This is a genomic window from Mycoplasmoides pneumoniae FH (genome assembly GCF_001272835.1).
Lineage (GTDB): Bacteria > Bacillota_I > Bacilli_A > Mycoplasmatales > Mycoplasmoidaceae > Mycoplasmoides > Mycoplasmoides pneumoniae.
Genome location: NZ_CP010546.1, coordinates 57,672 through 173,014, shown reverse-complemented (window position 1 = coordinate 173,014; position 115,343 = coordinate 57,672). Strand labels below are relative to the sequence as shown.

General features: G+C 39.8%; 88 protein-coding genes, 2 tRNA genes, 3 rRNA genes and 12 pseudogenes (2 of these 105 cut by a window edge). 18 read left to right on the top strand and 87 right to left on the bottom strand.

All coding sequences use genetic code 4. From position 1 onward, the window contains the following. The 11 genes and pseudogenes from F539_RS00795 to uvrC all read right to left on the bottom strand — a co-directional run. A protein-coding gene (locus tag F539_RS00795) for an ABC transporter ATP-binding protein (protein ID WP_014325365.1) crosses the window boundary here: on the bottom strand, positions 1 to 483 show its beginning. 1,278 nt of this gene lie to the left of the window's left edge; only the first 483 of its 1,761 coding nucleotides appear in the window; its start codon is at positions 481 to 483; its stop codon lies off the left edge, out of view. A 23-nt stretch (positions 484 to 506) separates the two neighbouring features. Then, the gene (locus F539_RS00790; RefSeq protein WP_010874490.1) at positions 507 to 1,412 is read right to left on the bottom strand and encodes a thermonuclease family protein; all 906 of its coding nucleotides are present in this window, start codon (positions 1,410 to 1,412) and stop codon (positions 507 to 509) included. Positions 1,413 to 1,869: 457 nt separating this feature from the next. Beyond that, positions 1,870 to 3,621: pseudogene (locus F539_RS04640) on the bottom strand (adhesin). Between the two features lie 131 nt (positions 3,622 to 3,752). Continuing rightward, positions 3,753 to 3,959 carry a hypothetical protein gene (locus F539_RS00775; RefSeq protein WP_014574885.1) on the bottom strand — a complete coding sequence of 69 codons (207 nt, stop codon included), beginning with the start codon at positions 3,957 to 3,959 and terminating at the stop codon, positions 3,753 to 3,755. A gap of 389 nt (positions 3,960 to 4,348) precedes the next feature. Next, positions 4,349 to 4,858, bottom strand: a pseudogene (locus tag F539_RS00765) (adhesin); the annotation flags it as partial. A gap of 69 nt (positions 4,859 to 4,927) precedes the next feature. Continuing rightward, complete coding sequence (locus F539_RS00760) at positions 4,928 to 5,377, bottom strand: MPN129 family protein (RefSeq protein ID WP_017532751.1); 450 nt, start codon at positions 5,375 to 5,377, stop codon at positions 4,928 to 4,930. Between the two features lie 698 nt (positions 5,378 to 6,075). Then, positions 6,076 to 7,210 (bottom strand): annotated as a pseudogene (locus F539_RS03905) (adhesin P1); the annotation flags it as partial. After that, positions 7,211 to 7,492, bottom strand: coding sequence for a hypothetical protein (locus F539_RS00750; RefSeq protein WP_015344878.1), 282 nt, complete (start codon positions 7,490 to 7,492; stop codon positions 7,211 to 7,213). Between the two features lie 256 nt (positions 7,493 to 7,748). Then, a complete protein-coding gene (locus F539_RS00745; RefSeq protein ID WP_159204851.1) occupies positions 7,749 to 8,420 on the bottom strand; it encodes a DUF16 domain-containing protein in 672 nt (223 codons plus the stop codon). Positions 8,421 to 8,954: 534 nt separating this feature from the next. Further along, a complete protein-coding gene (locus tag F539_RS00740; protein WP_010874483.1) occupies positions 8,955 to 9,434 on the bottom strand; it encodes a metallophosphoesterase in 480 nt (159 codons plus the stop codon). After that, the gene (gene uvrC / locus F539_RS00735; protein ID WP_015344876.1) at positions 9,427 to 11,220 is read right to left on the bottom strand and encodes an excinuclease ABC subunit UvrC; all 1,794 of its coding nucleotides are present in this window, start codon (positions 11,218 to 11,220) and stop codon (positions 9,427 to 9,429) included. The genes F539_RS00740 and uvrC overlap by 8 nt, the downstream gene beginning before the upstream one ends. A 40-nt stretch (positions 11,221 to 11,260) precedes the next feature. Between uvrC and hrcA the strand changes: the two genes are divergently transcribed. Continuing rightward, positions 11,261 to 12,316, top strand: a complete 1,056-nt coding sequence (hrcA, locus tag F539_RS00730) for a heat-inducible transcriptional repressor HrcA (protein ID WP_010874481.1) — start codon at positions 11,261 to 11,263, stop codon at positions 12,314 to 12,316. Here the strand turns inward: hrcA and parC are convergent. Both parC and parE read right to left on the bottom strand, forming a co-directional pair. After that, entirely contained in the window at positions 12,303 to 14,672 is a 2,370-nt protein-coding gene (gene parC, locus F539_RS00725) for a DNA topoisomerase IV subunit A (RefSeq protein ID WP_014325358.1), read from the bottom strand. The two genes, hrcA and parC, sit on opposite strands and share 14 nt — an antisense overlap. Then, the gene (gene parE, locus F539_RS00720) at positions 14,672 to 16,579 is read right to left on the bottom strand and encodes a DNA topoisomerase IV subunit B (protein ID WP_014574880.1); all 1,908 of its coding nucleotides are present in this window, start codon (positions 16,577 to 16,579) and stop codon (positions 14,672 to 14,674) included. Before parE ends, parC begins: the two co-directional genes overlap by 1 nt. A gap of 34 nt (positions 16,580 to 16,613) precedes the next feature. On the opposite strand from parE, the gene F539_RS00715 reads away from it, so the two are divergent. Beyond that, positions 16,614 to 16,687: transfer RNA gene (locus F539_RS00715), tRNA-Thr, on the top strand. Between the two features lie 17 nt (positions 16,688 to 16,704). On the opposite strand, the gene F539_RS00710 is transcribed toward F539_RS00715, so the two are convergent. The 3 genes from F539_RS00710 to topJ are packed head-to-tail and all read right to left on the bottom strand — an operon-like array spanning position 16,705 to position 20,478. Then, positions 16,705 to 17,070, bottom strand: coding sequence for an MPN121 family protein (locus F539_RS00710; protein ID WP_010874478.1), 366 nt, complete (start codon positions 17,068 to 17,070; stop codon positions 16,705 to 16,707). Next, the gene (locus F539_RS00705) at positions 17,070 to 17,723 is read right to left on the bottom strand and encodes a nucleotide exchange factor GrpE (RefSeq protein ID WP_014325356.1); all 654 of its coding nucleotides are present in this window, start codon (positions 17,721 to 17,723) and stop codon (positions 17,070 to 17,072) included. The genes F539_RS00710 and F539_RS00705 overlap by 1 nt, the downstream gene beginning before the upstream one ends. A gap of 22 nt (positions 17,724 to 17,745) precedes the next feature. Next, positions 17,746 to 20,478: a terminal organelle assembly protein TopJ gene (gene topJ / locus F539_RS00700; protein WP_014325355.1), complete on the bottom strand. Its 2,733-nt coding sequence runs from the start codon at positions 20,476 to 20,478 to the stop codon at positions 17,746 to 17,748. Between the two features lie 55 nt (positions 20,479 to 20,533). Here topJ and F539_RS00695 point away from each other — a divergent pair, with 55 nt between their 5' ends. Further along, positions 20,534 to 21,244, top strand: a complete 711-nt coding sequence (locus tag F539_RS00695) for a ribonuclease HIII (protein WP_010874475.1) — start codon at positions 20,534 to 20,536, stop codon at positions 21,242 to 21,244. On the opposite strand, the gene rplT is transcribed toward F539_RS00695, so the two are convergent. The 18 genes and pseudogenes from rplT to F539_RS04320 form a co-directional block, all read right to left on the bottom strand. Then, positions 21,219 to 21,602, bottom strand: coding sequence for a 50S ribosomal protein L20 (rplT, locus tag F539_RS00690; protein WP_010874474.1), 384 nt, complete (start codon positions 21,600 to 21,602; stop codon positions 21,219 to 21,221). The genes F539_RS00695 and rplT overlap by 26 nt on opposite strands. A 10-nt stretch (positions 21,603 to 21,612) precedes the next feature. Then, positions 21,613 to 21,792, bottom strand: a complete 180-nt coding sequence (gene rpmI / locus F539_RS00685) for a 50S ribosomal protein L35 (RefSeq protein ID WP_010874473.1) — start codon at positions 21,790 to 21,792, stop codon at positions 21,613 to 21,615. Positions 21,793 to 21,797: 5 nt separating this feature from the next. Continuing rightward, entirely contained in the window at positions 21,798 to 22,349 is a 552-nt protein-coding gene (infC, locus tag F539_RS00680; RefSeq protein ID WP_216745971.1) for a translation initiation factor IF-3, read from the bottom strand. Between the two features lie 143 nt (positions 22,350 to 22,492). Next, entirely contained in the window at positions 22,493 to 24,295 is a 1,803-nt protein-coding gene (locus F539_RS00675) for a choline/carnitine O-acyltransferase (protein WP_010874471.1), read from the bottom strand. Next, positions 24,285 to 25,523, bottom strand: coding sequence for an MFS transporter (locus tag F539_RS00670; RefSeq protein ID WP_053344054.1), 1,239 nt, complete (start codon positions 25,521 to 25,523; stop codon positions 24,285 to 24,287). Before F539_RS00670 ends, F539_RS00675 begins: the two co-directional genes overlap by 11 nt. After that, a complete protein-coding gene (locus F539_RS00665) occupies positions 25,505 to 25,897 on the bottom strand; it encodes an MFS transporter (RefSeq protein ID WP_010874469.1) in 393 nt (130 codons plus the stop codon). Before F539_RS00665 ends, F539_RS00670 begins: the two co-directional genes overlap by 19 nt. A gap of 306 nt (positions 25,898 to 26,203) precedes the next feature. Beyond that, positions 26,204 to 26,674: a hypothetical protein gene (locus tag F539_RS00660; protein WP_026088310.1), complete on the bottom strand. Its 471-nt coding sequence runs from the start codon at positions 26,672 to 26,674 to the stop codon at positions 26,204 to 26,206. 89 nt (positions 26,675 to 26,763) lie between these two features. Then, positions 26,764 to 28,029 carry an Eco57I restriction-modification methylase domain-containing protein gene (locus tag F539_RS00655; protein ID WP_026088309.1) on the bottom strand — a complete coding sequence of 422 codons (1,266 nt, stop codon included), beginning with the start codon at positions 28,027 to 28,029 and terminating at the stop codon, positions 26,764 to 26,766. A 16-nt stretch (positions 28,030 to 28,045) separates the two neighbouring features. Further along, a complete protein-coding gene (locus F539_RS00650) occupies positions 28,046 to 28,627 on the bottom strand; it encodes a hypothetical protein (protein ID WP_017532749.1) in 582 nt (193 codons plus the stop codon). Between the two features lie 1,990 nt (positions 28,628 to 30,617). Further along, positions 30,618 to 31,109: pseudogene (locus F539_RS04415) on the bottom strand (DEAD/DEAH box helicase family protein); the annotation flags it as partial. 17 nt (positions 31,110 to 31,126) lie between these two features. Then, positions 31,127 to 31,465, bottom strand: a complete 339-nt coding sequence (locus F539_RS00640) for a hypothetical protein (RefSeq protein WP_017532747.1) — start codon at positions 31,463 to 31,465, stop codon at positions 31,127 to 31,129. 330 nt (positions 31,466 to 31,795) lie between these two features. Continuing rightward, a complete protein-coding gene (locus F539_RS00635; protein WP_014325348.1) occupies positions 31,796 to 33,010 on the bottom strand; it encodes an Eco57I restriction-modification methylase domain-containing protein in 1,215 nt (404 codons plus the stop codon). 1 nt (position 33,011) lies between these two features. After that, positions 33,012 to 33,314, bottom strand: coding sequence for a hypothetical protein (locus F539_RS04410; protein ID WP_231113983.1), 303 nt, complete (start codon positions 33,312 to 33,314; stop codon positions 33,012 to 33,014). A gap of 143 nt (positions 33,315 to 33,457) precedes the next feature. Further along, positions 33,458 to 33,766, bottom strand: a complete 309-nt coding sequence (locus tag F539_RS04405) for a hypothetical protein (protein WP_017532745.1) — start codon at positions 33,764 to 33,766, stop codon at positions 33,458 to 33,460. 112 nt (positions 33,767 to 33,878) lie between these two features. Further along, entirely contained in the window at positions 33,879 to 36,296 is a 2,418-nt protein-coding gene (pheT, locus tag F539_RS00625) for a phenylalanine--tRNA ligase subunit beta (RefSeq protein WP_014325346.1), read from the bottom strand. A 2-nt stretch (positions 36,297 to 36,298) separates the two neighbouring features. Then, positions 36,299 to 37,324 (bottom strand): phenylalanine--tRNA ligase subunit alpha, encoded by a 1,026-nt coding sequence (pheS, locus tag F539_RS00620; RefSeq protein WP_010874462.1) that lies wholly within the window; start codon positions 37,322 to 37,324, stop codon positions 36,299 to 36,301. 370 nt (positions 37,325 to 37,694) lie between these two features. Continuing rightward, positions 37,695 to 37,961 (bottom strand): hypothetical protein, encoded by a 267-nt coding sequence (locus F539_RS00615; protein WP_015344875.1) that lies wholly within the window; start codon positions 37,959 to 37,961, stop codon positions 37,695 to 37,697. Between the two features lie 196 nt (positions 37,962 to 38,157). After that, a pseudogene (locus tag F539_RS04320) lies at positions 38,158 to 38,544 on the bottom strand (DUF16 domain-containing protein). On the opposite strand from F539_RS04320, the pseudogene F539_RS04315 reads away from it, so the two are divergent. Continuing rightward, positions 38,482 to 39,004 (top strand): annotated as a pseudogene (locus F539_RS04315) (hypothetical protein). The pseudogenes F539_RS04320 and F539_RS04315 sit on opposite strands and share 63 nt — an antisense overlap. Positions 39,005 to 39,385: 381 nt before the next feature. Here F539_RS04315 and F539_RS04610 read toward each other — a convergent pair. From F539_RS04610 to F539_RS00430, 33 genes and pseudogenes are all read right to left on the bottom strand, one after another. Next, positions 39,386 to 40,075: an MgpC family cytadherence protein gene (locus tag F539_RS04610; protein WP_307755020.1), complete on the bottom strand. Its 690-nt coding sequence runs from the start codon at positions 40,073 to 40,075 to the stop codon at positions 39,386 to 39,388. A gap of 701 nt (positions 40,076 to 40,776) precedes the next feature. Beyond that, positions 40,777 to 41,229 (bottom strand): annotated as a pseudogene (locus F539_RS04605) (MPN413 family protein). An 89-nt stretch (positions 41,230 to 41,318) separates the two neighbouring features. Beyond that, positions 41,319 to 42,620, bottom strand: a pseudogene (gene mgpA, locus F539_RS00595) (adhesin P1); the annotation flags it as partial. Positions 42,621 to 43,037: 417 nt separating this feature from the next. Further along, complete coding sequence (locus tag F539_RS00590; RefSeq protein WP_014325341.1) at positions 43,038 to 43,589, bottom strand: DUF16 domain-containing protein; 552 nt, start codon at positions 43,587 to 43,589, stop codon at positions 43,038 to 43,040. Continuing rightward, positions 43,589 to 43,840 carry a hypothetical protein gene (locus F539_RS00585; RefSeq protein WP_015344874.1) on the bottom strand — a complete coding sequence of 84 codons (252 nt, stop codon included), beginning with the start codon at positions 43,838 to 43,840 and terminating at the stop codon, positions 43,589 to 43,591. Before F539_RS00585 ends, F539_RS00590 begins: the two co-directional genes overlap by 1 nt. Positions 43,841 to 43,954: 114 nt before the next feature. After that, a pseudogene (locus F539_RS00580) lies at positions 43,955 to 45,650 on the bottom strand (adhesin P1); the annotation flags it as partial. A gap of 4 nt (positions 45,651 to 45,654) precedes the next feature. Beyond that, a pseudogene (locus F539_RS00560) lies at positions 45,655 to 48,021 on the bottom strand (P68 family surface lipoprotein). Positions 48,022 to 48,196: 175 nt separating this feature from the next. Continuing rightward, the gene (locus tag F539_RS04050; protein ID WP_017532742.1) at positions 48,197 to 49,756 is read right to left on the bottom strand and encodes an APC family permease; all 1,560 of its coding nucleotides are present in this window, start codon (positions 49,754 to 49,756) and stop codon (positions 48,197 to 48,199) included. 183 nt (positions 49,757 to 49,939) lie between these two features. After that, positions 49,940 to 50,047 (bottom strand): 5S ribosomal RNA (gene rrf, locus F539_RS00550). A 37-nt stretch (positions 50,048 to 50,084) separates the two neighbouring features. Next, positions 50,085 to 52,990 (bottom strand): 23S ribosomal RNA (locus F539_RS00545). Positions 52,991 to 53,217: 227 nt separating this feature from the next. Further along, a 16S ribosomal RNA gene (locus F539_RS00540) occupies positions 53,218 to 54,733 on the bottom strand. The 16S, 23S and 5S rRNA genes sit together here, the layout of an rRNA operon. A gap of 296 nt (positions 54,734 to 55,029) precedes the next feature. Further along, a pseudogene (locus F539_RS00535) lies at positions 55,030 to 55,749 on the bottom strand (adhesin); the annotation flags it as partial. Positions 55,750 to 55,882: 133 nt separating this feature from the next. Further along, positions 55,883 to 56,089, bottom strand: a complete 207-nt coding sequence (locus F539_RS00530) for a hypothetical protein (RefSeq protein WP_015344872.1) — start codon at positions 56,087 to 56,089, stop codon at positions 55,883 to 55,885. A 258-nt stretch (positions 56,090 to 56,347) separates the two neighbouring features. Further along, entirely contained in the window at positions 56,348 to 56,770 is a 423-nt protein-coding gene (locus F539_RS00525; RefSeq protein ID WP_014325337.1) for a DUF16 domain-containing protein, read from the bottom strand. 466 nt (positions 56,771 to 57,236) lie between these two features. Further along, positions 57,237 to 58,355, bottom strand: a pseudogene (locus tag F539_RS04400) (MgpC family cytadherence protein); the annotation flags it as partial. 445 nt (positions 58,356 to 58,800) lie between these two features. Further along, on the bottom strand, positions 58,801 to 59,217 hold the full coding sequence (locus F539_RS04390; RefSeq protein WP_010874448.1) for an MPN413 family protein: 417 nt from the start codon (positions 59,215 to 59,217) through the stop codon (positions 58,801 to 58,803). 76 nt (positions 59,218 to 59,293) lie between these two features. After that, the gene (locus F539_RS00505; RefSeq protein WP_073479250.1) at positions 59,294 to 60,283 is read right to left on the bottom strand and encodes an MPN090 family protein; all 990 of its coding nucleotides are present in this window, start codon (positions 60,281 to 60,283) and stop codon (positions 59,294 to 59,296) included. A 154-nt stretch (positions 60,284 to 60,437) separates the two neighbouring features. Continuing rightward, on the bottom strand, positions 60,438 to 61,565 hold the full coding sequence (locus F539_RS00495) for a restriction endonuclease subunit S (protein ID WP_053343995.1): 1,128 nt from the start codon (positions 61,563 to 61,565) through the stop codon (positions 60,438 to 60,440). Between the two features lie 116 nt (positions 61,566 to 61,681). Beyond that, on the bottom strand, positions 61,682 to 61,846 hold the full coding sequence (locus tag F539_RS04230) for a hypothetical protein (RefSeq protein ID WP_014574870.1): 165 nt from the start codon (positions 61,844 to 61,846) through the stop codon (positions 61,682 to 61,684). Positions 61,847 to 61,924: 78 nt separating this feature from the next. Continuing rightward, positions 61,925 to 62,230, bottom strand: coding sequence for an MPN088 family protein (locus tag F539_RS00490; protein WP_010874445.1), 306 nt, complete (start codon positions 62,228 to 62,230; stop codon positions 61,925 to 61,927). After that, positions 62,202 to 62,657 carry a hypothetical protein gene (locus F539_RS00485; protein WP_017532738.1) on the bottom strand — a complete coding sequence of 152 codons (456 nt, stop codon included), beginning with the start codon at positions 62,655 to 62,657 and terminating at the stop codon, positions 62,202 to 62,204. Before F539_RS00485 ends, F539_RS00490 begins: the two co-directional genes overlap by 29 nt. 252 nt (positions 62,658 to 62,909) lie before the next feature. Next, positions 62,910 to 63,197, bottom strand: coding sequence for a hypothetical protein (locus F539_RS00480; RefSeq protein ID WP_017532737.1), 288 nt, complete (start codon positions 63,195 to 63,197; stop codon positions 62,910 to 62,912). Positions 63,198 to 63,244: 47 nt separating this feature from the next. Next, positions 63,245 to 63,796, bottom strand: coding sequence for a hypothetical protein (locus tag F539_RS00475; RefSeq protein WP_017532736.1), 552 nt, complete (start codon positions 63,794 to 63,796; stop codon positions 63,245 to 63,247). Between the two features lie 72 nt (positions 63,797 to 63,868). Then, positions 63,869 to 64,186, bottom strand: coding sequence for an MPN086 family protein (locus tag F539_RS00470; RefSeq protein ID WP_010874443.1), 318 nt, complete (start codon positions 64,184 to 64,186; stop codon positions 63,869 to 63,871). Between the two features lie 145 nt (positions 64,187 to 64,331). After that, entirely contained in the window at positions 64,332 to 65,771 is a 1,440-nt protein-coding gene (locus F539_RS00465) for an MPN085 family protein (protein ID WP_026088356.1), read from the bottom strand. A gap of 106 nt (positions 65,772 to 65,877) precedes the next feature. Continuing rightward, positions 65,878 to 67,452: a DUF31 family protein gene (locus F539_RS00460; RefSeq protein WP_014574866.1), complete on the bottom strand. Its 1,575-nt coding sequence runs from the start codon at positions 67,450 to 67,452 to the stop codon at positions 65,878 to 65,880. A 49-nt stretch (positions 67,453 to 67,501) separates the two neighbouring features. After that, positions 67,502 to 69,103 carry a DUF31 family protein gene (locus F539_RS00455; protein ID WP_014325328.1) on the bottom strand — a complete coding sequence of 534 codons (1,602 nt, stop codon included), beginning with the start codon at positions 69,101 to 69,103 and terminating at the stop codon, positions 67,502 to 67,504. A 9-nt stretch (positions 69,104 to 69,112) separates the two neighbouring features. Then, positions 69,113 to 71,059, bottom strand: coding sequence for a transketolase (locus tag F539_RS00450; protein WP_014325327.1), 1,947 nt, complete (start codon positions 71,057 to 71,059; stop codon positions 69,113 to 69,115). Between the two features lie 20 nt (positions 71,060 to 71,079). Beyond that, entirely contained in the window at positions 71,080 to 72,477 is a 1,398-nt protein-coding gene (locus F539_RS00445) for an ABC transporter ATP-binding protein (protein ID WP_010874438.1), read from the bottom strand. Next, on the bottom strand, positions 72,477 to 76,637 hold the full coding sequence (locus F539_RS00440) for an ABC transporter permease (RefSeq protein ID WP_014325326.1): 4,161 nt from the start codon (positions 76,635 to 76,637) through the stop codon (positions 72,477 to 72,479). Before F539_RS00440 ends, F539_RS00445 begins: the two co-directional genes overlap by 1 nt. A gap of 67 nt (positions 76,638 to 76,704) precedes the next feature. Next, on the bottom strand, positions 76,705 to 76,866 hold the full coding sequence (locus tag F539_RS04225) for a hypothetical protein (RefSeq protein WP_014574865.1): 162 nt from the start codon (positions 76,864 to 76,866) through the stop codon (positions 76,705 to 76,707). A 7-nt stretch (positions 76,867 to 76,873) separates the two neighbouring features. Continuing rightward, a complete protein-coding gene (locus tag F539_RS00435) occupies positions 76,874 to 77,776 on the bottom strand; it encodes a 1-phosphofructokinase (protein ID WP_014325325.1) in 903 nt (300 codons plus the stop codon). Continuing rightward, complete coding sequence (locus F539_RS00430; protein ID WP_014325324.1) at positions 77,769 to 79,853, bottom strand: fructose-specific PTS transporter subunit EIIC; 2,085 nt, start codon at positions 79,851 to 79,853, stop codon at positions 77,769 to 77,771. The genes F539_RS00435 and F539_RS00430 overlap by 8 nt, the downstream gene beginning before the upstream one ends. A gap of 50 nt (positions 79,854 to 79,903) precedes the next feature. On the opposite strand from F539_RS00430, the gene F539_RS00425 reads away from it, so the two are divergent. The 3 genes from F539_RS00425 (at position 79,904) to F539_RS00415 (ending at position 83,745) form a co-directional block, all read left to right on the top strand. Continuing rightward, positions 79,904 to 79,992 (top strand) — tRNA-Ser (locus tag F539_RS00425). 212 nt (positions 79,993 to 80,204) lie between these two features. Further along, positions 80,205 to 81,845: an MFS transporter gene (locus F539_RS00420; protein ID WP_014325323.1), complete on the top strand. Its 1,641-nt coding sequence runs from the start codon at positions 80,205 to 80,207 to the stop codon at positions 81,843 to 81,845. A 205-nt stretch (positions 81,846 to 82,050) separates the two neighbouring features. Beyond that, a complete protein-coding gene (locus tag F539_RS00415) occupies positions 82,051 to 83,745 on the top strand; it encodes an MFS transporter (RefSeq protein ID WP_010874433.1) in 1,695 nt (564 codons plus the stop codon). Positions 83,746 to 83,796: 51 nt separating this feature from the next. On the opposite strand, the gene F539_RS00410 is transcribed toward F539_RS00415, so the two are convergent. Further along, entirely contained in the window at positions 83,797 to 84,696 is a 900-nt protein-coding gene (locus F539_RS00410) for a glycosyltransferase family 2 protein (protein ID WP_053344053.1), read from the bottom strand. Between the two features lie 6 nt (positions 84,697 to 84,702). Here F539_RS00410 and smpB point away from each other — a divergent pair, with 6 nt between their 5' ends. Genes smpB through nusG form a run of 8 tightly spaced genes read left to right on the top strand, consistent with a single transcriptional unit; the run spans position 84,703 to position 89,331 of the window. Continuing rightward, positions 84,703 to 85,146 (top strand): SsrA-binding protein, encoded by a 444-nt coding sequence (gene smpB / locus F539_RS04385; RefSeq protein WP_010874431.1) that lies wholly within the window; start codon positions 84,703 to 84,705, stop codon positions 85,144 to 85,146. Beyond that, complete coding sequence (gene prs / locus F539_RS00400) at positions 85,133 to 86,119, top strand: ribose-phosphate diphosphokinase (protein WP_014574862.1); 987 nt, start codon at positions 85,133 to 85,135, stop codon at positions 86,117 to 86,119. Before smpB ends, prs begins: the two co-directional genes overlap by 14 nt. Continuing rightward, positions 86,098 to 86,634, top strand: coding sequence for a ribonuclease M5 (rnmV, locus tag F539_RS00395; protein ID WP_010874429.1), 537 nt, complete (start codon positions 86,098 to 86,100; stop codon positions 86,632 to 86,634). Before prs ends, rnmV begins: the two co-directional genes overlap by 22 nt. Next, the gene (gene rsmI / locus F539_RS00390) at positions 86,616 to 87,446 is read left to right on the top strand and encodes a 16S rRNA (cytidine(1402)-2'-O)-methyltransferase (RefSeq protein ID WP_014325321.1); all 831 of its coding nucleotides are present in this window, start codon (positions 86,616 to 86,618) and stop codon (positions 87,444 to 87,446) included. Before rnmV ends, rsmI begins: the two co-directional genes overlap by 19 nt. Continuing rightward, positions 87,433 to 87,816: an MPN070 family protein gene (locus F539_RS00385; protein ID WP_010874427.1), complete on the top strand. Its 384-nt coding sequence runs from the start codon at positions 87,433 to 87,435 to the stop codon at positions 87,814 to 87,816. The genes rsmI and F539_RS00385 overlap by 14 nt, the downstream gene beginning before the upstream one ends. A gap of 15 nt (positions 87,817 to 87,831) precedes the next feature. Next, positions 87,832 to 87,978, top strand: coding sequence for a 50S ribosomal protein L33 (rpmG, locus tag F539_RS00380; RefSeq protein WP_010874426.1), 147 nt, complete (start codon positions 87,832 to 87,834; stop codon positions 87,976 to 87,978). Between the two features lie 5 nt (positions 87,979 to 87,983). Continuing rightward, on the top strand, positions 87,984 to 88,361 hold the full coding sequence (gene secE, locus F539_RS00375) for a preprotein translocase subunit SecE (RefSeq protein WP_010874425.1): 378 nt from the start codon (positions 87,984 to 87,986) through the stop codon (positions 88,359 to 88,361). A 7-nt stretch (positions 88,362 to 88,368) separates the two neighbouring features. Beyond that, entirely contained in the window at positions 88,369 to 89,331 is a 963-nt protein-coding gene (gene nusG / locus F539_RS00370) for a transcription termination/antitermination protein NusG (protein ID WP_014325320.1), read from the top strand. On the opposite strand, the gene F539_RS00365 is transcribed toward nusG, so the two are convergent. The 5 genes from F539_RS00365 to deoD are packed head-to-tail and all read right to left on the bottom strand — an operon-like array spanning position 89,299 to position 94,011. Continuing rightward, positions 89,299 to 90,963, bottom strand: coding sequence for a phospho-sugar mutase (locus F539_RS00365; protein WP_014325319.1), 1,665 nt, complete (start codon positions 90,961 to 90,963; stop codon positions 89,299 to 89,301). The two genes, nusG and F539_RS00365, sit on opposite strands and share 33 nt — an antisense overlap. Further along, positions 90,953 to 91,354, bottom strand: coding sequence for a cytidine deaminase (cdd, locus tag F539_RS00360; RefSeq protein ID WP_010874422.1), 402 nt, complete (start codon positions 91,352 to 91,354; stop codon positions 90,953 to 90,955). The genes F539_RS00365 and cdd overlap by 11 nt, the downstream gene beginning before the upstream one ends. 10 nt (positions 91,355 to 91,364) lie before the next feature. Continuing rightward, positions 91,365 to 92,630 (bottom strand): thymidine phosphorylase, encoded by a 1,266-nt coding sequence (locus tag F539_RS00355; RefSeq protein WP_014325318.1) that lies wholly within the window; start codon positions 92,628 to 92,630, stop codon positions 91,365 to 91,367. Continuing rightward, entirely contained in the window at positions 92,617 to 93,291 is a 675-nt protein-coding gene (deoC, locus tag F539_RS00350) for a deoxyribose-phosphate aldolase (RefSeq protein ID WP_010874420.1), read from the bottom strand. The genes F539_RS00355 and deoC overlap by 14 nt, the downstream gene beginning before the upstream one ends. 3 nt (positions 93,292 to 93,294) lie before the next feature. Continuing rightward, positions 93,295 to 94,011 carry a purine-nucleoside phosphorylase gene (gene deoD / locus F539_RS00345; RefSeq protein WP_014325316.1) on the bottom strand — a complete coding sequence of 239 codons (717 nt, stop codon included), beginning with the start codon at positions 94,009 to 94,011 and terminating at the stop codon, positions 93,295 to 93,297. Positions 94,012 to 94,066: 55 nt separating this feature from the next. Here deoD and ffh point away from each other — a divergent pair, with 55 nt between their 5' ends. Further along, entirely contained in the window at positions 94,067 to 95,419 is a 1,353-nt protein-coding gene (gene ffh, locus F539_RS00340) for a signal recognition particle protein (RefSeq protein WP_014325315.1), read from the top strand. Between the two features lie 30 nt (positions 95,420 to 95,449). Here ffh and F539_RS00335 read toward each other — a convergent pair whose 3' ends face one another. From F539_RS00335 to F539_RS00280, 12 genes are all read right to left on the bottom strand, one after another. Further along, positions 95,450 to 95,731 (bottom strand): hypothetical protein, encoded by a 282-nt coding sequence (locus F539_RS00335; RefSeq protein WP_014574859.1) that lies wholly within the window; start codon positions 95,729 to 95,731, stop codon positions 95,450 to 95,452. After that, complete coding sequence (metK, locus tag F539_RS00330) at positions 95,707 to 96,858, bottom strand: methionine adenosyltransferase (RefSeq protein ID WP_010874417.1); 1,152 nt, start codon at positions 96,856 to 96,858, stop codon at positions 95,707 to 95,709. The genes F539_RS00335 and metK overlap by 25 nt, the downstream gene beginning before the upstream one ends. Beyond that, complete coding sequence (gene tsaD, locus F539_RS00325) at positions 96,842 to 97,801, bottom strand: tRNA (adenosine(37)-N6)-threonylcarbamoyltransferase complex transferase subunit TsaD (RefSeq protein WP_010874416.1); 960 nt, start codon at positions 97,799 to 97,801, stop codon at positions 96,842 to 96,844. Before tsaD ends, metK begins: the two co-directional genes overlap by 17 nt. Then, complete coding sequence (locus F539_RS00320) at positions 97,801 to 99,258, bottom strand: lipoprotein (RefSeq protein WP_014325314.1); 1,458 nt, start codon at positions 99,256 to 99,258, stop codon at positions 97,801 to 97,803. Before F539_RS00320 ends, tsaD begins: the two co-directional genes overlap by 1 nt. Then, on the bottom strand, positions 99,243 to 100,103 hold the full coding sequence (locus F539_RS00315; RefSeq protein WP_014325313.1) for an ABC transporter permease: 861 nt from the start codon (positions 100,101 to 100,103) through the stop codon (positions 99,243 to 99,245). The genes F539_RS00320 and F539_RS00315 overlap by 16 nt, the downstream gene beginning before the upstream one ends. After that, positions 100,096 to 100,956, bottom strand: a complete 861-nt coding sequence (locus F539_RS00310) for an ABC transporter permease (protein WP_014574856.1) — start codon at positions 100,954 to 100,956, stop codon at positions 100,096 to 100,098. The genes F539_RS00315 and F539_RS00310 overlap by 8 nt, the downstream gene beginning before the upstream one ends. Position 100,957: 1 nt before the next feature. Next, positions 100,958 to 102,640, bottom strand: coding sequence for an ATP-binding cassette domain-containing protein (locus F539_RS00305; RefSeq protein ID WP_010874412.1), 1,683 nt, complete (start codon positions 102,638 to 102,640; stop codon positions 100,958 to 100,960). 1,064 nt (positions 102,641 to 103,704) lie between these two features. Next, the gene (locus F539_RS00300; RefSeq protein WP_026088305.1) at positions 103,705 to 104,034 is read right to left on the bottom strand and encodes a hypothetical protein; all 330 of its coding nucleotides are present in this window, start codon (positions 104,032 to 104,034) and stop codon (positions 103,705 to 103,707) included. An 11-nt stretch (positions 104,035 to 104,045) separates the two neighbouring features. After that, a complete protein-coding gene (locus tag F539_RS00295; protein WP_014325312.1) occupies positions 104,046 to 104,417 on the bottom strand; it encodes a lipoprotein in 372 nt (123 codons plus the stop codon). Positions 104,418 to 105,247: 830 nt separating this feature from the next. Continuing rightward, positions 105,248 to 105,499 (bottom strand): hypothetical protein, encoded by a 252-nt coding sequence (locus F539_RS00290; protein ID WP_014574853.1) that lies wholly within the window; start codon positions 105,497 to 105,499, stop codon positions 105,248 to 105,250. A 443-nt stretch (positions 105,500 to 105,942) separates the two neighbouring features. Further along, on the bottom strand, positions 105,943 to 106,209 hold the full coding sequence (ptsH, locus tag F539_RS00285; RefSeq protein ID WP_010874410.1) for a phosphocarrier protein HPr: 267 nt from the start codon (positions 106,207 to 106,209) through the stop codon (positions 105,943 to 105,945). Positions 106,210 to 106,226: 17 nt separating this feature from the next. After that, entirely contained in the window at positions 106,227 to 108,200 is a 1,974-nt protein-coding gene (locus tag F539_RS00280) for a BMP family ABC transporter substrate-binding protein (protein WP_014325311.1), read from the bottom strand. A gap of 182 nt (positions 108,201 to 108,382) precedes the next feature. Here F539_RS00280 and glpO point away from each other — a divergent pair, with 182 nt between their 5' ends. Beyond that, positions 108,383 to 109,537, top strand: coding sequence for a type 2 glycerol-3-phosphate oxidase (gene glpO, locus F539_RS00275; protein WP_014325310.1), 1,155 nt, complete (start codon positions 108,383 to 108,385; stop codon positions 109,535 to 109,537). Continuing rightward, entirely contained in the window at positions 109,528 to 111,054 is a 1,527-nt protein-coding gene (glpK, locus tag F539_RS00270) for a glycerol kinase GlpK (RefSeq protein ID WP_053344052.1), read from the top strand. The genes glpO and glpK overlap by 10 nt, the downstream gene beginning before the upstream one ends. Before the next feature lie 459 nt (positions 111,055 to 111,513). On the opposite strand, the gene F539_RS00260 is transcribed toward glpK, so the two are convergent. Both F539_RS00260 and F539_RS00255 read right to left on the bottom strand, forming a co-directional pair. Next, positions 111,514 to 113,412: a DUF240 domain-containing protein gene (locus F539_RS00260; RefSeq protein WP_014325308.1), complete on the bottom strand. Its 1,899-nt coding sequence runs from the start codon at positions 113,410 to 113,412 to the stop codon at positions 111,514 to 111,516. A gap of 261 nt (positions 113,413 to 113,673) precedes the next feature. Further along, a protein-coding gene (locus tag F539_RS00255) for a DUF240 domain-containing protein (RefSeq protein ID WP_231113981.1) crosses the window boundary here: on the bottom strand, positions 113,674 to 115,343 show its 3' portion. 52 nt of this gene lie beyond the right edge of the window; only the last 1,670 of its 1,722 coding nucleotides appear in the window; the start codon falls outside the window, past its right edge; its stop codon occupies positions 113,674 to 113,676.

Below are 115,343 nucleotides of genomic sequence, written 5' to 3'. Positions count from 1 at the left end.
TCGTTTGGGCTCATCGATTCGTTGTTGCATTAAACGATTGAGCTCTGCCAGCTCCTCACTAGTAGCACCATTAGCCTTTAAGATCAAGCAATTAATGTCGTGTTGCGCTCAGGTATTTTTTTCAAAGATGGCTTCGCGTCAAGACGTATCACTGTAGAGTGGGAAGACAATGTTTTCAAACACACTCATGTGCGGATACAAGGCATAGTTTTGGAACACTAATCCCAGTTTGCGTTGTTGTGGTGGCTTTTTTGTGACATCATAACCATTAAATAAAACCTGACCACTAGTAGGGGCGATAAGACCCGCAATCACGGAAAGCGAAGTTGTTTTCCCACACCCAGAAGGACCTAGTAAGGTAACTAACTCCTTCTTTTTAACCGTGAGGTTAATGTTATCAATTGCGATTGACTCACCAAAGTCGACTACAATATTCTTAAACTCAATTGCACTTTGGGATTTTTCCGCTTGTATCTTTTCCATATTGCTGATTTAAACTGCTTTCATTAACTACCCTTTTGGGCTAATTTGGCTTGACGTTGATCTCAGAGTTGGTACAAACTAGCACCGGTTCCAGCACTAGCAGAGGAATATCCATTGGCTTCATCTAGGAAACGGGTTCAACTAATATCAGCGCCCCTTAACTTGTAAACAGCAGTCAAGGAACGATAACCATCAGTGTCATGGCTCCAAATGTTAATTTTAGCGTTGTAAGCCTTATTGGCAGCGTTGGCTAACTGTAGACCAATGACACTTAAAGGATCATCAGCACTTAATTCCGGATCAGCGATTAAATTTAAACCAGTCCCAGCAATTGGAATAGCATGACCAGCCTCAACCATAGCTACTTCAAAGGATTGGAAGAAGGTTTGCTTAGGGTTAGACTTAAAGAATAAAGCGCCCACTTCACGATCATAGCTGTAAGTGTTGAGTGATCAAACCCAAACAGTACTGCCTTTAGGGATTAGCTTTTCAGCATAGTTAGAGGCCTTTTCGGCTTCGATTTTTTCATCACCGGTGCTATCGCCTTTGCTACTTACATGTTTTTCGGGTGTATCTATTCCATAGATGCGGAGACCGTGTTTACTACTACGAACTTGCGTGGATGCAGAAGAAGAATCTTGGGAATCTTCAGTTTTCTTTTCCTCTTTTTTGTCTTCTTTCTTAGCGTTTTCTTTAGATTTTTGTTCAGCTTCCTTTCGGCGCTCTTCGCTTGCGTAATTGATCTCAGGCGTATCACCATCACGCCAATATTCGATGGTGGCTGGCTTTAATTTGGCCTGTTGAGCTGTTGTTAATTGAAATTCGTTCTTGGTAGTATAGTCGCGGGTACAAGCAGTGAGAATAGGGGCTACAGCGAGGAGCAAGAGACCAGTAAGATAGCCCGGTCTGGAGCAAGAAAACCCTTTCATCTTTACCTAAATTGAACTAACTACGGTGAACAATTTAGATAAATTTACATTAATTGGGAATTAATTGTGTAGTTGTTAGGTTATTTAGGGGGTAAAAAGTAGAGATTTTTTAAAAAAAGAAAGCGGGAAATTGGCCTAATTTTGACCCTAAAACTAATTCAAAAACGGTTAATTTTTAGCAATTTAAGTAGTTTTACTCTAAATATACAGGCGCTCTTAGCAATTGTGCACTAAATTTTGACACCTTGGTTTTGATCAAGCATTTAATTGATGTATGGCAAGACCGCCGAAAAATTACAAAATAATTACTTTTATTTAGTTCTTGCACTCACCAATTTAGCAGTGCTGACCTGTTCATTGCAAGCCTCTTTGAATTGTTTTTTTAGCAAAGTCAAGAAAAACACAAATTTAAGGAGTTCAAAACTAAGTGGATTAAATCGCCCAAAGTTAGCGTTAGCTAAGGTTTTAATGCTATTCACAAACGACTTGATTCAATGGAAGCTCGCTTAGACAAATCTCCCACCCCCACCACCTCATTCCCCGTATTAGTATTAGGCGCGAGGTTGTTGGTGGAGGAGGTGTTTCCGTCACTCGTGCTTGGTAACTGCCCCACAAGCCACCCACTCACCCGTTCAACGGGTGACAGTTGATTGGTGGTGCTTGAGTCCTGCGTGGTACCCCCACCACTAAGCACACTACCGAGGTTACCACTATTCGTCCCAAACACCGGTGTCGTTGTTTTGAGGGCTTGGGGTTGGGGTTGGGTGGAATGGTCTGTACCAAAGCTTTGGCGCAGCTTCACCCGAACCTCGTTGGGGTCCAACAGGTTTTTAAGATCGTCGTCTAACTTGTCGGAAGCAGTAACTTTTTTAGGTTTAATCAAATGCAGGTAGGGGGAGGTGTTTTGGGAATTGGTTTGACCGGAGCCTTGAGTGGAAGCCTTGTACGAATCCTTGTCGGTGGAGCTAATTTGGTACGCGAGGGCATTCGGGTGCTCCGGTAAGGTGTCCCCTGTTGCGGTGGTGGTGGTACTACTTGTAGCTGCTTGCGACTCGGACACCGCGCTGTGAGCTTGATCCGCCCACACCCCCTTCAAATCCCACACACTCTCGACCCGTCCCAACCGGTTGACCCAACTGCCACGAAATGCCGCTCAGGGCCGCTTGGCCCAAATTAACTCCCTTTGGTCGCTGTCACTGGCATCCAGGCCACTTAACTGGAGGCCCAAATAACCCGCGCGGGGTTTGATAAAGTCCGTGAACCGTAACTAACCACCCGCCGAGCTGGAAGCTCAAGCTGGTACCACTGACAACGAGGTTACCGACGTCCTGGGGCGTTCAAGCCAACCCGGGGGTGATCAGCACAGCCTTTGAATCATTATTTTGTTCGGGAATTTTAAAACCGATACTGGGGACGGTTGTACTGTTTTGGTTCGCAGTGCTAGACGTAAGCGTCGTCCCAAAATAGGTTTCCACCAACGCCGGATTCAACAATCCATTCACCTCACCATAAGCGGGGAGGTTGAGCTTGGTTTGATCCGACTTTAATTCGGTGTAAGACCATTTTTGGTCGGTGGAATTAAACTTACTGTTATCATCTTGCCCACTCTTATTGACCAACACCGGGATGCTGCCCAACAGGCCGCGCAGGAACAGCTGCACCCGCTGGGCGTTGTTCTTGTTGGTGAATGACAGCGCGTTCGGTCAGTCGGATGTGGGGGTGAGGTTGGGGGGAGGTTGGTGTAATTCGTCAAGTTGTCGCCCGATGTGGCTTCTGCAACCGTTACCGAATCACCACTTTTATCAGCCTTATCCTGCTTTAACGAGTCGGGGTTGCCCGCTGATCCACCCGTTGTTGAACCCTGCTGGTTCGTACTGCCCGTAGCACTCGCGAAATTGGTGTAGTTTTCGTCACTTTGTCCGTTCTTATCATTCCTTCACCCCGCGCCCGTTCAGAGCTGGAGGTTGGCTTGGTCGAGGGTTAACCAGGGAGTGCCTTGCTGATTAGGCGTAGTTCGCGAACCACTTAAGGTGCCGTTGACATTGGCTTTGAGACCAACGCCGACATTCGAAAACGTCGGTGCGGGTTCGTTACTGGATGCATTTTGGGATTGTCCCTGGGTCGTTACCCCACTCGTACTACTGTTGCTCCCCCGGTGGTTATTCCCATACCTGTACCCATTCCCAATCCAGGGCACATAATCCAACACCTGGTCGAGGAGTGCCCCCGCGAGGTTGAACCCGGTGGAGAAGCGGGAAAGCGTGGGGGAATAAAAATACCAACAGCAAGTTTTAACACTTACTGTTGGTAAATTTATGTCTTTTTAGACCAAAAAATCAACTAACTCTTTCAAGTGCCTAAAGGCTTTTCCTTATTTGTCGTCTCAGTGTCAGCAACTTCATTGACAGTTTTAATTTTCATAATGAATTCACAAGTACCATCTTCCTTTGGATCAAAGTAAGCTACCATTGAAGCAATTTTGGGGTATTCAAGTTTTTCACTGGCTTTTTCTAAAAAAAGATTCCTTAATGCTTTAACTTTTTTCATGTTTAAATGTTCCTTTCTTTTTTCTTTTGATTTTTTAAAAAATAACTAACACTTGCAACTCGGTTGCCAACAGGGATCAGACGCTTTGCTGATCAATTTCAAAAATTAAAGATTTGCATTTTGTTCCTCCACTAAATACATTGAGTAGGTTATTTAGAAGTGACAACAAACTTTGCAAAAAGATTTGAGCATTAACTAGAAAAGACTCAAAACCAAATAAAACCAAAAGCGAACTGAATCGCAAAATATTTCTTAAAGACATAACTATCCTTTTATGCCTTTTAAATGGTCTTTAAAGTTTGAAAGTGCCAAAACAACTTTAAAACTTTTGGAAAGTAAAAAGCCTATTAATAATCAGGTGTTATCCACCCACTAACTTTCCCATAAGCGGGTAAATTTTGATAATTAGTGTTGTCTTTGTTTTCGTTAGAGTTGGCAGCGCCGTCCTCCGTTTTGAGGTTACCCGAGCTTTCCTTGGTGATTTTATCCTGCTTTAACGAGTCGGGATTCCCCGCTGAGGTATTTGTACCTGAAGAACCACCCTGCTGGCCACTGCCCGTAGCGCTTTTAAAGGTGGTGTGGTTTTCGTCACTTTGTCCGTTCTTATCATTCCTTCACCCCGCGCCGGTTCAGAGCAGGAGGTTGGCTTGGTCGAGGGTGGGTCATTTGGAGCCGCCTGTAGTCGTCTTCTGACTGCCACCAAGCGTGGCTTGGACGTTGGCTTTGAGGCCAACGCCGACATTCGAGAACGTCGGGAGAAAGGAACGCGAACCACTTGTGTTCGTACTAGTTCCGCTGGACGACCCCGCGCCGGTTTTAGGCGCGGTTATATCATCCACGCCCCGGTGGTTATTCCCATACCTGTACCCATTCCCAATCCAGGGCACATAATCCAACACCTAGTCGAGAACCGACCCCGCGAGGTTGAACCCGGTGGAGAAGCGCGTGAGCGTGGGGGAGAAGTGTGTCTATCTCTTCAATGCTAGTTTTATGTAGAGATAAATTGAGCTCACTAAGTTAACAGTAGTGCCCAATGCAATTAATGATCCTAACATCATCATTCAACCCAATGCTATGAATAATTCAACACTTTTTAAATTTGTACCTAAAATGGCACCGAAGAAAACAATAGCAAAACCAACAATATCACTAACTATCAAACTGTAACCAAAAACGAGTTGGTACTGCTGTGTATTTTCCCGTTCTATTAAACGCAAGTTAGTCCAAATTAAATTACCAATAATTAACAACGGAATTAAGGTAATAATAACAACAAAAAGAAAGACTAATGTGCCTAATGGTACAGCAATTTCTTTAATCGGTAAACCAAGTTCCTTTAATTGAAAGGTATTCAAAAAAGAAAAACGTACAGCTTCTACAATCGATGCTTTGGTATATATATCAAAAAAAGAGACCATAGACCGGCAACCAAAAGAAAAAACCTAAAAGCAATTGTACTGCTCAAATAGTAAAGAAACTAATAAATAAAGCTTTTAGTTTCTGTTCTATTTTGTTGTTATTCAACTGTTCTTCGCCTTCCATTAGCCTTAGTTTCTGTCTAATGAAAAGGGAGTTAGCTAGCGCAATTTGCGGTAATAAAATACCTCATTTAAGTCACCTAATTGATTTGTGAAACAGCTCTGTTTGTGAAGTGTGTTTGTAAACCCAAAAGTTAATCCCAATCAACGCACACCAACAAGCTAAAGTTAAGACGCCAAAGGTGGGAACCACATGATTTTTAATGTATCACCAAAAAGGAAGTGGTTTATCACTTCCCAAAATGTGTTGCTCAAAATAGATCGTATAAGTAAGCGTTATAAACAAAAGTAAGAGAAAACAAAAAACAAAGAATCCCAAAGTCAAATAGTAGCAAGTGTTAATTTATGCAGTTGTTGCTTCGTCGTTACAGAAAGGCCTAATTCTTTGCAATCAATACTTTTTGCGGTTGTTTCCATCCCTCTTGTTACCAATAATTTATCGAACTAAATCTTTGTGAAAAGATACAACTTACTGTTTAAAAGTTGCTTTAAATTTTAAAGCAGCAAAATATTGATAGTTAATTAAACAGAAAATTTAATTTTGTGCAAACAAAAACTTAACTAAATTAACAAGAGCAATTAAAGGCATAAGGCGCATCGTACAGAATGAGGATCGAGGCGGATCATTTGGGGAGGTCCTTGTGAATTTGCTCGGTCGCAAGCCACGGCCTTCAGGGGGTGGGGGTGCCTGATTGACCAGATTCCGAACTGGATGGGGTGGTGCCGAAGTCGGCTGCCTTGAGTTGGACTTGCTGGATTGGAGCCCCGTTTAATCGGGGCGTTGGCTAAATCATTAGATTCAAGTTCCACCTGTTCGGTGCCTTGGTCACCGGAGTTGCCCTGACTCCCGGATTTCTTTTTCACCGCCACCTGCAACGCCTTGACTTTGGTGTCCCCTGACGAACCCCCACGTTGGGTGGATTGGCCAGATCCAGATGTGGTTGAAGAACCAGTGGCCTCAGCGCCCTGGAGTTTTTCATTGCTCTTCGCGGTGTCCGCCTCGGCGTTCTTCACCTTCAAGCCAAACATTGCCCCGGTGGTGGAAGTATTTTGACCATTCTCGGTTCGCTGCTGTGGTAAGCCCAACTCCCTTTGCAACTGCTCATAGTACACCACGCTGCGCGGCACGAGTAAAACGGCAAACCGGTAGGGATTGGAGGGGTCTTGCGCCACCTCGACGGGGACCTTGTTTTTGACCTCGTTTCACTGTTGGGGTGCAGCCCCACTCAAACCAAAGCCGCCAAAGGGGTTAAAGGTGATCTGCCCGGTTTGGTCGCGCGTGGGCGTTTGTGGGTTTAACTTCGAAAAGTCGAGGTCGTATAAGGCGCGCCCGGCGAGGTCATACCGGCGTAACGCAAAGGTGGTTGATGCGGTCAAAGCCGCTTCGGTTCGCGCAGGTTCATACGTGGTTTGTTGACTGCCACTGCCGGCAGTGATGCCCTTAGCGCTGTTGTCGCGCACTAAGGCCCACGCCCCGGGGTTTTCACCCGTGAGGGGGAGGGAGGAAAAGCTCGTGTTACGATACGTTCACGGGGTTAAGCGCGGGTTGATGGCATTGGTGTGGCGCAGCGCGACCTCGTCAGGGCGGGTGTAGCTAAATTGCTGGCGCTTGAGCGTCGTGGTGGTACTTGTGAAGTGTCCCACTACGGTGAGTCCCGCCGCGAGGGAGGCGGTGGCGGTGAGGATGAGTCAATCCAGTTTGGGAGAAATCATTTAATTGTCTTCTACTACTAATAGTTGTTGCGCCAGAGAATCTTTATGGCGCTCAAGAAATCTCAAAAATTCCCTTACATAATACTCCTTTTGTAAAGGATGTACACTGCTACTCTTCTCAGAATCTGCAGTTTTTTCTTTAAAAATAATCCTTACATTAAGTTCGTAAGTTCCATCTTCTAAACCAACTGGGTAAAAACCAAAAGCTAATAGTTTTGAATTAACTATTATTTCTATTGTTTCTTCGATTGAAGTTATTCTTAATTTTTTTGTATTACTCATATTGAAAAATTCCTTTCTGTTTGCAAATTACATAACTACTATTTGCAGCAATGCTACCAACGGTGATCAGATTTTTTACTGATCAATTTCAAAAATTAAAGATTTGCATTTTGCTCCTCCACTTAATAAATTGAACTAGCAATTTAGAAGTGCCAACAAAATTGACAAAAAGTTTTTAGAAAGCATTAAATGAATAAAAATACCAGCAACTAATCTTTAAGATTAACTGCTGATACCCTTATTTTTTAACTAAAAACTATTTGGGCGGATCGACTTTGTCCAGGCGAGTTTCCATAGAGTCTAAACGAGTTTCCATAGAGTCTAAGCGTCCTTCAACAAAATCAAGACAACCTTCCATTGAATCTAAGCGATTTTCCATAGAATCAAGACGACCTTCCATTGAATCTAAGCGATTTTCCATAGAATCAAGACGGCTTTCCATTGAAACCAAGCGATTTTCCATAGAATCAAGACGACTATCCATAGAGTCTAAACGTCTTTCCATAGAGTCGAAGCGATTATTGGTAGATTCTATACTTTCCACCAAAAGATTTTCCAAACGATCCATGCGGGCATTAAACTCTTGTCTTTGTGCTTTTTGCTCCACTTGAAGTTCTCTAATTTGCTCGCCCTGAAGAAGCACAACTTGAACTAATTGATTGATTTGTTCGCCTTGCTTTTCAACAGTTTGAGTCAATTTGTTGATTTGTTCGCCTTGGATAGCCAAAGTAGTTTCAATCTTTATGAGACGCTGATTGTTGGCATCTTTGAACTCGCTAAACTGCTTTTGGGTAACATAACCACTTTTTCGTTTTTCCATATGGTTGAAATTGCCATTAAATCCCATGTCGTAGCTACCATCAGGTAACTCTTCTTCCCAAACATGACAATTATTAATCTTATCTTTGTTAAGTCTTTTCTTAAACAAAGCAAGTGAAATTATGCGTTTAATGGCAAGACCTCCTTTATTATTGATTGGAAAAACGTAAAAATGTTTAAGAAGGTGGTTCGTCACTGGTCACTGAACGAGTTTGAAACCTAATTGGAAGTTGTTAATTTTTAATTTAAACATTATGAGTCTTTACACTAACTAAATTGCTTTAAGTTAGTAAAGACACCAAAAATAAACCAAAAAGTTTTTTTGAAAGTAAATCTCTATTAACAATTAGAAGCAACTAAAAATTCAAAATTCCAAAAATATTTAATCTTTTTGGCGACTTTGAAAACCTTTCCCAATTTATTTAGTGGGAGCAGGAAAACGAAAACTTGTGTTGAAAGCCTGCTTTCCTACTCCCAATTGATGCATACTCTTAAAGGTTTTTCAACACGTCACATATTGAAAGTTTGCATAAGCTTGTTCCTTACATTTGCTAACAGATCTTTCTGTTAATTTCAATATCGCTAAAAAAGTATTTTTTAGCCTTCTGCTTGTTAGGTAGATGGCTTTTTTTATTTATTTGACTTAATCCCGAGGAAAATGGAACGTTAAATCACTTATCCTGCCCTGACTTAAGTTTAAATTACAGTAGGTAGGTAGCTTTCTCGGATTACGGGGAATTTCTAGAGAACCGGGGTTAATAACCTGGATCCCATCAATAGTTTCATAGTGCTCTATGTGACTGTGACCCACAATTAAAACATCACAAAGATAGCTTTTAGCTTGATCAACCAGCATTTTATACCACTGCTTGAGATCATGACGGGGCGCTTGATGGCCGTGCATTAAAACAAACTGGATTCCCTCTAACTCAAACATTTGAATCTCTTCGCCAACAACATCATGATTACCAGCAACCCAAAAAGTGGCATTTTGATCCATAAACTTTTTAGTAGTTAAATGATCACCAGCATGAATTACTACATCAGGGTTGTGCAACTTCATAACGGCTAGTCACCTATCGTTATAGCCATGGGTGTCTGATAACACTAATACTTTAGTCATTTTCCTTTAGAAAAGTTTTAATTTTTTGTGCTAAATTAGCAGGAATAAACTGTGATAATTCGCTCAAAGAAGCAGCTTCAATGTTTTGCATTGTTTGAAAATTATCAAGTAATATTTGGACAGTTTTTCGCCCAACCCCTTCAATTTGTAAGAGTGGATTTTGGAAGCGAGCGCGACTAACTCGCTTAAAGGCATTGTGTTTGGCAAAGCTATCGACCTCTTCTTGAATGGTGGTAAGATAAGCAAACAAAGGCGTATTTTTGTCAATGTTAATGGTAGTGTTATCCGTTAACACAATGTGGTCAGTTTGGTGACGGGTGTTTTTCGCTAAGCCAATAATGATCGGTTGGGTAACGTTAGGGAAAGAGGCAAACACCTTGGTTACCGTATTAATTTGGGCAATCCCACCATCGACAATTAAAAGATCACTTAAAGGTAGCTGTTTATGGGTTTGGATGGACGAAATAATCCGGCGGTACACCACATCAGCCATATAGTTAGTGTCACCCTTATGGTCAATGTTAATGTTGTAACGGCGTGATAACGCTTTCATCCGTTTGCCATTTTCGTACCGTAACATCGCCCCCACCACGTGGTCTTTGTCATAAAAGGAGATGTCAATAATTTCCAGACTTTGAATCGAAGGAACTTGTAAAAGCTGCGCTAATTGCTGGTGCACTTCGGCACGGTTAAGGTTATTGATAAACCCAGTTCACTTGGTGTTTAAGGCATAACGGGCGTTGTCAATCACGGTTTGCAAAATGGATTTTTGCTCGCCGTTTTTTGGTTGCGTAACATTAATTTTAAGACTGTTGGCCAGTAAGCTCAAATTCTCTTCGCTTAAAGAAACTGTAAGGGTTTTGGGTATCTTATTGGTGGAATAATAGTGGTAAATAAAGGTAACCAAAGCACTTTCAACTTCCTTTTCATCGTCCTGTGGTAGTTCAAAGACCTGCTGGTTTTTGCCTATTAGTTGGTTATCAACGTAAGCAAAGACGGTAATGGCTAACACATTTTTCTCAAAGACATAACCAATAAAGTCATGGCTTTGCTTTGCTTTAATGAAGGCCGTTTGTTGCATGTTCACTAGTTCTAAAACGGCTTTCTGTAAGTCCAAGAAGTGGCGTGCTGCTTCAAAGTTTTGTTGTTCACTAGCCTTGATTTCTTGCTGTTGCAAGTGGTTTAAAACCTGCTCGGGACCGTGGTTAAAAAACTGTTCAATTCCCTTGACGGTGGTCTGGTAACGTTCCGGTGTATCCTCGCCCATACACTGACCCATGCACATTTTAAGCTGATAGTAAAAGCAGGGGTGACCCCGTTCATGGGGCGCGCACTTGCGTAATGGAAAAAGCTTTAACAACAGGTCATAAATGTCACGCAGTCGAAACTTACTCGATGCAAACGGACCGAAGTACTTATTCTTGGAAAACTCATACCGGCGGCCCAATTCCAAGGTGGGTTTAACACTGGCGGTAATAAAGAAATAGAGATAACCATTATTTTCCTTTAAAACTAAATTAAAGCGCGGTTTGTACTGTTTAATTAGTTTGGCCTCTAAGTTCAAAGCATCATTTTCATTTTTCAAAATGACGTATTCGACATCCGCAATTCGCTCCACTAGTGCCCGTGTTTTAAAGGAACGGTTTGGATTAAAGTAATGGTGTACCCGCTTAAAGATGTCCTTAGCCTTCCCGACATACAAAACTTGACCAGCGTCATCCTTTCACAAATAGCAGCCTGGCTTATGGGGTGCGTTCTTTAACTTAAAAGCGAGCGTATTGTTCACGATGATCAAGCGGCTAACAAAATAAAATTAGGATAACCTAATGAAAAATTTAACTACCCGACAAGCCCAAATTCTCAAGGCCATCATCAACGAATATATTGCCTATCCAGTACCTGTTGGTAGTAAATTATTAACTAAAAAATATTTTAAAAACCTCTCTGGCGGTACACTCCGAAACGAAATGGCCGTTTTGGAAAAAGAGGGTTATCTCAAAAAGAACCACATCTCTTCAGGACGAATCCCCTCCCAGTTGGGCTATCAGTACTATGTCAAGTTACTCACTAAAAATGATGATAAGAGTAACCTTAAAACCCGCTTAAGGGCGATTATCTTGCAAAAACACAAAACAATTGATGAAATTATTGAACTGGGGGTAAAGTTTATCAACGAAATGGTAAACCTACCAGTGGTGTTAACCCACTTTAGTAGTGATGAAGTCTTAAAAAAGATTGATCTCATTATGCTCGATCAGTCCTGTGCACTGCTACTGTTAGTGTCAGCTAGTGGTAACGTCTTTAAGAAAACGATTAGCTATGCTAACCAAAGACAGTTTGAAGACATCATGGTATGTGTCAGGATCTTTAATGATCGCATTATCGATACACGTTTCTGTGATATTGCCCAACACTTAGATGTTTTAAAGGAAATTATTCGCAGCAAGGTACACGAGTACCAGTATGTCATTGACGAAATCCTGTTTAAGCTGTTTAACTTTGAGGAATTCCAACAAGCACGTAAGCAGGTTTATGGCATCCATTACCTAGCCCAACAACCAGAGTTTGCCAACCAGGAAAGATTGACGCGTATCTTAAACTTACTGGAAGATACTAGTGTCTGACAACAAATGGCCTTTATGAACCAAAACAACCAGACTACTAATATTACGTTTGGTGACAAGTTAGGATTAGAAGGGGAAGAGGTTTCGGTAGCTTCTACTCTTATTAATACCACCAACGAAAGTAAGCACCAACTAGCGATAGTGGGTCCCACCCGGATGGACTACCAAAAGGTGAAAGCGTTATTGTTGACCCTCAAAGAAGAGATCGAGGAGTACGATAAGCAACTTCACGGTGGTAAAACCACTAGCTCCACTTAAACAAACGCATTTGACTAACGGTTGACTTTGGTAAACGGTTTAACTCATTTAGGGTAAACAGATCACTACCATTTTTACCACGATGACCAATAATCTCACTGTGCTTATTAGCAGCAAAACAGCTTACCGGGGTTTTGGTTTTGGGAATTAGTTTTTTACCAACACTCATGCGGCTAGCGACTGCCAGTTCCACTACTTCAAAGTTATAGACACCACCATCACTGTTAATCACTACTAAGGCATCATTATCCTGTAACGGCATTGCAAACCGTACCTTTTCCTCAGCTTTGAGTTTAATCCCCTTCACCCCAATTCCCTTGTTACTAATAATTGGAATTTCTTCCGCTAAGAAGGTAGCAAAACTGTTGGAAGATGACACCAGACAAACTAGTTTAGGTTCCCTTTTAGTTTGAACAAAGGCGTTGACCAGTTTGTCGCGTTCCCGGAGTGCCATGCAGCAGCTTGACTTAATTTGCTTCGTGTTAATGACTTTGCTCAACTCGACCCGTTTGACCATACCGCACTGTGACGTTAACACCAAGAGCTGTTGTTCCATTTTGTCTGGGTTTACAATCCCTGCTAGTACCAATTTTTCATCTTCCATTAGGATCGGTTTTTTGGCCAACAACTCGTTCATCTTGGTTTTGGTGTTACTTAACGTTTTGTAAATGGGAACGGTAATAATGTTACCGAGTGAAGTCACCATAAAAAAGTAATCGGAGTTTTGTACTACGCCTCCAAAAATCAGTTGGTCTTGTTCACTTTTAAATTCCACTAGGTGCTTCGCTAACTGTTCTGGTTCAAACTTAAAGTAGATGCCATCGTGACTAATGAGTAAGCCCACTTCCTTGTGTTCGATGAAGTCACTGTCTTGTACCTTTTGCTTTTCAATTAAACCAACTATTTGTGCGCGTCGTGGTTGGTTAAACTGCTTTTTGTATTGGAAAAACTGTGCTTGTAACAACTGGTTTCGTGCTTGCGGTTTAGCAATTAAGCATTCGGCTGTTTGGATCGTTTGCTCTAACTCTTTTTGTTCGGCAAACAGGACCTTAATGTCGGTGTTAGTTAACTGGTACAAACGCAACGACACAATCGCTTCGGCTTGATTTAGGGTAAAAGCATACTTGTCAATGAGCTTGGTTTTCGCATCCTGTTTGTCAGTAGCACGGCGAATTAAACGAATAATTTCATCAATCATCGAAACCGCCTTAATTAAGCCCTTAATGATTTCCAAGCGCTTATTGGCCAATGCTAAATCATACTTGGCGCTGTTAATGATCAATTCGTGGGCAAAGGCTAGGAACTGATCAAAGTAAGCTAACAACCCCACCCGTACCGGACAACGGTTGGCAATTACCGTATTGTTGAGGTTAAAGTTTACTTGGAGTTGGGTGTGTTTGAACAAGAACGCCATAATCTTGTCAGCACTCAAAAAGTCCTTGTGGTTAATAATGATCCGAATACCACTACGATCAGAGCTGTCAATCACACTTTCCAAGGCACTGAGTTTATTGTCACTAATTAACTCTTCAATTTGTTTAACAATATTGGCCTTCACCGTTTCGTATGGGATTTCGGTGATTACAATCTGGTTTTGGCCAAACGCAGTGTTCGTTTCATATTTGGCCTGAATCACAAACTTACCCTTCCCAGTTTGGTAGATGTTCGCCAACTCTTGCTCAAAGTACACTAATCCACCAGTTGGAAAATCCGGTCCCTTAACAATCTTTAAGATGGCCTTTAAATCACAATCAGGGTTTTCAATCCGGTAACTCAAACCATCAAGCAGTTCACCGACATTATGGGGTGCAATATTAGTGGCATAACCCGCCGCTATTCCACTGGTACCGTTAATAAAGAGGTTAGGTAACAGGGTTGGTAACACGCTCGGTTCGACCTCACTGTCATCAAAGTTATTCACAAACGGTACTAACTGCTTTTCAATGTCTTTGAGTAGTTCAAACCCGTACGGACTTAAACGCGCTTCCGTATAGCGCATCGCGGCAGCGTTATCACCATCTATGGAACCATTATTCCCGTGAATGGAGATAGTAGTGAGGTTGTTCTTTCAGGCTTGTGACATCCTTACAATCGCATCATAGATCGATGCATCGCCATGGGGGTGGTACTTACCCATAATTTCTCCGACTGCCCGAGCTGACTTTTTGTAGGGTGAAGTGGGTTTTAAGCCCATTTGGTACATGCCATAGAGGATGCGGCGTTGAACTGGTTTAAGCCCATCACGTAGATCAGGTAAAGCCCGGTCTTGGATAATGTACTTAGCATACTTACTAAAGCTAAAGGCAAAGACATCTTCGATGGCCTGGAGTAATAACGCTTGTTTATTCTTTTCCATTAGTTCTCACTACTAAAGTTAATGTTAGCTTCAATCCAGCTTTTACGCAATTCGGTTTTATCACCCATAAAAACATTAATTTGCTTTTCAGCTTGGATAAAGTTATCCAATTTGATCTGAATTAGTTTACGCGTCATCGGGTTCATCGTGGTTTCCCAGAGCTGATCAGCATTCATTTCCCCTAAACCCTTGTACCGTTGCACATTAAAGTGGCTATGCTTAGCACGGTACTGTTCCAATTCCTGTTCGGTTCAGAGATAACGGGCTTTTTTATCACGACCTTCAAACTTATAAAGTGGTGGAAGTGCTAGGTAAATGTGTCCTTTTTCAATTAGGGGTTTCATGTAACGGTAGAAGAAGGTGAGCAGTAAAATCTGGATGTGCGCACCGTCATTGTCAGCATCAGTCATGATAATAATCTTGTCGTATTTACGATCGCGAATGGTGAAGTTGTTACCAATACCAGTACCGATACAGAAGATGAGTGTTAACAGCTCTTCGTTGTTAATCGCTTCCTTCTTGTTGTTAATTTTCTCCACATTTAACACCTTACCGCGTAACGGTAAGATGGCTTGTAGAAAGCGATCTCGTCCCATTTTAGCCGTACCACCAGCACTGTCACCTTCCACCACAAACAGTTCGCGTTCAGCCACTTTTTTGGACTGCGCCGGTGCTAATTTACCAAACAAAATGCGCTCGGCCTTCGGATTAGAAAGGTTCTTTTTAATTTGGCGTTGTTGTTTGAGTTCTTGGCGCAGTTTGCGGTTATAAAACAGCTTTTCGACAATTAATTTAGCATCAACACTGTTACGTTCCAAGAACTGGAAGAAGTGCTTTTGGGTTAGCTTTTGCACTACCGCTTTAACTTCCTTGGAGAACAGTTTGCTCTTCGTTTGCCCTTCAAAGGCAATAATCTTTTCGGGGAGATTGACCTTAATAATGCCGTTTAAGCCTTCACGGATTTCACTGGCCTCAAAGTTCTTGTCACGCTCCTTTAGGAAGTTGTACTTGCGGCAGTAGTTGTTAATCACATCACCAACAGATTGACGAAAACCCGCTTCATGACTACCCCCTTCGCTGGTGCGAATCGAATTGGCAAACGAAAGTAGTTTTTCATCCTCCCCATCAATAAACTGAAACACGGCTTCCAGTTCAATGTCATCTTCAGTGCCACTAACAAAGATCTTTTGCGCAATTTGTTTGGAATCAGCGTTAAGTTCGTCCAAGTACTGACTAATACCGGCTTCGGTAAAGAACACCTCTTTTTCCCCACTGCCGGTTTCATCAACGAAGGTCAGTTGTAACTTTTTGAAAAGGAAGGCTAATTCCTTTAACCGCGCACGAATTAGTTCGCTGTCAAAGTGGATCTTTTTAAAGACCTTTGGGTCAGGACGAAAAGTCACACTGGTACCGTGTTCGTCAATTTTGGCATTACCAATGCAATGCGCTTTTTGCTTAATCTTACCACCATTTTCATACACCGAGCGGTACACCTTGCCCTGACGTTTAACCGTTACTTGTAACTGGTCACTCAAGGCATTCACCACCGAAGCCCCCACCCCGTGCAACCCTCCAGCAATCTTATAAGAATCGTTATCAAACTTACCACCGGCATGGAGGTAGGTAAAGACGGTGTCAATCGTAGAAATCTTGGAATCGGAGTGTGTTTCGAAGGGAATACCACGACCGTTGTCACTAACAGTTATCTGGTTTTCGGCATGTAAAACAACGGCAATAGTATTAGCAAAGCCCGATAAAACTTCATCGACACAGTTGTCTAAAATTTCCCACAGCAAGTGGTGAAAACCGCGACTATCGGTTGAGCCGATGTACATTCCCGGGCGTTTTTTTACAGCATCTAGCCCCTTGAGAATTTTGATATTCGCTTCGCTGTAATTATTTTTCATCTCCGTCCAAATTTAAACTAGAATTATCCTTGAAGCCGAATTAGTTTAGGGGCAAAACAGATCCATGGTAAGGATCAGAGAACAGTTCGACTCTGTTATTCGGCACCAATTATTAATATTTCCTCTTATGATTTTGATGACGAATTATTATCGTCATCATTTTTTTTGCCATCTTTGGTATTGCTAAAGCTTTTTTGCGATGTTTTTAACAACTCATCCAAGAAGCTTTTGAGCGCATCATCCGCCCCTGCAGCGCTGCCAATTTTTTCTAATTCTTGTTGAATAGAAGCCACATCAAAGCCACTTTCAGCTAAATTAGAAATCTTGTTGGAAGTAGCGACATAGTTGGACAAAATTAATTCCACAAACTGTTCTACGGTAGTGGAGAAGGGTAATTGGGTACCCTTCAAGGCTTCCAAGGCTTTTTCTAAATCCTTGAAGTGTTCTTCAGTGATTTCAATCTGAATGGTTCTTCTTTTATTTGTGCTCATTATTCTGTTTTATTACCTTGGCTTACCACTACGGAAGCAAAGCGAATGACCTTGTCGTGGAGTTTGTAACCCGATTTCGATACCTTCACCACCGTATTAGCCGGTTGATCAGAAGGCACAGCTTCCAGTGCTGCCATCACCTTTTCGTCAAATTGTGCCCCTGGTTCAATGGCAATCTTAGTAACACCAAAACCTTCTAATCAGCGCGAAAAGGCATCCAACACCATGTTAAACCCAGTGGTATAGTTTTTTACTTGGGGATCCTTTTGAGCATAGGAAAGTGCAATTTCGAACTGGTCAATAATAATTAAGGGTTGATCAATCGACTTTTCGATCACATACTTCTTTGCATTTTCCAACTCTTCCTTACTTTTAATGGTCAGTTCTGCCACTTTTTCCTGAATTTTCTTCTGCGCTTCTTCCTGGATTTTTTCCACTTTTAAGCGAAATTCCTCGTTGACTTTTTGTAAGTTAGGAATCTTTTGTTGCAACTCGTTGAAGTTTTGTACTTGTTGCTTAAACTTCTTTTCCAGTTCAGCAACTGCTTGTAAAAGTTCCTTTTCAATTTGGGTTACTTTAGCCTTATTGTGTTTGACTAAAAGCGTACGGATGGAACTGAGAATTTCGGTAATTGTGAGTGAGTTTTCGCTCATGAGTAATTTATTGTAATTCTAATTAATGGCTTTCCACTGCTAAACATTGATAGCTTTTGCGGTCCAAGGTTTTTTTCTGGGCAGTGAGAGCCGAGTGGTAGTTGTGGAGTTGTTTTAAGTTGTAGTTTAACAGCTTGTATTCCACATGAACTAGATCAAAGAACTGTTGCACTTGGCAGTTAGTCTTAGTGCCCTTTTTGGCTACACTACTATAGTACAAGTGGACGTATAAACTACCACGTTTGGTCTTAGTTCTTAGTACTCCTAACTGGTTAAACTCAATTAAATCGTTGTTAGCAATCCCACCTTCAATATCAACTTTAAAGCTGTTAACTGGACCAAAGAAATCAATTAAACCACCGTTGTAAGCCACTAGAGGGTCGACTAGGGCAGCGGTGTGTAAGCCATCAGCTTGCAGTTGGAAAAAGACACTAGGGATCACTTTAAGTACTACCTTAAGGTCACCACAGCCACTACCATAGTCATGACCAAAGCCCTTAAAGATGGCAATTGCTTCCGTTTGGGATTTATGTGATAGCTGAACTTCTAGGGTAATTGATTCAGTGGTGGTTACCTGAGTTTGTGGATCGACTAACTTACGGGTGTACCTAATTTCCTTGAGCTGTTCGTTCAAGAAACAAATTTGGGGTACGTGTTCGGTGTAAATTAAGTTAACGTTGTGCTCGTCTAAATTGGGGTCAACTATCTCAAATTGATCAGTCTTAACAATAAAAGGCAGTTGCTCAGTTAAAAAGAGCTTGTGGAACAGCTTGCGGGTCTTTTCAAGGTACTCATCTCACTGGGTTAGTAAACTAGGATCAGTTCCATCAATCTGTTCTGGGACTGTTGGGACTAGTGGTAGTTGTGCCTCAATCTTAGCAGCTTCCTTTAAGAAGTCAACCGCCGCCTCAAAGGTTTCCGCTACTGGTGCAGTTGGTACAGCGTTAATTGAAGGTGCGGGAATAGCTGTGGCTGTTGGTGTTACTGGCGAAGTTACATCTTCTGCTATTAGTGTTTGAGTCTCTGAAGCAGGTTCTACCGCAGTTAACGGAATTTCTTCGGTTTCTGATATTGCTGGTTTTCAGCTAAAGGTTTGTTCCGGTCCAGCAACAAATTCCGGTTCTGGTGCAACTGAATTTTCAGAATCGCTAACAGTAGGTTTTGCTACAGTTGGTTCATCTAATTTATCAACAACCGTAGTTTTAGTTGGTTGGAGGTATTCTTCCACAAAGGTAGCGGGGTTATTAATTTCCGCTGCGGTTTCCAATTCTACAGTTGACTCAGCTATGGTAACTTCGGGGGCTGTGGATTCTCCAGAAGTTTCATCAACGGTTGGCTCGGGGGCTGCAGCATCTTCTTCATGGTGGGTGGGTGTTTGTGGATTGGGGTTTTGGTCACTTAAAACAAACGAACTAAAGTTAAAGAATTTGAAACCATTGGTGGAGGTTTCCGTAGCTTGTTCTACAACAGGATCGGTTGCAGCAGTATCTACTGTTGATTCTGGTTCTGAAAAATTAACTTTCTCTACTACATCTTGTTCTAGATCATTAGTAGCACTAACTTCTGCTGGTTCCAAATCAGCAGTGGTGTGGTTAATTTCTTCTAATGCAGCCGCGTCTGTTTCTTGTTCTGGCTCTGAAATGGTATCCTGTTCAGTTGGTTCATTAGTTGCGTCAGCTTCATCAGAAACATCTGCTTTAACTGAAGCATCCATTTCTACAGCACTAGTTGTTTCCTCAGTTTCAGGGGTAGGTTCAATCACAACAGAAGCTGGTGCTTCCACTGGCTCTGAACTTAAGGTAATAATTGGTTCTGGTTCAGTTTCCGGTTGCAATTCTACTGGAGTTTCTACATCAACTGACTCTGGTGCTGAGTTTGCTGTTCAACTGTCTTGATCCGTTTCCTCTACTGTAGTTGCAGCAGTCACTGCATCACTATCTGTCGTAGTTTCGTCATTACTGACACTACTAGGTTCAGTCTCTTCTAGTCAAACCCATTGACCCGCTTCATCAAAGAAGCCCTTTCAGTTTCACTCACCAGCAGCATCAAAGTAACCGTACTCAGGATTACCAATCATTGCTTCCCAGTCACTAGCTTGGGGTGCTGCACTACTAGTATTAAACTCATCCGCTAAACCAGCATCGACATCGGGGATGATTTCACTAGCAGAATTTGCTACTTCTGCGTTTTGTTCCCAATCCATTCCCGCATCTACATCGGGAATGTCATCGGCATAGGCAGATTGATCCACTTCTTCGATCCTGGCATCCACATCAGGAATATCATCTGGATAATCAGATTGAGGCGGATAATCTTCTAAACCAGCGTCAACATCGGCATATTCAGTAGTATCGCTGGTAGATTCTTCCTGTTTGGATTTGCCCCAAAACCAACCCTTCTTCTTAGTTTTAGTCTTCTCTTTCTTTTTGGTGTTAGACTCACTTAAATTATCAAAGGCACCCGATTTTTCAATCTCCTCAAAAAAAGAATCAAACACATCAGCTTGAAAGGCAAAACCACCTTCATTGTCCACCCCATCATGGCCGTATTTGTCATAGTTAGCACGTTTTTTGGGGTTAGACAACACGTCATTGGCCTCGTTAATTTCGGCAAAAATTTGAGCCGCATCCGGTGCCTTATTGCGGTCGGGGTGGTACTTTTTGGCTAGTTTACGAAAGGCCTTTTTTATGTCGTTATCATCAGCATCCCGACTAAGCCCTAAGACTTCATAATAATCACGTTTTGCCTCTGCCATGTAACGTTTATTCTAAGAAAGTAGAGTTGGTATAATTTTATTAATTTATAAGCCATTGCAACACGCAAACACAACCGCACTTTACCTAATTGGCAGTGATGAATCTGGCAAGGGTGATAGCTTTGGCGGAATTGCTGTAAGTGCTGTTTTAATTCATAAGGACAAAATCAATACACTCCACCAAATTGGTGTGGGGGATTCGAAGCAATTTAACGATTACCAAATTAAAGCTTTAGTGCCTAAAATCAAGGCAGCGGTTCATGACCAAGTTACATTAAGCGTTGATGCTAAAACTTACAACCAACTAGTGCAAAGCTTTAAAAATGTCAACGTAATGTTGACCTTTTTGCACTGCAAGGTGTACCACCAGTTGTTGCAACAAAACAAACTAACAGCACAACAATGTGACATTAGCATTGATGAGTTTGCTAATGTCAAACTGTTCACCCAATACACGCAAAAACTCACCAGCCTGCAAAATGAGTTAAAGGAATTAGTTATTCCCAACCACTTCTTAATTAGGGGTGAGAGCTATTCTAAGGTAATTGCCGCTGCTTCGATCTTAGCACGTGCTGCTTTTATTGCACAAATGGAACAGTTAAGCCACCAGTACGGTGTACAGTTTCCCAAGGGTAGTGCCCATGGCATTGTGGAAGCGTTACACTTACTAAAAACAAAAAGGCAGTTTCACAAGTTCGCCCAGTACAGTGCGGTCTGTAAAACTACCTTTAAGAATGTCGCTAGTTTCCTAAAGCAGCTGGCTTAGCGGCTTTCGGTTGTTCACTTTTAACCTTTTGCACAATTAGGTTAAATTTACTTGGTTCTTTAATGGCTAGTTCCGACAACACTTTGCGGTTAATCTCAATGTTGTGCTTCTTCAATAGATTGATAAAGACCGAATAGGTCATGCCCTGTTCGCGCAAAGCGGCGTTTAAGCGCAAGATCCACAACGAACGGAAATCGCGCTTTTTGTTACGACGATCGCGGTAAGCATACTTAGCGGCTTGGATCACCGTTTGCTTTGCCACCTTATAAGAGGCATGTCGGGTACCAAAGCTACCACTAGCTTGCTTTAACCACTTCTTGCGACGTACGCGGGTTTGTTTTCCACCTTTAATTCTCATAGTTCACTCCTTAAATTAAATTACCAATGCGTTTAAAGTCACTCGCACTGACAGTTCCTTGCTTGCGCAAGTGGCGCTTTTGCTTCGTCGTTTTGTGCGGTGCTAAGTGGGAAGTATAAGCGTGTTTGCGCTTAATTTGGCCAGACTTAGTGAGCTTAAAACGCTTCTTTGCAGCACTTTTTACTTTCATAATTTTTATTTCTTACGGGGAATTAACAAAGCAGAATACATTGTTTTGGAAGAAGCAGTTAGTGGTTTTTGGACCTCCACTGCTGGTTCTACTAGCAGATAAAAGTCATTAAAGACTTTTTCAATTAACTCAATCCTAGTACTTACTCTACCAAAAGCGCGCACTACAAACTTAACGTGATAACCCTTTTCAGCTCATCCCGTCGTTTGCTTAGCTTTAAATTCCAGATCATGTTTAGCGATTGTCGGTTTCACTACCACTTCCTTTATTTGGATAATGGTTTGGTTTTTCTTGGACTGGCGTTTTTTGCGTTTTAAATCATAAGTGTAACGACCAAAGTCTAAGAGCTTAACAATGGGTTTGGCTGGGTTTGAACCAATTAAGACTAAATCGAGTTGTTTTTCCTCAGCCATCTTGAGGGCATCGGTCCTTCTAACCGTCCCCAAATTGGAGCCATTTTCGTCAATTAAAATGAACTCATTAAAGCCAATTTTATCGTTAATTAACGGTTTTTGTTCGCGCTCACGCCTGGAACCTTGTTTTATGTTCTGTGCCAATCTATGAAATCTACTTTCACTAACAAAACAGCCCTGATCAAGAATCAACGGCATTCGGGCGAGTCGTAAAGACTACTTTGTATAGCGCCAATATTTTAACAATCTCCAACCGTTTTAACTCAATTAACCATTAAGGAGTAATTTTATTTAAGAGTTTTAAGGATTGTTTTCACTGTTTGTTCAAAGTGTTTCATCCAATCTTTGAGGTACTGTAAGTTGTGCTGATACACACTGAGAATGGCACGGAAATTAGTGTCATCAATGGCATAGGCAATACCAATGCCGTTTGGCTCTACGGGGTCGAAGGAAAAGTTGCGCAAATACTTGTCCACAATGCTCGATGTGGACAGTGGGTTGGCAGCAATCGTTTTTCAAGCCTTTGTTTCAAATAAAGCGGGTTTAGCTATTGTGTCTTGGTGTTCATTCCAAGCCAAATATGCTCCCAGCAAGTGACGGTTGACCCCACTACCCTTTTGCGCTAACCGGGTTTTTTCAAAGTGGAGACTTTCAATCGCTGGGTAGTACTTTCGGAACTGCTTTAAGGTACCTTTCGGATCTTTGCAGTAGCGTTTGACAAAGGCAACTGATTGTTTACTTAAAGGACGAAGACACTCGGTGCGTCCCCGGAAGTACTGACGCATGTCCACGGCCACATAGGTGTTCTGCAACTTTTTGTTCGTTTGGTACTGGGCAATTTGGTAACAGAGATGGATAAAGGCTTCGGAGTTCTTAATCCCTTTGGCTTTGATAAGTGGCTTCGTAAACCAGTCCCATTTCAGTTCAAACATAACGGCATTGTACACATAGTCCTTAAAATTTTTGCTCAATTGCTTAAAATACTTTTGCTTATCCTGGTCTACTGTTGGAAAGGAAAGCATGGTCGGTGTTAAAGCGCTGGCACCCTCAGTGTTGACCTTTTGGAGTTTAGAGACAAAGATGTTGGCTAGGGTAGCTACACTAGAACCGTCAAAACTAGTGTGATCCGCTAGAATGACTAACTGAGCGTTCTTAGTAATGACCAACTGAATCCCCTTAGCGTGCCAACGGTTAAAGTTAGGGGTTCATGTCGAATTGCGCAACAGTTGTAAGGGAGTCGTTAATTCGACGTTGTCCAAGTTCACAATAAAGGCACTGTTATAGATGTCCAACAACATTTCTGGGTTTTGCGCTCACAACTGATCGAGTAAACTTTGTGACTCCGCTTTGGTTGTGGTAGCAGTGAGTAAGTTCCAGTGCGGTGGGTGACTTAGCTCATTGTCTAAGATTTGCACAAAGCTTAACTGCAGTTGCGCTTGCAGTTGTTCTAAGCTACCACTGTTATCTATTACTAACTTATAGAAGACATTGTTCTTAATCACCACAATGAAGTTAGCAGGTTGATCATTAACAAAGTACACATCCCCATCAGCGCGGTGAATCTGGCAACTAGCAAAGATTGATTGCAAGGTATCGAGTGAAAACAGCTTGTCCTTGACACTAAAGCTCGTTAACTGCCGTTTTTGGACTTGCTGGTATATGTGTCATAGCTGGGCTGACAATGCTGCTGCTAACTCGGCTTGACTTCAACCAACAGTCGGGAGCTCTAAATAATAGGGTGCATTAACTTCCGGACTAACCGGGCCAGTCGAAGTTAAATAAGCGTACTGCACCCACCAGTTAGCTAACCAACTCGAATGGGTGTTTTGCGCCCGTTCTGCAATAATGGTTTCAATTTGTGCACAGGCTTTAGAATTGAGGTAATCCTGAACTGCTGCTTGTGCTTTCACAAATTTTACTTTCGAGACTAGTGGTTCAACTCATTCCAAAAAACGGGCTAAATAAACTTGGGGGGCTTCAGTGGGTAAGTTCGGAATGTTGTCCTGGTTGATAAACAAACGTTGGGTAACTTCGGGGTTGAGCAGGTTATTTTCTTGACGCAACCAGGGTGGTGTTAATTTAGTGTCCATATTGTTGTTCTCCTAGTGCAAAGACTTTTTTAAATTTAGGGTTAACTCACACTTTGCCATACTTCACTTTGCGCACTATCATGTAAGTCACTAGTAGTGCTAAACAAGCATTAATTAGGGCAAAAATGGCTCAGGCTACCAAGGCTTGCTGGCTGTAAAACGAGGTACCCTGACTGTTTTTGACAATGAACTGGTTAGTAGTACCAGTCAGTAAGGGACTTAACCACACATCTTTGGAAAAACCAATAATCGAAATAAAACCAACTGCCAGTCCTACTATTTCCTTATTGACTTTCAGTTCTGTGATCGTACTCCAAAAAATGGAACGGTTCGCGCCAATAAAGAACATGATGAAGCAAATCACCACAAATGCTATTCACAAGGTAGCTTGGTTAAATGCACCAGTTTCTGGTTTGGCTGGGGAAGCTAGTGTTATTACTAAAAAGGCTAAGGTACCCAAAATGACAAACAAGGCTTGCACAATCAGACTTTTAGCGGTTGATTTAGTTAACTTTTTGTTAATCAAACCAGAAAAGATTGCCCCTAACACCGGAATCCCATAGATATAGGTATTACTTAAAGTTGGGGAGAGTGCTGCCTCTAGTCCTAGCGATTCCAAAATGTTAGCACCAAAGTTAGCAATCGTTTGGTACACATTCATAATAAAGAAGATCAGAAAGGCAATTAACCAAACGCTTGTAGAACTCAAAGTTTCTTTGGTATCAGTTCATACCTTCGTTCAAAAAACCTTAGTGTTATGTTTCTTAAAGGCTTCTAATTCTGCTTCCGATTTAAAGATGTGATAAGCCTGGTCCACAGGGTTAAAGTATTCAATTCGTTCATCTTCCAAGTAAATCTTGCGCTTTTCCCAGAACTTTCCTGGTAAAAAAAACAGTGACAGTAAACCAGCTAACACATAACAAATGGCATAAAACAGTAAGGCAAAGAAGATCCCTGAGGAAGAAGCTAAGTTTTTAGGGTCAGCAGCAGTTGGTGCTTTGTAAATGAGAAAGGGAGTACTAATAAGGACAATAGCACCCAAACCAGCACTAATGTAACCAGTAATTACTTGGATTAAGTAGCGTGATCCTTCAGATGTGGAATACAACCTCGCTTGTTCATCCGCTGGACCCAATAACTTAATACTTTTAATGAAGGCACTCCAGAAGGTTAAGACCGTACTAAGGGCATACAGGACGTGGATAATAACTAGTTGGGTGTAATCCACACTATGCCCTTCAAACCAACTAAGAAGTACCAGAAGGTAATAATGCCAGTACCAAACATTGATACCGAAAACAGCGCTTTAGCTGAAATCCGGTCAGCTAACCAACCACCAGGAATATAAAACAGCAATGAAACAATCCCGTAAGCAGTTAAGAGAAGGGAGATTCTGTTGGGCTCCACTCCCGTTACATTAGCTACTGCTGTCTTAAACTGAAAGAAGGCAAAGTAGGGCACAATGTAAATAATGCCAGCTCCAAAGGCAATTATTAAAATGGCTGCCCATTTCCGCAAGGCACTAATTTCCCAGTAGCCCTCTTCTTTGTGGAAGACGGGCTTCTTTTGGTCTCGAAATTTCTGGAGTAATTTATCTAGCATACAACAACTAATGAATAATCTACCCTTATTCTAATAAGCCTTAAAAGAACGTTTTTCTTTATGTGTTGGATTTGCTAGCTGGTGGCAATTTTGGTGTTTTTTAAAACTTTTTGTTAAGTGAAAAAATGTGTAAAACCACTAGTAATAAAAGAGTATAGCAAACCACTTTTTAATGTGTTTAGTTGTTATTTTTGTATCTAAAATTTAGTTTTGGGAGTATTTGTTTTGATTGCGTTTTTCGAAGTATTAAAAGTAGTACTTAAAACGCTTAAAAACAAAACTTTAATCAATTCAATTAGCGGCAATTTAGTCCTCGTAAGCACTTATGTTCGCCTCGATGTATTGCTGTTCTTCGAGTGTTAAACCGTATTTTTCATAAAGTTCTCTATCGTTCCAAGGACGTGAAAAATCTTGTAGAGGAATAAACTTGAAATTTTGAGAATTTGTGTTAATAGAATCCTTAAAAATTTCAACTAAAAATCTGAAAAATTTAGTTCTCATATAAGAAGCGACGTTTTCAATCTCAACTTTACTTTCGGTGGGATATACCACTAAATAAGTTTCGGTGCAAATTTCATTAGGTTTAATAATTTTTACTTTTGGTTTGTAATTTCCAAAAGTTCCATTGCCACGGCTATAAACGTGTGGAACAATAATTTTGTATTTAGCAATTTCTTCATTATTTTTTATTTGCGGAATATCTTTAATATCCACGTGTTTAATAACCGAATGACTTCCATAAATTGCAATCAAACCGGGAAATTTTTCTGCTTTCAAAATCGAAGGAAATTTATCGAAAAAATTACTTCTTAGATTAAAGAATTTTTGCGTTGAAACGTAATCAGAGAAATTAAGAAATCTAACTTCTAAATTGCTCTCTCTCTCTGTGTGTGTGTGTTCTTCATTTCACTAGCAGAGATGGAATCAATCTTTGTGTAAATGTCTTGTCAAATCCTTTTGCGAAAAATGATTTGTTCAGTGTTGTTTAAAACGGAAACAAATAAGTTTCTTTTAGAACTATCGATCTCTGTGCTTTTTCCTTTCTTTGAAAATTTGGTATTTATAAGAGTCTTACCTTGATAGTTATTCTGCCAGATAAAGTAACAAATGCCACCTTTTATTTCTCTCTTTGGAAAACAGTCTTTAGAGTCGAAAAAAATATTAATTTCTTTTATACCTTTATTTTTCTTTAATTTATCTCTTAGATTTAAAAAAATATTTTCAGCAGAAATCATTCATTTTGCTGGGATAATCATCGCTAAATATTTTGGTTCTAAGTCAATTGCTTTTAAAACAAAATCTTGAAAAATTGCTTTGGCTCCATTGCCATCAGAACCGCTACCATTAGATAGCTGGTAAGGCGGATTTCCAATAATTACATCAAATTTCATAACACCAAAATTAGTTTTAAAGTAGTTTTCATATTCATCCGAATTTAAATGAATGAAGTCATAGGCATACTTTTCTTCAGTCATAGAATTTACATATTTAGAATTCTTATTTGTCCCACAAAAGTGACAGTTTTTGCTTTTCGATTCTTTTCCAAAATAGTGTTCTTTATAAGGGGTAACAACATTGCCAAATTCATTATTAAATCGTGCGCCATTTGCAATTGCACAACCCTCATCTTCGCTGATTTTACGCTTGTTAGCTTTAATGCAATAGTAAAGCGTGCGACGCACCATCAAACTAGTAAATTTAGTTAAGCCAATGCTAAAAAGCATCTTGGTCATAATATGCTTCTTGCGGGCATATTCGTCGGGAATAATTTTGGTTAATCCTTTATCAAGTCTTAGCGCAATTTCGCGAAAGAAAACTCCGTTTTTATCACACGGATTTAATCACTTGAGATCGGGATTTGATCAAACTTCATGATCTTCAGGAAAGAGCTCATCGAGCATTCTTTGACAAGTTTCTACGGGAGTGAAAACTTCGTCATTACCGACGTTGTCAATTAACTTGAGTAAGTCATTTTTCTCGGCCTCTCACCTAATCAACTCATCTAATTTAGTTTTTTCTTCACCCTTGCCTTGCAAAGTTTCTTTTTCCAATATAACTGAATCTTCTATTTCAGCTTTACTCTTAATCTTACCTTGAATCGATTCGTAGTCTTTACCACTATTTTTGTTCATACTAAAAATGTGAAATTTAGCTCTTTAAACTATCGGGGCCAAAACCGAATCAATTGAAACTGTTTCTATACTGTGATTTTTCTGTGTTTTCAGTTTTAACACTTTCTCTAAAACTAAACTGTTCGATGAGTCTATTCATATTTTCCACTTTAAAAAATTTTTGGATTTTGGAAAACTCATCCATTTCAATTCCGACTGCCACTGAAAAAACTTTGGGATCAGTTTTATTCAACACATCTCTTAAAGTTTTTTCTCTATAAACAGATACATAAAGAAAGTGCAGAACACGTGCCCATGTATGCATTAAACTATCAAAGTTGTCATTAACTTTTTTCTTTTTCTCTTTTTGTTCTTCAGTTAAAGTCTTCTTTTTGAAATGCTGGTAACAACTCTTTTCAAAGAGCTGAATAAAACGGTCTCGGTAAAAAAATCAGTCTAATTCTGGAGGTATGTTGCTTCTGTTTTGTACATATTCTTTAATTAAATCTCTTAGCTTTTTTAAGTTATTCTCATCAGAAATATAACCATTTTCATTTTTTAAAAGTTGAAGTTGTTCTTCCTTTTCTTTTTTTAAAGTCTTTGATTTTATTCTGAACAATTTTCTTTATGGAAACTTTATCTTCAAAATGCTTATTAACTCCAAAATTAAACCCTTTTTTGTAATTGTTTCATTCATTATCATCAAAGTTTTTTTGTTGAAATTCAGCTTTTGCTTTTTGTTCTAATGCTTGGTTAAAGTTTCAGAAATTTTCAAGTTCTTCTAAAACATTACCTTGTTCAGCGGCGTAATCCTTACCAGAGCGAACGCCTTCACTAAATGCCTCACTTTTTGGACTTTTTTCCAAATGAACGTCTTCAAACTCTCGCTTCTTTTTGGATGATTTAAATTTTTTATGAGCTAATATTTTTTTCAATATTTTTTGCGCATCTTCATCTTGCCCAACATTGCAAAGTACATCTATGTCGATAATGTTACTTTCATCCATTCATCTTGTAGAGAATGCACGCTTGTCCATAATGAAGTACTCATACTTCTGCAATATTTCTGGATCTGTCTTTTGAATTTCATCGCCTCTAACTAAATAGATAGGTAAAAATTTGTCTAAGTTTTGGAATCAACTAGCACTAAATTTAGGGTCTGTTTGTGTTTGTTTTGAATACTCGTTAGTAACTTCCAAACACCTATACATGTTGAAGTCGTAAACATAACAAATTTCTTTCAGATTTTTACAGTTCTTTATATATGGAGTTTGGATTCTAAAAATCGTTTGGAAATAAGATTCAGCACCCTTTAAATCCTTCAAGAAAAATACTGTCGATCACTCTTTAACTGTAATACCAATAGTTAATTTAGCTACAGTAATAGTTAAAGTATTTTTATTAGTCTTTTTAGCTTCATCTAAGTGTTTATTAAGCTCAATTAAAGCTTTTTTGCCATTACCAAACTGGCTCTCTGACATGTTGATAATTTGAAAATCATTGTTTTCAAAGTACCAGTGATTTTTAAGTAAATTGGCCAACGCAAAACAAGCAACTCTAGTTGGCAAAATTAATAAGGAATGCTTATGCTTGTCAATGTTTTCCCAACTTAAAGGTGTGTGGCTAAAACCTTTACGTTTATCAATTAAAGAATCTATAAGCTTTTCAACCAGGTTTTCATTTACAAATCTGTAAACTGGTTTGCTTGATTCTTTAGAAACGTTTTCCGTTTGAAACAGCTTTCGAAAACTAATTTCAGGTAACTTATTTTTACCTTTACCTGGAGTTATGAATATTTCTTGTTCTTGTGCAGTAAAAATTTCCGCCAATTCAAAACAGTAAATATTCATTTCCGGAAATATTCCGTATTGCCCTAATTTGAGTGGGTGATTTTCTGCTGATTTGGCCTTCTGTTCATCAAAGTAAGAATAAGTAAACACCTGATCTTTACTGGAAAACTCATTATTTCTTAAAGAGGAAAAAGGAGTACCTGACAGACAAACTAATTGTTTGTATGAAAATTGAAATTTACTTTTGATGTCTTTTAACTTAAAAGTACTTGCCAATTCTTCCTCAGCATCATCTTGATTATCTTGCTGTTCTGGATTATCAATCTTTTTATTGACTTTTTCAACTTTGATTTGGGTTCGTTTTTTGTTGGCTCCGTAGTGGTACTCATCAAAAACAATTAAATCAAAATCAATCTCTTGTAGCTTACTAATTCGCTCTTTATCAAAATCAGTTTTGGCGCCATCTATTCTTTGTTTACCTAAGACGTTTTGCAGTGATAAAAAGACTACATAAGGCTCGTTTTGATTCTTTAAATCAAAATTAGATTTTTGCAAATCATCATCGGTATAAAATTTGTAATTCTTTTCAATGTGATTTAAATCATCCTTTCAAGATTCTTCGACAGCTGGAACAAACGTTAGGATCAAAATCTTGTTAATGTTATTCTTTTGTGCATAAGAGTACAAGGTGAAACATTTACCGAACCGCATTTTGCAGTTCATTAAAAACCTACCGTTTTCGGGATTGGCTTGAAAGTATCTTTCTAACACTTCAACACATGCGGCTTGCTCTTTTCTAGGTGTATAAATTTCCTTATTTTTAAAAAGAAAAGGTGCGCGAAACTGTCTAAAAATTTGGCTAAGATATTCAAACTTATCCTTATTTTCATCAACTATGAACCATTCACCGCCAGCTTGCGATTCTTTTAATAAGTTTTTTTCCTTAATAAATGAATGGAGTGAATAATCCTTGAATGATTCATCCTTTTCATTGATGGCAATAGCTCAAAAGATAACTTTAACTTCCTCTATCTTTTCTATATTTTCATCTAAAAAGCGAAATTCTTTTTCTTGTGAAAGGATACGTTCTTCTATCGCTGATTGAATTTTCTCAGACGGTTTACATGTTGTATAACCAATTTTAACCCCGTGATTTTCAAAGTCTTTTACTTCGTATCCATAGATAAGTGGTAGTTCCTTTTCCGTATTATTAACGAAGTCTAATGAGTAGGAACGTTCCTTGTGATCAATTAGAGATTGTCAGCAATCTTTTTGGTTGATTTTTTCGTGAAAATTAAGCTTAAATTTCATGTTCCTTAATTTTAAAGCTAATTTTCATAAGAACTAATATTGTTCTCGATGTATTGTCATTCTTCTTGAGTTAAGTTGTATTTTTGATAAAGCTCCCTGTCATTTCAAGGACGGGAAAAATCTTGAATGGGAACGTATTTGAAGTTATGTGAACTGATATTGATGGTTGCTTTAAAAATCTCGACAAAAAATCTAAAAAATTTAGTTTTCATGTATAAAAAGACATTTTCAACTTCAAACTTATTTGTCGTTAAATAAGCAACTACATAACTATGAGTGCAAACTCCAGTAGGTTCAACAATTTTTATATTGGGTCTGTAATCACCAAACACACCGCTACCAGTTATTCTGGGCATAATGATCTTGTATTTGGAAATTTGTTCCTTATTCTTTATATTAGGGATCTCTTTCAGTTCGGCGTATTTTACGCCCGAACTGCTATAAATGGAAATTGCACCAGGAAATTTTTTGTCTTTTACAACTAAGGGAAACTTATCAAAAAAATTAGTTGCTAAATTAAACAGATCCTTGCCAGATACACGTTTAGAGAAACTTTCGAAATTAGTTTCTAAATTGCTCTCTCTCTCTCTCTCTCTGTGTGTGTGTTATTCCATTAGAAGGCTGATCTTCTAAGTTGCTCTCTCTCTCTCTGAGAGCATGGATTAATTCATTAGCGTGAAAAGAATCTACCTTTTTATAAATGTCGTGTTAAATTTTTTGCGGAAAATAACTTGCTCAGTATTGTTTAAAACAGGTGCAAAAAAGTCCCTCTTATAAGTTTCAATTTCTTCTTGTTTGCCTTTTTTTGAAGATTTAGTGGTTATGAGTGTTTGACCCTCATAGCCATTCTGTCAATTAAAGTAACAAACACCACCTTTTATTTGTCTGTTTGGAAAGCAATGTTTAGAGTCAAAGAAAATATTAATTCCTTTAAAACCATTTGATTTTTGTAATTTTGCTCTGAACTTTAGAAAAACTTTTTCAGAGGAATTAATTCATCTTGCAGGAACAATCATTGCTAAATATTTTGGTTGTAATTCAAGTGCTCTTAAGATAAATTCTTGAAAAATGGGGTTTGCTCCATTACCATCACCAGCATCACCACCACGATTATTTGCTAACTGATAAGGTGGATTACCAATAATTACATCAAATTTCATAACACCAAAATTAGTTTTAAAGTAGCTTTCATATTCGTTTGGATTTAAATGAATGAAGTCATAGGCGTATTTTTCATTTGAAGAAGATTGTTGGTATTTAAATTTCTCATCTGTTCTACAAAACTTACATTTTTTATTTTTTCCTTGTTTGTCGAAATAATGTTCCTTGTAAGGTTTAACAACATTACCGCATTCGTTATTAAATCATGCGCCATTTGCAATTGCACAGCCCTCATCTTCACTAGTTTTACGCTTGTTAGCTTTAATGCAATAGTAAAGCGTACGACGAACCATCAAGCTAGTAAATTTAGTTAAGTCAATACTAAAAAGCATCTTGGTCATGATGTGTTTCTTGCGTTCATATTCATCCGGTATAACTTTGGCCAAGCCTTTGTCTAGCCTTAACGCAATTTCACGAAAGAAAACACCATTTTTATCACAAGGATTTAATCACTTTAAGTCCGGATTCGATCAAACTTCATGGTCTTGAGGAAAGAGATCGTCAAGCATTCTTTGACAAGTTTCTACAGTAGTAAAAACTTCATCATTACCGACGTTATCAATTAACTTGAGCAAGTCGTTTTTCTCGGCTTCTCACCTAATCAACTCATCTAATTTAGTTTTTTCTTCACCCTTGCCTTGCAAAGTGTCTTGATCCAATATAACGGAATCTTCTATTTCAGTTTTGCTTTTGACCTTTCCCTGAATCAATTCGTGGTCTTTATCGCCATTTTGACTCATACTAATTAATTTGAAATTGAATTATTTCACCAGGTATCTTTGCTATTTTGGCAAAGTCAAAATTGGAATTATGAGCAATTTCATTAATGACATCAGCAAATGACCAATTAACAAACAAACTTTTGCACTTACCTTCTCCATTGGAAAATAAACCCTCTGGAAATTCATGTTTATGCTTTGCGGGTTTTTTCTTTGTCTTTTTATTCCTTAAAAAATAATCGTAGTTACAAACGAAGTTCTCGTTATCTTTGGTTTCTGTGATTAACTCGCCCCAACTCACATTAATCATCAAGATTTTTTTCACTAAGAGACTTAACTCTTCGTTAAAAATACCGTGCTTTTTTAAGAAGGCTAAAAAGATAGAGTAAAGGTTATTGCGTTGTAACCAAACCAACTCTTCGTCAATTTCAACTGAATAAATGGTGGATAGACCGGTTAAAGCTTCTTTTAAAAGCTGTCTGATTTTTTAATGTTTTTTAAACGTAAATCCAAAATAGCACAAGTAAAAGCACCATCACCACTAGTTGGTTCTAAAACAGTAGTGTGGACATTTTTCATTTCCTTTACACCGACCATTTTGATCATGTCTGCCACAATCTTTTGGCTCGTAAAGATCTGAAAGTTATCTTCGTTATGGATACCCTCATCTAAAAGGTGCGGTAATCCCTTTTCTAGGGAAACTTCAGTAATTTTGTTTAAATTTTCCTCTTTTAACAAAACTCCGTCCAGAAAGTCTTGTAGGTTTTGGTTTGTCATTGTTTGGCTAGCTTTATTTCTATTACTTTAAAAATAGAAACCGAATCAGTTTAATAAAAGAAGACACCGAAAACCGAACAGACCTAACGAAATCTTTTAAAAAGTACGTTTTCTAAAGATCGAGTGCTATTTTAGCTAGTTCACACTGTTGTTTTAACTGCGTTTCCACTGCTTTAATTTGTTCTAACGTTAATGGTGTATTAGTGAAATTCTTTAAGTAATAGCGCACTGTATATTTGGTGATTGGTACACCATCCTTTTCGGTGTCAAACACCGAGATCAATTCCCATTTAAAAATCGTTTGTAGTTTTTTAATCGCTTTCACAAACGTTTCAAAGTGACTTTCATCACGGGGGAAGCTAAAGGTAATATCCTTAAAGACATCTTGTAGTTTGCTAATCGGGGTATAACTGCGCTCCAACCGGTTTAAGGAGTTCAACAAGCGGTCTAGGTTAATTTCCAAACCATACACCGGTCTACCCTTTAAATCATAAGGCGCCAACAGCTCATCCTTAATTAAACCAACATAACCAATCTGTTCGTTAAACACCACTAGTTTTAAACCGACGTTCTTAGTGAAGTACTCACCTTCAGTAATTGGTTCAAAGTCGCAGTTAAAACCAAAGTTGGAAATAATTAACTGCGCTAAGCCCTTCATGGCGGGAATATCGACACTAACGCCTTGATCCTTTTGGTAGGTAGAACCAAACATTTTTTCCAATCAAAGAGCAGCAATGTGGAGTTGGTTACTGTCCTTAGTTTTGACAAAAGAAAACTCAAAGATGTTGCCTAACTTATTTTTGTATGCGGCATTCTTTTGGATTACTCGCAACAAGGAGTCAATTAAACCAACCCGTAAAACACTCCGTTCGTTGGAAAGCGGGTTTTTAATTTCCCACAAATTACTCAACCCAAACAGGTTAAAGTTACGCGCTCGTTCTGGTGAAATTAACTGGTAAGTAATCACATTGTGAAAGCCCAAGGTTTGCAGTTTAGTGCGTAGCTTTTGCAACGCATCGTAAGCATTGAGTTTTTCGTGTTTCTCTAGTTTAGTGGTGCTTAAAATTTCATCCTCTTTAATCTTGTTGAGGTCCAAGATCTTTAACAACTCTTCACTAATGTCTTGTCAAACCGTAATGTCTTGCCGGTAAGCGGGGGCGCGGGCAATTTGGTTTTCCATTTTGAACCCTAAACTAGTAAGGTAGTTACGGATCATGTAGTCATTTAACTGCTTTTTAGTCACTCCAATTAACTCCCGTAACTGATTAAAGTTGAGGTAAATTTTGCGGTTAAAAGCTGGGGCTTTAATGGTGCTGGAAAACTTACTAATCTTGCCAATGCTTTCGGGATTGAGGAAGTTATTTTGCAAATAGTTCAAGCAGTTTTCGGTAGCTTGTAAACTAATTGGTTTACTCATTAACCTACTAGCAAAGTTAGCAACTCCTAAACGCTGAGCGGTTTGCTTAATTCGCTCATGGTTATAGTTAACAACTTCAAAAAAGATGTTGTTGGTCGTATTGTCGACCATAGTGCGCTTACTACCAATAATACCGACTATGGCAATTGTGCCCTGTTCATCAGCTACCACTAGATCACCCGGTTTAATCTCATACTCCTTGTTGTCTAAGGCCAACATCGTTTCCAATTGGGTGGCTAGTTTAAGTTCCACACTTCCATGGATCTTGTCAGCATCATGGCAGTGGATTGGTTGACCAGTGTAAACAGTTACCATATTAGCCTGGTCCACAAAGCAGTTGACTGGACGTAACTCCTGGTTAATTAACAAACCCTTAGTAGTTCAAGGGGAACTGGTAATTGCTACATCACGCAAAAAAAGTCCACCAAAGAAATTGGCCTGAGCACGGTTTCTTAAGTTAAGCGGAAAGCGGTAGAACTCGCGCAGGGTCATGGTGGTTTTCTGTTCCAAGAAGATCGGACGTTTCAACACTGCTGCTAGTTCCTTAGCGAGGAAGATTAAGCTCTGTAAATCAGAACGGTTGGTAGGTAAAGTAACCTCAAACACCACGTCATCGAGGTTTAAAAAACTTAAATAATCACCAAATTCATCGCGGTTAATGTTGTCTAGCACAATCGCATGCGTGTCATCACCGTCAGCAATTAAATGCTTACTAAACGGATTAATATCAACATAACTACACAACATCCCGTCCGAGATAATTCCCTTAATGTTCTTCGTTTTAATGATTAAACCATTGAGCAGTTCTGCCCCTTTTTTGGCGACAATCACGTGTTTATTGAGATTATTGGGATCAACTATGTTAACTGCCCCAGTCACCACATTGAGCTGTTTGTTTTTGTCTATTTGAACTTGACACACATACAAGTGGTTGTCATGGGGGTGGGGGGTAACAGCGCGGAGAATACCCAACTGTAAGTAATCAGGGTTTTTAAAGGCGCGAATTGCTTCCACTTCAATCCCGATTTGCTGTAACTTTTCACAAATTTCATTGTTGGAAACGTGGGTAATTTCGGGAATTAAAACAGCTAAAGTTTTTTTAGAAATTAACATCGCTAATCAGTAAACTGGGCTAAAAATTTGAAGTTATTGTCGTAAAGGTCACGGATGTCACTAATGCCGTGTTTCAACATTACCAACCGCTCAATCCCAATGCCAGCTGCTATACCCCTTATATTATCCGTGTCACTAAAGCCCATGTTAGCCATCACTTGAGGGTGGAGGATACCCGCCCCTAATACCTCAATCCAACGTGTTTTCTTACATACACCACAACCATTCTGACACAACCAGCAACGGATGTCAATTTCAAAGGAAGGTTCGGTAAAAGGGAAGTGGGACAGACGAAAACGCGCTGAAGTATTTTCGCCAAAGATGTGGTTAATCATATTCTGCATAAACCACTTGAGGTTAGTTAAAGAAAAATCCTTTTTAATCCACATGAAGTCCAGTTGGTTGAACTGGTGTGAGTGGGTGGCATCGTCATCATCTTTACGAAAAACAGCACCAAAGGAAGCAATCCGAATATCGGGGTTATTACTCTTTTTCGTTTCCTTAACAGCACGTAAAGTAGCAGCAGTACAATGTGTTCTCAGTAAGCGGTTTTTGTCTAAGTAAAAGGTGTCAGTAAGGTTACGACTAGGATGGTCTTTGGGAATGTTTAGCAGGTCAAAACAGTCTGCAATAGTAGTCAATTCACTGTCATAGTTAACCGTAAACAAGAACTTCTTAAAATAGTTCACTAACTCATCAATTACCTGGTAAATAATGTTGCTAGAACCAGGGGCAAAAGAGGTTGCTAGCAACATCACATCACCATGAGTTAATACACTGCTAGACTGGGCTTGGGTAAAGACTTGTAGCTGTGTATCATGGAGTGTTTGCAAGGTGCTTTCCAATTGCTTGTAAAGTTGGCCTAAATGGCGCTTAGTTTCGATGTCCGTGGTTTCCTTAATTTGACTAAGTAAAGGCTTTAAATCAGCATTGCGGAAGCTGTTTTTAAAAGCTAATAATTCAGTAGGATTTTGTGCTGTTTCAAAGGTAGTTTTTCACCTTTCAATTAACTTACTTTGATCAATCATGCAACTGTTATTAATTGTGCTATAGTTAATTTAAATAGCACACGAATATTTGCACTAATTTGCAAATAAATAGTTACTTTAAAAGCTTTTGGCTTTTTTATAAAACCCTGTCAATTTATTTAGTGGGAGCAGGCAGAGTGACTTGTGTTGAAAAAACGAGCCTGCTCCCGCTGATTTAAATAAATTTAGTAAATTCATAGTTTTGCCTCTACATCAAACTAACAGCTTTTGTTAGTTTTCCAATCGTCAAAAATATTTTGGAGCTGTCTGCCTTTCACCTCTGGGTAGATGGCTTTTTTATTCCTTTATTTGCGTTGAATAAAAATACCAACAGCGCGTTTTTTAAGAATTAACTGTTGGTATTTTGTTTTTATTTTTTCTGTTCTCTCTTTAAAAACTTAATAAATTTCTTTACATATCGTTCAATTTCTAAAGATTTTTTATCAGTCTTTCTTTTTCAATCTGGGTCTTTTGGACGTCCTTTAGCATGTATATAAATTTTGCAATTGCCATCTAGCATATCCTCAGCATAAACCTCAAATAAAGTTATTTCATAAGTACTCAAATACTCTATCAATTGGTCTTCGCTTAAAGGTCTTTTTAAAGATTGAGAACAAATATTTGTTTCATCTTTCATAATCAAATCCTCCTTTCTGAAGGATTAATCAAAATTCAAAGTTACTCATAATTACTCCTCCACTAAATAAATTGATTCAGTTATTTCGAAGTGACGACAAATTACAAAAAAATTTTAAGAATTTTTTGAGTGAATAAAAATACCAACAGTGAACTTTTTAAGGATTGACTGTTGGTATTTTTATTTTGGAATGGGATTATTTCGATTCCAAATTATCTAGTCGCTTGTTTATTCCTTCAAGTGCTTTCAGAATTAACTGCAAGGTTTGGCCTTGAGCTTTTTGTTCAACTTTAATTTCTTTTATTTCTTCACCTTGGGCTTTTACCTGAACTTGAAGTTCCTTTATTTGTTCGCCCTGTTTTTGAACAGTTTCAGTTAACTGTTAGATTTGTTTTCCTTGAACCTTGATTTGTTCATCTTGCGTTTTTTGCAATTCAAACAAAACATCAACTTTATCTTCAACCCGTTTTAAATCAGCTTTAGTAGCAAACTTACCATCAAGTTCTACCATAAGCTTGTCATGAAACTCAGTAAGTTTCTCATCAAGCTCGCGATGGGTTACATACTTATCTGGTTTAGGCACTTTCTTCTTTCCTCCATTAGGATCATCGGGACCACCTGGACCTTTTGAACCGCCTGGTTCTTTGGGGCCTTTAGGAACATCTGGTGTATCAGGATCATCGGGAACAGGTGGCTTTTTAGGTCCTTTTGGTCCACCGGGACCCTTAGGTCCATTTTTAATACCAGGATCCTTTGGTTCTTCCGGTCCCTTAGATTCCTTTTCAATTATTTTAACTGGTGGTTTTGGTTTATCCTCGACTTGCTGAAATATTTTGAACCTACGTTTACCCTTTTTCTTTTCGGTACATTGGACCTTAAAAAGAAGTTCAATTTTATTGCGTGTAAACTTCCTGTACTGTTCTTTAGTAATGGTAAAGAATTTATTTTTACTCATCATTTTTTAAATAAATAAAGCTAGGCAACAACTGATTAGTTCAAAAAGACCATTTGTTGCCCTTCTAATAAATGAATTGCACAAGTAAAAGAAAGGTGCCAAAAACCTTTACCATAACCTTTGCCATTTAAACCAAATCAACTCCAACCACAACAACATTAAAGGTGATCTAAGTTACCCGAAAAATCTTTTGAAAGTATCTAGAAACATGAGTTGTTCTTTTATATCTCTTAAATGCCTTTAAAAAAGGCGGGGTGCCAAAATTAATCCAAAAAAATTTTCAAAAGTGAAAACCCTACTAATAGTTAGATGGAGTTGTAAACCCAAATTGCAAAAATATTCAAACTCTTTGGCTACTTTGAAAATCTGTCTCAATTTATTTAGTGGGAGCAGGTAGAGTGACTTGTGTTGAAAAAACGAGCCTGCTCCCGCTGATTTAAATAAATTTAGTAAATTCATAGTTTTGCCTCTACATCAAACTAACAGCTTTTGTTAGTTTTCCAATAGTCAAAAATATTTTGGAGCTGTCTGCCTTTCACCTTAGGTGGATGGCTTTTTTATCGCCATTATCCCCATAACTGTTTAAGGGCGAAGCATTAATTAAGGACGCAATTTTGGCGGTGGCCTTTTGGTCGGACTTGACCGGGTAGGTCGTTTGCACTTCTTCGTTATTCTTACTCCCCCCTTTCATCCCACTCACCGGGGTCACATAGGCAAAGGTGTCTAACAGGGTAAACAAGCCGTTAATCGGACCGTTTAACCCCGCAGTATTCGTCACCAGGTTGTTGTACCCCCCATCACTGTCCAACCCGGCCGTGGTCGACCAGGTGAGCGCTTGGTTGTAGGTCGAAGCGTTCGAATCAGTCGTCATATCATACCCCACCGCGCCCGCTTTAAAGGCCGCAAAGACGAGGTGGTCGGCCACAACGTCAAGGCCACTGATTAAGTAAGCTGGCTGAGTTAAGCCTTGACTCTTGAAGTTCGTCAAGGAGGTGTTGGAGTTGTCTTCGGATTTAAACCCCAACTGGTTTTCGACGAAGTTTTTTTGAACTTCAGTGCCGAAGTTCAAATGTGTCTTCGCTCATCAAGTCGCCCTCCCGGACGTGGTTCGCTCATCCACGACCCAATACCACAAACTCGGTACCGCGTTTGAACCCATCACAACGATCTGGCCATTTAAGTAAGCGAGTTGGGACGTGGAGGTATGATAAAGCTGGGTGATGACGTTTGGTAGTTCCAAGGTGGTGGAAGTGGAATCTCTTCTACCCACCCCCACAGTTGTGGTGGTGCGTGCCGCTAAACTAGCGCCACGATTGGCCCCGGCTGACTGTAGTCCCCGGGTGGAACTGTGCCGCGCTGTTTGGCTTTGCCAACCGCCTTGGCTAAGTTCTGGCACTATCACCCCCATCTGGTGCAGGGCCTGGGCGGTGTTTAAATATTTTTGGAATTTTTGTTGATCTTGACTGTTAGAATCTGTTTGTTTTAGCTGGACGGTAGTAGTAGTAGTAGCACCTCTTAAAAGTGGAGTTAGGGCAGTGGTGTCCCCAACATTGCCCAAACTGGTACTAGAAGCCATTTGACTCCCGGTTGATCCCACCAACGGGGCATCATTTTCCGCCGTTGTTTTTTCCGAATTTTTCCAAGAGCTCTCATCCTTCCCCTTCCCCTCCTTGGTCGAATCCAGGGGTTCATACACCGGTCAAGCTTCATTTAGCTTCCGGTACGCGCGGCCCTTATCGAGCTTAAAGCCGGTGACGGCTTTGGGTCCGGGGTTGTTGGTGAGGTTTTTTTGGGAACGTTGGTTGTCTCACCCAGACTCCAACCCATGCACCTTGTCCTGAGCAACCCCATTCACCCGGGCTAACCCCGCATTGGGCGTGTAAGGGGTCACGGGTTGTTCGACGAGGAGGTCTTGGAGGGTTTTGTAGAGGGAGCCACTGTTAGTTGTGGTGGAGTCCCCTGCTCCCGATTCGTTTTTAACGTAGGGCAACGCCAACTTAATCTTCCGTTCAAACACCCACGTGGCCCTGGGCGCGGCTTTAAAGATGAGGATGTAGCTGGCGAAGTCTTGGGAGTTAGACCCGGAACCCTGCGTGTCCGTGGAGCCTAAAGCTTTTTGACTTTCATTCGTGTCAAACGTAAGCGCCCCATCAGTGGTGGTATTGGAATCCGAACTCGTCCCATCATTAAGCCTCACCCTGACCAACGCTGAGCGGACCAGCGCCACCAACTTGTTCTGTCCCACCCGCTTTCAGTCCACGAGTTCGTATGAGGGGTGTAAATGGGCGGCCCGCACGACATCCAGCCCCCCATTGAGCGGTGTCGTAAAGGGCGTGTAGGGGGTGAGGTAATTAATCCATAGACCTATTTATTAATTTGTTAGTTAATTAAGACAAACAAATCCCAAACACCAAAAGCGCTTGCCCGAACCAGGTGAGGTTGCCAATGTTGGCGAAGTACGCTTCAAACGGGAGGGCGATCGGGGCCGGCTTGTCGGAGTCAGCTTCCTTTTGAAAGCCTTGTTTTTTATTATCGGTGTCATCTGTATCAAACCCGGTTTGGGTATTATCCGCGACCGCTTGGCCCTGGTCAAACCACTCGGGGTGGCGCCGCGGGTTGAAGAACCCGGTGGTTTGGAGCAAAACATCTCTGGCCTTTCAGTCCCACAACCCGTGGTGGTTTCACTTGGGCGTTCTTCAACTGGGCGGATAGTTCGCGGTCATCACCTTGGGATCCAAGTGATCAACGCGATCAATGGCGGTACGATTGCGCGCATAAGGCGCATCGTACAGAATCAGGATCGAGGCGGATCATTTGGGGAGGTCCTTGTGAATTTGCTCGGTCGCAAGCCACGGCCTTCAGGGGGTGGGGGAACCGGGGTTGGAGTTGCCGCCTGATCCCGAACTGGATGGGGTGGTGCCGAAGTCGGCTGCCTTGAGTTGGACGGACTGACCCGACTCCTCGCCCCGCTTAATGGGAACGTTGGCGAGATCATTAGATTCAAGTTCCACCTGTTCGGTGCCTTGTTCACCGGAGTTGCCCTGACTCCCGGATTTCTTTTTCACCGCCACCTGCAACGCCTTGACTTTGGTGTCCCCTGACGAACCCCCACGTTGGGTGGTGGTGGAAGTGCTTGAAGATCCATTGGAAGACTTGGATTCATCGCCCTGGAGTTTTTCATTGCTCTTCGCGGTGTCCGCCTCGGCGTTCTTCACCTTCAGCCCATACGCGCCAATGGTGGTGTTTTGTTGACCGGAGCCTGACGAACTCCCTTGGTTAGGGAGCGCTAACCCCCGCTGCAACTGCTCATAGTACACCACGCTACGCGGCACGAGTAAAACGGCAAACCGATAAGGATTGGAGGGGTCTTGGGCCACCTCGACGGGGACCTTGTTTTTGACCTCGTTTCACTGTTGGGGTGCAGCCCCACTCAAACCAAAGCCGCCAAAGGGGTTAAAGGTGATCTGCCCGGTTTGGTCGCGCGTTGGTGTCTGTGGGTTTAACCTACTAAAGTCGAGGTCGTATAAGGCGCGCCCGGCGAGGTCATACCGGCGTAACGCAAAGGTGGTTGATGCGGTCAAAGCCGCTTCGGTTCGAGTGGGATCATACGTGGTTTGTTGACTTTCACTACCGGCAGTGATGCCCTTGGCGCTGTTGTCGCGCACTAAGGCCCAAGCGCCGGGGTTTTCACCCGTGAGGGGGAGGGGAAAGTAGCAAAAACTAAATTAAAAATTTTTTGGCGGTTTTTAAAAACCAACTCAATTTATTTAGTGGGAGCAGAAAAACGAAAATTTTGTGTTGAAAGCCTGATTTTCTGTTCCCACACTTATTTGATTAATGTGTTTATTTTTTATGTCTTAATTTATTTATGTTAACGCAATGGCTTTCAGCACATATTTAGCTAAACAACAAACAAATTTTTAAAGGAACAAACATTCATAACTGCTTTACAACTCAAACTAACACTTTTCGTTAGTTTTCAAAATCATTAAAAATTTTTAGCCGTCTACCGTTCACCTCGCGGTGGATGGCTTTTTATTTGTTTATTGGTTGTGAATAAAAATACCAGCAAATAAGCTTTATAAAATTAATTGCTGGCACTTTTGTTATTAGCCTAAAAACTATTTAGGTGGATCAATTTTGTCCAAGCGTTTATTTATTCCTCCAAGTGCTTGTAGGATCGACTTAAGCGTTTTTCCTTGAGCTTTTATTTGTTTTCCTTGAGCTTTAATTTGCTCAACCTGAGCTTTTTGCTCCACTTGAAGTTCTTTAATTTGCTCGCCCTGTTTTTCAACAGTTTGAGTCAATTTGTTGATTTGTTCACCGTGAAGAAGCACAACTTGAACTAATTGATTGATTTGCTCGCCTTGTTTTTCAACAGTTTGAGTCAATTTGTTGATTTGTTCACCTTGGGCGGCCAAAGTGGTTTCAATCTTTGTAAGCCGTTGGTCGTTTGAAACTTTATATTCGTTAAATTCTTTACGCGTTACGTATTCCGTGTTCACTGGTATAACCGGTTTGTTAAGTTTAAATTGTCTGTTAAAACTGCCAGAGAATTCCACACTTTTGTTATCTTTGTCAATGATGTATCATCCCGAAAAAGTGCCCTTTTTGGTCTTTTTTACCATGTCATGGAATTCTTTTTCGTTATAAAACGGAATTTTCTCTTTCATTAAGCCATACCTCCTTTCTTTGAAAGAAAGAATTTAAATGAATTTGGGAGCTTAGCTTGAGCTTGCATTAGCAACGCTGCAAAGGCGTATTTTTTATTTGTTTTCATTGTTGTGTTTTCACTAAATAAATTGACCGGTTTATTGAGAAGCGCCAATAAAACTTGCAAAAAGTTTTGGCTAAACAAAGGAACAAGTTGCAATTGAACTTGTTTTAAAAAGCGGTGAAGCCTCGTTAATTTAACTAATTTCATACTTTTTGGGTATTCGTTCACTAAATTGCTTTAAGTTAGTAAAGACACCAAAATAACTTCAAAACTTTTTTGAAAGAAAAGTTCCTATTAATAAGAAAAATTCCTATTAATGGTTAGTGACCCACTCACCCGTTCAACGGGGGAGAGGTCCACCGAATTGGTGCTGCCTGCTCCTCCAGCACCCCCACCACTAAGCACACTGCCGAGGTTACCACTCATGGCTCCAAACACCGGTGTCGTTGTTTTGAGCGATTGGGGCTGGGGCTGGGTGGAATGGTCTGTACCGAAGCTTTGGCGCAGCTTGGTGCGAACCTGGTTGGGGTCCAACAGGTTTTTTAAGCCCTGGTCGAGTTGGGTCGTGCTTTCGACTTTCTTAGGTTTAATCAAATGGAGGTAGAGCGAATTGTTTTGGGAATTGGTTTGACCCGAACCTTGAGTGGAAGCCTTGTACGAATCCTTGTCGGTATAGCTAATTTGGTACGCCAAAGCATTCGGGTGTTCCGGTAAGGTAGCCCCTGTTGCGGTGGTGGCACTACTTGTAGCTGCTTGCGCGGCCAACTGAGCTTGATCCGCCCACACCCCCTTCAAATCCCACACACTCTCCACGCGGCCCAACCGGTTGACCCAACTGCCACGAAAGGCCGCTCAGGGCCGGGGGGCCCAAATTAACTCCCTTTGGTCGCTGTCACTGGCATCCAGGCCACTTAACTGGAGCCCGAGGTAACCCGCGCGGGGTTTGACAAAGTCCGTGAAGGTGACCAGCCACCCGCCGAGCTGGAAGCTCACCGTGGTGCCACTGACAACGAGGTTACCGACGTCCTGGGGCGTTCAAGCCAACCCGGGGGTGATCAGGGTGGCTTTGGAATCATTATTTTGTTCGGGAATTTTAAAACCGATACCGGGGACGGTTGTACTGTTTTGGTTCGCAGTGCTAGACGTACGCGTCGTCCCAAAATAGGTTTCTACCAAAGCCGGATTCAACAACCCATTCACCTCACCGTAAGCGGAGAGGTTCAGTTTGGTTTGGTCCGACTGTAAGTCGGTGTAGGACCATTTTTGGTCGGTGGCTTGGAATTTGTTGGAATCGGACCCACTTCGATTCACCAACACCGGGATGCTGCCCAACAAGCCGCGCAGGAACAGCTGGGCGCGCTGCGCGTTGTTCTTGTTGGTGAATGACAGCGCGTTCGGTCAATCAGCGGTGGGGGTGAGGTTGGGGGGGGAGGTTGGTGTAGTTGGTGGCCTCTTGTTGACCGGTCGCATTGCCGTCCTGCGTGGTTAAACTATCCCCACTCTTACTAATCTTATCCTGCTTTAACGAGTCGGGATTCCCCGCGGAATTAGTTGTACCTGAAGAACCACCCTGCTGCTGGCCCGTGCCCGTAGCACTCGCGAACTTGGTGTGGTTTTCGTTGCCTTAGGTGTTATTCCCAGTAGCCTTATCATTCCTTCACCCCGCCCCCGTTCAGAGCTGGAGGTTGGCTTGGTCGAGGGTGGGTCATTTGGGAATATCTTTCCCCGTAGTCGTCGTCTGACTGCCCCCGAGGGTGGCTTGGACATTCGCTTTGAGACCGACGCCGACATTCGAAAACGTCGGGAGAAAGGAACGCGAACCACTTGTGTTCGTACTAGTTCCGCTGGACGACCCCGCGCCGGTTTTAGGCGCGGTTATATCATCCACACCCCGGTGATCATTCCCATACCTGTGCCCATTCCCAATCCAGGGAATATAATCCAACACCTGGTCGAGGAGTGCCCCCGCGAGGTTGAACCCGGTGGAGAAACGGGAAAGCGTGGGGGAGAAGTGGGATTAACTATTTATCGTAACCAGAACCTAAGTTAGCACGGAAGTTAGCAACGAAAGTATTAAAGTCAACGTGTGAATTGACCGTGGCGTTAAAGGCAGAACCAATTGATTCGCGGAATTTACCACCCCTGAAATCGCTTGGATCACTGTAACCCACTATTTTGTTTTCGCTCTGTTCCTTAAAGAGCTCTAGTGCTTTGGCTTTAAAGGTGTTATTGGAATTCTTACCGTCATTCTTGCCGCTTTGACCTTTGTTGTTAGAGCCGGTAAAAGTTTCTTTTAAAGGCAGGATGTAAGAAGCAGACTCGGTAAAGTACTGCGCTGGTGTTTTGCTTTCGTTGTTATCTCAAGTTAGACTGGTATTTAAGAACCAGTTAACAAACTTTTGCGTTTCTTCATTTTCCTTGGTATTAGTATGGATACCAATTAGATTAGGACCTTGAGTCATCATTACCTTATGCTGGTTTTCGGCACTGTATTTACCAGGTGCTGGCAGGATAATTGCTTCCGCACTTTGTAACGTACTTGATTGATCTAATTGTTCCTCAGTAGCACCAACGATAATCTTGCGGTCGTATTTTTCATCATTAAGCTTGCTAATTTCAAAGACATGCTTTTTGTCAGCATTCAGGAAACTCGTAGTGGTGTAACCGATGACTGTGCCTTTGTTTTCATTGGTTTTAGTTTCAGACTTATCCTTTTTCTCGGCTCCGTTATTATTTTTAGCTTGCTCTAGTTTTTGAATTAACTACTTGTCTTTAATTAATACAGCGTCAACACCATCTTGCTTATCATTAGGAATTGATGTTTTATAAAGGAAAATAGTCTTACCTTGGTTTTCGGTCCCTTCGGCTTTTTTACCTTGGTTAGGTGTGCCTTCAGCCTTCTTGCCTTGATTTTGTGTGTCTTCAGTTTTTTTAACTTCTGTTTTTGTTTTACTTTTCGCTGCTTCAATAGTAAAAGTGCCTAAAAGATTGCCGTTATCTTTACTGTTGCTTTGTTGCTGTCCACCTTCTTTTTGACTACTTTGACCAGGCGCATGAATTTCCTGGGTAAAACTAGGGTACTCAATGAAAGTATCGTCGTTGAACTTTAAACGTTTTGAATTTTCACCAGCAAACGCATAAGCATAACCAGAAGAGGAGGAAATGCTGTAGGCTAACTGGTGAAACTTCTGGAAGTTAGAGGTGTAAGAACCCCCTTTATTGACAAACAAACCGTTGCTGTCTGTGAGTTTTTTATAGTCATTAAAAACCTTTTCCAGATTTTTGTAAGAGGTACCGTTTTCGTTAAAGTTACTAAAGTCAGCGCGACCATCTTTAACCTTATAAAAGAAGTTATCAAAGTTACTATCACCTGCAGCAAAAACTGAGGTAAACAAAGCATTTGGTGTACTGTCTAGACCTAAAACGCCCTGAATGTCAGTGCCCTTTTTAGTGGAAATATCACTAACTTTGTTTTTAAATGATTTTGCTACGCGCGTTGAAAAATCGATCAACCCATGTCAAGTATCAAACACATCGGCTTTAAAGGTGTAATTCTTTAGACCACCATCAACTTCACTGTAAGTACCCCAAGTTTCTTCAATTTTTTTATCACTTTCAGATGCTCCATTATTACCTTGAGTACTTTGTTCCGACTTAGTTAACAGAGTTAAATGAGTAGACTTTGCTGCTGCCTTCTTCGTGCCTTCAGTAGTAGCTTTGCCATTTTCGCCAGCTTTCTTTTGAATATCACTTCATAAGTTTTTAGTACTTTCATCAGTGCCAATTTCCATAGTACCTTTAACTTTTGTTTGTGAATCTTTTGACTGAGCTTTAACTTGAACTTTAGTGTTGCCATCATTCTTCTTAACACTGTTCAAAATATAGTGCAACACCGGTGCATTCAGGATTAAGATATCGGTTGACATCGAAATGGGAATGGCATAGTTAGCTTTTTTCGCTACGCCACTAATGCGTTCATTGAACTTTAAGAAGTTGGGAGATAACTTGTCAACATTGACTCCATCAAACGGTAATTCCATCCCGTTACGGGCTAACACCGACACTAAATCAGGGTAGTTTAGAATCATGTTGTAAAAGCTGGTTTTATCCTTTACACTAACCCGGGTTTGGAGATCAGTTCGCCCGCCATCATAACCACCAGCAATCTGGGTAATCTCAATGGGGTAATCATTTACACCTTTAACCTTGTTGTACTTTTCAACAACTTTTTGTAAAGCCGCTGACGCACTTCTAGAAGTTAAAGATGAAGCTAGCTTAATCTTACCATCATCAACTTGATCAAATTTACCCCTCGCCCCACAACTAGCTAGAACTATTGAAAGTCCTAAAAAGCCGCTAAAAATTAGCGCACCATACTTAAATTGCATTTCAGCAACACTAGAAAGAAAGCCAAATCTTACAAAAACGCGCTAAGCATACCAGCAAAACTCGCCCTCTACCCGGTGTAACTCCCCAAAAGAAATTAAGCGCAAATTAACTATGCCGCTTTAACTTGTTCATATTACATGCTTGGTTATCCAGTTTTATTTTTTATAGTTTTAGTTAATACTCCACGCAAGCGTCACAATCCTCACCGCACGCTTCCATGGCTTGGATTCGTTTGCGTCAAAGTCTTAGCTTAATTGGTTCGGTTGGAAAGAACATTACTAAAACAATTATCACAAGAATAGCAATCAAAATAGTGTTAGCCACAATCCGTTCATAACTACGGTTAAACACTGCTATTCCTAAATCTACAAACGGTTGCACCATGACCACTAAAGTAGTGAGACCAATCACTACTACAGCTAGCCAACCCGTTGTTCTAAAATACCACCGCTTCGGTTTCTTGATTTGCAATAAACCACCCAGTAAAACTAAGCCCAAGAACCAAAAGATCCCGACACTAGTCCAAGTGGCAATTAAGTCAGCAAACTCCAGTAAGCACCCCATTGATTTAAAGCCCTTGCCGTCATAGGAAGCATTAACTTTAGGTAAGTACAACAAACCACCTAAACTAGAAAGTGCTACGGTAGTTAACACCATCAAAATCCCTGCATGGATTAAACCCACTACTGGCTTGGGCTTATTTAAACAGAGCTTACACTTATCAGGTACCCACAACTCTCCTGATTTAATTAAGCTTTGGGTTAACTTTCCCGTTCACATTACAAAACCGTTAATAATCCCAGCTACTCCAAGCGCTATTAAGAGATTGAGCACGCCAAAGAATCAACCAAGCTTTTTGTGCTTTAACCAATCACCAAGTCCCGAAAAGGCACCGTTAGGTGTGGTTAAACTCACACTTAGTGCAATTAAGCTGTAAATCAGTACCACAATCCCTAAGCCCAACAACATTACTTGCGGTAATTTTTTTGGTTTTTTCAACTGCGTTTTCGCTGCTGCTGACACGTAAAAACCATCAAAAGCAAAGAAAATCGCGCCCATAGCACTAAACCAACCAAAGAAGGGTAAAATGGCAGTAAAATCTTTGACTGGAACCACTGGTTGGCGTTCCATTTGTTCAGCACTTGCACCCAATCACAGCGCTAAAATAACCACTGCTATTAGGGGAATTACTTTGAGCAATAATAGCACGACATTCTGCACACTGGTTCACTTAACACTAAGACCACTCGTAAAGAAAAATCACAGGTTAATCAACAGCACTATGACCATTCAAATGGCCCAATCATGTGGTGTATTGAAGTGGTTGGCGACCCCAAAACCACGCAAACCATCTTGGAGTGATTGCACCAAATACAACGGCATAAAGAAGAAGGTAGTGGGCAAGTAAATCCAGATTAAAAAGCGCTTACAGGCCTTGTAAAAGGTGTTATTGGTAAACTTTTGTGTTCATGACAATAATGCCAAGTCATCAAAGGCTGCTTTAGCAGTAATTTCAACCAGCGCCAACCCCATTAAGATCACGGTAATCCCTGCCATTAACCACACCAGTAAGGCTAAAGTGGTGTTTCCGCCCATGTTTTGCAACACCCGTTCACTCTTAAAGAAAATACCTGCCCCTATGCAGGTACCAATGACGAGTAAAATACCACCAACAAGTCCCATTCTGCCCCTAGCAGCTGTACTTTTCCTGGTGGTATTTAATTGTTGGTTCATGAAAAAATCGGCTTTGGTTTTGACTAGTACCAAAGCCTTTAATTATCTCAAAGCTTTAATTGATTGCTTGGAGTTTTCTGTTTTTTTCGCAAAGTAAAAACAGCTATAAAATGGACTATTTTGGCTTACCAAAACAATAAAAAAGACCTAGGCATAGGCCTAAGTCTCTTTTATCTTCTTGACGCTTGGTGCTTTCCTATTCTCACTGAAACAGCTACATTCGGCTCCACTGTGCTTAACTGCTGGGTTCGAAATGGAACCAGGTGTTTCCACAGCGACATGGGCACCAAACAAAAACGACAATCCTGCGTATTTCCTACCAAAGGCTTCCAATAAGTCCTCGAGCAATTAGTATTACTCAGCTCAACATATCACTATGCTTACACCTGTAACCTATCAACGTCATCGTCTTTGACGGCTCTTACTTTCTTGCGAAATGGGAAGATTAATCTTTGAGATAGTTTCACACTTAGATGCTTTCAGCGTTTATCTAATAGACACGTTACTACCCAGCGGTGCAGCTGGCGCTACAACTGGAGCATAAGAGGTGTCCTCGCTTCGGTCCTCTCGTACTAGAAGCAACACTCTTCAATCTTCCTACGGGCACAATAGATAGGGACCAACCTGTCTCACGACGGTTTGAACCCAACTCACGTATCTCTTTAATCGGCGAACAGCCGAACCCTTCGAACCTGCTTCAGCTCGAGGATGAGATGAGTCGACATCGAGGTGCCAAACACTGCCGTCGATATGAACTCTTGGGCAGTATCAGCCTGTTATCCCCGGAGTAGCTTTTATCCGTTGAGCGATGGCCATTCCATACTGGACCACCGGATCACTATGACCTGATTTCTCACCTGTTCGACCTGTATGTCTCACAGTCAAGCACCCTTACACCATTACACTCTACATACGATTTCCAACCGTACTGAAGGTACCTTTGTACGCCTCCGTTACCTTTTAGGAGGCGACCGCCCCAGTCAAACTGCCCACCTAACACTGTCTTGAAACTGGATAACAGTTACCAATTAGAACAGCACACAACCAAGGGTAGTATTCCACCTTTCGCATCAACAAGTCCTAGCGAACTTGCATCGATTGCTCCTACCTATTCTCTACATGATAATGTCCTGATCAATATTAAGCTACAGTAAAGCTTCACGGGGTCTTTCCGTCCCGTTGCGCCTAACGGGTGTCTTCACCCGTACCTGGATTTCACCGAGTCTATAGCCGAGACAGTCAAGAGATGGTTACACCATTCAAGCGGGACGGAATTTACCCGACTAGGAATTTCGCTACCTTAGGACCGTTATAGTTACGGCCGCCGTTCACTGGGGCTTCAGTTAAAAGCTTCGCTTGCGCTAACCTCCTTCTTTAACCTTCCAGCACTGGGCAGGTGTCACCCCATATACATCACCTTACGGTTTGGCATAGAGTTGTGTTTTAGTTAAACAGTCCCCCCTCGTTCTTCACTGCGGCTTACTTTTACATAAGCACCCCTTCTCGCTAACTTACGGGGTTAATTTGCAGAGTTCCTTGGCTATAGTTCACTCGCTAACCTTAGGATCCTCTCCTTGACTACGTGTGTTCGTTCTCGGTACTGGTTACAGCTAGATTAACCCTAGAAGCTTTTCTTGAAAGCATGATTAATACCACCTTCGCTACTTGATCACTCATTCACTCGACATCATCACTCAATGTTATGCACAACGGATTTGCCTATTGTACCACCTTATGATTTATCCCCAAATCCAATTATGGGGGTGGAAAACCTTCTTTGTCACTCCATCAGTCTAACTGTAAGTACAGGAATATTAACCTGTTGTCCATCGCCTACGCTTTTCAGCCTCAGCTTAGGTCCAGACTAACCCTGGAAGGACGACCCTGGTCCAGGAAACCTTAGTCAATCGGTTTGGGAGATTCTCACTCCCAAGCGTTACTCACGCCGGCATTCTCACTTGTATTGGATCCACCAATGCTCACGCTTTGACTTCAACTCCAATACAACGCTCGTCTACCACAAGATATAAATCTTATCCATAAATTCGGTAATATACTTAGCCCCGTTACATCTTCGGCGCAAAAACACTCGACAAGTGAGCTGTTACGCACTCTTTAAACGATGGCTGCTTCTAAGCCAACATCCTTGCTGTTTTAGCACTTTCACATCCTTTTCCACTTAGTATATTTTGGGGACCTTATTTAATGATCTGGGCTCTTCCCCTCTTGACAATGAAGCTTATCCCCCACTGTCTGACTGCGAGAATAAAATAAATGGCATTCAGAGTTTAATTGTATTCAGTACGCCTAGGTGGCGCCATCATACATTCAGTAGCTTTACCTCCACTTATTTGTGATCTCACGCTAGCCTTAAAGCTATTTCGACGAGAACCAGCTATCACGGATTTCGATTGGAATTTCACCCCTAATCACAAGTCATCCGCTATCGTTTCAACGAGAGTCGGTTCGGTCCTCCAGTTGATGTTACTCAACCTTCAACCTGCTCATGACTAGCTCAACCCGTTTCGGGTCTATAATAACAAACAAACGCTCTTTTAAAACTCGCTTTCGCTACAGCTCCCCATCTCCTGGTTAACTAACGCTTGCTATCATAACTCGCCGGCTCATACTTCAAAACGCACGCCATCACACATTAATGTGCTCTGACACGTTGTAGGCATATGGTTTCAGAATCTATTTCACTCCCATCTCTGGGTTCTTTTCACCTTTCCCTCACGGTACTGTTTCGCTATCGGTCACTAATTAGTATTTAGGCTTACCCAATGGTCTGGGCAGATTCACTCAAAATAACGTTTTCCGAGCTACTCAGGGATCTCGCTAGGTATGAAAACAATTTCAAATACGGGGCTATCACCCTTTTGCGCGCTGCTTTCCAACAGCTTCTTCTATCGTTTTCAAGTCCACATTGCAAGCCCTACAACCCCTATCTAATGATAAGTTTGGCCTGTTCCGCTTTCGCTCGCCACTACACACGGAATCACATTCGTTTTCTTTTCCTGTGGCTACTGAGATGTTTCACTTCACCACGTATTGCTTTAATATGACTATTTATTCATCAATTAATGATAGCTGTTTCCAACTACCGGATTGCTCCATTCGGAAATCTCCGGATCTGAGGTTCTTACCACCTACCCGAAGCTTATCGCAGGTTAACACGTCCTTCATCGCCTATTAGTGCCAAGGCATCCACCATAAGCCCTTAGTAACTTATTGTATTGATCCTTTGGTATTTATTTGGAACTAGAAAGATTGTCGTTTTCAGTTTTGAAAGAAGCGGAAATGTTCTTTCAGAACTGGATACAATCTGACCAAATATGTTAGTTGTGAGACCAAACAGGGATTTGGGTTTAATTTACCACCGATAAATAAATGGATTTTGATGTTTTGTTTAGTATTTATCTTTATTAAAGATGAAAAGAAAAAGTAAAAAACTCCATTAGAAAGGAGGTGATCCACCCCCACGTTCTCGTAGGGGTACCTTGTTACGACTTAACTCCAATCACCGGTGCTATCCTTGACATGCGCTTCCTAATGGTTAGCAACACGTTTTTAAATATTACCAGCTTTCATAGTTTGACGGGCGGTGTGTACAAGACCCGAGAACGTATTCACCGCGACATAGCTGATTCGCGATTACTAGTGATTCCGACTTCATGAGGACGAATTGCAGCCCTCAATCCGAACTGAGACCAACTTTACAGATTTGCTCACTTTTACAAGCTGGCGACTGTTTGTATTGGCCATTGTAGCACGTTTGCAGCCCTAGACATAAGGGGCATGATGATTTGACGTCATCCCTTCCTTCCTCCAATTTGCATTAGCAGTCTCGCTAGACAATGTAACTAACGATAAGGGTTGCGCTCGTTGCGGGACTTAACCCAACATCTCACGACACGAGCTGACGACAACCATGCACCACCTGTCACTCGGTTAACCTCCATTATGTTTCCATAACTTTGCCAAGGATGTCAAGTCTAGGTAAGGTTTTTCGTGTACCGTCGAATTAAGCAACATGCTCCACCACTTGTGCGGGTCCCCGTCAATTCCGTTTGAGTTTCATTCTTGCGAATGTACTACCCAGGCGAGATACTTAATGTGTTAACTTCACTACCGAGGGGATCGCCCCGACAGCTAGTATCTATCGTTTACGGTGTGGACTACTAGGGTATCTAATCCTATTTGCTCCCCACACTTTCAAGCCTAAGCGTCAGTAATGGCCTAAGTTTTCGCCTTCGCCACTGGTGTTCCTTCATATATCTACGCATTTCACCGCTCCACATGAAATTCCAAAACTCCCTACCACACTCTAGATTAATAGTTTCCAATGCATACAACTGTTAAGCAGCTGCCTTTAACACCAGACTTTTCAATCCGCCTGCGCTTGCTTTACGCCCAATAAATCCGGATAACGCTTGCGACCTATGTATTACCGCGACTGCTGGCACATAGTTAGTCGTCACTTATTCAAAATGGTACAGTCAAACTCTAGCCATTACCTGCTAAAGTCATTCTTCCCAAATAAAAGAACTTTACAATCTTAAAGACCTTCATCGTTCACGCGGCATTGCTCCATCAAGCTTTCGCTCATTGTGAAAAATTCCCTACTGCTGCCTCCCGTAGGAGTATGGGCCGTGTCTCAGTCCCATTGTGGCTATTCTACTTCTCAGCATAGCTACACGTCATTGCCTTGGTAGGCCGTTACCCCACCAACTAGCTGATATGGCGCACCCTCATCAAATAACGAACCCTTGCAGGTCCTTTCAACTTTGATTCATGCGAACCAAAGTTCTTATGCGGTATTAGCTAGTCTTTCAACTAGTTATCCCCCATTATAAGGTAGATTGGATACGTGTTACTCACCCGTTCGCCTCTAAAGTATTACTACTTTCGATCGACTTGCATGTATTAGGCATGCCGCCAGCGTTAATCCTGAGCCAGGATCAAACTCTCAGAAAAATTGACAGATTGCATCCAGTTTTGAAAGAACATTTTCGGCGTCGACAGAGTTGTCAACAGCCTGAAGATTATACAGAAAAACTTTTTATTTATGTTTAAAGAATGCAAAAGAAATCGCTATAAAAAGTGGAAAAAAGTGCATTTTTCTAAGAATTTAAAAAGAGTGTTCGTGATACTTACATAAGTTTTTTTATTATTTCTATTAACTTTTATTAACATTTAATAGGTTCAGAATAAAACTTTTTCAAACTGTTGATTAACTAATAAGTTTTGCTTATAAACTGAATTTTTAGAAATATTAGCCCATTCACCTCGCCGTAAGCGGGGAGGTTGAGTTTGGTTTGGTCTGTTTTTAAGTCGGCATACGACCATTTTTGGTCGGTGGCTTGGAATTTTTAGTTATTTTCACCACTCTTATTGACCAACACCGGGATGCTGCCCAACAGGCCGCGCAGGAACAGCTGGGCGCGCTGCGCGTTGTTCTTATTGGTGAATGACAGCGCGTTCGGTCAATCAGCGGTGGGGGGGAGGTTGGTGTAATTCGACGCGAATGCCGTCGTCGAATTAGTAGCAGTACCATCCTCCGTTTTGAGATTGCCCGAGTTTTCCTTGGTGATTTTATCCTGCTTTAACGCATCGGGATTCCCCGCGGAGGTACCTGATTGTCCCTGCTGGCCCATCCCCGTAGCGCTTTTAAAGGTGGTGTGGTTTTCGTCACTTTGTTTGTTTGAAGCCTTATCATTCCTTCACCCCGCGCCGGTTCAGAGCTGGAGGTTGGCTGGGTCGAGGGTTCTTCAAGGCGAACCCTTGGTAGTCGTCGTCTGACTGCCCCCGAGCGTCGCTTGGACGTTGGCTTTGAGACCAACGCCGACATTCGAAAACGTCGGTGCGGGTTCGTTACTGGATGCATTTTGGGATTGTCCCTGGGTCGTTACCCCACTCGTACTACTGTTGCTCCCCCGGTGGTCATTCCCATACCTGTACCCATTCCCAATCCAGGGAACATAATCCAACACCTGGTCCAAAACAGTCCCCGCGAGGTTGAACCCGGTGGAGAAACGGGAAAGCGTGGGGGAGAATAAAAATACCAACAGCAAGTTTTAACACTTACTGTTGGTAAATTTATGTCTTTTTAGACCAAAAAATCAACTAACTCTTTCAAGTGCCTAAAGGCTTTTCCTCGCTTTTTACTTCGTTATCAGTAACTTCATTGACAGTTTTAATTTTCATAATGAATTCACAAGTACCATCTTCCTTTGGATCAAAGTAAGCTACCATTGAAGCAATTTTGGGGTATTTAAGCTTTTCTTCGGCTTTTTCTAGAAAAAGATTCCTTAATGCTTTAACTTTTTTCATGTTTAAATCCTCCTTTCTTTGTAAGGTTTGGAAAGTAAATAAAACTTTCAACTAAGTTGCCAACAGGGATCAGACGCTTTGCTGATCAATTTCAAAAATTAAAGATTTGCATTTTGCTCTTCCACTAAATAAATTGACCGGCTTATTGAGAAGTGCCAACAAAATTGCAAAAAGTTTTTAGAAAGTATTAAATGAATAAAAATACCAACAACTATCTTTTAAAGACTAATTGCTGGTATTCTTTATTTTGAATAATATCTACTTAGACTCTAGTTTATCTAGACGAACATCCATCTTGTTCAAACGATCGCTCATCTTTTGCAGCGTTTGCAAGATTAGCTTTAAGGTTTTTCCCTGAGCTTTTTGCTCGATTTGAAGTTCTTTAATTTGCTCACCCTGGATTCTTATTTGTTCACCTTGGGCGGCCAAAGTGGTTTCAATCTTTGTAAGTCGTTGGTCGTTTGAGTCTTTGTACTCATTAAACTCTTTACGCGTTACGTATTCTGTGTTCACTGGTATAACCGGTTTGTTAAGTTTAAATTGTCTGTTGAAATTGCCAGAGAATTCCACACTTTTGTTATCTTTGTCAATGATGTATCATCCCGAAAAAGTGCCCTTTTTGGTCTTTTTCATCATGTCATGGAATTCTTTTTCGTTATAAAACGGAATTTTCTCTTTCATTAAGCAATAACTCCTTTCTGAAAGAGGTTGAGAAAACTACAACTTGCAGTAGTGCTGCCAACTAAGTTCAGCTGTTTTGCTAAATTAATAAAAACATTACACATAACGGTTTTTGTGCTTACACTAACTAAATTGCTTTAAGTTAGTAAAGACACCAAAAATAAACCAAAAAGTTTTTTTGAAAGTAAAAGTTCCTACTAATAGTTAGATGGAGTTGTAAACCCAAATTGCAAAATATTCAAACTTTTTGGCTATTTTGAAAATCTGTCTCAATTTATTTAGTGGGAGCAGATAGAGTGACTTGTGTTAAAAAAACGAGCCTGCTCCCGCTGATTTAAATAAATTTAGTAAATTCATAGTTTTGCCTCTACATCAAACTAACAGCTTTTGTTAGTTTTCCAATCGTCAAAAATATTTTGGAGCTGTCTGCCTCTTACCTCTGGGTAGATGGCCTTTTTATTGTTATCACCCCATTCCGCTGCTCCGCTCTTCTTCTGTTACCGACTTCGGGGAAATTGGCACTATAGTAATACGGCACGGGGAGGTAGTGCAAGGCGGTGTTGGTTCACTTGACTTTGGTGTTCGAATTAGCGTCGGAAGTTGATTGGGCATTTTCGCGCGCGGACTTCAGTTCACTTTCGTTTACAATCCCATACACAAGCAGTTGGTCGGTGCGCGACGGCAAGCGCGCCTCGTTCAACTTAAAGTTAAAGTTAAGGCCCAGGGCATCAAACACGGTCACGCCATCATCCCCATAACTGTTGAGTGGGCTGGCATTAATTAAGGACGCAATTTTGGCGGAAGCCTTACTATCATCCTTAACGGGATACTTGGTCTGCACTTCTTCGTTATTCTGACTACCCCCTTTCATGCCACTCACCGGGGTCACATAGGCAAAGCTGTCGAGCAGGGTAAACAAGCCATTAATCGGACCGTTGAGCCGGCCGTGTTTTCCACCAAGGCCTTGTACCCCCCAGCACTGTCCAACCCGGCCGTGGTCGACCAGGCGAGTGCTTGGTCTTTGGTGGCAGCACTGTTTTCCGTGCTCATATCATACCCCACCGCGCCCGCTTTAAAGGCCGCAAAGACGAGGTGGTCGGCCACAACGTCAAGACCGGCGATGAGGTAGGCGGGTTGGGTGAGGCCTTGAGCCTTCAAATTCGAATTCTTGGAATCCGAATTGGAGTCATCTTTAAAACCCAACTGGTTTTCGACAAACTGCTTCTGCTTGTCGGTGCCCCAGTTGAGCTCGGTGTGGGCTCATCAGGTTGCGCGACCCGATTCCTGGTCCTCCCCGACAACCCAATACAACAAACTCGGTACCGCGTTTGAACCCATCACAACGATCTGGCCATTTAAGTAAGCGAGTTGGGACGTGGAGGTGTGGTATAACTTTGTTATTACATTCGGCAGATCTTCATTTGTAGAAGTCGAGCCGAGTCGCTGCTTGGACTGAAACACCACCAGCAGCACGGGTAGCGATTCCAGTACTTGGTTTACCAGGTCACGTTTCCAAAGATGGCACTATCACCCCCATCTGGTGCAAGGCCTGGGCGGTGTTGAGGTATTTGGAGAATTTACCAGTTTGCGCGTTGTCTTGGGTTTGCCTTAAATTAATTTGGGCGGTGTGCTTCAAGAGCGGTCTTAACCCCGAACTGTTCGAGCCATTGCCTTGTAAACCAAAAGCACTTCCAGCCCCCACTTGCTGACCATTAGCTAGGGGAGCATCACTCTTAGCATTTGTCTCCTCCGTTTTTCATTCTGTGGAACTTTTCCCCTTGCCAGCCTTGGTCGAATCGAGGGGTTCGACACCGGTCAACTTTCATTCAGCTTCCGGTACGCGCGGCCCTTATCGAGCTTAAAGCCGGTGACGGCTTTGGGTCCGGGGTTGTTGGTGAGGTTTTTTTGGGAACGTTGGTTGTCTCACCCAGACTCCAACCCATGCACCTTGTCCTGAGCAACCCCATTCACCCGGGCTAACCCCGCATTGGGCGTGTAAGGGGTCACGGGTTGTTCGACGAGGAGGTCTTTTAAGGTGGTGTAGAGGGAGCCCTTACCATTGGAACCTTGATCGTCGGAACCCTGACTTTCCTGCTTAACGTAGGGCAACGCCAACTTAATCTTGCGTTCAAACACCCACGTGGCCCTGGGCGCGGCTTTAAAGATGAGGATGTAGCTGGCGAAGTCTTCTTGGGTGGAATTAGATGAAGTTCCTGATTGATCGCCAGCTTGCTGTAAGGCTTGTTGGGACTTGGTGGTATCAAAACTAAGGGCATTTTGGTCTTGGCCATTACTCTCAGTGCCTTGTTGGCTCGAACTATCTTGAAACTTCACCCTGACCAACGCTGAGCGGACCAGCGCCACCAACTTGTTCTGTCCCACCTTTCAGTCCACGAGTTCGTATGAGGTGTGTAAATGGGCGGCGCGCACAACATCCAGCCCCCCATTGAGCGGTGTCGTAAAGGGCGTGTAGGGGGTGAGGGTGTTGTGGTCTTGGAGGAGGTAGGTGTTGGAAACTATTTATTAATTTTTAAGTAATCTTTTTTTATTAAATCTAATAAATAAAAGGATTGTAGTTACAAGCGTTGCAATAGTAATTAATGCCATCAATGAACTACCAAAGAAAGGTGTTTTTAATAAGTAGTCATCTCCTTTTTCTAAGGAAAAGCTAACAACTATAAATGAAATGGTCATAATTAGCCCAATTACATCAATTGCTAAAGCAGTTCAGAAAAACATTAGTTGGTATTTTTTGTGCTCAGTTTTATTAGTTTGAATTAAATGCTTCAAGATGAAGCCACTAATAACTAGGAGTACTATTATGGTTAAATCCATAAATGCAAAAATCAAACCTAAGAAAAAATAGCCATTGGCTGCGTGCCCTACTGGTAAAGGTGAATTTAAGGCAAAGGATAAAAAAGATAAATTTAAATTTAAGCGAGCTTCAGCACTGTAAGCTGGTAAATAAATTAAGAAACCTAGAAAAAGTTGGATAAATCAAACAACAAAAAAGCCAATCATCCATCAAGTAAGTCTGTTCTTTTGAGTAGAACTATTGCTATTTGCATCCAAAATGTTCTTCAGTTTTTCTCTTACTAACAGTGAGTTAGTTAGTGTGAGTTGTGGGATAAAGATGGCTCACAATAATCATTTTTTCTCATTTTGAAATTGTTGGCAAATACTTAGTTGACCGAACAATAAACTGTTAATCCCGATGTTGCCCATTCAACAAAGAATCAGTAAAACTGTAAAAATGGGGGTTAATATTTGAGCTACAAGAACGTGAATATTAACTTTCGTTGTTGTTTCACCTTCGTTGTTTGAATTTCCAGACTCCAGAAAAAAAGAAAAATTCTTGTGAAAAGAATGGCTGATAGCTAAAAAGGCTGTGGCTATTGCACAAAAGACAAACAGTGCTCAAAGCACTATGTTTGTAATAGTTAATTTATTAATTAAATTTCTCTTGCTAGTTAATATGTTGAAGCTAGCTTGATCAGTTAAGATAGTTTGCATAAAAAATTTATTTGGTCATGTTGGCCAAATACTTAAATAAACAAACTACCGAATCAATGGAATTTTAGTTAAGCTTTCTGAAAAATACAACTAATTACTTGGATATTTTCAGTTAGAAAATGCACTAAAAGAACATAGAGAAAAAGTTCTTTGCTTACAGGATTGATGCTGCTTTTTGGTTTTGCACTCAATTAAATAAGAAGTTCTGATAGTAATCCAATTGCTTTTTGCACAGTTCAATTTCAGCAGGAATACCTTCGTTTAGATCAGTAAAAAAGCTGTAAAGTGGATCTAAGATAGCAGCGATTTCTTTCTGTTTTTTCAGCGAAGGTACATGAATACCATACTCCTTAAATTGAGCCACTGTTAACTGGCCTGTTGCAGAGCCTTGCTTTTTAAATTTAATGGCTCTTAATGCGTGGAATAAAAACCTTATATCAAATTCTTCTTTAGGTACAAAGCAAATTAAACTAACAGCAGGCAAATAAGCAAAATCACGATAGAAAACGGCACCAATTGTGCCTCTAGCACTTACCGTAATGGATTTTTCTTCAACTCGAAAAGTTTTACTGTAAACCAAAAATTCCTCAGCTTTACTGTTGTTAGAAAGAATTGGATATTTATAAACTTCGTTCTTTTCCTTACTAAAATCAGCAGGCTTTTCACCACCTACTAAAACTTTTTGAGCTATTTCTCCCAGCTTGTAATATTTATTTTCCTCTTTTCAATTTTTTGGGTTAAGTAAATAATCGCAATAGAAGGCATACTGCTTCTTTCGCTCTCTTAGCTCGGCGCTTAGCTCGGCGCTTAGCTCGGCGCTTAGCTCGGCGCTTAGCTCGGTAAAAGTATCTAAGATAGTAGCAATTTTTTCTTGAATTTGCAAGGGTGGGAAATCAATGGGAATTTCGACAACTTTTTGCGTTCTAAGGATAGGAATAGCAGAAGTTGTATTAACAAATTTTTTTGCTTCTTTTTTTAAAGCATAAGCTAAAAATTTAGGATTTATTTCCTTATTTAAAACTTTTAAAATTCCACAATTTGAGGAAGCACTAAATTTACCATTTCGATAGTAAATGCTACCGGCATAACTTCAACGTGTAGTTCAGGTAACATATTCACCATCAAAATCGTAAGTTTTGATTCTGCCCATTTCACCTTCATTAGAAGTTGCTGATGAATAAACAGGATAAATTCCTTGATTTTCACGGAGATATTTAGTATTTATTTCTCTTCCATGTGAAGCTTCACAAATATCTTTAATTTTGTAAGTTTTAATCTCCACGACAGTAACAGTTTAATTTCTTTTAAAAGTCTTTTGAATTGAATAAACTAAATTCGCAAAATATTTCAAATGGATTTCCTAAAAAGAGAAATAAATAACCCTTAAAAATAAATAACTTACTGTTTATTTTGCTCTGGTGTCTCTTGCTTTTTATCAACAAGTTCTTTCATTTGTTGCATCATTTCTAAGTCTCTAATTCTTCGCGATGTAGAAATTGCTAAAACCAGGAAAACAATAAAACAAATAAAAGCAACTGCATCTATAAAACTTAAAAAGGCCAATAAATTAATACCACCTGCAAAAGTAAAGCCTCCAATGTGTAATATGGCTAAAATGAAGCCAATTAAAAGTGAAAAAAATTATAGGAAAGTATACCTATTTTTTAATCTTTCTAATCTTTGAATACTTATTAACTCTGGAGATTTTGGGACGTTAGTAACAGTATTACTATTTGTTTCACTGGTTTGAAATGCAGTTGGAACATTGGCTTGCACTGTATAAGTATTTGCTATTACATTGGTATTAATGTCTTCCGTTTCTACTTTTTCATCCCTTTCTAAAGCGGTCAAATTATTTATTTCTATCATGCTAACATCACTAACGTTTTCTTTTGTTGGGTTTTGTTGAACACTTATATTAGGCTCCTTTTTGAAAATTCAGTGCATAAATACGATTAGCAAGGTACTCTGATTTGAACCTTACTGACCATATATAGCAATGAATTAGCATAATGAAAGTTATAAGAATAAAAACTACTCCTAAGAAAATAAGTAAAGCTTTAAACCTAGTAAAAATCGAATAAAAAATAGAGAAATAAGACGCAGTAAAAAATAGACCAGCTAATAGAACAAATAAAACAGAAATATTAAATGCCTTTTTTGTATTGTATGGATAGCACGGAAATCTTTTTACTGCATTTAAGCGCACTAGTAAAAGCTCTTGTTTTTCTAATTCCTTTGCTGAAAGAACTGCCTTTTGGTTTTCTAGATTTTTGGCAATATAACTACTAGCTTCTGTATTTATATTTACAGTAGTTGATACTGTTTTTTCTGACTTTTTAATAAAGTCTCTACTACTTAAATTCTGTTTCACTTTTTTCTATTTAAAGTACTTCTTTAAATTTACAAGGAAACATTTTTTTGGAAACGGAAATCTAGATAAAAACTAAAATTCTGTTTTAATAACAATTTTTAAATTATTGCTTCGATTTATTTTACGTACTAGGAACATCGGTTTTTCATTTAAGTGCATAAAAACGATTAGCAAAGTATTCTGCTATGAATCTTATTAATCATATAAAGGTAATAATTCCCAAAACAAGACCAACAATAAAGAAAAGAACCCCTAATAAATTAAGACAATGAAAATTTGTGGCGAAGTAAACGAGAAGTTAATACATAAAGATGCAAGACCATAAGAAAGGCCAGATAGAAATGCAAATAAAAGGGTGAATAATAATGCACTCTTTGTGTTATAAGGGATTCTAGGTAAAAGCCTTCTCGCATCGCTTCTTAAATAAATATTATTTTCTGAAGTGTTCTTCAAAATAATTTCGCTTTTAATATTTTTGTTAGAAGAATGAAAGCTATTTTTCACTTCACTTAATAAATCTTTCTTTGTTTCTTTTTCCATATTTAAATTAGCAATTGCTTGAAGCTTTAATCGTTCTTTTTCGCTAATTAATCAATATTTCTTTTTTGCCTTAAAGTAAAAATGACACTGTTAGCAAATATGACTATCATAGCTAAAGACAAAAACACCTCTCTTGTTAAATTCACTGAAAAAGGCAGTGAGTCAAAAGCAAGAGGTAAAAGATAACCAAACAGAACAGACACCACTAAACCAAAAACATCAATAAAAATGAAAACAGTTAACAAGCTGTAAATCTGTATCTTTATTTTGTTTATATCTGTGAACCGTAAATAACTAAATAGAAAGCAACCTAATGTTGTGAGAGTGATTGTTGGAATAACAAAAAGCAACAAAAAGAGTGATATAAAACCAAAGTTACTAAAATAAAAATCTCTACTTTCTAAATGGCGAAAGAAATAGTCAACTCATTTATAGATGGATTCGGAATAATTGAAACTATCAATTAAATTAAGTATAGTTGGCACATAAATTAAAGTCATGCAAACAACATAAATTGATCAAAATCCAAAAATAAATAAACTAATTAGTTTTATTTTATGCTTTACTTTTTTAAATAAAAGTTCTTTTTTTAAATCCAAATGGGCTAACTTAAATTTAAGGAAAAGCGCATTGGAAAAAGCAAGTTGGGGAAAGAAAATGCCTAAAAGAAACTATTTAGAATCTTCTTTAAAAGCTGATTTTTTTCTTATTTCTTTATAGAAAAACCCATTAATGGCTAATGTAGCTGCTCCAAAAAGTATTGCTAATACAAAAAACGTTCATGCTAAAGCAGATAAAGTACTTAAGTGATTAAAGAAAAATTGGGAATAAAGATCAAATCGAAAAAGATCAATAGCTATACAACCTAGGATTAAAAAAACAACAAACGATAACCAAGAAGCAATAAGAACGTTAGCTAAAATTTTTAACAGTTTTTTGTTTTTTACACAAAAATCAATTTGAAACTCTTGGTTTAGTGCAGACTCCATAGAATTAAAACTTTTTACAGATTAAACTTTTGCAAGCAAAGCTAATCTGAAACTATCTTTGAGTTTACAAGATAACGTTTTTTTAGAGACAGAAAGTTATTTAAAAACTAAATTTTTGGTTTTTAATAACAAATTTAATCAATAACTATTCTTCTTCCTTAGGTTTAATCTCTAGTCCAGAAAGATCCACTTTTCATGTAAGTGCATTTAACTTATTAGCGAAGTACTCTGCTATGAACCTTACAATTGCTACAAAAGTTACTATAAAGAAAATAAAAGTAAAAAATCAAATAACTCCACCTATAACGTAAAAAGGTATAGAAATTTGAACTATAGCAAAAGAAATGAACACACTACCTATAGTTGCCAATATCAAGGAGATAATGGAAAAGAAAATAATTAAAAATAAAGTTTTCTTTGTGTTATAGGGACTTTTAGGTAAAAGAATTCTGGCATCATAACTTAAGCTACTTTGTTTTCTCTTTGTTTCTGACATCATAGATGAATGTTGTTGATAAATTTGAAGACTATTTCGTTCATTTGATTCATGATTTTCAAAAGAATTCATGTTTTTGGATGATTGCTCTCCCATATTAATATTAATATTCATTGTCGTTAAATTAATTTGTTCTTCTTTTATTGCTAATCATTCTTTGCTTGTTACTTTTTTGTAAATAGTTAAGGAGCTGACAAACGTACCTATCATTGCTAAAGGCAAAACAAGTTTTATTACTCAAAAAATTACAAATATAACAAAGGGTACATTAAGCCAAATTAATAAGATATCAATAATTATTCATTGAATTATTCCCACAACATCAGTCAGCATGATAACTATTGATAAAGTAGAAAGTGGTTTTCTTAACTTATTTGAGTTTATAAACCTTAAGTAAGCGAATAAATAGCAACCTAAAGTAATTAAGGTTATTGTTGGAATAATAAAGAAAACTAAAAAAGGAATCCTTGAAACTATTTCATAGTAATGAAAAGCGAATGAAGAATGACCTAAAAAATAACGGTTACCATCTGGCAAAATTTCACTCAATCTATTATTTATTAAAGCGATTAAGTTAGGTATTTGATAAATGTTTAAAATTCTTAATGCATTTGGTAAATAAATTGAGGTTGCTAAAACACAATAAATTCCTCAAACAACAAAAACAGACAAGGTAAGCTTCTTTAGTTTTTGCTTTATTTTTTCTAATAAGTTTTCTCTTTCAGAATTTAGATAGCTTAATTTAAGTTTCAGTCAAAGCGCATTACAGAAAGCCATTTGTGGAAAGAAAAAGCCCAAGAAGAATCGTTTTTGTTCTTCTTGAAAAACTGAATTTTCTTTTAATTCACTACTCAAAACACCATTAATGAAAGCGACAGCTACACCAAAAATCAGTGCTAATATCCAAAACACAAAATTCACAATATTGATAGTGCCGAGAAAGAAACCTCTAAATGTCGATGAAGCTAAAACTAAAGAAATAACAAATAATCACCAACACCAAATCAAACCGTTGGTGTATTTCAATAAGTGATGTTTATTTGTAGTAAGAAAGTTAGTTTGCATTTGTTGACTTGTAGTTAATTGCATAAAATTTAAATCACTGTTGACTAATTAAAAATAAATAGTCATTAAACTAGCCTTAAATTTAAATTTGTGCTAACCAACTCTTCAATTATTGAAATGCGAAAAGTAATTAACTGTAGACAGTTAAATTCTGAACAGTGCTTTTGGCAGCCTCTTCTTTAATCTTGAGATTTGGATCGTTATCGACGTATTTGAGTTCTTGCTGATTACTTGAACTTATTTGGCTGTACAAATGTGTTTGATGTTTTTTGGCAAACTGGGCGTAGTAGTTTTTAGTGTCTTTGTTACCAAAAATAATGTCGTAAGTAATCGAGTTATGACTGGAACCTAATTGTGAAAGTAAGTTGTTGTGACTGTGTTGTTGGAGTTGAGCGTCATCTTTTACTCGCAAAATTTGACCAACACCAATACTACTTTCACGGTTAGTGCCGTTGGTGCCACCAAACTCTAACACGCCAAAGTAAACCCCGGAAATTTGTTTTTGTTGATTTAAAACTAAGGTACCGGATGAACCACCACTAAAGTTAGTGTTAGCTAATGCTAAACCCTTACCGTATTGTTGGTATTCGCGGTTGTGGTACTGCAAGTTAAAGTTTGACAATCTAGCAAAGTCAATTATCCCTTGGTTTAAGTTACCCAAAAAAGCATGTTCTTGCTGTTGTTCTTCTTGAGATAAGAGCTTACTACCAACAAAATCACCCGATAAACTCTTGTTTTGGATTAAGGTTGGTATTTCACGCGTAATATCCAAAGTGTGTTGCTCTTTAGTAATGGTTTGCAAAACATAGTTCTTTTTAACTGGTTGGTTGTTGACTTGTTGAGTCACACGCAACTCTTTTCCTTGACCTAAAATGTGGGCATAAATATTGCTCTCCACTACCGGATAGCCCAGCATAATATAGGTTTCCTTTTCCAATTCCTTTAGGTTTTGCTCAGTAAATAATTGAGCCGTATCACCAAGCTTTTTATAGGTCTCAATGGCTGGTTTGACAAAATAATCAAAGACCTGTTTGTCACGGACGTTGTCTAAGAACAATGGCACTTCAATTACCGCAAAGTCAGCATAAGCTGGTTTGTAAGATCAGCTTTGCCCTGTTACCGTTTGTTCTTGAGTTTGATCTTTTTGATCACTCTTTTTATTTCACTGTTTTGTAAGACTATCATACTGATAATCAACAAAATCATTAGCCGTATAAGCGGTTTTGGGGATTGCTGATGTTTGAATCGAAATAAAGGCTGATTGCTCTTTTGTTTCAACACCCAATAAACCTGGATCAGTGTATTTACCCAATGCAAAGAAATGGGTTATATCACGATTACCATAGTCCTGACCATTACTATCCTTATTGTAAGGTTCATAGTCTTGGGGATTGCGCAAGGCATCGACTACGTGTAGGTTAGTCGCTAAGTAAATCAGGAAGGGATCGGTATTGCTAGGCTTATTCTCATCACCCTTCCAGTCAATTAACCAACCCGTACCATAAGAATCTTTGGAACTAGTAGCAAAGTTGAGTGAAAAAGTCAGGTCATAGTTATCATGGTACACATCCCCTTGGGTGGGAATGCGGTTAATGGTAAAGTCTGTTTGGAAATTAGCACGCTTTAGTCTGACATAACCACAACCCGTTAGCGGTAAGATGATTAACAGACTACCAAGCTTATACCAAACAGAGCGGAGTAACATGGCAACTAGTTAAAGAAAATAGTACTTTATAAATTTACTCAAAAACCGATTAATGCCGCTGTTGACCGGTTTTTGAATTTTTGTGGAAACCAATTTCTCCATTCTGCGTACTTTGAATTTTGCTCCACATGTGGGTGTTGTGCTTTTTCGCAAACTGGGCGTAAAAATTGGTGGTGTTAACATCACCAAAGATGAGGTCATAAGAATAGGGCACTTCGTGGGAAGAGTTGAAGGTATTGGGAGCACGGAGAATTTGCCCTAAGCCTAAACCCACATTTTCGTTTCTGTCGGTAGTTACATTAACTAATGCTCCAAAGTAAATACTGTTAATCTGCTTGTTTTGGTTAAAGATGGCACTACCAGAAGAACCACCGGCAAAGTTAGTATCTCACAAGATCGTGCCATAACCAAATTGCTTATAGTTCACATTGTGGTACTGCAAGATAAAGCGTGATAATCCACCAAAGTCAATTAAACCATCACCCAAACTAAGGTCAGTAATTTGGTCAACGTTAACTAGGTGAGTTCCCTTTGCACCAGTGTACTTGTCCACATTCATTGTTAGGGTTGGCAGTCCACTTTCACGTACCACGTAAGCTGATTGTTCCTTGTGGGGTTGCTGAGTTAAGCTAGCTTTAGTAATAGTATTAGTAGTATTGGACTCATCATTACTAAAACTCATGTGGTTCACAGTACCTTGACTTTGTCCCAAAATAAACTCTGATTTAGTGTTCTTAGTTACCGGATAACCCAATAAGTGGTAGAAATCTTGGATGTAACTGCGATAGCCCTTCTTAGCAAACAAACCTTCTACATCACCTAAATATTTGTAGGCTTGGGTAGCTGGTCTAATCCACTCTTGGTAGATCTTGGCATCATTGGGGTTGGATAGTACTAACGGTACTTCAATCACAGCAAAATCAGCATAGTTACCAATGCTGTTACCACCATTGTAAACATTGTATTTACCGGCTGTTCAAAAACCGTTGGTACGGGTTGGGTTATAGCTAAAGTTCACCGGATCAATTGCTGCGTATGCTGTTTTAGGTAACGTACTCGTTTGGATAAACAACAGCGAATCTTCCTTGAGCTTCTGCTCAATCACGGCATCCTCTGGCTTTTCATAGTTAGTCTTGACTAACTGGACATTAGGTTTGGTGTACTTACCTAATAAGAAGGATTGGGTTTTTTGCTGGTAAGGATATGGTTGACCCCAACCATCCTTGTTGTAAGGAGCGTAGTCCTGATCATTCTTTAAACCATCCGCGACATGGAGGTTAGTGGCGATATAGGCAGTAAAGAGGTTAGCGTCTTGATCGGTAGTTTGTTCAGAGGAACTTCTGGTTTGAGATGCCGTTTGTCCTTCTTTGTTTTTGCTTAGATCCTTATTCTCATCACCCTTCCAGTCAATTAACCAACCGGTACCAAAATCTTGGGCTTGGTTGTTAACAAAGTTTAAGGAAAAGGTTAGATCGTAAAATTTACTGTAAATGTCATCCTTCCCGGGAACCTTATTTTTAACAAAATTGTTCTCCGTACTGAAATCCTTCCTAAAGCTTGGTGTAGGAATATAGTCCTTAAACGAACAGGCCGAGAATAAAAGCGCTGTTGGTAGAAAGACCCCAAACCCAATTTTTCAGACCTTAACCATTACTCTATTTTAACTCTTTAGAGTTTTAATCAACTTGAGTAAGTTAGTCACATTAAAGCCCTTGTGTTCATACACGACTTGCCCGTCATTGGACTCACCAAAGCTAAAAGCACCTAAGTGGGTGTGCTTTTTGACGTATTTTGCTAGTGCATACCACTCCATGCTAGCACTCGCTTCTAAGGTGAGTAAAACACTGTTAGGATCAAACAGTTGTTGCAAGTAGCTTTGGGGTTGACTTAACAACATGTTAATGTTGGGCACTGACACCACCCGCGTCTTTAATTGTTGTTCGTTTAGAGCTTGTTCTAGTTGCAATGCCAGCTGAACTTCACTGCCACTAGCGGCCACAATGACATCGGGTTGTTTTCTATTACTAATAATATAGCCCCCTTTCAAGGTCTGTACACTATCAGATTGTTCTAGGGAAGGCAAAGCTTGACGGGTCAAAATTAATACGTTAGTTTGGTCTTGGCTTAACAAACCATAGTTAACCCCAGCCGCTGTTTCCTTTTCATCACAAGGCCGTCAAACCTGAACGTTTTCAATGGCCCTTAACATCGGGAGTTGATCGTACGGTTGGTGGGTTGGTCCATCACCACCGACTTGGTAAGAGTCATGGGTGTACACATAAAAGGTGGGGAGGTTCATTAACGCCCCTAAGCGAATTGCGGGTTTGGAATAATCAGCAAACGCTAGGAATGTACCACCCATCACTTTGACCCCACCATGGAGTGCCATCCCGTTCATAATGGTGGACATACCAAATTCCCGAATACCCACCTGAATGTTGCGCGAATGCGGATTGGTATGTAAATTATCATCACCTAACTTAATGTTACACGAACGTGCTACATCAGCATTGAGACAGTACAAGTTGGAATTACTGTTGTTAATTTGGCCTAAAAAGTCCTTGAGGTAGTTACGGGTTGCCGCATTGGTTTGTGCTACCTTGCGTTCATCTAACTGGTTGAGGTACAACGCCTGGTAATCGTTTTCCGTTCAATTAATAAACTTAGTATACAGCGGTTTGTCCTTTAGTTTTTCCAGTAATTCCTTGTAAGCTTGCACTGGTTTAGCTTGGCGTGCTATGACCTGCTTGTGAAAGAAGTCATACACCGTTTGGGGATATTCAAACGGGGTAAAGTTAGTCTTGGTGTTGCTGTTAAAGCGCGCAAAGTCCTTGTCGGTAGGAATAAACCAGTGACCAGCGGGTTGGTCTTCCAAGGTGGTGTTTTTAGCAATTGTCGTGTGCACCTCAATGAAGGTCGGCTTATCGGACTTTTTCGCTTGTTCAATGGCAGCATCAATGTCTGCAACTGCATCACTAGTTTCAAGGTAATTTCACCCCATGTTGGTAAACCGGGTTTGCAGGTTTTCCAAGGACACATCACGCACGACACTGTCCATCTGCACCCGGTTGGAATCATGGAGCACTATTAGCTTATTTAACTGGTAGACCCCTGCTAAGTGAGCTACCTCATAACTCACCCCTTCCTGGAGATCACCATCACCCACAACCACATAGGTAAAGTGGTCAAACAGTTTGGGACTTAACGCTTTAAATTCAGCTGCTAGTACCCGTTGTGTCAAGGCCATCCCGACAGCCATTCCTAGGCCTTGTCCTAAGGGACCAGTGGACGCATCAATAAAGTTATTAGGGGCATACTCGGGATGGGAAGAGGTGTTGACTTGCCCGTATTTGTGATGGAGCATTTCCTGCTTCGTAATTAACCCCGCAAAGTGTAAGATCGGGTATAAGGCCATACTACCATGACCTGCACTCATCACTAAACGGTCCCGGTTAATCCATTTGGGACAGTTAGGGTTAAACTGGATGTGTTTAGTCCATAAGGTGTACAAAATAGGACTAGCACCTAAGGCCATTCCCACATGACCACCCTTAGCGTGTTGAATAGCACTTAACGCTAAGTGTTGGCAAGCAAACAGGTTTTTCATTTGCTCTAATTTTATTAGATCTAAATTCAGTTAATGTCCTCAACCTGTTTGGGATTAGGGTTTGCTTGCAGTGCTTGAATTTTGCCATCTGCCACATAAATGACTAAATCGGCTAGTTGGGCAATTAGGTTATTGTGCGTCACTATGACCATCGTGGTTTTATAGCGTTGTTTAATGGCTAAAAACTGTTTGAGCACAATTTGGGTCATTTCCAAATCCAAAGCCCCAGTTGGTTCATCACCAAAAATGAGTAAGGGATTTTTAGCAAACGCCCGTGCAATCGAGACCCGTTGTTGTTGTCCACCACTCAACTCGTTGGGGAGTTTCTTTTGGAGGTGTTTCATCCCTACTGCTTCTAACAGTTCATCAATGTTAATCCGCTTATCAGGGTTACGTTGCAAGTTAGCACCCACTTCAACGTTTTCCCTTACAGTTAGGTTGGGTAAAAGCCCGTACTGCTGGAAGATGTAACCGACATAGTTGCGGCGAAAGTTAGTTAACTGACGGTCGTTCATGCAAATCATTTCCTGACCATTAACGACAACAGATCCGCTTGATGGCCGGTCCATCCCGGAAATAATGTTGAGCAGGGTCGTTTTCCCCGAGCCAGAGGGACCTAAAATCACAATGAAATCATGGGCTTTGAGTTTGAGATCTATGCCCTTTAAAACGGCATTGGTAGTCACCCCATTAGTAATGTACTTGTAAACGTTTTTAAGTTCAATAATGTGTTCTTCATCAGGGGTAACAGACTCTTTTTTGGCGCGTGGTTCGTTTAACCAAGTCACCTTTTTGACCTCGTTCTTTAAAAAGAGGTGTTCGTGGTAATTGCGAAAACTGGCTAACAAACGTTGCTGTTTGTTTAGGGGTGGTTTGGTAGTAGCAATCTTGTTTAACAAATTCGTTAACTGGGTATTACGAGCGTTAATTAATTGCTCGGTTTTTTGCGTGAGGTGAGTTGGTAAATCCTCGCTGTAAGCGGTGTTCTTTTGCAGTTGGTCAAAGTAATCATGCAGTTCATTGACAGCTGTGTCTAAATCAAACTGCTTGGATTGTGCCTCCAAGCGGTGTTCATCCAAGAAGTTGTTAAAGGTCGCAATCACCGCTTCCACCTGTTCATCCAATAAGTTAAACAACAACACGTAAGAAAAATGTTGGGCACGAACAATAAAGAAGCGCTTTTGGGTTTGGTTTAAATCTTGAAGAAAAGTTTGCTTCCATTTCAAAAAGCGCTTGTACTCCGTTTTGGGGGTATACAAAATGGCATTCTTGTAATCCTTTTTGAGTTGCTTTAAACCCTTTTGCAAATATGCTTGGGCTTGGTTGAGGTAAGCATTGGATATCTGACGCAGTTCCATGGCATCAGTGGTAAATTTTGCAGTGGGCTTGGTTAAATCAGTGAGGGCAAAGTATCGCATTAGCTATTCTTAATCTCCTTGGCAATTTTGATTTTGTTCAACTCCAACCAATTCAACACAAAGGTAATTGATAACACCCCACTTAACACTAACATCGACAGAATGACCGTGGGGAAGTTTAATGTGGCTTCCAGTAAGATGGCAGCACTGGAGAAAATAACTTGATTGTGGAGTGCAATTAGATAAATCGAAATTGGGGTCGAAATTAACAAACCAAAGATAAATAACGGGAGGTAAATCGACAAGAAGGACAGCAAGATCTTCGGGTTGGAATAGCCCAATGCTTTTAAACGAATCGCAATCTTCTTCAATTCCTGAATTAGGGTAGTTGATACTAACAACACAATTAGCATAATAATCGGAATAATAATGCCAATGGCCGCTGTTTGGATTTGCTGGGTGGTGTTAGCAATGTTAGCAAACAAGGCATCGTTGGCCTGCACATTACTAATAAAGCTAATAGTGGAGTTGTATGGCAAACCATCATACACCCGCTCTAAGATGGTGGCGTATTCACCGGCTTTAGAGCTATCTAAATCACTGGTAATGCCCAGTGCCTTTTGTAAGCGCTCATAATTCATCTTGTTGTTTTGACTACTGTTATCCTTACCGTTAGCAGTAGCTTGAGCAGCGCGCTTTTGCACATCAGTTTTACTGTTAGTTTTACCACCTTCAATCGTTTTCTTAATTACTTCAGTAAGCACCGTGTTGTTAGCGGCAAAGCTACTGGTACCAGGGAATAAGCCAGATTCGGAAAAGAGGGAAGTAGACTGGGTAAAGGGCAAGATCGAATTGGCATAAAAGCTGTTAAAGGGTAACTGCTTTTCGATCCATTCATTGGGGTATTGCAATAGTGTTGCTGCCGTTTTGTAACTCGTGTAAAACTCCGGTTCGTGCACCGAATTGTTAATGCCAACAATGTTAAAGGTGGCAGTTAAAGTGGGATCTTGGTTAACTAACTTAGCATTCACTCGTTTGTAACCGTTGTGAATTTTGACATGGAGCTGACTACCTTCCTTTAAGCGGTACTTTTTAGCAGCTGAACTGTTGATAATAATACCGTTGGGTTTACTAAACAAGCGCTGGTTAATAATCTCGTCCTCATTGGTACGCAACACAGGACCCAAGTTGGTGTTATCCAGCTTTCAGTCTTTAATCCCCTTAATCTTAATCGCGTCATTGCCCAGTTGCGCTTGCAAGGTTAAAAAGCCAAACAGGGGCGCATCCTTTTGGTTGGCAATTGTTTCTTTAGGGAGACCGATCACGTTAAAGGCCAGCTTGTAATCTACCGGTGGTAAGGCGTTGTATTTACTGTAAAAACGCTTAATCTGATTCTGATTAGCAAAGTCAAAGTTATTGAGATCAACCGGATCTGCTTTGCCCCCTTCCTTGATTAGGTTAAACTGCTTGTACAAGAATTTAGCAAAATCATTGTCAAGCATTAACTGGTTACTTTGTCCTTGTTGGGCTTGGGGTGCTGCGGTACTTTTTTGTATTTTATTAACTGATTTGGTGTTGCCGTTTTTTAAAGCTTTACTACTGTCTATTTCGTATAAAAAACGCACAGTAACTTCATCCTTAGTTTGTTTAATGTACTTACCGCCCTCGTTAGGGTCAATTACAATAATCGCCTTTAAAAAGTTTTGGAAAGCCGTGTTGGAAGCGGATGCTTGATTGGCGGGCATTAATGTTTCACTCAGCTTCCACGGATTGGAAGAAACGTTACCAAAACCCAGTGAATAGTCCAAGCCAATTTTGGACTGAACAATGTTTTCTAAATAGTTAATGTCATTACTAAAACCGGTGGCATCAGTAACAAAGTTAATTACCTGTTGGTTTTTTCACTTTTTGGATTCGTCAACGCTTTGAATTTCCATCCTTCGGTTTGCTAATTTAACGGCATCGGTAGTACGATCATCCGTAGCGCCCAATTCGGCAAACAGCTGTCACTTGAGCAAGCCACTCTGCTCCGTTGGCGATGCTAGTTCAAACTCGTACTGGTGGTTCGATTGGGTTAAAGTAGTCTTTGTTTGTGCTACCTGAAAGGCATCCTTAGTGGCAAAACTAAGGTTTAGGATCATCATCGTTAGTGCACTCATTAAGGTTAAAAAGACCAGTTTCCACGGCGCATTAAAGGCTAAAGCGACACGAAATCTGGTCATAATACCAAACTTAGCAAACAGTCATTTAGCTCACAACCCTAAGTGCGATACCTTAAACTCACTGTCGTGTTTAAGAATCTTGACTACATCCTGCCTTAAGATCAGTCACCCCACAAACAGACTAATCCCACTCATCATAAGAACCACTAATAAGGCAAAGAAGAGTAACCCTAACACCGAGAAACTCGAAGTTTGCGTGGGGATAAACCAGTAGTTACTAAAGAGGTTAATGGCCACGTTTTGCATACTAATACCTAACGTATAACCAATAAAGGACCCCACTATCCCCGGGATTAAACTAAAGATTAACAGGCTTAAGTTAATCTTCCGGCCACTCACCCCATTAGCCTTTAAGATGCCGATTTGTTCCGTGTTCTTTTTGAGGTAACTAACCAAGATTAAAATGGTGACAAAGATGGCCACTAGTAAGATGGCAATTGTTAAGAAGGAAGAGACTAAGCTAATCGTGTTAATGAGGTTAGGAATAAAAACGGTTCGCGCTGCTAACAGGTTAAGGATGTTAGTGGTATCGGTATTACTGTAAGCGGCCTTGAGGTTCGGGGGTCAGGACATGTTTTTAACAGCCCACTGGTTAATTACATCAAGGTCATGGTTGAGGTTAGGTAACCGTGCTACTATGCCAGTTTCGGTGGGATTAGTTAAAAAGGAGCTAGCGGTACGTTCATAACCAGTTTGGTTGACATAATACAACTGCTCGTTAGCCGTATTGGGAATTAACAGTGATTCACTAAAGACGGGGTAGACAAAGTCTGGTGTAATTCCCACTCCCAAGATGAGGTACTCAATTTTGTCGACCAACATTTTGTACCGTTTATCAATCTTTTGGAATTCGCGTTCAAACTCATTGAAGGGTAAACGCTTAATCCGGTTTCAGTGGTTAATGTCCTGATACACCGCTTTGCCCTGTTGCTGTTCGTAACTCCAGTTACCCGGTGCTACTACCGTTTCATAGCTACTCGGGTCAAAGATTACCAGTTGCTTTTTGTTTGTACCTTCCATCCACTGCAACGTGAGTTTGCCGGCAATGTTAGTAAAGGTACTACCAGAATCAAACAGGTTTTTTAACTTACTAAATTGTTGACTACTTTGGGTTTGGGCAAGGGTGGTGGAACTATTCGTTTGCTTTAAAGCATCTTGAATTTCTTTAAGTAACTCAGTTTCACTACTACCAAAGTTGTTAGCGATCGCTTGCAAAAGTTGTTCGTAATTACCATTCTTTAGAGTAGTGGATAACTGATCTTTACCCTTAGCTTGCACCTGGGTAAACTGACTAACCAGCTCGTTAAATTCGACTTGGCGGGAACGTGCTAGTTGATGTCCGTCAAACAGAACGAGACGGTTAACTTGATCGGTCGGTTCAGAGGCTATGAGCTTCTTGAACACTCCTTGATCAGTAATGTTAATTGCCTTATAAGTGCGAAAGGTAGCCTTTAACTGTTCTAACTGTCCCGTAACTAATAACTCCTTATCGGTTTGTAATGCCCGGCTTAAATTGTTTGCGGCAATTAACTTGGACTGTTCTTCTATTTGGGTTTTCTTGGTTTGATCAGATTCACTGCCATAACTAAAAGTAACGGTAACTAAACTGTTATAAACATCCGGTTTTAGTTGCAGTGCGTTGTTAATAAATGAAGTCCGTGAGTCAGGTGTTAAGGTCAGAGTAAAACTGGAATTAGCGCCATTTGCTTTTTGGGCAGTTAAAGTACTTCGAGTACTAACACTAGGTTGGGCAGAACTAGTAGCATCATTACTCGTTTTTTGGAACTCGAGTTTACCAAAGTCATAGCGCTCGTTAATAATGGCGTTAGACAATTGTCCTTGTTCGGTAACGTGTTGAAAGGAAGCGTTAAAGTTATTAACGGTATTGTTTAATAACACGAAACTACCAACCGCGACAAAGATTAAAAAGGTAAGCGCAATTAAGGCAATCTTAGCGGTGCGAAAAGAGCGAAAAACGTTTTTAATTAAGTTGCGCACAAAAACTAGTTCATTAAAAGTGCGAGATTAAGTTTGGCTTCCCAATTGAACACAGTTAAACCTGTGGCTAGTTCAAGTTATTAACTTTACCTGGAATAGCGTACAACAACACTAAAGCTAACAGTAGCATAAAGAAGAGCATACTGAAAACAGCTAGCAAAACGGGTAACAAAATCGATTCCCTCTCTTGATTGACCTTTGGCTGTTTGGCTAGTTCTTTAGTTGACATCTACTAATTATAAATAGTAATAATTAGTAGCTTTTAGCACTATTTGGTCATTACTGTTGACCACACCGAGCTTGCTAATCGTAGCACTAGCATAGTTAACCGCTACCTTTAAACTACCCACTGGATCCTTATCTAACAGTAAGTTAGCTAGGAAAACACCCAGCAATGTATCTCCCGCTCCCGTAGTGGAAACTAACTGTTGGGGAGGAATCGCTTCCATAAATAACAGTTGCTGTTGATCAAAGAAGTAAGCACCCTGCGCGCCGTCTGACATTAATAAGTTCTGTGTAGTCTGAAACTGCTTTATTAACTGCACCAACTCTTGTTGGTCAACGTTACTGTTATTTGCATTAACCATTGCTACAAACTCATCACGGTTCGGTTTCATTAACCAGGGTTGGCGCTGGTTTAACAGTTGTAATAGTTGAGGTTCATCAACATCTAATACAACATACTTGGTTAAGCTAAAAGCAACATCTAACAACTTAACTAAATCGCGTTGTAAAAAACGGCCGTTCAACACCAACAGGTCATTGGGCTTAACGTTAGCCTTAAGGTAAGCAATCATTTCATGGACTGCTTGTTCCTCCATTAACGGGGTGACATCGTTAATTTCAGTTGTTTGGGCACCATCCAACAGCTTCACGTTAATCCGTGTTTGGGTAGTCGCTGGAAAGCTAACTAAGTCCAGTTGGTACGGTTTTAACAACTGCAAGAATAAATCTTTAGTAGGTTGACCCAAAAAGGTTAACACGGTTGGTTTGATGCCAAATAAAGCCATTACAATCGCCATGTTAATTCCCTTACCACCGGGTGTTAACACACCGCGTTGTTGTTTGTGTTTATCTAAGTAATAGTCAATCGCACAAGCATAGTTAACTATTCAAACTTTACTGTTGTGGTTAAGCATTGGTATTTACTAGTTGTTTTGTTTTTTTACGCACTACAAGCAGGTTATGACCAATAATAATGCCAGCACTAATGAAGCTGGATACTATTAGCGCTAGAAGTGCTAAGCCAACCCCAGCGCCGATTTGGAGTGTGTTGCCGGCAATGCCCTCTAAGTTAGTTTTCAATAAGGCAAAGACAAACACGCCACCATGAGGGGCACGAATCGTTAGCGCAAATGCTCCCGTTAAAACACCACACACAGCACCACCAATTAGGTTAGCAGCTAACATAATCTTAGGCCGTTTAGCAACAAAAGGAATCGCCCCTTCACTAATAAAACTTAATCCCATCACATAACAAGCATACGCTGCTGGTAATTCTTCCTTGTCAAAGCACTGCTTGCGAATGGTCGCAGCAATGGCAATACCCAATGGTGGCACCATCCCCGATAAGATAGCACTAGCCATTGCAACCGTACCACTGTTTTGGCTCTCTAGCGAAACTACCCCAAACACATAGGCCGCTTTGTTGACCGGTCCACCCAAGTCAAAGCACATCATGAGTCCAATCACTAAACCAAGTAAGGGAGCCAAATATGGTTTGTCCATAATTTGCAAGAACTTGGACAGACCATAGTTCAAGTAAATTAGGGGAATGTTAATGACTCAGAACAAGGCTGCTGTGACTAGCGTTCCTAGTAACGGAATAAAGAGAATGTTCTTAATGCCTTGTAATGCTTGCGGTAATTTTCTATAGATGTAACGTTGCTGCACAATAATTAACACTGCTGCCAACAAGCCTCCAAAAATGGCACCAAAGAAACCACTCGATACTTTTGATTCAGTCGCTCAATCAATTTTTCCAGTAACAATGTCAATGTTGAGTAAAAACTTACCAGCTGAAATTAACCCCACAATAAAGCCGGGCAGTAACCCTTGCCGGCCGACTAGAGCAAAGGCAATGTAAGCACTTAAAATGGGAACAATTAAACCAAACGACAACCCACCGAGTGTTTTAAACCAGTTAGCTATGGGATCTTTAGAGCCAAATTGTTTACCAGCATTGCCAGCATTATTAATGTCAATTAAAAAGGCAATTGCAATTAAGATGCCACCAAACACGACAAATGGCAGCATGTAAGAAACCCCACTTAAAATGGCGCGGTAAATCCGTTTGTGAAAGTCTTTAAACGAGAGCTGTTCAGTGGTTTCTTTGAGTTCCGTTTGACTAGCACTATCACTGGACTTATTACCGAGTAGTTTGCCTTCCTTCTTTACCACTTGGTCATAAACTGTTTGTGGTGTTTTAATTGCTTTGGTTGTGGACACTTCCACCACATTTGCGTGACCGTAAAAACGCGTTAAATCAATTAAGCGGTCACAGGCCAAAATAATGCCTTTGGTATTGTTTAAATCAGACTCGGTTAACTGGTTCTGAATCCCATCAGTTCCTTGAGTTTCGACCTTAACTTTGAGGTTGTGATCGCGGGCAAACTTTTCCAGCGCTTCCTTGGCCATAAAGGTGTGAGCAATCCCGGTGGGACACGCCGTTACCGCCACAAAGTCATACTGAGTGTTTGTGTCCTTTGGCTCTTCAGTCTGAGCTGCTGCTTCGTTAACAACAGGTTGACTTGCAACTGCAGTTTGTTGAAAACTGTCAATTAAATTAATCAACCCGTTAAAGCTGCGAATGTTGGGCACTTTGTTGGCAAACTCGTCCTGCAACATTAACTTGGAAAACTGCGAAATAAATTCCAAGTGGAGGTTGCCTTGATCTTTGGGTACGCCAATTAAAAAGATTAGTTTAACCGGTTGGTTGTCTAAGGATTGCCAGTCCACATTGTTGACCTTAAACACCGCCACAAACGGTTTTAACACGGTAGCACTTTGCATGTGGGGCAATGCCAGTTTTGACATAATTCCGGTGGTGATTTGTGCCTCCCTTTCTTTTAAAGCAGTGAGTGCTATTTGTTCTTCTTTAATGCAGTTTTTGGCCTGTAAAACACGACACGCTTGTTTTAAAAAGCTTGTTTTATCTTTAAAATCTTTAGCTGTTCAGTTAAAAAACAGCTCAGCGCTTAACAATGGCTTGAACATCCTAAAGTCAGAAAATCCAATATTTATAATAAATTTAGATTCCAGTTCCTGGGAGCGTACTCAAGTGGTTAAGAGGACACCCTGCTAAGGTGTTAGATCGTTCTACGGTGCGTGGGTTCGAATCCCACCGCTTCCGCCATAAAAATTTCTCAATATAAATTGTAAGCAGACCATCAGTGGTCTGCTTTTTTATTGCGCTTTTTGTTAACAAGAAAGAAACGGAATTTTTAGAAGAGCTCGCTTAATTCCGGAATTTGCTGTTGCAAACAATTTATAAAAATTTTTGCGTTTTCTTTTATTACTGAAGTGCAAAATTCTGTAAAAAAACCAAGCGACCTGAGGCTCGTTACACTGTGAGGTCTCGTCTTACTTGGTTATGTGTTGTTTGTGATTGAATGGTTTGTGATTGACTTCATTAGAGGTAGTGCGGCTTCCCTTTTAACTGAACAAACTAGTGCTGTTCCCCAGTACGGTGGTTGGTTCAGTTCTTTTTTTGTAGCGGACGCTGGTTTTATTCCAGGTCAAGCTACTAACTGAACTATTACCTTATTGAGGGCAGTTGGTTCGATCTTATGTGGGGTAATGGTGGTGAAGTTTGGTTACCGTCATGCAGTGATGATCATGATGGGACTCATGTGTGTTTGTTTTCCTTTCTTAATTATTGGTAGTCCGTTAGGTGGTCATAACGAGTTGACCTTGTTGCGACCGGCTTCAAGTGAAGTAATAAGTAAACTTACTAAAATTTCTTCCAGTTTACAACAAGGTCAACTGTTAGGTCCTGTTCAAGTGGGTAGTCAAACTATGTTGGCTGACGGCACTCCTGTTAGCTTAATTAAAGGAATTAACGGCAACGAAATTGGTACCAGTGCGTCAATGACTGGTTATGCGTTTTTCATTATTTTCCGTTCTACGATTGCTATTGGTGGTACGACCTTAATTGCTTATGCGCAACCAATTATTGCTTCCCTTTCTTCAAACCGCAAGAAATCGATTTTATCGAATGCTAACTTCTGAGGTTTTAACGTAGGACTTGTAATTGTGGCAGCACCTTTCTTAATTCCAGGTGTTGGCCGCTTTGCGACTGCTAACTGGGTTTGAGTTGTAACGTTCATGATCTTATTGGTGTTTGCGATGTTGTTAGTATTTGCTTGATTTGAAAAGAAGGTCGATCACATGTTGCCCCAAAAGCAATCAAAAACCAATCAAAGCTTGAGTGTGAGACCAAGTGCGTTATCAATTTTGAAACGCAAAACAACTTGGAAGCTGTTGGCAATAGCTGGTGTAGGTACAATTCTCTTAATTAACCCGTTAACCCAAACCTGGTTTAACAGCTTGTTAGCTATTTCAGGTGCTAAAAAAGCAATTATTCCAACTGCCCGTCCAATCTTATTAATTCTCTGGGTAATGGGTTACCTCTTGGGTTACTTCTTACTGTCACCGTTTAACAAAACAATTTATGACAAGAAGCGTTGGCTCCACTTTATCTTTACGGCCAACGCCGTGTTGGTGTTGTTAATAGTAATCTTTGCTGCAACGCTTGGTTTAAATACTGTGGTTGGCTTTACGTTTGTGGGTATCTTTACCTTTATTGCTGGTGGTTTTGGTTGAAGTTTAGGTAGCTCGATCTTGATTCTCCCTTACGAGTACAAGGAATACAAGCGCAACGAAGTTTCTATTATCTTTGGTTATGTGTGAGGCTTTGCTTACGTCTTCTACAGCATCTTTGACATTATTACGTCTGTCTTTTTAGATGCACCAAGAATTGCTACTGGTAATACAAGTGCCAATATTCTGCCAGGTGCCATTGCCGCTATTGTCTTGTTTGTATCACTCCTTCTAGTTATTAACTGGGTCATTATTTACCTCCCATCATCCTGAATTAAAAACGGTGATGAATGTGTAAGTGAAATGACAAAGAAGTGGAGAATAACGCAGTGACAGTTTGTGATTGCGAATAAAGCTAAAAACCGTTACGCGGATCTCTTAAAATAACTTAGATAAACCGCTAAAAGGAATAAAAGTCCAGGGCCAAACGGCTCTGGTCTTTTATTTTGTTAACAAAGATAAGCCTAAAAAACTAGCTTGTTTTTAGATAAGAGACAAAAGTCGACTTGAAACAATTTAAAAATAAATTAACTAAGGAGTCGTTGAGATTGTGCAAACGTCTGTAAAAAAGCCGAGTGATTTACGCCTTGTCATGTTGTGGGCAATTGTCTTGCTTGGTTATTTGTTGTTTGTCGTAGAGTGATTTGTAATTGACCGAATTGCTGGTAAGCCAGCTGGTATTTTAGATAGCAATACTAAGGTTTTACCTAACTATGATGGTTGGGTCAATTCCTTCTTTGCTAACAGTGCTGGATCAATTGCTGGTAGTGCCACCAACTGGAGTATTACCCTGCTACGTGCAGTCGGATCCGTATTGTGTGGAATAGTGGTCCTGAAGTTTGGTTACCGTTATGCGGTCATGATTATGATGGGGCTAATGTGTCTCTGTTTCCCCTTCTTAATTATTGGTGATCCATTAGGGGGAAATAACCAGTTAACTTTATTGCGACCACTTTCAAAGGAAGTAATGGGTAAACTTTCTAGTCTATCTTCGCAATTACATGAAGGTCAATTGTTGGGGCCTGTTATGGCAGAAGGCAAGACCATGTTAGCAGATGGTCAAACTATTGATTTAGTTCAAGGTTTAGATAAAAATTTAATTGGTACCAGTTCATCAATTGCTGGTTATGCGTTGTTTATTATTTTCCGTTCCACGATTGCTATTGGTGGTACAACTTTAGTAACTTACTCCCAACCGTTAATTGCTTCACTTTCAACGCAACGTCGTAAGTCAGTGTTATCCAACGCGAACCTCTGGGGCTTTAACAGTGGGATTGTAGTTGCTTTTGTACCGTTCTTATTCCAATCTGTTCAACAAGCTGGTACTAAGTACTGGGTCTTTATCCTAACTGCTTTAATCTTGATTGGTTTTGGCATTCTCTGTGTGTTTGCTTGGTTTGAAAAGCAAATGGATCCGTTTATGCCCCAAAAGCAAACCAAGGAACAAATGCAGTTGGGTAACCAACCAAGTGCTGGTGATATCTTAAAGCGAAAAGCGACCTGAAAGATGATCGGGATGTATGGCATCTGTTTGGTGGTGTTAGTAAACCCACTTACTGGTGGTTGATGAAACATTCTCCAAGCAGTGAGTCCAGCGAGTTCGTTTAATGTTAAAGATGGTGTTAAAACATTAAAACCACTAGAGGGTGCTGGTGGTTACTTTGCCGGTCTCCCAACCTTAGCAATCCTCTGGGTATTAGGTTATGGTATGGGTTACATGGTGTTTTCACCATTTAACAAAACGGTTTACGATCGCAAGCGTTGATTGAGCTTCATGTTCTTCATGAATGCCTTAATGGTGATTGTAATCGTATTGTTTGCAGCCACTCTAGGTGTGGGTACTGCTGTTGGCTTTGCCTTTGTGGCGATTGCAACCTTTATTGGTGGTTCGTTTGCTTGGAGTATGCAAAGTACCATTTTGATCCTCCCGCACGAATTCAAAGAGTACAAGCGTAGTGAAGTGTCCGTGTTGTTTGGTTACATCTGGGGCTTTGGTTATGTGATCTACACCGCCTTTGACATTACTAACTCAATGTTCTTAGAAGCACCGAAACTAGCAAACCCTGGAATGAAAGGAGTAAGCATCCTCCCAGGGGCAATTGCTGGTGTGGCGCTGTTTGCTGGTTTGTTGTTAGCAGCCATTGCGATTGTGGTAACACTGCCATCTTCGTATCTTAAGAATGGCGATGAACTGGTAAGTGAAATGACCAAAAAGTGGAAGTTAAACCAGTGACAGTTCTTGGTGGCAAGTAAGGAAAAGAACCGTTACGCGGACTTGTTGAAATAGTTAAAGTAAAGAAAATAAAAAGGGTTGTGTGGTTTGGCTGCACAGCCTTTTTTATTGTTTAGTTGTTTGTAAGTAAAAGTAGCGCTTTAACATCGTTTGGTATACCATCCATAAAAAGCAGCGGGTGTACCAAGAGAACCCACTAAAGTTAAAGTCACGGGTAACCGCTAGTTGTATCTGCTTTTCTTTAAGTTGCACCCGAAACTGTTGTCGCAATAAGTGCACTAGGGCAATTTCCTGAGCATTTAAACGAATTAAGTCTTTACAAATGTCCAATTCAGCACTAAAGCGCTTAATGTTTCAGGGAATACTCATTGAATTACCAGCACGCTTAAAGTGGTAGTTGCCACCAGACTGATTAACATGACGCACTTTTTTAGCGAGCTTTAAACTACTAGCCGTATACAAGGCATCCTGAAAACTCACCTTTTCTTTGAGCTTGGGCAACTTGTAAAACAGGTTGCGTTTCAAAAACTTACCTAGAGGAATACAAAACGGTGTTTGCTTTTGTAGTTCCCGGGTCATGTTTTTTCACCAAGTCGGGTAAGTGTGGATTTTCAGTTTAATCTTTTTTCAGCACTTAGTGTAGTCAAAAACTACTAAGTCATAATCCGCTTTTTCCACTAAATTAGCCAACTTGTTGAGTGTATTAGGTTTTAAGGTATCATCACTGTCTAAAACAGTAACCCAATCGCCGTTGGCCAAACGGTTTTCCTTGACATAGTTAATTACACTACCCCAATTTCCGTTTTTTTTGTAAAAGTACTTTAAAGTAAAGCTAACTTTTGCTTGAAATTTTTTGATAATTTGCCTAGTATTATCAATGGATCCATCATCAATCACAAGCACTTCTAACTCACATGCTGGTGTTTGGTTTGACACTAATGAACATAGTGCTTTCACAATTAAAGCACCACAGTTGTAAGTGGAGATAATAACAGAGATTTTCATCTACAGATGCGAGTACTTGTCAACAATCCCAGAGCGCAATATGACTATTACCTTTTAACGGGTTATTGTGCTGGCTTAGTCTTAAAAGGTAGTGAAGTCAAATCGCTAGCTTTAGGGCAAGGTAGCTTAAAGGAAGCCTATGTTTTTATTGACAAGCACGAGGTCTATATTAAAGATTTTAGCATTTCGCCCTATGCCTTTTCAGGCGAGTTCAACCACCCCTTCAAACGGGTGAAAAAGCTCCTTTTAAACCGGAATGAGATTAAACAAATTACGGCACGCCAAAAGCAAGAAGGACTTTCCATTATTCCACTTAAAGTGTTCTTTAAAAATGGCAAAATTAAAATGGAAATCTGGTTGGCCAAACCTAAGAAAAAATTTGATAAACGTGAAGCCATCAAAAGTAAAACGATCCAGCGCGAATTGCGCCAACAATATGGATCGCCATAACCACGTTGTTTTTAGCTTATCGAAAACCCACGACTTAGTTAGTCGTATTTGTCAGAAACTCAAAATGCCCATGGGGTTAATTACCCATAATGAGTTTGCTGATGGGGAGACCTACATCCGCTTTGAGGAGTCTGTGCGCAATAAGGATGTTTTTATCTTTCAGTCTACCTGTGCGCCAGTCAACGATTCCTTAATGGAATTGTTAATAGCAATTGATGCCTTAAAACGGGGTAGTGCAAAAAGTATTACCGCCATTTTGCCGTACTATGGTTATGCACGGCAAGATCGCAAAACAATGGGACGCGAACCGATAACTAGTAAATTAGTAGCGGATTTGTTAACCACGGCTGGGGTGAGCCGCGTAGCTTTAACCGACATCCACAGCGACCAAACCCAGGGTTTCTTTAATATACCCGTGGATACATTGCAAACCTACCACGTCTTTTTAACCCGCACTGTAGAGCTGTTAGGTAAAAAAGACCTTGTGGTGGTGTCCCCCGATTATGGCGGTGTAAAGCGGGCAAGGTTAATTGCAACATCTTTGGAACTACCGCTAGCGATTATTGACAAGCGTCGCCCAGCCCACAATGTAGCGGAATCAATTAATGTCTTGGGTGAAGTAGCGAACAAAAACTGTCTAATAGTGGACGACATGATTGACACCGGTGGTACGGTAATAGCAGCAGCTAAACTACTCCGGGAACACCATGCCAAAAAGGTCTGTGTCATGGCCACCCATGGTTTGTTTAACGGTGAAGCACCGCAACGCTTCCAAAAGGCCTTTAACGAAGGCTTAGTGGACTATTTGTTTGTCTCCAACTCCATTCCTCAAACTAAGTTTAACCAGTGTCCCCAGTTTCAGGTAATTGATCTAGCACCGTTATTTGAAGAGGTGTTATTGTGTTACGCTAATAACTCTTCCATTTCTGCCATTTATACGCGCCACATTGAATGGATAAAAAAACACGTCTAAAACTAGATGGGGTGATAGTGTGTGAGGGCAAAACTGACCAAGCTCGCTTACAACAGCTGTTTGATGTTAGTGTTATTACCACGAACGGTTCAGCTTTAAACCAAAGAACCATTAACCTGATTAAGGCTGTAGCTAAAAAACAACCGGTGATCCTCTTCTTGGACCCCGATGTTGCTGGTCAGAAAATTCGCCGGCAGTTAGAACAACACTTAGACAAGTATGAAAGTTGTTTTATAGCTCGGAAAGACATGAAACCCAACAGCACTAAAATTGGGGTAGCGGAAGCAACTGATGCAGCTTTAATCCAAGCGTTACAACAACGTCAGGTGTTCACTAAAACAACCCAACCCACTTTAAGCTGGGAACAATATTTGGAATTAAACCTCAACAGTAAAAGTAAACGGTTAGCGTTGTGTAACAAACTACACTTAAGCTACTTTAACCACAAGCAGCTCTTTCGCAAACTTAATTTACTCCAACTTACCTTTGACCAAGTATGCCAGCTCTTAAAGTAATTGCCACCCCCATTGGCAACATTGAGGAAGTTAGTCCGCGAGTTAAAGCGGCTTTAACCAAGTGTGAAGTGCTCTTTTGTGAGGACACCAGAGTAACCAAAAAACTCTTGGGCTTACTCGGCATTGACTTTTCAAATAAACAGTTCATTATTAACAACGAGTTTAAGGAAAAGCAAAACTTAAGTAAGGTAGCTAACTTAATCCACCAGTATCACTGTGGTTTGGTCAGTGATGCGGGTTATCCCTCAGTATCCGATCCCGGGCACATATTGGTGGAGTATGTCAGAACGCAACTACCCCAAATCGCAATAGAAGTAATTAATGGTCCTAGTGCGCTGGTTTGTGGTTTGGTAACCAGTGGCTTCCCCGAAAGTCCACTACTGTTCTTGGGCTTCTTGGACCACAAACCCACTCAAATAACCCAAACACTCAAACACTACCAAAACTTCCAAGGCACCATTGTTTTATTTGAAGCGGTACACCGTTTACAACAAACACTGGAAGTAATCCAAACGGTGTTTAGTAATACTGAAGTTTTTGTAGGGCGGGAACTGACCAAGCTCCACGAAAGCCACTACTGGTTTAATACAAGTGCACCGCTGCCAGACATTACTCTAAAGGGCGAGTTTGTGATTGTGATTAACAACCACCACACCCAACCGGTGGGGCAATATTCCGACCAACTCTTAAAACAAGAAATTACCCAATTAGTCCAAATGGGCGTTAAGGTTAAGGATGCTTGTCATTATTTAGCTAAACGATTGCAATTAAAATCAAATAAGCTCTACACCTTATTCCATGAAAGTGATTAAGAAGCTCAATCTGCTCAATGAACTAACGATGCTGGTGTGCATCTTCTTCTTTGTGTGCACTATCTCCCTAATTGGCATTGGCATTATGTATGACCTCATTAACAGAACTTCATTGAGTGCACCACGTCGTGATCCGATTTTTCGGAACCTCAACACAGTCTTAATTGTTTTAGGGGTGTTAGAAATCCTTTTAATGGTGGCCCAATTAGTTATGTCCAATATGGCAGCCAACATTATTAACGAGGTTGCCGAAAACGTCGAGCAAAAGTTTGCTAAAGCCTTGAAATGATCACGTTTTCTGCCCTTTGGTTTGCTCCAACTTTACTGTTACCATAAGATTAAATTGGTAACCCAAACCGATAATATATAATTGACCCAACTCCACGTGCGCAAGAAGATTATCTTTGTTTGCCAAGACTGTTTAAGTAGAAACTATGTAATGTCTTGGTCGAAGCAGGTTCTTAATCGTCTTATAATTAATAAGTATTGCAAGCACTGCAACCAAAAAACCAAGCACCTCGATTCCTTTTAAGCTTCATGGAAAAAAAGAAACTCCCTTTTGGTTTAAAGAACAAGGAAAAACTCACCGCCTACAACGATGAGAAGATCCACGAGTTACACCGTCAACTAAAGGCCAAAATAGAAGCCAAGAAGGCCAAAGAGAAACAAGACAGTAAAACTAAAGACACAGATAAAAAAGTGGACCAAACCCCAAAGGTTAAGGTGCCTTTTACCAAGAAGTTTTCGAACCTGTGGTTTGGGATTGACAAAGAGGTTAACAAGATTGTCTGGGTAACAAGCAAGAAATTAATTACGATCTTTTTGTTAATTGTTTTAGTTAGTGCCATTATGATAGGGATCTACTTTGGCATTAACCACCTCTTTATTGCGCTTGGAGTTTTTAAAGGTAAATAATTAGTTTATGGAACAAGTGGAATTAATCCCGCAATGATACGTTGCCCCTGTAAGTGTTAAGGATGAAGCAGTTGTGCGAAACCTCAAAGCTAAGGTAAAAGCTTTGGGATTTGACAACGAAATCTTAGATGTAAGGGTTTTGAAAGAACGCGAAGTCATCGAAGAAGTCTTTTCCTTAAAATCCGGCAAGCTGCCCCGTTCATTAAAGAACACCGCTTTTACAAAGTGATTTGTGTTAGATGAAGACCGTTATTTAAAGGTGAAGATTAGCGAGAAGAATTTACTAGGTCGTTACATCTACATTAAGATGATCTACAGTGAAGATGCATGACGCATTATCCGTAACTTCCCTGGTATTACTGGAATTGTTGGTTCCTCTGGTCGCGGTGCGTTACCAACTCCTTTAGACCAAGCCGATGCTGATAACCTCGAACAAATGCTTAAGGGTATTTCGGTCAATCCGAAAAAGCGGGTGTTAGTGACCAACACTGCCATTGTGGAAATGGATGCAGACAAGTTTGACGAAAAGTTTCAGTACATTCTCAAGCACAAACAAGTTAAACCCGAAGCAATTGCCCAAGTTAACGAATCTGGTGAAATCATTGATACTAACCAGTTTGCGCAAGCTCTAATGGAAGCTAATAAGGCCGAACAAGACGAATGAAACGAGGATGTAGCGATTGTTAAAAGTGAAGCTAACAAGGTTGACCCATCAGTGTTAATTCCTTACTTGGGTAAATACGAAATTGTCGAAGGTGACACTAAGGTCGATCAACTGCAACAATTTAGTGTTGGTAACTTAGTGGAAGTCCACTTAACTGGTGCGATTCACATTCAAGGTCAAATTAAGGCTCTATACCAAGGAACAATTAACAAAGCGGTAGTGGAAGTCGAATTAACCACCAAAACGCAGTTAATTAACTTGCCTTTAGAAAACCTAAGCTTTATCGAGGTTGAGCAATCGCACTAGGAACTCGTGCATCTTTTTCGCTTCGTGTTTTAAAGCTGCTAAGTAACCTTTAGATAGGTTAAAGTACAGCTTTAACTTCGGTTCTGTACCGGAAATGCGGAACTTAATCCAGTTACCGTTTTCCAAGACATATTCGACTAGGTTAATGTCGACATAGTTTTTAATCTTGGTAATCTTGTGTCCCACAACCTCTTTAATGGTAGCTGTGGTTAACTGGTGTAATACCTGTTCCATTTTTTCCTTCCAGTTAACTCCGTGAATGGTGTGTGGTACCGTTCAGTTATAGTAATCACCAAATTCACCGAAGATCTCACCACGGTAGAACTCTAGTAAGCTAATTCCTTTATTATGACAGTAGCGCGCAATTTCAAGCATGATGGCCGCTGCTTGAAAGGAATCCTTTTCGCGGTTCAAACCATCACTAGCCATCATACCAATCGCTTCTTCAAAGGCCACTACTAGTTCATTGTCTTTGGAGAAGTGATCAACAGCTTGACCAATAAACTTAAAGCCGACATTTGTGCGCTTGACAAAAGCCCCGTACTTCTTGGCAATCTTATCCACTAGATCAGTAGAGACTACCGTCGTTACAATGTAAGGTTGACGCTTAAACTGCTTGTGTTTGAGCTTATAGTAAGCCACCATAACTCCTGACTCGTTCCCGGAGAAGTAGTGCCAGTCTTGGGTTTGCGGATTTCATTCGGCAATCGCAAAGCGATCAGCATCCGGATCAATTGCCATCATTAACTTGGCCTTAGTGTTGGATGCATACTGTCGCGCTAACTCTCAGGTATCCTTACTTTCGGGGTTGAGGTGGTCAGCATTAGCAAAGTTAGCGTCAAACACGTTTTGTGGTTGGACACTAATAATGTTGCTGTAACCCAAATAGGTTAAAAACCTTGGTAACAACTTCACCGAAGTACCATGTAACCCGGTAAAGACCACCGGGAGGTTTTTAAAGCTGTCGTTGTCCACTACTAGGCTTTCCTTAAGATCATCAAAGTAGTTTTTGTAGACCACTTCGTTATCCAAAAAGTGTAACAGCTCGTTGTTACCACGTGGTTCGAAATCTAACATTGTTACCACTGGGGGTAACATTGCGATTAATTGATCAGTTTGGAAGTCTAGTAACTGCGCGCCATGACCATCGTAAATCTTAAAGCCATTATCGGTTTTAGGATTATGACTAGCAGTGACATTCACCCCACCATCAAAGTGGTACTTCTTAATCACATAAGATACTAATGGTGTTGGTGTTGGTTCATTGTTATCAAACATATAGACCACATGACCCATGGAGGTAATCACATCACACACAATGCCATTAAACAATGCCCCGTGTTTTCTAGTGTCTCTGGCTACTAAAAAGCGTAATGGTTTTTTAGTTGGGTTTAACGACTGGATGTAGTTGACATAACCCTGGGTTAAGTAAGCATAGGAAAACACATTCATCCCATGGTACCCCGGTGCCATTTTGCCCCGTACCCCAGCAGTGCCAAAACTCGGTTTCTTTAAGCTAAAGAAGTGCTCGATTTCCTCAGCACTCATAGCCGTAATGACCTCCTTTAAGTTGGGTTTTACCCGCGGATGGCTTAGCCACCTTTGAGCTTCCAAGTATGCGTTACTGTTCATATGATCGAAAACCTCCCTTTAAAATTTCGGGAATAGTAAATTGTTTAAAGCTCTTGTCCTTCTCAATGCAGAATAACTGGGTCTTATCAGTGGCAAACTCAAAGATGTTTTGCCGACACATGCCACAAGGTGAATTGGTTGGAGTTTTAGTGTCAAAGTACACAAAGACATAATCAATTGTGGCCTTGCCGATACTAGTGACCATGTTAGCAATCGCACTACGTTCCGCACACAGGGTTACTGGGTAAGAAGCGTTTTCAATATTGACTCCATAAAATGCCTGGTTATTGGCCACCAACATACAAGCTACCTTAAACTTTGAAAAAGGCGTGTAGGCATGATTGACCACCTCCTGTAACTTGTGGTGGACTCAATCTAAATCAACTTTCATTGAGGTTTATTTACTGCTTAATAATAATGGTGTGCTGCGCAGCTTCTATGTGGGCAGGCGTAATTGGTTTGGAGCTGTAAAGTTCTAAGACTGTGTCCCCAGCTTTTACCACTTCGTTAGCTTGTTTCACTAACTTAATCCCCGCCATTGGGTCAATCAGATCTGTTTTAACCATTCGACCAGCACCTAAGCTAATCGAGACCATGGCTAAATCCACCGGACTGGTATAGCTCAAAGTACCACTTTGAGATGCTAACACTGGCGCTTTATACTGGGGATTAAACAGCTCTTTTAAATCCAAAAAACGTTCCCGACTACTACCTTGCAGCTCAATAAATTTTAAAAAACGCTGCCATGGTTTTTCGCCCTCTAATGTAGCGTGGTAAAGTGCTACAGCTGCCCGTTTGTTTGGTGCACGTTTTGTTTCTATAAGGATTTCAGTGACTATTTGCTCCATCAACTGAATAAAGTCAGCACCCACTTCAGTTCAATTCCGTTTTAAGAAGTGCACTACTTCCAAGACCTCTAACGCATTACCAATCGTTTTACCCAAAACCTGGTTCATGTCACTTAGTTTAATGTAGAGTTTGCGCTTAAACTGCTTGGCAATACTGTACATGTACTGCGCTAGCTCTTTAGCCATCGTCTTCGTTTTACAGAAAGCGCCCTTACCGTACTTAAGGTCAATGAAGATGTAGTCGTTGTTAATTGCCAACTTCTTCGACATGACACTGGAAGCAATTAAGGGCAGACTGTCCACAGTTGCCGTAGTATCGCGTAGTGCATACAACACCTTGTCTACGGGAGCAATGCCCTCACTTTGACCAATAATAAAGCAGTCATTTTGGTCTAGTAAGTTCTGCGCCTCTGTTGGTGTAAAATCTGTTTTTACTCCCACTGCTTCCAATTTGTCAATTGTGCCACCAGTGTAGCCCAAACCACGACCCGACAGTTTTGCGACACTGTAATCTAAGGCAGTTAAGATTGGAATTAAAGCAATGGAAACCTTGTCACCAATACCACCAGTGGAGTGTTTGTCAACACTTAACTTGCTGTGGTGGTTAAAGTGGAGGCTCTCTCCTGATTTCACCATCGCTTTGGTGAGACAAAACAACTCCTTGGAATTCATCCCCTGAAATCACACTGCCATTAAAAAGGCACTGACCTGATAATCGGCCAAGCTTTTGTTATTAACGGAATGGACAAACCAGTTAATTTCTGTTTCCGTTAACGCCTTGCCGCGTTGCTTTTTACTAATAAGGTTAACGATGTTCATGGCTTTCTAGTTTGTGCAATTCTTCCATAATCTTGACCGCATTGGAAGTGCCAATCCGACTAACTCCAGCATTAAAGAAGTCAAGGAATTGCTGCGCTGTTTGAACCCCACCCGATGCTTTGATCTTAATGAGATTACCACTAGCTTCGCGCATAATTGTGATATCTTCCAATGATGCACCACGCATGGAAAACCCGGTAGAAGTTTTGACAAAGTCAGCGTTACCATCAATACAGACATTAACGGCATCACGAATTTCGTCCTGGTTTAACAAAGCCGTTTCAATAATGACTTTGAGCGTTCGCTTACCACAAACCTTTTTGACTGCCCTTATTTCACTAATGACACAGGCACAGCGCTTTTTGAACTCGGCAATGTTCATTACCATGTCAATTTCATCCGCACCTTCCTTAATGGCAATCTTAGTTTCATACACCTTCTGGCGTTGTGTTGTTTGTCCTAAGGGAAAACCAACGACAGTGCACAGTTTCACCCCCGTACCCTTAAGGATATTTTTGGCATACCGCACATAGCTAGGATTGACACAAACTGCGTAAAACTGGTACTTATGAGCATCAGCACATAAAGCATCAATTTCGTGGGGTAAGGTATCAGCTTTAAGTAGTGTACTGTCAATAATGCGGTTGTATTCTAATTTCATTGTTTAAACGAGTTGGCTAGCCATTTCCAAGGATAAGATAGCCATGTTCTTAAAGGTGGCTTGGCGTTGTTCCGCTGGTAGAGCAGCATGGGTTACCAAAGAATCGGACACCGTGAGCATCGTTAACGCTTGCTTGTTGAGCAGCATGGCATTAGCGTACAGAGCATGCGCTTCCATTTCCACTGCTAAAGCGTGTTTTTCTTGTGCTAGCTTTAACACGTCTTTCCTGGTTTGGTGGAAGGCATCCTCACAGAACACCAAGCCCTCATGGAAGGCCAGTTGAAGTTGGTTAGCGGTCTTTTTAGCTAACTCTACTAGTTGCGGGGAGGCCATTAAGATCTTGTCTGCTGGCACTTCCACACCCATGTCGTTAGCGTAAATCGACTCACTCCAAGCCTTAGCGGCAATAATGAGGTCCTGGAGGTTTAAGGAATCTTGCAACGCCCCGCAACTACCAATTCGGATAATGGTATTAACCTCATAGAACTTCATCAGTTCATAAGAATAAATCCCAATTGAGGGAATCCCCATGCCATGGCCCATAATGGTAATGGTCTTACCCTTATACTGACCGGTAAAAGCTAACATGCCCCGCACTTCGTTGACGAGCCGGGGCTTTTCCATAAATTGTTCCGCAATCCACTTAGCACGTAAGGGATCACCGGGCATTAAAACAACCTTAGCAATGTCATCTTTTTTTGCGTTTATGTGCGGTGTCATGAAACTAGCTTTATCTATACGTAGAAATAATAAAAAAATAAATAATTAAAGCACCATGTTTAAGTCAATGATCTCGAGCATCGTTATGCGCTCGATGCAAAAAAAGATCAACGCGCAAACGATCAGTGAAACCGATGTCCAAGCCGTTTTAAAGGAAATTCGGATTGCTCTTTTAGACGCTGACGTGAACCTGTTGGTGGTCAAAAACTTCATTAAGGCGATTCGCGAACAAACCGTTGGTCAAACCGTAGAACCCGGTCAGGACTTACAGAAGTGACTGCTCAAAGTAATTAAACAAGAGTTAATCAACATTTTGAGCCAACCCAACCAAGAAATCACTAGTAAACGTCCACTTAAGGTAATGGTAGTCGGTTTACAGGGTTCAGGTAAAACCACTACCTGTGGGAAGTTAGCGGTGTGACTGAAAAAACAGTTTCAACAAAAAGCGATGTTAGTGGCACTAGACATCTACCGCCCCGCTGCGATTGACCAGTTAGCGACCCTAGCCGAACAAACCGAGTCTGTCTTCTTTGCCAAGGGTACCCAAGCCCCCGACCAAACCACCAAGGAGGCCGTTAAGACCTTTAAGGAAAGCGGTTGTCAAGCAATAATCTGTGACACGGCGGGACGGTTACAAACTAATCAGGAATTAATGGATGAGTTGGTAGCAATTAAAAACGAACTCCACCCCGATGAAATCCTAATGGTGGTCGATGGTTTAAGTGGCCAGGAAATTATTAATGTTGCCAAGGAGTTTCATAACCGTTTAAAACTCACCGGTTTTATTATTACCAAGCTTGACAGTGATGCCCGCGCTGGAGCGGCTTTGTCCTTAACGAGTTTGTTGGAAGTTCCGATTAAACTAATGGGGACATCAGAAAAACTCACAGGTCTAGAACAATTTCACCCAGAACGGATTGCCAGTCGGATCTTGGGTTTAGGGGATGTGATGACCTTAGTGGAAAAAGTGGAAGAAGTATTTGACAAACAGAGCTTAACCAAAACAGTTAGCAAGATGTTCTTGGGCAAGATGGACCTGGAAGATCTGTTGCTTTACATGGAACAGATGAACCAAATGGGTTCTGTTAGTAGTATTGTCAAGATGCTCCCGGGTAACTTAACGGTATCGGATGATCATGTAGAGAGCATTGAAGCCAAGGTTAAACTGTGAAAGGTATTAATTAACTCAATGACGCGTGAAGAACGCCGGCACCCCAAATTAATTAATCGTGACCCATCGCGAAAACAACGCATCATTAAGGGTTCGGGACGTAAAATGGATGAACTCAATAAGCTAATGAAGGAGTGGAGTAAACTGCAAACGAAAACAGCAGAAATGGGCCGGATGCTGAAAGGTGGTAAAAATCCCTTTAGTGGCTTTGGTGGACTTGGTGGCTTAGGTTTTTAAGCGAACATTGCTTTTTTATCTTTTTGCAGCTTAAGGAATTTGCGAAATCGGAATTGCAAATAATCAGCCTAAAAGTGCAATTAAAAGAATAAAGGACACTAAAACAGCAAACAGGTAAGGGTGTTTTTTTACCTTTGCTTTAATCTTATCTCAAAGATTGGTATCCCCTGCTTCCTTTACTTTTTTAATTTTGGTTTTCTTGAGTTCTGGGGTAGTGCTGGTTACCACAGGATTCTTTGGTGGTACTGGTGGTGTTTTCTTTTTAAAAAATGGTGCTTTAGGAGCTTTTATTGGAAATTTTTGATTAAACATTGCAGCGAGTCACGTTCACTTAGTTGTTCTCAAGGGGCTGTTTGGTGACCAAAGTGACCGTAAACAGCATACCTAAAGTACTCAACTTGATCAAGGAGTTTTAACTTTGCAATAATTTTAGCAACAGATCAATTGAAATATTGACTTATAACTTGGTTTATTAATTGTTCACTAAATTCCTTATTAATGTTAAAGCATTTGACCTGAATTGATTGTGGTAATGGTTGGGAAAAGACCCAGCTAATACTCACTTCACACTCTTCCGCTCAACCCAAACTAACAATGTGTTTAGCAATAAAGCGCGCAAAGTAAGCTCCAGTGCGGTCGACCTTGGTAGGGTCTTTACCACTAAAACTCCCCCCACCATGATTAGCGTACGGACCATAGGTGTCCACAATAATCTTGCGTCCGGTTAACCCCGTATCGGCCATCGGGCCCCCAACGACAAACGAACCCCCGGGATTGACTAGGTGTTTGATTTTAGGATCATTTAAACCGTACTCCGTTAATACGGGGAGGATCACTTGGTTGATAATTGTTTGGCGCAGTTGGTCTAAACTTACGTCCTGAGTATGTTGTACCGACATTAAAACTGATTCACATTGAACTTTGTTACCAGTATAGTTGAGCACTACCTGACTCTTCATGTCGTGTTTAATGAAGGGGTATTGGTCAATGATACGAGCAGCGCGTTGCACCAGCGCTTGCGCTACGATACTCCCTAAGGGCATTAATTGCTCGGTTTCACTACAAGCATAACCAACGGTAATGCCCTGGTCGCCCGCGCCTATTTCGTCATTACTTTGCACAGCTTGGTTAATTTCACTGGACTGGGAGTTAATACAACTCAAAAAGCTAAAGTCATTTTCGGTGTAACCCAACCGATTTAATACCTTTCAACCGGTTTGGACCACATCAACATAACCAGTGGTAAGGATTTCCCCGCCCACCATAATCAGATTTTTGGAAGCAAAGACCTCACAAGCAACGTGACTGGTCGGACTTTGCTTAATGCATTCATCTAAGATACTGTCCGCAATCTGGTCACAGATCTTATCGGGGTGACCACGACCAACTGCTTCTGCTACATATCTACCCCATCGGGGATGTTTAATTGTTTTTGCCATTAATTAAAAGATTAGCATAAAAACCAATCATCGCCCCGTTATCGCTCGTGTACTTGAGCGGCGCAATTAAGTAAGGCAGCTGTAACTGTGTTACCTGTTCTCTTAAGTATTTATTAGCACTTACCCCACCACCTAACAGCAACATTTGCGGTTGGTGTTGCTGAATGGCATCCTTGACATGATTGATGTAGTGATCAATAATGGTGGCCTGGAAGTTAGAAGCAAACTCATTCCAATCGTGGGTTTGGGGATTAAAGCCTTTCCTTTCCCTTAACTGTTTAATCTTGGTAAAACACTGTGACTTCAACCCCGAGTAGGAAAATTTCGTTCACTTCGTGGAAGGACGAAAGAAATAATGTGACTTAACTAACTCCGGTTGAAACAAACTATCTAACTGGGGTCCAGCTGGATAAGGAAAACCCATAGCGCGGCCCACCTTATCATAAACTTCGCCAATCGCATCATCGCTAGTCTCAGCAATTAACTCCAAGTCAAACAAGGACTTAATTAGGTAAATGGCAGTGTGCCCCCCGGACACCACTAAGCCTAAAGCGGGGAGTTTTAACTGATTAATATCTTGGTCAATTAAGGCCGAGAAGATGTGGGCATAAAGGTGGTTGATGGGCAATAAGGGTTTGTCCAATAAGAAGCTTAAACTGCGCGCAAAGGTAGCTCCCACATGCAGACAACCGGGTAATCCCGGATTAGCGGCATAAGCAATGTGAGTAATTTGTTCTAAAACAACCCCTGATTGTTGCAGTGCTTTAAGCAAGTTTTGTTCGTGACTCCTAGCTGCAACTTCGGGCACTACGCCACCAGTTTGGGCGTGTAATTTGGCGGATGATAAAACAATGTGTGCTTGTACCTTACTCTCAGTGATTACCCCTATGCTAGTGTCATCACAAGTGGTTTCAATTCCCAAGATACACAAAGGTTGTTCCATTATCAAAAGCGTTGCTTAAAGTCAAGCCACGATAATGTTAAATTACTCCTTTGTAATGGGGTAATTGGTTTCTCGATTAAGTTAGCCCAATTAATATTGTCGGCTTTTTTGATCTTGTAAGTCTTTTTAATTGTGTCTACTAACTTCTTAGCTTTGTCATCTAAACTGTCCGCTTTCAACAAACTTTTGAGAGTAGCAGTGTAGAAATCATCTTGTTCCGTTTCTTCCTTTTCTGCTGATTCAGATTGTTGTTCTGATTGACTTTGTTGTTTGACAACTCGCTTAGTATCAGCTTGTTTGTTTTCCTTAAACACAATCCCAGTGGTTTCATCAGAAATATTCTTTAAAGGCGAAACATAGTTAACGTAACTAAAATTCTGCATTGCACCATAAGTGTAATAGTCCTCATCACTGGTACCTTTCTCTTCATCAGTTTTTAATAATTCTTCTGCTGTTTGATCAGCGCCTTCTAAGGCCAACTGGTAAATTAACTGGTGTGCAGCATCTCTAAAGTGAGTTTGTTGCTGGTTAATAATGAGAAAGTCTAGGGCCACAGGCGAGTGTTTCGGTTGCACAATGTGGAAGTTATCGCCGTTGGGCAAGTTATTCTCATTAATTTCATCGCGGAGATCACCGCCCAAAGCGGCATATACGGCATCACCATTGTAAACAATGCCACCTTGTCTTCTGCCATTAGCTAATTCATTAATAATAATGTTGGAGTCCGAATTGACAAAGAGCGTGTTGAGGTTATCACGTTTTAGACCTAAATTTGCAAAACTTTCGTAAACGTTGCCAAAGTAGTTTAAGGTGCTACCTGTAGGATTAACATCTACCGTGGTATTCTTAACCTCATGGTGCACGACGTTCGCTAAGGAAAAGATTGTTCTAGCATCATCAATTAAGGCTAAACGGTTGTTGTTAAAGCGGTCTTTGTGATTAACAATAGCTTTAATAATCGTTGATCAAGTAACATCTTGACCTTCAAGTTCTTGAATCTTTTCGCCCCGGTAAACAAACACGAGGTCTTGTAAAAAGTAGGGCACACCCCAGTTTAAAAGTTCACCACTAATGTCGCCTATTTCTTTGGTAAATAATTCTTTGGCATCCTCTTTGTTTTGAATGGTGGCTTGGTTACTACCATTTTGGGTTTTCTTTAAATTGAATTTAGCTCAATCAATTGGTAGTAAGTGGCCTTGTTGCTGCAGTTCACTCACAGCATAACTCGAGGCCACTGCTACCGTATAGGTATTGTTAGCAAATCCGTTAATTAACTTTTCGTTAGTAGGATAAGTAAGAAAGGTCATTGGTTGCTTGGCTTCTGCCCTTTCTAAAAGTAAGGGCGACACATACGACTCAAAGTTAGCAAACACAAACTGGTTGGAACTACAAGCAGTTAACCCAACTGACATGGTTAGTCCCATTAGACTAAACCAATACTTTAACTGTTTTTTCATTGTTTAACACGGAGCATTTCTTTATGTTTAAAGCGTAGGTACTTGTGCAGTGTTACTAGCAAGACAGCTAGAATGCTGACCAAGATTAAAATGGCACCAAAGGCAATAGCTCAGGCCTTAATCCCCTTTCTAAAGGAATAGAGCTCACTGGCGACTGTTTTAACTGAACCTTGAACTAAGGAAGTAATCACATAGTCATCAAAGCTCGTGGCAAACACTACTAGAATGGCTGACAAGATACTCGGTAGTAAGTAAGGTAAGGTAATGTGAAAGAAGGTAGCAATGGGTGAGTAACCCAAATCCTGACTCGCTAGGATTAAGTTACGGTTTAACTTTTGCATCTTTGGGTAAATTAACACCAAGGCATAAGGCACCGAAAAGGAGATGTGGGAACTAATAATAGTAAAGAAACCTAACTGTTGGTTAAAGCTCAACCAGGTGTTGGCAAATAACAACACTAGCGATATCCCGGTAATAATATCGGGAGTTGCTAGAGAAAAGTTAGCAATCCCAAAGACTGTTTTATTGAGCCATTGCCTGGATCGCAATAAAGCAAAGGCAGTCATGATGGCAATCGGGATCGAGACAATGACCGTAATTAAGCCAATAATGACAGAGTTGAGTAAAGGGATGGCAAAGTCCGCTTCCCCTAATCTTAGATATGCTGACTTGGCATCCGGGTTAGGGTTTAAAACATTACCAAAGTCTAAGACAATGTTACCCCTAGTCGAAGAACCGTTAAAACTAACTAAGACAACTATTATTAAAGGGAGGTAGATGAGAACAAGGACAATGACAAAGAAACTTCCCCGTAGTCATAACTTACAGCTTTTCATCTTAAACATTAACCCTCCTGTATTCCAAACACTTAGTCTGGATTAAGCGCACTATTCTTGGAGCAAAGATCACCACAAAGTAAAAGGCAAAGGTAATTAAAGCCGCAATAATAATGGCACCAGAAGCACGGCCGCGCTCAATCGCACTGTCATAACCATTGTTACCTAAAGTAAAGACATAGTTACCTAAGGTGTTATTTTGATTCGAGTTGTCCAAGAACTGGGCAATCGCTACCGAGGTTAAAGACGGAAAGAAAGTTAACGCAATCCCTGACAGAATGGCAGTTTTAGAAAAGGGAATAACTACCTTAATAAAACTCGTAATCCAGTTGTAACCCAAATCTTGACTAGCTAAGATTAAGTTTTTCGGTAAGATACAAAAGTTGTTGTAAAGTGGTAAAAACATGAAGGGGGTGAACAGGTAGATCATCCCAATCAAGGTATAACCACTACCAAAGGTGAGGTTATTATCACCCACCCGGTTCAACGCTAACCCCAAAACTAAGTCCAACAGTGTTTTTAACCCAATTAACTTAATGAGAAAACTACTCCATATGGGAGCAGTAGCTAAGGCAATCACAAAACTGCGGAATACCTTGTTTTTACTTTGTGATAAAAAGTAACAAAAGGGAAAGGCAACCAGTAAGGCTACTAGTACTGTCACAGTCGCCGTTCACAGACTAGTTCAAAAACTCTGAAAGAAAGAATAACCACCAACTAAGGGTTGGTACTTTTCCGTTATACTTGCACCGTTTTCATTTTGGAGTCCACTAACAATAATCCATGCCATTGGTACTACAAAGAAGATGACCATTAAAACAAAGAATGGTACAGCTAAGAGGTATTTTTTCGATAGTTTCATCCTATACCTCCATTAGGTGAACATCAATCGGATCAAAGGTGACCCCAAAGGTTTTGTCAACCTCAATGTCGTTGACACTCTCTAGATCTACTATGGTGTCATCAACTAACTTAGTAGTAATCTTTCAGAGTAATCCTTTGTAGGTTTTATCAATTACCCGAACATTAAAGAAGCCTTTGTTTTTGGGCACAATGTCAAAGTCTTCGGGACGAATTAGGATTTTGTATTCCTTACCAACCACATAGTTATTGTCCACATCAGTTTTAATCACTTCACCGCTGTGCAGTTTAATCTTAAGGTCACCTAGGTAAGTACCCTTAAAGATATTGGCTTGACCAATGAAGTTAGCAATCCACTCGGTTTTGGGTGAATCGTAAATATCAGCCGGACTACCAACTTGGAGAATGTTACCCTCATTCATTACCACAATGCGGTTGGACAAGACCAAGGCTTCTTCCTGGTCGTGAGTAACTAAGATAAAGGTTAAACCACTTTGTTGGTGAATCTTTTGCAATTCCTTTTGCAAGTTTTTACGTACCTTAGCATCTAAAGCAGACAAGGGTTCATCCAATAAGAGAATGTCTGGTTCAATTACCAAGGAACGCGCTAAGGCTACCCGTTGCTTCATTCCCCCAGACAATTCTTCTGGGAGTTTGTCCTCGTTACCCTTTAAACCAACTAACTCAATTACAGCACACACCTTTTGGTGTTGTTCTTGTTTAGTGAGTTTGCGCGATAAGTAACGCTTTTCAAAGGCTTCTTGTTGTTGTAAAGAATAGGTTTCCCAGTATGAAGTTCAATAGTCCTTCTTGTTGTAGGCTAAGACCAACTTATCGTATTCCTTATCAATTTGTCTTTTAGCAGCATACTTTTGCTTTAAGGTTTGCAGCTTTAACTGCAACTTGTCAACTGGTTCATTTTGTTTGAACTTAGTTTTAATTAGTTGTTTTAAAGCTAACACCTCTTGTTTGAACTGCTTTAAACGCATTTCACTGTGGGTTGCCATCCAAGCATCCTTTTGGTATTTGCGCTCAGTTTGTTCAAACTTTTTATCTAACAACTTTTTCTCCGCTTCTAATTGTTGCAACTTCTGCTTTGATAAGCTTTCCCATTCCTTGGTAAGTTGCACCAAGCGTTGTTGAATGGCATCACGTCGAGCATTTTCCTTTTGTTTAAAAGTCTCTGTTTGTTGTTTAAACTGTTTTTGTTGAACGACAACCGTTTGTTTAAGTTGTTCTAACAGTTGTGGATTAGCATTACTTTTTTCTAAGCGTTCAATCCTCTTGTGCAAGCGGTGTTGCTTGTCCAGTAAGCTTTGGTGGTATTGTTCCACTAGCTTATCAATCGGATCCAGCTTTGTGTACATTGCCTTCAAGCCATAAGCAATGTTCTTGTACACAGTTAAGTGTGAAAACAAGGCATAGTCTTGGAAGACAGTAGCAAAGGGACGCTTATGAATGGGCAAGTCTTTAATGTCAAGACCATTAACTTTGATCTTGCCATAAGTAGGATCTTCAAAACCTGCTAACAACCTAAGAGTAGTTGTTTTGCCACAACCAGAAGGACCGAGAATCGTAATAAATTCGCCCTTCTTAATTTTGAGGTTAATATCACGTACTGATACAAAACCATCATCGAAAGTTTTGTTTAAACCTTCGATTTCAATTAAAAAACGTTCGTTCAATTTAACTACTTAATTTTTAAAGAAAAAACGGTATTTATTGTAGCAATTTTTGACCCCGCTTGCCCCCTAAAACTGGGATAAATTTTCTTGCAAAAAAATGATTGCAATTTTGTGAGATTTTTTGAACAGTTTTTGCAGTTAAATTTGTGCTAAAAATTTGACTGTTTTTGGACTAAATTTTGAACCAAAATAAAGACCACTTTTAAGACATAAAAAAAGAGATTTTCTTGATAAAAAGAAAGGGAATCTTTTAACAAGAAAAAAGAGAAGTTGTAGGCTAAAAGAAGGGGAATTAACAAATAAGAACAAGGTTAAGAACTTGATAAAAGAAGGAAATTATTTCAAAAATAAAAGGAGAAATTAAAACTGAAAATAAGTGGAATAAGAAGTGGAATTTTTAGAGAAAAACAAGAGAAAGAAACTTTCTTGATAAAAAGTAGAGAAATTCTTAAAAGAGAAAGTGGAAACTTTTAGATAAAAACTAAGAATTTATCAGGAAACAAAACAGAGAGTTTTGCGATAAAAATTAAGAAATTATTTAAAAGACAAAAGGCAGAAAACTTCTGAATAAAAAAGTGCATTCTTCTAATTCAAAAAAAGAGAAATTTTGGAGAAAAAAGCAAAAAGGAAATTTTTGGGTAAAAAAAGAGCTAAAAGTTTAGACAAAGAAAAAGCTATCTTTTGGCTAAAATCAGGGAATTTTTTCAATAAAAAAGGGTAAATATTAGGCGAAGTAAAGCGAATTTTTAAAGAAGAAAAAGGAAATCTTTTGGTTAAAGCAAGTAGAAACTTCTGCTAATAAGGGGGTAATGCCTAGGTAAAAAGAAAGGTAAATTTAAGAAATAAAAAATGAAATTTTTTGGTAAAAATCAAAAACTTTTAATGGAATCAGGGTGTAATTCTTGGATAAAAAACAGAGAAAATTCAAAGAGTAAAAAGAGGAATTTTTTGATAGAAATCCAATAAATTTAATCTTTGATCTAAAAAATAGCTAACTTTAAAGACTGAACTGAAAGTAAAGTACTTGAATTTTTAGCAAATCAAAACTAAATAATCTAGAGAGCTTACTTAATTGAATAGTTTAAATATATAAAGAGATTAAAATCATGTTCATGGTCTTTTTTAGTAACAAACTCGCTAATGATAATTTTGTCAAGATTTTTTTGACTTTTTTCATCTTTACCTTTTAATGATCAACTAACTAAAGTATGGAAACTAATTCATTCCGTTTGAAAAACTTCTCCCGATTTTGTATCAAAACTTTTTGAATTAAATGGTTTTTTTGAAGAGGATTTAAGATTAAGAAAAAGATCGAAATGATGCTTGCCGCCATTTTTAGCAGTTAAGCCTTCTGAAGAAGAATGATCGCCATGCCATTTAAAGATATAGATCAATTTAGCTTTAATTAAAACATCACTAAAATTTTGTATTCCATATTGAAGTACTCAACCTTTTGTTCCAATTTGAAAGGATCATTGTCTCTGGTATAAATTCCTCCTTCTTTAATATCATCAAAACCTATTTCGCCCATTTCTGCACTTTGCTTTCAAGCAATTAGTAATAAGCTAGCTGTTTCATCGGGCTTAGATTCGTAAGACTTTTTGAGAGAATTTATTAAGTTTTTTCTTCCTTCAGAGGTTTTAATTAATTTAGATACGTCAAAATCTTTGCCAGTTGTTTCTTTAATAAGATTCCTAAGATCAGACTGAATAGAAGAACAGGCACTAAATAATATAACTGAAGAAAACAAGGGAATAAAGAAATATTTAATCTTCATTAAATTAGAAAGGTAACGAAGCTACTTTTAGAACAAAATTAAAAAAGTAACTTCACCAATTCTGTTTTTTTGGAAAAAGGAGGCTTGAAAAATTGAAAAATCTTCAATTTCTTGTCTATCAATTCGTAATCTTCGAACATAAAAAAGAGAAATTTCAAAGACTAAGTTAGCTATAAAAAGAAAAACATTCCAGAAAAGAAAAAATGGAAAATTTCGATAAATTAAAGGAGGAACCTAAAGAATAAAAAGGAGAAGTTTTGATAAAAAGATATTGTGATAAACGGCGGATAAGTTTCTAAGAATAAAAACTGTAATCTTTTGGAAAGAAAAAGGAAAAGTTTTTTAGAAACAAATGAGAGTCCCTAAACAAATTTAACAGAAATTTAAAGTAACTAAGGGGATAGTTTTTAGATAAAAATCAAAGAATAAATTGAAATATTCTTCGCTAAAAAGCGGAGAAAATTTAGGGACTAAGTTGAGAATCCTTAGACAAAAATCAAAGTAATTTTCTAGAAATAAAAAGAGATTATTTCGATAAATAACGTGGAAATACCAAAGAATAAAAATCTCATTCTTAGAGAAATATTTGAGAAACACTAAAAAAGAAAGGTGTAATTTTTTAGATAAAACAAGTAAAAATTCCCAGAAATAAAATTGGAAATTTTGGATAAAATCAAGGAAATTTTGAGAAATAAAAAAGATTATTCTTAAATAAAAATATAAGGAAATAAATAAGGAATTTTTAGGTAAAAATTAGAGAGTTTATTGACGAATTTGATGCTAAAAAATTAAAAAGACTTGCAAACATAAATTTGCTAAGTGTCTATTTACTAAGCATGTGCTTGACTTATTTGATTTTCAGACAATTGATTTTCTCTATCTGTTAAAACAGAAGTTGGTTTATCACCATTTTCTAAGGCTCTTAGAAAATGGTAACGCTTTCTTCTAGAAAGCTTTCTTAGGAAAGGATAAATTTGGGTGTATTCTCATCCTTCCAATTCATCACTAGCAATCTTTTCTTCAATTCATTTCTTTCGTAGTGGAATGTTTTTGTCTAAGAAATTATGAGTACTTTTCAGCATTATTCGGAAGAATATAAATAAAGGTAAATTAATGATGCCAACAATTAAGGCAATATTAATTGCTATTCCCTGAAGTTCTGTGCTACTACTTAATTAGCATGAGTAAATGCTTGTATATTTCCTAGTAGAAAAGTTAATGCTACAAAGAAAAAGTAAGGTTCCCCAAATTAAAGAAAGCTGTTGCTATTACATTAATGGGTTTATTAATTACCTTTCAAAAACGCCTTGTTTTGTAGCAAGTTCATGCCCCAAACCAAGAAATAAAAGCGGTAAATAGAAAAACTACTATTAGTGCTAAAAATGCTAAATCTACGACACCACCAGAATTAGAAGTGTCATATTCATCCTCGTCGTCGTAGTAAAGCATATTTCTTAATAAAAAAGCAACAAGCTTTTCCTTGGGGATTGGCTTGTTGCTTTTATTCTAAGTTAAATTAAATTACTTAAATAACTTGGTGTTTTTCTAAAACTGCTTTAATAGCATTTAGTGCCTCTTCTTCATCAGTTCCTTCTGCCTTGATGGTAATGTGGTCGTTTTGCTTAATGCCTAAAGACATTAAGTTTATGATCGACTTGATGTTACCTTCAACGCCGCTTGGTGATACTAGCTTTAATTCCGATTTAAATTTATTAGCCTCACCAGCAATAATACTAGCAGGACGGGCGTGAATGCCCACAGGGTCTTTAACGACTACTTGAATCTTCTTCATATCAGCCGAGTATTATTTTAAATTTGTTTAAAGCTCCACTTAAAACCTTTGCCGTCTAAAGCGGTACTTCCGTTAATAACGCTTACCGCTTCTGTAGGGAAAGTAGGGTAATCTGCACCTTTAGCAAAAGCAGGAAGCTCAGTTGATTTTTTCTTAGTTAACTCGTCTCCTTTAATTACTCAGTCTCCGTTTTCTGAAGTCTTTTTAAAACTGTTATCATCGCTACTTTGTTTTTTAGATGACATTACTTTATTGTTCATAGTTGTCATAGTTAACAGCTTAGAATACTTAGAAATAATATCGTTTGTTTCTTTTCCGTTTTGTTGGCCACTGTCCTGACCATTACTTTGAGTTTTACCTTTACTTTCTTTCTCTTTCTTCTTAGTATCTACTTCAGAAAGATTCTTTTTTTGCTCAGTTCCACTATTATTGTCTGTCATAGATTTTTGAGCAACAGCAGTTACTGTTGTGCTTTTTTTAGTTAATAAATTGGAATATTTACCAATAATCCCATCTTTATCACTACCATTTTTATGGGTGCTTACCTCTTTTAATGCTTTCTTAGTGTTTGTATCATCAGATGATAAACGTTTTAAATTAGTCATATTTGTGGCCATAGATTTCCCTTGTGACTGAGTAGTCTTTCAAAAAACTGGATCAATTAAGAATTCATAACCAGCCTCACTAATACCTACTGAACTAGTTCCAACCGTACCAATGTTGTTATAACCAAATCCTTTATATCCATTATTATCACTGCCTTTTTGAATGGCAATCAACATGTTTTCAATGGCAACATCCAAGGCTTTAATAGAAGAGAAAGGAATAATTTTTTTATTACCTTTGATTAACTGATCTTTATCAGGTGCATCTTGGTTAATATCTAATAATTCTTGCGCACTATCAACACCAATAATAGCAGTGTGCGCTTTGCGACGTGCCACCTCGTTAACTGCTAAGTTTACTTGCGGTCCGGCAACAGGAATAATGGCACTCACACCCTTGTCTAAAAGATTATTAATGATAGTTGTTGCTCGTGGTTCAGTGCTGGAGAAAGAACCAGACTTGTGATCATCGATACTGAGGTTCGAATTATTATCGCTTCCTTGTTTAGGAGATATCCATTTAATCTTTTTAATCTTTTTGTCGTTTCCTTGCATCTGTTTAAGTTGCACTAAAACAGAGTTGCTAGCACTTGAAGAATTACTCTTGTTATCAGATGTTGTTTCAGCATCACTTAAATGGGTGTAAATCACCTCATTAAAATAAGCAATGCCCAAACGGAAACCGTTTAAAAAAGAAAGGGTTGAAGGAATAGGAACACCGACAAAACCAGAAACGGTTAAATCTTGGCTACTATTATTGGTTGCTCCATTCTTCTTTAAAAAGTAATCTTGATTTAAATTCAAATAAACTGCAGTTGCTACTCCAGTTAAGAAGGAACCATCATCACTGCGGAAGGCAACGGATGAAATGTTTAGTGGGGTTGATCTAAATTGTGGCGTTTTATTAATCACGTTATATTCCTTTTCAATTTGGCCATCGACAAAAATGAAACCAACTTTAGCAAGGTCGTTTTTATCAGCTAAATAACGACGGTCATCAGAGCTAATTGCTTGTAGTGCTTCTTGTTGGTTAAATCCAGTAGCTACAATCACATCACTACCATCGTTCTTAATGTTTTTAAAGGTAGCAATCCGATCACTTAAAGTACGTCCGGGACGTTTTCAAAGGCCGTTGCCGTCTTGTAACAGGGAACTATTTGGTGATGGTAATTCAATATGTTTTTGAGATCTAAAGTACCTTCTAATCCCTTCATAGGACATCTCAGAAAAGGATTTGTCAGCTAATGTAGCTTCATCATTGGAAACTAACAGTTGAATCGAAGATTCCCAAATTCTAGTAGCACCACAAGACACTAAAAAGACGGCCATAGTACTCACGCCACTAAAAAATAAAAGGCCTTTTTTGACCAACCCTTTTCCAAACATAAAATTACACCCTTTCTAAAAAATATGCGTAATAGTAACTTATTAGATCGTTGATTTTCAAAGTAGTTAAATAAGAGTTAAATGTTTTTTAAAAAACCACTTTTTCAGCTCTGCAAAACTTTAAACGATAAAAGCATCGGCGTGTCAAGGCATTTCTGTAACTATTAATTAGTTAAGCCTTTATGGAAACAAGAGATGTTTTAATAGTTGGCGGTGGTGTAATAGGCTGTGCCACTGCTTATGAATTGAGCCAGTACAAGCTCAAAGTGACACTGGTAGAAAAGCACCATTATTTGGCACAAGAGACTAGCCATGCCAACAGTGGTGTTATCCACACTGGCATTGATCCCAATCCACACAAGTTAACTGCTAAATACAACATTTTGGGTAAAAAGCTCTGATTAAATACCTACTTTAAACGCTTAGGTTTTCCAAGGCAAAAGATCCGTACTTTAATTGTGGCTTTCAATGAAATGGAGCGCGAACAATTAGAAGTACTAAAGCAAAGAGGCATTGCCAATCAAATTAATCTGGAAGATATTCAAATGCTCTCTAAAGAAGAAACCTTAAAGTTAGAGCCTTACGTTAATCCGGAAATTGTGGCTGGATTAAAAGTCGAGGGTAGCTGAGCAATTGATCCAGTGTTAGCGAGCAAATGTTTAGCTTTAGCAGCACAGCAAAACAAAGTACAAATTTGCACTAATACTGAGGTTACTAATATTAGTAAGCAAGTTGATGGGACTTATTTAGTTTGAACTAACAACGAAACTACTCCTAGTTTTAAAGTTAAGAAGATTATTGATGCTGCAGGTCATTATGCTGATTATTTAGCTCATTTAGCCAAAGCTGATGATTTTGAACAAACAACCCGTCGAGGTCAGTATGTGGTGGTAACTAATCAGGGCGAACTCCACTTAAACTCAATGGTTTTCATGGTACCAACAATCCATGGTAAAGGGGTAATTGTGTCACCCATGTTAGATGGCAACTTCTTAGTCGGACCCACCGCTTTAGATGGGGTAGACAAGGAAGCTACTCGTTACATTACCAAAGATGCTCCATGTATGTTGACTAAGATTGGCAAACATATGGTGCCAAGTCTAAACATTAATAATGCCTTAATAAGCTTTGCTGGTTCGCGTCCAATTGATAAAGCCACTAATGACTTTATTATTAGAATAGCTCACAATGACCCTGACTTTGTCATTTTAGGGGGTATGAAATCCCCAGGGCTAACTGCAGCACCAGCCATTGCCCGGGAAGCTGTCAGACTTTTAAATTGGAAATTAACTAAAAAGCCGAACTGAAACGGAAAGTACAATCTGCCATGGATCTAAAACAACAATACATTCTTGCTATAGATGAAGGAACCAGTTCTTGCCGCACGATTGTGTTTGACAAGGATTTAAACCAAGTAGCGATTGCCCAAAACGAATTTAACCAGTTCTTTCCTAAGAGTGGTTGGGTCGAACAAGATCCCTTAGAAATTTGATTAGTCCAATTAGCTACGATGCAAAGTGCTAAAAATAAGGCACAAATTAAATCAAACAACATTGCTGCTGTAGGGATTACCAACCAACGGGAAACCATTGTGTTATGAAACAAAGAAAATGGTTTGCCCGTTTACAATGCAATAGTATGGCAAGATCAACGCACTGCTAGTTTGTGTGATAAGTTAAACCAAGACACCAAGATAAAGGAGTTTGTCAAGAAACACACTGGTTTACCAATTAACCCTTATTTTAGTGCCACTAAGATTGCTTGAATCTTGGAAAATGTTCCTTTAGCGCAAAAGATGCTTAAGGAAGACAAGTTGTTAGCCGGTACAATTGATACCTGGTTAATTTGAAAACTAACGGGTGGTAAGATGCATGTAACTGATGTAAGTAATGCATCGCGTACGCTCTTGTTTGACATTACCACCATGACATGATCACAAGAGTTAGGCGACATCTTTAAAGTACCTTTATCAATCCTACCCAAAGTGATGCCATCCAATGCCCACTTTGGTGACATAGTACCGAGTCATTGATCTACTAGTGCTACTGGTATGGTACCTATTCGTGGGGTTGCCGGTGACCAACAAGCAGCCTTGTTTGGTCAGCTCTGCGTGGAACCAGCGATGGTTAAAAACACCTATGGTACAGGTTGTTTTATGTTGATGAACATCGGTAACGAACTGAAATACTCCCAACATAACTTATTAACAACTGTAGCTTGGCAGTTAGAAAACCAAAAACCGGTGTATGCCTTAGAAGGTAGTGTTTTTGTGGCTGGCGCAGCCTTAAAGTGATTAAGGGATAGTCTTAAGGTAATGTACTCGGCAGCTGAAAGTGACTTTTATGCTAAGCTAGCACAAAAGGAAGAACAGGAAGTGGTGTTTGTCCCAGCCTTCACTGGTTTAGGCGCACCTTACTGGGATGCTTCAGCAAGAGGCGCCATCTTTGGGATAGAAGCTAATACCAAAAGGGAACATTTAGTAAAAGCTACCTTGGAAGCAATTGCCTTTCAAGCTAATGACCTGATTAAGGCAATGGCTAGTGATTTAAACAGTTCTATTAAAAAAATTAAGGCTGATGGCGGTGCTTGCAATTCCAACTATTTAATGCAATTTCAAGCTGATATTGCTAACTTAGAGGTGATTATTCCTAAGAATGTGGAAACCACTGCCATGGGTGCGGCCTTCCTAGCTGGTTTAGCAGTTAATTATTGAAAGGACACTAAACAACTAGAAAAACTAACTGGAATCGCTAAGCAGTTCAAAAGTCAAATGAACCAAACTGTGCGGGAAAAGAAATCAAAGCGTTGAAACGAAGCTGTTAAAAGAACACTAAAATGAGCTAGTTTAGACTAAGACAAGGTTAGTTCTTAAAATTAAAAACTACCCCACGGGGTGGTTTTAGTTAGTCTCAATCATCGTCCAAATAGTCATCTAACATCTGATAGTAATCAACTAGAATTTGTTTTTTCTTCATCAGTTAAATCTGTTCTACTCATTACTTTATCTACAAAAACAGCTTGTTCATTTTTCTTATTTTTATTCTGCTTATCTTCTGCTCCACCTCAATCAGAGAAAAAAATTTTTTTAAATCAATTAAGCATATTTAATTTTTACTTAAATTTATTAACCTAAACTAATGAACTTTTGATTTTCATCACGAAGCGTTTATTACCACTTACAACCAATACTTAAAAGGGTTAGAGAGGAAAAAATCTACTCCAACAGAGTATTTTTTGTTTAGTTTGAAAGGTAAAGTAAAAGGACACCTATTTAGGTAGATGCCCTTAAACTTTTTGATAGTTAATTTAGTTATTAACTCTTGTCTGCCAAAATCAAGTAGTGGAGGTAGCTAGCTAGATCGACTACTGGTGGTTTGGTTGATCCTGTTCGAAGATCTAATTTATCTAATCCTTGTTTCTTGAGCAAATTCATGAAGGATTCATCCCTTACACTAATTTCTTGACTAACGTGCAAGGTGAATCAAAGCTTATCAAACTGGTCATCAAATGGAAAGAAGGTTCCAGGATAGTCTGGCTTGGTTACCATTCACTTATGAATTTCACCATCAATAACTAGCTTTAAGTTCATTTCACCCTTTCAAGAACCTGGGATCCCAGCTACTTTAGCTCAAATGGCATCCCATCAGTTTAAGGAGTAACCACCAATGTACTTAAAGTTAACTTCAAATTCAAATCAGTAAGGGTAAGTTTGGTGAAACTCAATACCGCCCTTGCTTTCATTTCATTCGATACTAATGTCATCCCTAATCTTTTTAACGGTGGTTTCGTTTTGTTTGAGATGGAGATTGATGTTACCCTTATTCCTCAATTCACCACGAAGCCAGTCAGACATGTAGATACCATCAAAGCCAGTTCGCGGAAATGCAAGACCATTTTGGCCAAAGGCTTTTTTAGCATTAGCGCTTTGGTCAGGTTTATTATGTTTGTAATACTCCTTAATACCTTCACGCATTCCAGCAGTTAATAATTGAAACACTTCGTTTCAGTTGGTAGCAAAAGCTGATTTAAGTGCTTGAATTAATTGTTTTTTGTCAGTAACGTCCTTGCCACGCTTTTCTCAATAACTAACAAAGTTAGCAACATTGTATAAGGACTCTACTAACTCTTGTTTATTTTGTTGTTCTTTTTTGAGACGTTCTAATTCTTTTCTTTGTTCTTCAAGTTCTTTAGCAATTCGTTCTTGCTCTGCTTTATATTCCGCTAAAGCTTTTTCACGTTCTGCTTTAAAAAGTGCTAAAGCCTCTGTTTCAAATTGTTGCTGAGTAGTTTTAATGGCTGCTTCGTTGTTAATAATAGAGGATGTTAAGTCAACCCTGCTGTCAAATAAACTTTCCCCAACGGCGGTTTGAGCAATGTGAGTTAAGTCATTTTCTCCAGAAGTGAGCTTGGTTACAACTGGTTTTCAGAACAATTGAGCAGTTAAATTATTACCTACCTTACTAAAGCTAGCTTGCAATTCCTCTAAACTACTAAAGTTAGTGGTGGAAGCTTGCAGTGCAAACTGTAGGTTAATTTCGCCACCGCTACCTATGTATGTAGTTTCAAAGTGAAATTGCAAAGCAAAGTTATAACGCACCTTGTGTTCCAACACAATGTCGTTCTTCTTTTCCAAAACGATGTCAAAGTCTTTAAGGGTTGCTTGTTTTAGGCTGTACTTCTCAAACAAGTAAGCCACGTTATCAGCAATGTTCAAGCCCTTCGGGTTTAACTTCGGAAAGAAGCCCTGGTCGACAAATCCAAATAGCTTTTGTGGTACCTTAGGCACTTGAAAGCTTTCCACTGGGTAAATGTCGTTAGCTTTATTTACCTGAGTTTGCAATTCATTCATTAGCTTAACCGTGTCAGCTACACTTTGTTGAAAACCACTAAAGAGGTTATACACATCAGTTAAGCTAAAGCTCTTCGGATCTAAAAGCTTGTGTTCAAACTGCTTTTTAAAGTTAGTGTAATTCTGCTCCCAGTTTTTCTGTTTCGCTAACACATCAGTTTCTTCCTTGCTAAAACCAAGGTCATTACCAAATTCTAAAAGCCGACTTTTACCATCACAGCTTAAACTACTGTTGTTGCGCAATGCCACAAAACTCGGATCCGTACTCGAACCGTGTTGGCTCAAAGTAGGTATTATGAATCCAGTAAGCGTTGTGGTTGACGCAAATAAAGTTAGTAGAAACGCCTTATACCGAAAGCGCATTTTTTAGTCTGTTTCAAGTTGGATAAAAAGAAACTAACTAAATGACTTAATTAACTTTTACGAAAAGGTGGATCTTCGACTAAACAACCTAACAACTACAACCAACAAAGAAAATTTAATGTTTGAAAGATTGTATAAAGTTTGGCTTATACAACCAATTTAGCAATACGTTAAATCTACTTGTGGTTCAAAATGAGGTAGTGTAGATAACTAGCTAAGTCCACAACAGGTGGTTTTGTAGCACCAGTTTCTAACTCCAAGTTATGCAAGTTTTGACTCTTTCAACTTTTCCATAAATTGTTTGTTTTCAACATGTACATGCTCCTTAACGTGGGGAGTGAACTTTAACTGGTTCTTTTCAAATTTAAACAAGGAACCTGGGTAATCTGGTTTATCAGCAATCCATTGAGGTGTCTTACCATCGAGCACAAACTTAACGCTCATTTCGCCTTTTCAATCGTTAGGAATACCTAAGGAACCAAATAAGTTAAGGAACCTAGCACCTGGATATAGGCCATAGCTACCTTCATACTTAAGTTCTACTTCAAAGGAAAAATCCCATGGGTTTACTTGTCTGAAGGGGAAGTTATTTTGCTTAGCTTGTCAATTAATGGAGGCTTTTTTATCATTGCCTTGTGCGTCTTTTCCTTGTGTGTTTTTAACTTCAACTTTTTTAAGTTTTAAATCAAAGTGAGCGTTGCCGGTAAGGTTACCACGAAGGAAATCTGACATGAAAATACCGTCAAGTCCTGGGCCAGATTTAGGGAATTGAATACCCTTTTCGCCAAAAGCAATTTTAGCGTTTTGGCTTTGATCTGCTTTGCCATCTTTGTAATAAGTCTGAATTGCACTTCTAAAACCGGCAATTAACAAATTGAAAACCTCGTTCCAATTGGTAGAAAACGCCGCTTCTAATGCTTGAATAAATTGTTCTTTTTGCTTAACGTCTTTTCCTTGACCGTTTCAGTAGCTAATAAATTCTTGAAATTTTCAAAGTGACTTTTGTAATGCCTCTTTGTCTCGTTGTTGTTTTGCTAATTCTTCTTGACGCTTCTTTTGCTCTTCAAGTTCTTTTTTAATTTTCTCTTCTTCAGCTTTCTTAATGGCCAAAGCCTTTTCCCGTTTCGCTTTAAACGGATTTAAAACTTGGGTTGTAAATGTTGCTTCGGCTGTTTTAAGGGTTGCTTCACTATTAATAATAGAAGCACTTAAGTCAACCCGGCTGTCAAACAGACTTTCACCGATTGCTGTTTGGGCAATATGGGTTAGATCATTTTCCCCAGAAACTAACTTAGTTACAGTTGGTTTTCAGAACAATTGGGCAGTAAGGTTATCGCCTGTTTTACTAAAGCTAGCTTGGAGTTCTTCTAAGCTACTAAAGTTAGTAGTGGAAGCTTGCAGTGCAAACTGTAGGTTAATTTCCCCACCAGTACCAACATAAGTGGTTTCAAAGTTAAATTGCAAAGCAAAGTTATAACGCACCTTGTGTTCCAACACAATGTCGTTTTTCTTTTCCAATAATATGTCAAAGTCCTTAAGACTTGCTTGCTTTAAGCTGTATTGTTCAAATAAGGAAGCCACGTTATCAGCAATGTTTAAGCCCTTAGGGTTTAGTTTAGGAAAGAAGCCTTGGTTGACAAAACCAAACAGTTTTTCTGGAACCTTAGGTACCTTGAAGGCTTCAACTGGGAAAATATTATTAGCCTCATTGACTTTGGTTTGCAACTCGTTCATTAGCTGAACAGTAGCCGTAACACTTTGTTGAAAACCACTAAAGAGGTTATAAACATCGGTTAAGCTAAAGTTCTTTGGGTCTAAAAGCTTGTTTTCAAACTGCTTTTGAAATTTAACAAAGTTCTGGTTTCAATCCTTTTGTTTAGCAAAGGCATCAGTTTCTTCCTTGCTAAAACCAAGGTCATTACCAAATTCTA